This is a genomic window from Streptomyces sp. NPDC059850 (assembly GCF_042731515.1).
In the GTDB taxonomy this organism is placed as follows: domain Bacteria; phylum Actinomycetota; class Actinomycetes; order Streptomycetales; family Streptomycetaceae; genus Streptomyces.
On record NZ_JBHWJI010000045.1, the window covers coordinates 1 to 83686 of the forward strand.

Sequence of the window (83686 nt, forward strand, 5' to 3'; positions counted from 1 at the left end):
GTGTCCGCCCCCGGCGCTGCCCCCCACCTCCCCCCCCACCCCGGCGCGCCCCCTGGGGAGCGGCTGAGGGCCGGCGGGCCCGTTTCGAACGGTCCAGCGGCCCCTTTCGCTGTCCGGCGGCCTTCCGGGCCGCTGTGGGCCATCCTGAGCCGTTCTGGCGCGCCTGCGGGCCTTCTGTTCGCGGGGCCGTGGCGAAATGCCGTCGCATTCAGTCCTGAAAGGTGCGGATGCGCGAAAGGAATGGTCCGGGGCATTTCCCGGGACCGGGCGGGGAGCGGGGTGTGAGGGCGACGGCCCGCCGGGAGAGGGGGGAGAACGGGCGGCCCGTCGCAGGGGTGACCCTAAGGCCGCGCGCTGAGCGGGCGCTGATGGCGGGCTGAACCCGCTCGCGGAGGGCGGAAAAAGGGGCGCGGTGGGGTGCGCCGCCCGGGTACGGTGCGCGCATGGACTCGTTTCTTCAGATCTACGGCTGACACGCCGCTCCCTCCAGCGCACCGGTGAGATGCCGCTGCGCCGGGCCGTCGTGTCCCATTCGCCGCAGACCTGAATCGAGTGATCTCTCATGTCCCGTCGCCGTGCCCATATCGCGATGGTCGGCATTCCCGCCATCAGTCACACCCTGCCCGGCCTTGAAGTCATCCGGGAACTGGTGGCGCGCGGTCATCGCGTGACGTACGCCAATGACTCGTACCTGGCGGACGTCATCGAGCCGACCGGCGCCGCATTGGTGCGTTACGAATCGACTCTGCCCGTCGCCGACAACGACTGGCCCGAGGACCCCATCGCCGCGATGACCGTCTTCCTGGACGACGCGATCCAGGCGCTGCCGCAATTGCGCGCCGCGTACGACGACGACCCCGCCGACCTCTATCTGTACGACATCGGCGGGTACGCCGGGCGGGCCCTCGCCGAGGCGCAGGGGCGCCCGGCGGTGCAGATCTCGCCGTCGTTCGTCGCCTGGGAGGGCTACGAACAGGAGGTCGCGGCGCACCTCATGGCGCTGCCGGGGGCCGACGCGTACCAGGCGAAGTTCGCCGCGTGGCTGGCCGGTTGCGGGGCGGTGACCACCGATGTGCAGGCCTTCTGCGGTCCGCCCGGGCGGGCGGTCGCGGTGATCCCCCGGGCCATGCAGCCGAACGCCGACCGGGTGGACGAGGACGTGGTGACGTTCGTCGGGCCCTGCCTCGGCGACCGCGCCGACCAGGGCCGGTGGGAGCGTCCCGCAGGCGCGGAGAAGGTGCTGCTGGTCTCCCTGGGCTCGGCCTACACCCGGCAGCCCGGCTTCTACCGGGCGTGCCTGGCCGCCTTCGGCGAGCTGCCCGGGTGGCATGTGGTGCTGCAGATCGGGAAGTACGTCGACCCGGCGGAGCTGGGGCCCATCCCGGCAGGCGTCGAGGTCCACCGGTGGGTGCCGCAGCTGTCGATCCTGGAGCAGGCCGACGCGTTCCTCACCCACGCGGGGATGGGCGGCAGCGGTGAGGGCCTGTACTGCGGGCTGCCCATGATCGCCGTACCGCAGGGGGCCGAGCAGCCGATGAACGCCGACCGGCTCGTCGAACTCGGCGTGGCCCGCCGCGTCGACACGGCGGACGCGACCGCCGAGGTGCTGCGCACCGCGCTGCTCGACCTCACCACGGACGAGGCGGTGGCCCGGCGGGCGGCCGAGCTGCGGGACCAGGTGCGGGCCGAGGGCGGGACGGCGCGGGCCGCTGATCTGATCGAGGAGATGCTCGTCTGATCCGGCCCCGGACATGCCTGCGGCCCGGCCCGTCAGCCGGGCCGGGCCGCAGGTGCGCCTCCTACTTCACGATGGTGATGCGGTCCGCCTTCGGCGGGTCCAGGGGCGTGGACGCCGACGAGTGCGCCCCCAGGTAGGCCGTCAGGGCCTCCAGGTCGGAGGCGCCGACGAGCTTGTTCTTGCCGTCCTTGAAGGCGGGGAAGCCGTCGCCGCCGCCCGCGAGGAATTCGTTCATCGCGACGCGGTAGGTCTTGGCCGGGTCGATGGGCTCACCGTTCAGCTTCACCGTGTCGGAGACGATCCGGTCCTTGCCCGACTTGGTCAGATCGAGGGTGTAGGTGAGCCCCTTCGAGACCTGAAGGATCTTGGGGGAGGCCTCGTTGGAGCCGCTGACCTGCTGCTGGAGCGCGGTGATGAGCTGGGCTCCGGTCAGGTCGAGGACGTTCATCATGTTGGTGAAGGGCTGCACGGTGAACGCCTCGCCGTACGTCACGACCCCGTCGCCCTCGCCGCCGGACGCCTTGTGGGCGAGGTCGGAGCGGATGCCGCCCGGGTTCATCAGCGCGATCTGGGCGCCGCCCTTGTCGTCCGGGGCGAGCGCTTCGAGCTGGGCGTCGGTGATGACGTCGCCGAGCGGGGTTTCGTAGGTCGAGGCGCCACGGCCGTTGATGTCGGCGGAGACGTAGCCGACGGGCTTGCCCGCGATGGGGGCGGCGAGCGTGTTCCAGCGGCCGATGAGGGACGTCATGTCGGCGGCCTTGGGGCGGTCGCGGTCGACGACGTGGTTCGCCGCGTGGGCGCCCTTCACCGTGGTGCGCACGATGTCGTTCGTGCGGCGGTCGTAGGTGAGGGTGGTGTCGGTGTAGAGGCGGCCGAAGGAGGCGGCGGAGGTGACGGTGCGCGGGGTGCCCGAGGGGTCCGGGATCGTGCACGCGTAGGCCTGGTGGGTGTGGCCGGTGACCAGGGCGTCGACCTTCGGGGTGATGTTCTTGGCGATGTCGACTACCGGGCCGGAGATGCCCTTGCCCGCACCGCCGTTGTCGCAGTCGGCGTTGTACGCGGCGGAGGCGGGCAGTCCGCCCTCGTGGATGAGGGCGACGATCGACTTCACGCCCTTGCGCTGCAGTTCCTTGGCGTACTTGTTGATCGTCCGGACCTCGTCGTGGAACTTCAGGCCCTTGACGCCCTCGGCGGTGACGATGTCGGGCGTGCCCTCCAGGGTGACGCCGATGAAGCCGACCTTCACGCCCTTGTGGCGCCAGACGGTGTACGGCTTGAGGACGGGCTTGCCGGTCTTCTCGTCGGTGACGTTGGCGGCCAGGTAGGGGAAGTCGGCGCCACGGAAGGTCTTGCCCTTCTCGTAGCAGCCCTCCTTGGGGTGGCAGCCGCCCTTCTGCATACGGGTCAGCTCGGCGCGGCCCTCGTCGAATTCGTGGTTGCCGACGGAGGTCACGTCGAGGTCGAGCTTGTTGAGCGCTTCGATGGTCGGCTCGTCGTGGAAGAGGCCGGACATCAGCGGGCTCGCGCCGATCATGTCGCCGCCGGCGGCGGTGACGGAGTACTCGTGGCCCTTGCGGGCCTGGCGGAGCGCGGTGGCGAGGTATTCGGCGCCGCCCGCCGGGATGGTCTTGGTGGTGCCGTCCGGCTGGGCTTCGGTGACGGTGCCGGAGGAGCCCTGCGGGGGCTCCAGGTTGCCGTGCAGGTCGTTGAAGGACAGCAGCTGTACGTCGACGGTGCGGGCGGGCCGGTGCCGCTCGGCCCCTGCCCCCTGGGCGCCCTTGGCGTCGGCCCCCGCCGGGATCGCGGTGGACAGCACCCCGGCCGCGGCGGCCAGCACCGCGGCTCCCGTGGCCAACCGGCGTGCCGCACCGCGCCGCCCAAGTCTCGCTGACATGTCGTCCCCTTGTGTGCCCCGTGGGTGTTTGGTGGGCGGCAGCTTACGGTCAACGCGCGTAGCGGGGCAGGGGGATGGAGGTTACGAGCTGGTTGCCGGTGGTCAACCGGGTGACCCGTCCCGGAGCCAGGGAGTCCGGCGGCTTGCCGGGGAAGGGGGCGGTCGTAGGCTCGGTCCCATGGATGACGTGGTGAACGAGACGGCCGGTGCCCGCCGGATCGAGGTGCTGGACGAGCTGGCGCCCGCCGTGGTGGAGGACGTGCTGCGGCTGATCGCCGAGTCGGCGCACGCCGACGGCCAGCAGGCGGTGTCCGAGCAGGGGCGGTTGCAGCTGCGGGGGCGCCGGGAGGGGGTGCGGCATCTGGTGCTGCGCGAGCCGAGCGGGGAGCTGGTCGGCTACGCGCAGCTGGAGGACACCGACCCGGTGGAGGCCCCGGCCGCCGAGCTGGTGGTGCGTCCGGCGCACCGGGGCCGGGGGCACGGCCGGGCGCTGGGCGTGACGCTGCTGAAGGAGTCCGGCAAGCGGCTGCGGGTGTGGGCGCACGGCGGCCACGCCTCGGCGCGCCATCTGGCGCAGGTGCTGGGGCTGACGCTCTTCCGCGAGCTGCGGCAGATGCGGCGGCCGCTGGGGGCGCCGGACGAGCTGGGCATCCCGGAGCCCACGCTTCCGGAGGGCGTGACCGTACGGACCTTCCGGCCCGGCGAGGACGACGCGGCCTGGCTGGCCGCGAACGCCGCCGCCTTCGCCCACCACCCCGAGCAGGGCTCGCTGACCCAGCGCGACCTGGACGACCGCAAGGGCGAGGCGTGGTTCGACCCGGCCGGGTTCTTCCTGGCCGAGCGCGCGGGCGAGATCGTCGGCTTCCACTGGACGAAGACGCACGCCGAGGAGCGGCTCGGCGAGGTGTACGTGGTGGGGGTGCGGCCGGACGCGCAGGGCGGCGGCCTCGGCCGGGCGCTGACCGCGATCGGGCTCCGGCATCTGGCCGCGCAGGGGCTGCCGACCGCGATGCTCTACGTCGACGCGGACAATTTCGCCGCCGTGTCCGTCTACGACCGGATCGGCTTTGTCACGCATGAGACGGATCTGATGTATCGAACCGAAACCTGAGGGCAGGGAGTCAGGGGGTAAGGGAGTCAGAGGGGATCCGGGAGGGGCGGTCGGGACTCCTGCGGGTCGAGTCCCGATTTCCTAAGCGCCATGTCTCCGTTACCGACGGTTCAATCTCGGTTGCAAGCATCACTGAATGCAGCCCGCTGTGCCCGATCCCTCGAACCGGAGGCTCCGTGCCGCTCCCGCGCCGCCTTCCGCCACGCCGCGTTCCGTCGCGGCGCGGAACAATGAGGTCATGAACGAGTCCAGCGGTCAGGCACCGGTCAACGTCCCCCAGCCCCAGCCGTCGGTCGGGTCCATCGCGGCGCACCGTCCGCACGCGGTCGTCGCCCCTCCCGTCCGGGCGCTGGATCCCGATCTCGACTCCGATCCGGACACCTACGAGGAGGAGGACGGCGGCGCGGACCAGGAGGGCACCGAGCTGCCCCACAACCGGTTCCTGGACCGTGAGCGCAGCTGGCTGGCGTTCAACGAGCGGGTGCTGGAGCTGGCCGAGGACCCGGCGACCCCGCTGCTGGAGCGGGCGAACTTCCTCGCGATCTTCGCCAGCAACCTGGACGAGTTCTTCATGGTGCGGGTCGCCGGGCTCAAGCGGCGCATCGCGACCGGTGTGGCCACCCGCTCCGCCTCCGGGCTGCAGCCCCGCGAGGTGCTGGAGCTGATCTGGACCCGGTCCCGCGAGCTCATGGCCCGGCACGCCGCCTGCTACCAGCAGGACGTGGCCCCGGCGCTCGCCGAGGAGGGCATCCATCTGATCCGCTGGGCGGACCTGACGGAGAAGGAGCAGTCCCGCCTCTTCACCCTCTTCCGCCAGCAGATCTTCCCGGTGCTGACCCCGCTCGCGGTGGACCCGGCGCATCCGTTCCCCTATATCTCGGGGCTGTCGCTGAACCTCGCCGTGGTGGTCCGCAACCCGGTCAGCGGGCACGATCACTTCGCGCGGGTGAAGGTTCCGCCGCTGCTCTCCCGGTTCCTGGAGGCCTCCCCGCACCGGTATGTGCCGCTGGAGGACGTGATCGCGGCGCATCTGGAGGAGCTGTTCCCCGGCATGGAGGTGCTCGCGCACCACATGTTCCGGGTGACCCGCAACGAGGACCTGGAGGTCGAGGAGGACGACACGGAGAACCTCCTCCAGGCCCTGGAGAAGGAGCTGCTGCGGCGCCGCTTCGGGCCCCCGGTGCGGCTGGAGGTCGAGGAGTCGATCGACCCGTACGTCCTCGATCTGCTGGTCCGCGAGCTGAAGGTCTCCGACGCCGAGGTGTACCCGCTGCCCGGCCTGCTCGACCTCACCGCGCTGTTCGCGATAGCCGCCTCCGACCGGTCCGAGCTGAAGTACCCGAAGTACGTGGCGGGCACCCACCGCGACCTGGCCGAGGTGGAGTCCGCCTCCGCACCCGACATCTTCGCCGCGCTGCGCGAGCGCGATGTGCTGCTGCACCACCCGTACGACTCGTTCTCGACCTCGGTGCAGGCGTTCCTGGAGCAGGCCGCCGCCGACCCGGACGTCCTCGCGATCAAGCAGACGCTCTACCGGACGTCGGGCAAGTCGCCGATCGTCGACGCGCTCATCGACGCCGCCGAGTCCGGCAAGCAGGTGCTGGTGCTGGTCGAGATCAAGGCCCGGTTCGACGAGCACGCCAACATCAAGTGGGCGCGCAAGCTGGAGGAGGCCGGGTGCCATGTGGTCTACGGCCTGGTCGGGCTGAAGACCCACTGCAAGCTGTCGCTGGTGGTCCGCCAGGAGGGCGACACGCTGCGCCGCTACGCGCACGTCGGCACCGGCAACTACCACCCCAAGACGGCCCGGCTGTACGAGGACCTGGGGCTGCTCACCGCCGACGCCAAGGTCGGCGCGGACCTCTCCGACCTGTTCAACCGGCTCAGCGGCTACTCGCGGCGCGAGAACTACCGGCGGCTGCTGGTCGCCCCCAGGTCGCTGCGCGACGGGCTCGTCTCCCGCATCAGCAAGGAGATCACCCACCACCGGGCCGGGCGGCCCGCCTTCGTGCGGATCAAGGTCAACTCGATGGTGGACGAGGCCGTCATCGACGCCCTCTACCGGGCGTCGCAGGCCGGGGTGCCGGTCGACATCTGGGTGCGCGGCATCTGCGCGCTGCGGCCGGGTGTCGAGGGGCTGTCGGAGAACATCCGGGTCCGCTCCATACTGGGCCGGTTCCTGGAGCACTCGCGCGTCTTCGCGTTCGGGAACGGGGGCGAGCCGGAGGTGTGGCTCGGCAGCGCGGACATGATGCACCGCAATCTGGACCGCCGGATCGAGGCGCTGGTGCGGGTCACCGACTCCGGCCACCGCGCCTCGCTCACCCGCCTGCTGGAGACCGGCATGTCCGACTCCACCTCCTCCTGGCACCTGGGCCCGGACGGCGGCTGGACCCGGCATGCGACGGACGCGGACGGAGCGCCGCTGCGGAACGTACAGGAGATGCTCATAGACGCCCGGAGGCGACGGCGTGGTTCGACGACATGACCTGCCGCTGGTCGGGATTACCGGGGGCGGTGGGGCACCCGGCACCCCGCCCCGCACCGCCGCCGCAGCAGCCGTGGGTCCCGGGGGGTACGACGGGGGGTTCGACATGACGAAGCACGCGGCGGACCGGGCGACGGAGTCGCCCGTGGCGACGGCGCCGGAACCCGCCACTGGTGCCGCGAACGAGATCGCCACCGGTGCTCCCGCCAGCGCGGGGGAGGTGCTGTCGGCCTATCTGCACACCCAGGCCGGGGACTTCCTGCGCAGCCTGCGGCTGCACGGCGAGAGCGGCGCCGATGTCGAGGAGGCGGCCGAGGCCGCCCGCCTGCTGCGCCGGGCCGCGCGCCGGATCAGTGGGGCGCTCTCCGTCTACCGCCCGATCACCGACACGGCCTGGTCCGACGAGCTGCGCGCCGAGCTGGCGTGGCTGTCGGGGACGCTGGCGCTGGAGCACGCGTACGCCGGGCGGCTCGCCCGGCTGCGCGACGCCCTGCACCGGCTCTCGGGCGCGGGGGGACCGCCGGACCGGACGCCGCCAGGGGACGCGGCGCCCGGGGAACCGGCGGCCGCCGGCGTGGATCCGGAGGCTGTGGGGGCCTCCGGGTCCACCACACTCGCGGCCCGCACCGGGCGCGGCGGGGTCACGGCGGGGGTCGATGCCGCCGCCCCTCGTTCCTCCCGTACCGCCCGCCGCAGCGTCTCCCTGGCCACCGGCGCCCCGGACCCGTCGCCCCGCGCGAATCGCGGCGCCCCGGCGCCGGACGAGGCCTCGGGCGGCCGTGCCCAGGACCAGGACGCGGAGGCGCCGCGCCGCCCGTACGAGGAGTGGGGCGGCGCCCCCTCGGCGGAGCGCCCGGACGCACCGGGTGCGCACGCCGCACGGGACGCGTACGCCGTACGGGACGCGGAGCCTGCCGGGAACGAGGAGGGGACGGGCCCGGCGGCGCGGACGAGCGGCGATGCGGGTGCCTCCGGCCGTACGGGCCGTACCGCCCGGCGCGCCCGGGGCGGCGGCGCCGGGGAGGAACGTACGGCGGCGCACCAGCGGGCCGGGGACCCGGAGGAGGCCCGGGGCGGGGCGCTGACCGTGGGGGCCGCGCGCGCCGGGGCACTGCTGGAACGTCAGCTCACCCTGGCCAAGACCCGCGCGCACACCGCCGCGCTCCAGGCCCTCGGCTCGTCCCGCTTCCACGCCGTCGCCGACACCGTCGCGCTCCTCGCCTCCGAGGTGCCGCTCGACGAGGCGACCGCCGCGCGCCCCGCCGAGCAGGTGCTGCCGCCGCTCGCCGAGCTGGCGAACCGGCGGCTGCTGGAGGCGGTGGAGGCGCTTCCGCTGGGCCGTGCCGGGCACCCGTACAACGCGGAGGCGCTGGTCCACGGGCTCGCCGCGACGCCCGCCGCCGACTCGCCGCCCGCGAGCGACCGGCAGGACGCGCCGTGGCATCAGGTGCGGCGGCTGGTGCGGATGCGGCGTTACGCGCTGGAGGTGCTGGGAGAGCTGCCGGGGACGGACGCGGAGCCGTCCACCGCCACCCGGCTGCTGGCCGCCGGGCAGGCGCTGGAGCGGCACCGCGACGCCGCCGAGGCGGCAGCGGCGGCAGCGGCGGCGGCCCGTACGCCGCGGATCGCCCCGGCGACGGCGTACGCGCTCGGCGTGCTGCACGCGGACCAGCGGCACGAGGTGGAGGCGGCCCGGTTCGCGTTCGGCCGGATATGGCGGCGGGTCGTGGGCCAGGCTTCCTGACGACGGACGGCCAGGGGAGGCGAGACGGGGCTGATGAGCGATTCCCGGGACGACGAGACGACCACCGTGCTGGCGGCGGGCTGTGTGCTCTGGCGCCACACGCCGAGGGGCAGGCGGGGGGACGGGCTGGAGATCGCCCTCGTCCACCGGCCCCGCTACGACGACTGGTCGCACCCGAAGGGCAAGCTCAAGCGTGGCGAGGACGCGCTGCGGGGCGCGGTGCGCGAGGTGGTGGAGGAGACCGGGATGGGCTGTACGCCCGGCGCGGAGCTGCCCACCCAGCGCTACGTCGCCAGGGGCCTCCCGAAGGAGGTCCGCTACTGGGCCGCCGAGGCGGTCCCCGACGAGGTGTTCGTGCCGAACCGGGAGGTCGACCGGCTGCTCTGGCTGCCCCCGGCCGCGGCGCGCACCCGCCTCACCTACGACCACGACCGCACCCTGATAGACGCCCTCCTCACCACCCTGAACGCCCCCTGACCGGTCAGGGCCGCGCGGCCCTGAACCCCCGAGCCCGCCGCCCACGATGGCCCGCTGGCTGTCTCACCCCACCCCGCCCCTTCCCGAAACCGGGGGCAGGCCCCCGGCCCCCCGGCCCCGCCGGACCTCCGGGCCCCTGGCCCCGCTGGGCCTCCGGACCCCTGGCCCCGCTGGGCCTCCGGGCCTCCGGGCCCGCTGGGCCTCCGGGCCTCCGGGCCCCTGGCCCTGCCGGGCCTCCGGGCCCCTGGCCCTGCCGGGCCTCCGGGCCCCTGGCCCTGCCGGGCCTCCGGGCCCCTGGGCCCGCCGGGCCTCCGGGCCCCTGGCCCTGCCGGGCCTCCGGGCCTCCGGGCCTCTGGGCCCGCTGGGCCTCCGGGCCCCTGGCCCCGCCGGGCCTCCGGCGATCGGGGGCGCTCAGGGGTGGGCAGCCACCCGCACGACCGCACCCTCGCGGACGCGCACGTCCACCCGCTCTGGCTTCCCCGGCTGCGCGCGGCGGCCGGGGGGCCGGGGGCTGTGCCCCTAGTTTCGGGAAGGGGCGGGGTGGGGGACATCTCCCGGTCAGCGGCGGCGCAGCGTCTTGTCGGCCAGCGACGGCGGGACGTAGTAGCTGTCCGCCCGGTTGAGGTCGGTGCCCGGCGGCACGATCTCGTCGATCCGGTCCAGGACGTCCGCGCTCAGCTCCGCCTCGGCCCCGGCGAGCAGATCCTCCAGCTGCTCCATCGTGCGCGGCCCGATGATCACCGACGTGATGGCGGGGTGCGCCCGTACGAACGCCACCGCCAGGTGCGGCAGCGACAGCCCGGCGTCCGACGCCAGTTTGCTCAGTTCGCCGACGGCCTCCAGCTTGCGGGCGTTCTCCGGCCGTGACGGGTCGAACTTGAACTGCTCCATCGCCGCCCGGCTGCCGCCCGCCAGATCGATGTCGGACGCCTTCGTATAGCGCCCCGAGAGCCAGCCCGCCGAGAGCGGGCCCCAGCTCAGCACGCCCATGCCGTACTTCCGCGCGGTCGGCAGCACCGCCGCCTCCACGCTCCGCGCGAGGATCGAGTACGGCGGCTGCTCGGTGCGGAACCGCACGTGCCCGCGCCGCTCCGACACCCACTGGGCCTCGACGATCTGCTCCGCCGGGTAGGTGGACGAGCCGACGGCCAGCACCTTGCCCGCCCGGACCAGGTCCGACAGGACGGACAGCGTCTCGTCGATATCGGTCGTCGGGTCGGGGCGGTGGATCTGGTAGAGGTCGATGTAGTCCGTGCCGAGGCGGCGCAGGCTGTTCTCGATCTCGCGGGTGATCCAGCGGCGCGAGTTCCCGCTGTGGTTGTCGTCGTCGCCCATGGAGCCATGGGCCTTGGTCGCCAGGACGACGTCCTCGCGGCGGCCCTTGAGGGCCTTGCCGACGATCTCCTCCGACTCGCCCTGCGAGTAGATGTCGGCGGTGTCGACGAAGTTGATGCCCGCGTCGAGGGCGCGGTGGATGATCCGTACCGAGTCGTCGTGGTCCCGGTTGCCGATGGCGCCGAACATCATCGCGCCCAGGGCGTATTCGCTGACCGAGATGCCGGTGCCGCCGAGAATCCTGCGCTTCATGGGGGTCCTTCCGCTGGGTGGTCCGGAGCGACTGGACACAGCCTCCGGTCGTGACGAGTACCGGACCAGGCCCGACCCAACCTGGGTCTGCCGGAACCACCCGGGGGAGACCCCCGGGATAATGGACCGATGGGCGATTCCGAACCGGAGATCAAGGCGTTCCTCAAGGCGCGGCGCGCCGCGCTCGACCCGGCCGAGGTGGGGCTGCCGGAGGGCGTCGTCCGGCGCCGGGTGCGGGGCCTGCGCCGCGAGGAGGTCGCGCAGCGGGCCGGGATCAGCGTCGACTACTACACCCGCATCGAACAGGGCCGGGCCCCCGCCGTCTCGGACTCCGTCGTGGACGGCCTGGCGCGGGCGCTGCGGATGACCCCGTCAGAGCACACGTATCTGCGCAACATCACCCTGCCGAGGCGGCACGGCAGCACGCCCCCTGACCCGCGCCCGCGCGTGCGGCCGGAGATCCTGCGGCTGCTGGAGGCGCTGGACGCCGGTACGGCTCCGGCCTTCGTCTTCGGCCCCGGCATGGACGTCCTGGCCTGGAACCGGCTCGGCGGCCGCATCGGCCTCGACTTCGGCGAGCTGGCGGAGGACGAGCGCAACGGCGCCTTGCTGATCTTCCTCGACCCCCGCACCCGGGAGCTGCACCCGAACTGGCCCGAGGTCGCCGACGACACGGTGGCCAGCCTGCGCGCCGAGATCGGCCGCACCCCGGGCAACGCGCGGCTGTGCCGGGTCGTCCAGGAGCTACGGGAGCGGAGTGAGGAGTTCCGGCAGCGCTGGGAGGCGCAGGCGGTGCAGGAGCGGATGCGCGGTACGAAGTGGTACCGGCACCCGGAGGTGGGGGACCTGGTGGTGACGTTCGAGGCCCTCGTACTGCCCGCCGACCCGGGCCAGGTGCTGTGCACGTACACGGCGGAGAAGGGCTCGGCGAGCGAGACGGCCCTACACGCCCTGGCGGCGATCCTGGCCGCGGAGACCGCTGCGGGGGCCTCGGCGTAACGCACCCACGCGCGTGCGATCACGTGCCGCGCGGGGCCAGTGCCTCCCAGCGGAGCGTGATCTCGCCCTGGCGCCACCGCCGGGGGCCGTCCGTCAGGGGCCAGCCCGCCGCGTGGAGTGCCTGGGCGCTGCGGATCCAGCGCTGCCGGGCGCTGAGCGCCGCGTACGGGGCGGCCGAGGCCCAGGCGCGGTCGAAGTCGCGGAGGAAGGCGTGCACCGGCTCGCCGGGCACATTGCGGTGGATGAGCGCCTTCGGGAGCCGTTCGGCCAGGTCGGAGGGGCGGTCCAGGGAACCGAGCCGGGCGGCGAAGGTCACCGTACGGGGGCCCGCCGGGCCGAGCGCGACCCAGACGTGCCGCCGCCCGACCTCGTCGCAGGTGCCCTCCACCAGCACGCCGTCCGGCGCCAGCCGCGCGCACAGCCGTCGCCAGACGTCGGCGACCTCGTCCTCGTCGTACTGGCGCAGCACGTTGGCCGCCCGTATGAGCACGGGCCGCACGCCGCCCGGCAGGGGCACCTCGAACCCGCCGTGCGCGAAGGCGAGCCCGTCCCGCTCGTACGGCCGCGCGGCGGCGACCCGCGCCGGGTCGATCTCCACGCCGACCACGCGGGCGGCGGGCCGCACGGTGCGCAGCCGCTGGAGCAGTTCCACGGCGGTCCAGGGCGCGGCCCCGTAGCCGAGGTCGACGGCCACCGCCGTCTCGGCGCGCCGCAGCACGGCCCCGTGGGCGGCGGCGATCCAGCGGTCCATGCGGCGCAGCCGGTTGGGGTTGGTGGTCCCGCGCGTGGCCGATCCGATGGGGCGGATCGGCGGCGGCACGCGGGCATACATGGGCAGCAGCCTAGGCGGTGCGTGGGCGGGTTCCGGCGCGCACCGCCGCCTCCGGACGCCCCCGAAGCGCCTTCGGATGCCCTCGAACGGTCACACTTTGGCAAAACGGAAATGGAACGAAGTCTTCCGGTGTTGACGGCTGGCAGGGGAAGCTCGCCCCGAAGAAGGAGGTATCGCGCGGTGAGCCAGTACGCGTCCCGGCTCGGCGGCCTGCGTGGCCGCGCCCATACGCCCTTCGGCGGCCCGCCCCACCAGCGTCTTCGGCGCATCCCACGGCGTCCGCGCCGCATCGCGATGCTCAGCGTGCACACCTCGCCGCTGCACCAGCCGGGCACCGGCGACGCGGGCGGGATGAACGTGTACATCGTCGAGCTGGCCCGCCGCCTCGCCGCCATCGACATCGAGGTGGAGATCTTCACGCGGGCCACCACCGGCACCCTCCCCCCGACCGTCGAGCTGACGCCCGGCGTGCTCGTACGGCATGTGGACGCGGGCCCGTACGAGGGGCTGGCCAAGGAGGAGCTGCCTGCGCAGCTGTGCGCGTTCACCCACGGGGTGATGCAGGCGTGGGCCGGGCACCGGCCCGGCTACTACGACCTCGTCCACTCCCACTACTGGCTCTCCGGCCACGTCGGCTGGCTGGCCGCCGAGCGGTGGGGAGTGCCGCTGGTGCACGCCATGCACACCATGGCCAAGGTCAAGAACGCCGCCCTCGCCACCGGCGACACCCCCGAACCGGCCGCCCGCGTCATCGGCGAGCAGCAGATCGTCAGCGCCGCCGACCGGCTGATCGCGAACACCGCCGAGGAGGCGGAGGAGCTGGTGCGCCACTACGAGGCGGACCGCGACCTGACCGCCGTCGTCCACCCCGGGGTGAACCTGGACCGGTTCCGCCCCGCCGACGGCCGCGCCGCCGCCCGGGCCCGGCTCGGGCTGCCGCCCGACGCGCTGATACCCCTCTTCGCGGGCCGCATACAGCCGCTCAAGGCCCCGGACATCCTGCTGCACGCGGTCGCCCACCTCCTGGAGGAGCAGCCGTCGCTGCGCGAGCGGATCGTCGTCCCCGTGGTGGGCGGCCCGAGCGGCACCGGCCTCGCGAAGCCCGAGCGGCTGCACAAGCTCGCGGCGCGCCTGGGCATCGGCGATGTCGTCCGCTTCCAGCCGCCGGTCGCGCAGGACCAGCTGGCGGACTGGTACCGGGCGGCCTCGGTGCTGGTGATGCCGTCGTACAGCGAATCGTTCGGCCTGGTCGCGGTCGAGGCCCAGGCCTGCGGCACCCCGGTCGTCGCGGCCTCCGTGGGCGGCCTTCCGGTGGCGGTACGGGACGGCGTCAGCGGCACCCTGGTCGACGGCCACAACCCCGCCGACTACGCCCGCGCCCTGCGCCCCTTCGCGGACGACCCGGGCCGGGCGACCCGGATGGGCGCGGCCGCCGCCCGCCACGCCCAGTCCTTCGGCTGGGACACGGCCGCGGCGGCCACGGCGGAGGTGTACGCGGACGCGATGCGGGACCGGCGAGGCCTTCGATCGGCCCATGGCTGACACTGTGGTCCGCACAGACGCGATGCGGGACCGGCGTCACCTACGATCGGCTCATGGCTGACACCACCTCCCAGGCCGACTCCCACACCGTCATCGAGCGGACGCTGAACGACGCCGAGCTGGAGTGGGAGAGCCCGGAGGCGGGCACGTACGTCGTCAAGCTCCCCGGCACCCGCAAGCTGTCGACGACCTGCTCGCTGCGGGTCGGCCGCCACTCGCTCTCGATCAACGCCTTCGTCGTCCGCCACCCGGACGAGAACCACGAGGCCGTGCACCGCTGGCTGCTGGAGCGCAACACCCGCCTGTACGGGGTGAGTTACGCGATCGACCAGCTCGGCGACATCTACCTGGTCGGCCGCCTCCCGCTCGCCTCCGTCACCCCGGAGGAGCTGGACCGCCTGCTGGGCACGGTGCTGGAGAACGCGGACGGCAGCTTCAACACCCTGCTGGAGATGGGCTTCGCGACCGCCATCCGCAAGGAGTACGCCTGGCGGACGTCGCGCGGCGAATCCACCCGCAACCTCGAAGCATTCACCAGCCTGACCCGCGACGTCGCCCCCGAGTAGGGTGGCTCCGCCTCAACTCGCCCGGCTGCCCCGGCTCCTGACGGCATGCCCGCTGTGCACCCGCTGACCTGGGCGTTGTAGCGTCGATCATGAACGACCTGTCCGTCGCCGGGGGAAGAGGCACCATGGATTCGCGCGTCACGTACGACGCTTTGGCCGATGTGTACGACCTGATGTACCCGATCGCGTCGCCCGATATAGCCGACACCGTCGACTTCATCGCGAAGCTCAGCCCCGACTCGGGGCGGGTACTGGAACTCGGGGTGGGGAACGGCCGCATCGCGCTCCCCCTCGCGGAGCGGGGCCTGACCGTTCACGGCATCGACGGTTCCGAGCAGATGCTCGCCAAGCTCGCGGACCGGGACGCGGACGGGAAGGTCGTCACCACCGCGGGCGACTTCACCGCGATCACCACCGGTGAGACGTACGACACCGTCTTCATCGCGCTCAACACCTTCTTCGCGCCGACCTCGGCCGATCAGCAGGTCGAGTGCCTGCGCCGGATGCGCGAGCAGCTGGCCGAGGGCGGCCGGGTGGTCATCGAGGCCTTCGACCCCCTCCCGTACCACCAGCAGGAGGGGGAGAAGACCAGCACGCGCTACCTCTCCCCCCGGTCGGTCATGATCGACAGCACCCATGTGATGCGTGACCGGCAGCTGATCCTGGTCATTCACACGGTGGTGGACGGCGGCGAGCCGCGCCCGACCCAGGAACTCATCCGGTACGCGTGGCCGTCCGAGATCGACATGATGGCCCGGCTGGCCGGGCTGCGCCTGGTGGACCGTTTCGGCGGCTGGAAGGGCGAGCCGTACGGCCCGCAGAGCCAGCGCCACGTATCGGTGTACGAGGCGGCCGGGGACGAGGCGGCCGGGACCGACGCGCCCGGTGGCCCGGGCGACCGGCACGGATCCGTGTGACCGCGCGCATGGCGGAGCAGACCGATGCCGCGCTCCTGCGGCTGGCCGACGTCAGCCGCTCCTACGGGGACCGGGAGGTGCTGCGTTCGGTCACCCTGGACGTCGCACCCGGGGAGTGCGTGGTGCTCATGGGGGACAACGGTTCGGGCAAGTCGACCCTGCTGCGGCTGGCCGCCGGGCGGGAACGGCCGACCTCGGGTGAGGTGCTGTTCGACGGTGTGCCGATCGACGAGGACGACGCCGTGACGCGTGCCCGCGTCGCCACGGTGATGGACCCCGGCGCGCACTACCCCGATCTGACCGTGCGCGAGCACCTGATGCTGGTGGCGCTCGCCCACGGGCTCGGCGACGAGGCCGAGGACGCGGTCCAGGCGGTGCTGGAGGACCACCGCCTCGACGGGCACGGAGACGTGGTGCCCTCGGCGCTGTCGTCGGGGCAGACCCAGGCGCTGCTGCTGGCGGCCGCCTTCGTACGCCCCCATGACCTGCTCGTCCTGGACGAACCCGAACAGCGTCTTGACGCCCACGCGCGGCAGGAGCTGGCCGCGCGGCTGGCCGGCCACCGGGACCGTGGCACCGCCGTCCTGCTGGCCACGCACCACGGTGCGCTGGCCGAGGTCGCCGACCGGGTGCTCACGCTCGACGGCGGAGTGCCGGTCACCGCACCGCCGGACCAGCCGTCGGAACGCGGCTCCCGATGAGCCCCGGGCCGACGCGGACGACGACCGCCGACGCGGCGGAGGGGCGGGAAGGTGACGACACCTCCGCCGAGACGCTGGCCTACCTGCGCGCCCTGCGCAGCGACCACCGGCGGGAGAAGCGCAAGAGCGGGGCGTTCACGCTCTATGCCATCGCCCTGGTCGGGGCGGCCTGGGGGATACCCCTGCTCATCTCGGCCGCACGGGTCGGCCGCGCGGGCGGGCACCACGGCGCCCTCGCCACGCACGTCCTGACCAGCCTGCCCCTGACCGCACCCATCGTGGTGGCGCTGATCGTGCTGCTGATGGCGCGCGGCGCCGTCTGGCGCGGGCCGGTACTCCTCGACCTGCCGACCGTCTCGTGGCTGCTGCCCGCGCCGTTGTCGCGCGCGCCTCTGCTGCTGCCCCGGCTGATGTCGTCCGCCCTGGTGGCGGGGGCGGCGGGGGCGGTCGCGGGCGGTGTCCTCGGCTTCCTGGTGTACGCCTCGGGCGCGGGCTCCTGGCCCGTGGCGACCGGGGCCGGGGCGTGGGCCGGGGCGGTGGCCGCGCTGACCGGCACCGCGGCGGGTGCCGCCGTGGAGCGCCGGGACCGGCTGATGGCGCGCCACGGTGCCCGGATCTTCGGGGCGGCCGGAGTGGCCGTCGCTCTCCTGGCCGCTGTCGCGGCGGTGTCGGCGGCTCAGGGGCGGTACCCCTCGTGGCTCGGCGCCGTATTCCTGTGGTCGGGGCCGTGGGGGTGGGCCGCGCAGCCACTCGTACAGGCCGCGGGCGGACCGGCCCCGGGCTGGGCGGTGGCCGCCGCGCTGTCAGCCGTCTTCGTCGTCGTGGCGCTGCTGTACGCGCGCCGGGAAGCGGCGGCCATCCCGGAGCGGGCCCTGAGGCTGCGGGCCACCGTGGCCTCGCAGCTCGGCGCGTCACTGTTCGCACTGGACCTGCGGCAGGCGAAGGCGGGGCTCCCGGCGCTGCGGGAGCGCGGTTCGCGTCCCGCTCTGCGGCTGCCGATGCCGCGCCGCCGCTGGCTCGTCGTCCCCTGGCGTGACGCGACCGGGCTGCTGCGCACCCCCGGGCGGCTGGGCTGGGCCGCGCTGTGGACCGCCACCGCCGTGGCGCTGACCGCCATGGCCCCCGCGCTGCGGGGGAAGGCCCAGGCCGTCGCCGCCGTCGGGGCGCTGCTGGCGGGCTACCTCGCCGCGGCCCAGCTGACCGAGCCCGCGCGGCGGGAGAGCGATGATGTCCGCCGGTCCGCGAACCTGCCCTACCCGGCCCGGTCCCTCGCCCTGTGGCACGCGCTCGTGCCCGGCCTCCTGCTGCTCGCCGGAACGGCCGTGGGCGGCGTGGCCGCCGCGCTCGGCGGCTGGTACCGGCCCGGGCTCGTGCTGCTCGTCGTCTGCGCCCCGGCGCTGGTGGCGGCGGCGCTGGTCAGCTCGTACCGGGGGACCGTCCCACTGCACATCCTGATCGGGTCCGAGACCCCGATGGGCAACACGGGGGCGATGCAGGCCGCCGTCTGGTACCTGCGGGGGCCGCTCGCCGCCCTGGTGCTGACGGCCCCGGTGCTGGTGCGGACCACCCACAGCGGCGCCCTCCACCCGCTGCAGCTCGGGTGGCCACTGCTGGTCGCCGCCGCGGGCGTGTGGTGGGTTCGCAGGACGGCCCACCGGCTGTACGCGGGCTGAGAACCGGTGGCCCGACGACGCGGCCACCGGCGAGTTGAGACATCAGAAGATCTACGGGGGTTGGTCGAGCATGCCGGAATGGGATCCGGATCCGCTTCTGCGGCGGCTGGGGCTGGGGGTACTGGAGGACGCCGGTGACGGCGCGTCCCGGGCCGGTCGTAATGACAATCGCGTGGGGGTGACGAGCACCGGCCAGCCGGTGTTCGTCAAACGCCTCGATCCCGCGCAGCCCGACGCGGTCGCGCGGTTCCGCAGGCTGGTGCGGTTCGAGCGGCACGCCCCCGTGAGCGGGCCGCTCACGGCGCCGCCCTGTCTGGGCTGGGACGAGGATGGGCTGATCGTCGTCTTCGCGTGGCTGAGGGACGCGCGGTCCGGTTCCGACCTGGCCAAGGAGGAGGCGTTCGACGACGACCTCGCCCACCTGGCGGGCCGGGCCGTGGGCGCCCTGCACGCCCTGCCCCTGCCCCTGCCCCTGACCATGGAGGACCAGCCGCTGCTGCCGCCGCTGGACTTCTTCGAGGCGCTGCCCCTCACGTACCACACCCAGGCCAGCGGAGCCTCCCTCGAAGCGTGGGGGCTGCTGCAGAACGACGCCGAGCTGATCGCGGGACTGCGGGAGCTGCGCCGGGAGGAAGCCGCGGCCGAACACCGTCCGGCCCACTGCGATCTGCGGCTCGATCAGTTCCTCCGGCAAGGGGACGCGCTTCATCTGTGCGACTGGGAGGAGTTCCGGCCCGCCGCCGACCCGGCCCGGGACATCGGCGGCTTCGTCGGGGAGTGGCTGCACCGGGCCGTGCTGGACATCCCGTCCCAGGACCCGGCCATCGCGGGTCCGGCCCCGCAACTGTCCCACCGCGATGTGGTGGAGCGGGGCGTGCGGGAGCTGGAGCGGCTGCGGACCAGGAACGTCGCCTTCTGGAAGGGCTACCGGGAGGAGTCCGGGGCCGTCGACCCCGGACTCCCGGCGCGGGCCACGGCGTTCGCGGGCTGGCATCTGGTGGACCGGATGTTCGCGGCGGCGGAGCAGCGCCCCAAACTGACGGCCCTTGACCGCGCCGCCGCCGGAATCGGCCGGACCGCCGTCCTGCGGCCCGCCAGGTTCGCGGCCACTCTCGGACTGGAGGACTGACATGACCGACACCGTCTCCACCGAGAGCGCACCGGACACGGGCACGGACCCGGGCCTGGCCGCCGTCCTCGACGCGGTGACCCTGTCACCGGACGGTCTGCGCGCGGACGTCGCGGGCCGGTCGCTGAGCGCGGACACCGGCCGACGGCTTCGCCAAGAACTCATCGGCGCCGTCTACGAGACGTTCCATGTGGGCCATGTGTTCGAGGAGGAGCGCCCGCGCTCGTTCCGCGACGCCCGCCTTGAGGAGCGGCTGGCCGCGCGCACACCGCACACCACCACTCCCGTGCGCGCCGTCCCGTACCGGCCCGGGGACGACGGCACCAAGGACTCCCGTATCGCCGTCGTGCGGGGCATCCGGCTACGGCTGCCGGACGACGTCGCGTACGCCGACGACGGCACGGTGCGGCTGCCCGCCGCCCGGCCCGGTCTGTCGCCCGGGTTCTTCCTGGTGGACGGCTCGCGCGGAACGGTCGAGCCCGGCCCGGTGCTGCGGGTCTACCTCCACCTCGACGACCCCGACGAGGCCGAACGGCTGTGGGGCGCGACGCTGCGGCACCTCGAAGACGCCGCCGTGCGCTACCGGGCCAAGGTGACGTCCTCACCGCGGCTCTTCCCGCGCCGGGACGGCCTGGTGGTGTACCTCGGCCACGGAGCCAGGGGCGTCCTCCCCGGTCTGGTGGCGGCGGTACGGCAGCCAGCGAAGGCCGGACGGTCCGGTCTGGCCTCCTCGTTCGCGAAGAACCTCGCACCGGGCGTGGCCATCGCCTGGGAGCCACGGGACGAACGCCCGGGCCGCCAGGGGATGAGCTTCGGCCAGCACCGTGCCGCCGCCGTCGTGGACGCGCTGTTCGACGCGGCGGAGAACGCGGCGGAGAACCCCGACGCATTCCTGGTGCGTCGACTGAAAGAGGCCAACGTGGACCCGGCCGCCGTGTACCGCAATGTGGACTCTCCGGGATTTCCGAATGTGGCTGGCGCAAATGATCAAGGGATGATCTAATTAATTCCGTCAGGGGAGCCGCCCGCTCGCTGAGTTGAGCGGCTCTCAGGCGTGCATTTCTAACGAGGGGAAATCATGGAGTCTGCAGAGCTGATCGAGGGTTACGCGGCCTACACCACGCCCGAGGAGCTGAACGCCTCGGAGTCGACCGACGCACCGGCCATCACGACCACGGTGACCTCGTCGGAGATCTGCGTCACCCTCACGGCTGGCCTCAGCTGCTGATCCAGGCGCACTGACGCCGATCCAGGCATCGGTATCCTCCCGGGCCGGGAATTCCGGAGCCCGGCCCGGGAAGGTTTCTCTTACCCCGTGCACCGCTGGGACGAATTACCGCACATGTCATCGGACGCGTTTTTCCGCTACGACTTGCCCAATGGGCTACGGGTCGTTCTCTGCCATCGGCCGCTCACCCCGCTCACGGCCGTCAGCGTGCATTATGGTGTCGGATTCCGTTCGGAACCGGCGGGCCGCGGTGGTTTCGCCCATCTCTTTGAGCACTTGATGTTCCAGGGCAGCGCGAATGTGGCGCGCTCGGAACATATCCGCATCGTGCAGAGTTCCGGCGGCGCGGCCAATGCCTCGACGCGGCAGGACTACACGGAGTACTACCAGATCGCCCCGGCCTCGGCCCTGGAGCGGCTGCTGTTCCTCGAAGCGGACCGCATGCGCGCCCCGCGCTTCACCGAGGAGGCGCTGGCCACCCAGACAGCGGTGGTCAAGGAGGAGATCCGGCTCCATGTGCACGACCGTCCCTATGGCGGCTTTCCCTGGACGGTCCTGCCCGCGGCGCTCTACCGGAAGTTCTCCAACGCCCACAACGGATACGGCGAGTTCAGCGACCTCGGCCAGGCCACCGCGGACGACTGCGCCGCCTTCTTCGACGCCTACTACACCCCGTGCAACGCGGTGCTCACGATCGCCGGAGCCATCGACCCCGAGCACACCCGCGCCCTGGTGGCCCGTCACTTCGGCGACATACCGCCGCGCCCGGCGGCCGCTCCCCAGGACCTCGCGGAGCCGCGTCCGGCGGAGACCGTCCACCACGAACACACCGACCGGCACGCTCCGCTGCCCGCCACCGCGCTGGGCCACCGGCTCCCCGGCGCCGCCACGGACCCAGGCCGGGACGGATATCTGTCCCACATGGTGCTGGCACACGTCCTGGCCGGAGACGGCCCGCTGGGCCTGCGGCACCGCGCCCACGCGGCGGGAGCCCGGCTCACCGCGGTCGCCGCGCAGTGCGGCTTCTTCGGTCCGTTCGACGCCAGGGACCCCGATACGTTCGTGATCACCGCGCGCCATCCCGAGCGTTCGCACCAACTGCTCCCGGTCCTGACGCGCGGCGCGCTGGACGCCCTGGCCGCCGACGGCACGCCACGGAGCGAACTGGCGGACGCGACGGGCCGACTCGCCGCGCGGTGGCGCCGTACCCACGACAACCTGCTCGCCCGTACCCGGGCGCTCGGCGCGTATCAGCTGCTGCACGACGACCCCGCGCTCGTGGACACCGTCCCCGAGCGGCTGCGGGCGCTCGCTCCCGAAGCGATCCGGGGCGCGGCGGCGGACCTGGCCGGGAGCGCTCCGGCGCTGCTCACCGTACGTCCCGGAAAGGCCCTGGTATGACGGAGACCGCGCCGTGGCCGCCGATGCTGATGCCGTCCGGCGCCTACCGGCGGGCGGAGGAGATAGCGGACGGCGGCGGGGGCCCTCGGCCGCTCCCGCCGTTCGGGGCCCCTGACGCGCTGTCCTTCCCCCGGACCGTCGAACGGCGTCCGCGCGGGGGACCCAGAATCGTCACCGTCCCCGTCTCCGGCGCGTCGACGGTCGAGGTGCGGGTCCAGCTCCCCTTCGTGGCCTCCGGCCCCGAGGAGACGGCGCTGGCCGAGCTGCTGTCCGCCGTCCTCTTCGCGGGGACGGCGCGGCTGGGGGACCGGGAGGTCTCCTGGGACACGGCACTCGCCACCGGCCGGTTCCAGACCGCGCGCACCACGGAGTGGCTGATCCTGGCGGGCCACTGCGAGGCGGCCGAGATGCCCGCGCTGCTCGGCCTGCTCGCCGAGCGGCTGCGCCGTCCGCACTACGCGGAGGAGCGGGTACGGCAGGAAGTGCGGCGGATCGCCGAGGCGGCCGGGATCCTCCGGGCCCAGCCGCGCCGGACCGTCCTGCGTGCGCTCAACCAGGGCCGGTACGGGCGGCTGGGCTGTTTCGATGAACTGCCGTCCGCCGACGTGGTGCACCGGCTCACCGCACAGGACGTACGCGAGGCGCATGAACGGATCCTGGTCCCGGACCGGGCCGATGTGCTGATCGTGGGGGACATCGAGGGTGACACCGAGGGCGAGGCCGCCGCCGACGCCGTACAGCGGGCGCTCGCGGACTGGTCCGGCCGCCCGGCCGCACCACCCCGTCCTCCCGTCCGGGAGGACCGTCCGGAGCGCGGCCGCCGGGCCCTCGTCCACCGGCCCGACGCGGTGCAGGCGCATATCGCGATGTCGCTGCCCGCCCTCGGCCCGCAGGACCCCCGCTACCCCGCGCAGGCGGTGGCGAACGCGGTGTTCGGCGGGTACTTCTCGTCCCGGCTCGTGACGGACATCAGGGAACGGGAAGGGCTCACGTACCACGCCCAGTCGCGCTTCGAACGGACCCTCGGCGAGATGTCGATCGTGGTGGAGGCCGTCTGCGCCACCGCCGCCGCCGAGCAGGTGGTCGCCCGGACCGAGGCGGCCATGCGGCGCCTGATCACCGAACCTCCGGACGAGCGCGAGGTCGACGGCGCGCGACGCTTCCTCAGCGGCTCGCTCCTCATGGCGACCGCGTCCCAGTCGGACCTCGCCAACCTCATCTCCTCGCTGAGCTGCTGGGGAATCGACCTCGACTGGATCGAGAGCTATCCGCGCGCCCTGCTGGAGGTCACCCCGGCCGATGTCGCGGCCGTCGCGGCGGAGATCTTTGGCGCCGGTCCGTCGCACGGCGTGGTCGTGGGTGACGTGGATGCCCTGTCCCGCCCCCTGGCCCCCTTCGGATACCGCCCGACGCCTCGTACCCCCGCCCCTGAGGGAGAAGAGCTGTGACCGTCGGCTCCACCGGCCCCGCCCCGGTCGCCATACCGCGCTTCGGCGCCGACCGGCTGCTGCTCGTCTGCACCGGAGCGGTGCACGTCGCCCTGCTGCCGACGTGGGCCACCTGGCTGCGCGCCTCGTACCCCGCGCTCGACGTACGGACGGTGATCACCCGGAGCGCCGAGCGCTTCGTCTCCCGTGCCGCGCTCACCGCCATCGGAGGAGGTGAGGTGCTGCTCGACGCATGGCCCGACGGGCCGCAGCCGGGGGCGCTCCACGTCGAACTCGCCGAGTGGGCCGACGCGGTGGCGGTGTACCCGGCGACCATGAATTTCGTCAGCCGCTTCGCCCTGGGCATCACGGACACGCCCGTGACCCTCGCCCTCCAGTGCACCCGCGCGCCCGTCGCCATCGCCCCGGCGCTGCCGCCGGGCGGTCAGGACAGCGAGGCGTACCAGGGGCATCTGGCGACGCTGGAGACCCGCGGGAGCGTGACGGTTGTCCCGCCCGTGCCGGGACGCAGCGTCACCACCGGGCGGGAGGACGGCGCCGCGCCACCGCCGCTGCCGGTGGTGTTGGAGCGCCTGGAACGGAAGCGGGCGGAGCTGGAGGGCACGGCCGAGTGAGTGAGGAGCCCGCCCGCGAGTACGGCACCCGGCAGCTGCGTACCCGCATCACGTCGCGGGAGGACGGCCGCTTCCTGTGGAGCAGGGAGCGGCTGGTGGCGGGCCCCGTTCCGGACGCTGCTCCTGCCGCACCCGAGGTGGGCCCGTACGTGCTGCTCGGCACCCGGAGCGGGCACACCGTCGACTACCTCGCTCCCGCCGACCAGTCTCTGGCGCACACCGTCTGGCCGCCCGGCCAGGGCCCCGTAGCACCGGAACCGGCCACGGCCGCCATGCGCGCCGCCGGTCGCGCTCTGCGCGATCTCGCCGCGAGCCGTTCCGCCTTCCCGGGCGTCTCGGGAGCGCCCCCGGCCCTGTCGCGCCTGGTCCACTGGCTGCGGGAGGGCGGAGACGGGGAAGGTTCGGCCCGGCTGCACGCGCTGTGTGCTTCCCGGCTGGGTGCGTCACGCCTGGACGTGCTGCGCGAGTGGTGCCGGGAGCTGACCGAACCGCACCGGCGGCCGGTGCTGCTGCACGGTGAGCCGTCGCTCGGCCTGATCGTGCCGGTGCCGGACGGGGCTGGTGCGGGGCCCGGCGCCGTGCTGCTGACGGGGGAGACGCTGTCCCTGGGGCCGTGGGAGTTCGACCCGGGCTGGCTCATCGGTGAGCTGGCCGAGATGGCGGACATCGGGCGCCGTCACGTTCCGGCCGAGCGGCGGACGGAGCTGCCGCCCTTCGACGCGATGGCGGCGGCCCTGCTGGAAGCGCGCGACGACGCGCCGGACCTCGCCCTTCTGGGCCGGGTCGCCACGCTCAGGCGTCTCGCGCACGTGGTCGACTTCGCCACGTATGTGGGCTGGAACCCGGGCGTCGGCGCGTACGTGGAGGCGCTGGCGGACCTGGTGGACGGGGAAGGGCGACCGGCGCTGGTGTCGACGGGCCTCGCGACGGAACGCCCCTGACCGGCTCTCCGCCCCTCTCACGCCCTCCCACCCCCTTCCGCACCCGTCGACCCCATGGCATGCTCACGCCGTCGCTCATCTGAACGGCGTTCACATCCATGGAAGGTGTGGGCCTCATGGACAGGGAAATCGACAGACGCCCGGCTTTCGGCAGACGTACCGTCCTCGGCGCGGCAGCGGGCGCGGCGGTGTCGCTGGGTACGACACCCGCGATGGCCGCCGGACAACCACCGAACCTCTGGCGCGAGTTCCGCGCCGACCCGTACCGCCACCCCCATATCCCGTACGTCGGTCGCGCCGGATTCCTCGGCGGGCGCGCGGAGCTGCCCCGCTACCCCGTCGCCGCCGACGTACGGCGTTACGGCGCCCGCCCCGACGGCTCGGCCGACGCCGCCCCCGCCATCAACCGCGCCATCGAGGCCGTCGGACGGCGCGGCGGGGGCACGGTGGTGGTGCCGCCCGGGACGTACCGCGTCGACGGCGTCATCCGCATCGGCTACGACAACGTCGTGCTGCGCGGCGCGGGCAGCGGGCGGACCACGCTGCACGCGACCCGCCACCTCACCGAGCTGATCGGGCCGTACGGCAGCCGGTACGGCGGCACCAAGTCGTCCTGGTCCTGGGCCGGGGGCCTCATCTGGGTCTGCCCGGAAGCCCGCTGGCGTTCCCTCACCGCCGCGATCCGCGCCCAGGCGTGGCCGTTCGAGGGCTGGACCGGCAACCGGCGCGACGAGTGGCGCACGCTGACCGCCGTCGACCGCCCCGCCCGGCGCGGCGACCGGACCGTGCCCGTCGCGAGCACCGCCGCCCTCCGCCGTGGCGACCGGGTGCTGTTCCAGCTCGCGGACGACGGCGCGCACACCCTGCTCCAGCACATGGCCGGGGACGTCGAGGGCGCCGCCGCGTACCCGTGGGCCGACAAGACCAAGCTGACCTCGTACGTCCCGTACGAGTGGCCGTGCCGCGTCACCGCCGTCGACCGGCGCCGCCGCCGGGTGACCCTGGACCGCCCGCTGCCGCTCGACGCCCGGCCCGCCTGGAAGCCCCGGTTCACCACCCTCGTCCGCCCGGTGACCGGCTCGGGAGTCGAGGGCCTCACCCTGGACTTCGACGCGACGCCACAAGCTCCGCACCTGCTCGACAAGGGCTACAACGGCGTCGCGCTGCAGTGCGCGTGGGACTGCTGGGTGGACGACGTGACCGTCAACAACGTGGACAACGGCTTCCTGCTCGTCGCCGCGAAGGCCTGCACCCTGCGCCGGGTCACCGTCTCGGGGCGCGGCAGCCACCATCCGTACTGCTGCCGCGAGGGCTCGCACGACAACCTGGTCGAGGACTTCGTCCTCGCGCGCCGCACCGTGCCCGCGCCCGCCGGGACCCAGCTGCACGGCATCAACGTCGAGGGCCTGTCCAGCTACAACGTCTGGTCACGCGGCCGCATGGAGATGGGCACCTTCGACACCCACCGGGGCATGCCGTTCGCCAACGTCCGCACCGAGATCACCGTCGACAACACCGGCTCCCACGGCGGCGACGCGGTCGCGGGCCCGCTGTACGGCGCCCGGTTCACCCACTGGAACGTCACCGTCACCAATCAGCGCGCGGGCTGCGTCAGGATCGACGGAATCGCCCCGTACAGCGCGACGGTCGGCATCAGCGAGGTCCGGGAGTTCGGCCAGACCGACGTACCGGACTTCGCCGGTCCGCTCCACTCCCGTATCGAGGCCTACGGCCACCCCGAGTCCGTCCGCCCCCGCAACCTGTACGAGGCGCAGCGCGCCCTGCGGTGACGGTGAACGGTGAGCGGGGGCGTATGGATGCGGTGCGCGGACCCCCGCGCCGCGCACCGCACCCATACGCCCCCGCCCCCGCCGGTCAGCCCGCCACCCCCGCGCGCTCCATCCCCACCGCTTCCCCCGTCTCCGGTACGCCCGCCTCCGGTACGCCCGTCTCCGGTACGTCCGCCTCCGGTACGTCGTCGTCCCCGAGCCGCCGCCCCAGCACCGCGTAACCGATCGCGGCCACCGTGCCCACCACCGCGCTCGCCGCCCACAGCGTGGGTGCCCCGTAGCTGTCGATCACGGCACCGCCCGCCAGCGGCGCGGTCAGCGAGGCGAGCGACCACGCCAGCACGTACATCCCCTGGTAGCGGCCGCGCCCGTGGACCGGTGAGAGCCGGGCCACCAGCCCCATCTGGGTCGGCGAGCTGATGATCTCGCCGAGCGTCCAGACGGCCACGGCCAGCGCGTACATCCCCACCGACCCGGCGAAGGCGGTCAGCCCGAAGCCGTACCCGGTCAGCAGCGCGGCGACGACCAGCAGCCGCGCCGGGTCCCGGTGCTCGATGAAGCGCGTGACCGGGAGCTGGAGGAACACGATCAGCACCCCGTTGGTCGCGATCGCGAGCCCGAAGTCCGCGCTGGACAGCCCGTCCGCGCCCATCGCGACCGGCAGCGCCACGTAGCCCTGCTGGAAGAGGGTCGCGAGCAGGTACGTCAGCGCGACCAGGGTCATGAACCGCCGGTCCCGCAGCACCGTCCCGAGCCCGACCGCCCCCTTCCCATCCGCCCCGCGCCCCGCGCTCTCCCCCTCCGGACGGGACTCCGGCAGCTTGACGAAGACGATCAGCGCGCACAGCAGCGTCATCCCCGCGTCGGCGAGGAACAGCGTCAGATAGCCGCTCCGGGCGATCAGCCCCGCCGCCATCGCCGAGAACGCGAAGCCCAGATTGATCGCCCAGTAATTCAACGAGAAGGCGCGCACCCGGTCCTCCGGAGCCACGATGTCGGCCATCATCGCCTGCACCGCGGGCCGCGACGCGTTGGTGGCCATGCCCACCAGGAAGGCCATGACCGCGATCGCCACCGGATGCTGCACGAAGCCGAGCACGGCCACCGTGACCGCCGTCGACACCTGCGCCACCAGCAGCGTCGGCCGCCGCCCGAGCCGGTCGGTGAGCACCCCCGCGACCACCGCCGACACCACCCCGCCCAGCCCGTGCAGCGCCCCGACCAGCCCGGCGAACGTCGCCGAGTAGCCCCGCTCCACCGTCAGGTACATGGCAAGAAAGGTGGCCACGAACCCGCCCAGCCGGTTCACCAGCGTGGAGGTCCACAACCACCAGAACGCCCGGGGCAACCCCGAAACGCTCTCCTTCGCAGCCAATCTCCACCGGACGACGGACATCGCGAACCCCCCACGGATGAGCACCCCCATGTAAGAGGCGCCGACAGCCCTCGCAACTTACGACCCCACGCCCCCCACCCGCCACTCAATTGACCAGGTCCGTCAACCGACCGCCCCGAACCCGTCCAGTAGGCTCGACCGCATGGCCGACGCACCGTACAAGCTGATCCTCCTCCGTCACGGCGAGAGCGAGTGGAACGCGAAGAACCTGTTCACCGGCTGGGTGGACGTGAACCTCAACGAAAAGGGCGAGAAGGAGGCAGTCCGCGGCGGTGAGCTGCTGAGCGACGCCGGCCTGCTCCCCGACGTGGTCCACACCTCCGTCCAGAAGCGCGCGATCCGCACCGCGCAGCTCGCCCTGGAGGCCGCCGACCGCCACTGGATCCCGGTCGCCCGCAGCTGGCGACTCAACGAGCGCCACTACGGCGCCCTCCAGGGCAAGGACAAGGCCCAGACCCTCGCCGAGTTCGGCGAGGACCAGTTCATGCTGTGGCGCCGCTCCTACGACACCCCGCCGCCCCCGCTCGAGGACGGCGCCGAGTGGTCCCAGAGCGCCGACCCGCGCTACGCCACCATCCCCCCGGAGCTGCGCCCGCGCACCGAGTGCCTCAAGGACGTCGTCGTCCGCATGCTCCCGTACTGGTACGACGCCATCGTCCCGGACCTCCTGAGCGGCCGCACCGTCCTCGTCGCCGCCCACGGCAACTCCCTGCGCGCCCTGGTCAAGCACCTGGACGGCGTCTCCGACGCCGACATCGCGGGCCTCAACATCCCCACCGGCATCCCGCTCTCCTACGAACTCGACGCCGACTTCCACCCCCTCAACCCGGGCGGCACCTACCTCGACCCGGAGGCCGCGAAGGCGGCGATCGAGGCGGTAAAGAACCAGGGCAAGAAATAGCGAGAATCGCGCTCGATCAGGCCCCTCACCTGCATGTTGATGCAGATGAGGGGCCTTCGCGCATGGTGCGACGCCGCTCATGTTCCCGCTGCGCCCGACGACGCCGCGCACGCGTCTCCTCTCTCCCACCGTTTGGCCTGATGCCCTGGGCGGACGGGACCAGTCCGGCCCTGCGCTGGAGGTGAACCGCGATGACGCATTGTTCGTTATACATACTGGTTTCCGTGCTATATGGGAGAGAATATGGTAAATCCCGACTCTGTGACTTCCGACTCCGAAGGGGAATTTGCGCCCCTCAACTCTGACGGGACGCCCCGCAAGCCCGGCAAGACGCTCCGCGGTTTTGACAGCAATAAGGCCGGTGCAGCCGAGAGGGCGGAAGCACGCGTAAGACACGTCGGAGCCAGTGCAGTTGGGGCGTTAGGCCGCTCCGGTAGCAGGCTGGGCCACTCCGCAAGCAGGGCGAGCAAGGAAGCTGCCGAGAGGGCGGCGGCTGCGCTCAGCCGCTCGAAAAACCAGGTGAGCGGGTTGGCTAGGAGCGTCAGCCAACGAGTCAGTGGCCCCAAGGCGGAAGTACCCGGTGACGGCTCGTACGTGGGAGCAACAAGAGAAGCCACGATGGCCGGTGCGGAAGAAGTACTCTCACAACTGGGCGGCCTGAGCAGCGCGCCGGGCAGGCCGCTGGTAATCGTGAATCCGCCAGCCTCGTCCACTTCGTTGACAACCTTTGGAGCTGCCGCGAACGCATACACACCAGAGGGCCGGCCGCCGTCGAGTGGTTCTGGTCAGGGTGGTGAGAGTGCGATGCGTCCTGCCGCAAAGGGCACCGTTCAGCGTTCAGCGTCGAGGCGATCAACGGGACGGTGATCGAGCTTCCTCGGATTCAGGCGGCCCGCCAGACCCAGGGCAAGAGGAAGTAACACGGAAGGATCAAGCCCCTCGCCAGCGGTTTCACGGCTGGTGAGGGGCTTGTTGGCATTCTGGAGCCGTCTGTGGGCTGTCACCCCGGAACGCCACCACGCAGACGCGCATACTGGAGTATGCTCGCCGTATGTCCAGTACGACGCGCATCACTGTCACCCTGCCTACCGAGCAGGTCGACGAGCTGAGGAAGCTGACTGACAACGTCTCCGGCTACGTAGCCGAGGCAGTGGCCCGCCAGATCAGGCACCAGTTCCTCGGTGAAGACCTGCGCCGCCACCAGGAGGAGCACGGCGCCTTCACGGACGAGGAACTGGCCGAGGCCCGCGCCAAGATCCTCGGGCCCACCGACCAGAGCCACCACACGGACGCCGCGTGACCCATTTCGAGACGGTCGTCCTGGACTCACAAGGGCTGTCCGCGTGGATCGCGCAGGACCGCGAACTCCTCGCGATGCTCCAGGTCTTCCACGAGATGGGAGCCGACACGGTGGTCAGCGCGAACACCATCGTGGAAGTCAGCCACCAGCGGATGAACCTCCCGCGTCTGAACTGGACCCTGTCACGCGTCAAAGTAGAACCGGTCACCGCCCACGCGGCCAGAGCGGCAGCCGAACTCCTCAAGACGGCAGGGCTGCACGGCCACACATACGCGATCGACGCAACCGTCGCGGAAGCGGCCCTCCGCCAGCCGGCCCCGGTAGCGCTCGTCACTTCCGACACGGACGACATGGCCAAACTCTGCGGCGACCGCGTGCGTCTCATCGCCCTGTAGCGACGTCCGCGCGCGATGCCGACGGCCGGTGGGAGTGCAGGCACCCGGGCGAGGCCCGGGTCAGTGCGGCTGCGGGCCGGGACCGGTGTCAGGGACGATGAACCCCCGGACCGGCCGGGTCTCGGTCGGATCCTGTTCGGAGGCGTCCGCCTGGGCCCGTCGCATGGTCGCGACCAAGCGTACTTCGGGTCGATCCACTCCATCGGTGCCCACCTTTCTTCCGGCCCGGAGCCTACGCGGGTACGGCGCCTCCGGGGCGTGGTGAACGAAGCTGAGCCCGCGTTCTTCCAGGCCGAGGCTGAAGGCTGCATTGAGTACCACTATCGCGAGATGCAACAGGCCTGGGGCCTGGCCCACTTCGAAGGCCGCACCTGGGGAGGCTGGCACCACCACGTCACCCTCCTGGGGCCAGCAGCCGCGGCCCCGAGGGAACTCATCGGGGGCCACGGGCGAAGGAGAGTTGAAAGCCCAAGCCTTCGAAGCGTTCCCAGAACGAGAGGAGCCCCGATGACCGTCGAGCCAGGCGTCCGCACGGGGGCGGAGAGCGATGCCTCGGTGATTGCGCGGTCCCGGGATGAGCCCGAGGCATTCGCCGTGCTCTTCGACCGGCACGCGGATGCGGTACACCGTTATCTGGCCCGCAGGCTCGGCGGCGAGTCGGCCGACGACCTCATGGCGGAGACCTTCACCACGGCTTTCCAGCAGCGGCACCGATACGACCCCGCGCGGGCCACGGGCGACGACGCCCGGCCCTGGTTATTCGGTATCGCGACCAACCTGGTCGGGCGGCAACGGCGGGCCGAGGCCCGCCGCTTCAAGGCCCTGGCCCGCATCCCGGCTCCCGCCGACCACGAGGAGCCGCTGGCCGACCGGGCCGCGGCCCGGGTAGGGGCGCAGGCCGTACGCCGCGAGCTGGCTGCGGCACTGGCCGCACTGCCCGCGCGGCACCGGGACGTGTTGCTGCTGGTGGCGTGGGGCGGTCTCGGCTACGAGGAGGTGGCCCAGGCCCTCGGTGTCCCCATCGGCACGGTCAGATCACGGCTGCACCGGGCTCGCAGCAAGCTACGCGAAGCGTTGGGCGGATCCGATCCGACGACACTGCGAGAGGTATCCGGCCATGACTGACGAACTCGAACTCCTGCGGGACTGGGACGCGGGCGCGGCCCCGCTCACCGAACCGGCCCGGGCGCAGGCCCGCCACCGACTGCTCAACACGATGACGCGCACGGAGCGGCACCCCGACGCCGCACCCGGGCGCCGCCACGCGCTGCGCCTCGTGACAGCCGCGGTGGTCACCATGGCGGTGACGGGCACGGCGGTACTGATCGCCGCGGACGGCGCCGACGAGGGCGGCCGCACCGACCGCGCGGGGACGAGCGCCCCGCGGATGCGCAACGTCGGCGCCGTGACGGTGCTGAACGGGGCGGCAGTGCGGGCGAGTAAGCAGGAGAAGCCCGTGGCGCCGCGCGACGACCAGTTCATCTACTCGAAGCGGATCATCAAGGAGACGGAGCGGAAGACCGGCGCGGTCAAGACCTATACGGACGTGAACTGGGACTCGGTCGACGGCTCCAAGCGATCGCTGACCATGGAGCTGGGACGGGTGATCTGGGAGGGGGCCCTGGGGAAGCACGAGGGCGTGTGGCCGCCTCGGGAGTGGAGCGAGCTGGAGAAGCTGCCCACCGAGCCGGAGAAGCTCATCCCGCGCATCGTCGGCGCCGGCACGTCCCACAAGTCGATGGACGACTTCACGGCGTGGGACTGGTACGACGCCTACTTCATGCTCGGCGAGCTTCTGAAGTGGCCGGTGCTGCCCGAGGGACTGCGTCCGGCCGCGTACGAGGCGCTGGCCCTGGTGCCCGGGGTCAAGGCGACCCCGGGGATGAAGGACTCCGCCGGGCGCGCCGGGGTGGGGATCTCCTACCCCAAGCAGGCGTCCGAGAAGAGCAAGTACCTCATCTTCGACTCGGAGTCCTATGAATTCCTGGGCTTCCGCGACGAGCGGACCTCGCGTTCCGGGAAGAAGACGTACATCCAGCTGTCGCACGTGGTGGACTGGGCGATCGTCGACCGCCTGAGGCAGCTCCCGTAGCCCCCTGAGCACTCCATGGCTGGTCAGGGGCGGTCTCGTGGAGACCGCCCCTCGAACGTAAGACAAGACCGACGCGCCGAGTCCGCCGTTCGGGTGATTGCTCCGGCGGCGGGCATCAGCGGAGATCCGGCTCGCCGAGTAGCTGGACATACTGTGCTAATGACTGCACAAAAGACAATTCCCCCCTTGATTCACCAGACCTGGAAAGACGCCGACCTCCCCCCGGCCTGGCAGAAGTGGGCCGAGTCCTGGCGGGCGCACCACCCCGGTTGGGGGTATCGGCTGTGGACGGATGCGGATAATCGGGCCTTTCTTCAGGAGCACTATCCGTGGTTCCTGCCGGTCTACGACGGCTATCCCGAACCGATCATGCGGGCCGACGCGATCCGTTATTTTCTGCTCGACCATTTCGGCGGGCTCTACGTGGATCTGGATTTCGAGTGCTTGAAGCCGGTCTCCGAACTCCTCGACGGGCGTGAACTCGTCCTCGGGTGTGAACCCGAGGTGCATACGCGCCTGTTGCTGGCCCGGCAGCGCGGATTCACCCGCATCGTCGGCAATGCGTTCATCGCGTCGCGGCCGGGACATCCCTTCTGGGCGGCCCATGTGCACCGGCGGCTGGTCGGGGCCCACAAGCTGCCGGGCACGCTCGACACGACCGGGCCGTTCTTCCTCACCAGGGCGGTCGACAGTGCGCCGGAGCCGGAGTCGATCACGGTGGTCGGCCCGGAGGTCCTGTATCCGGAGGTGAGCCCGTACGCGACGGAGCTGTTCGGTCCGCAGGAGGCCGACTACGGCCGTGCCTACGCCGTGCACCACTGGTCGGGCAGCTGGGCCTGCGACACGGCGAGCGCGCCGAGGGTCTCGGCGGGGAGACGGTTTCCGTTCTGGGCGAGCCAGGAGCGGCAGCCGGTCGCGGACGGGCTGCTCAGCCTGGAGGCGCAGCGCAACCGCTGGGCGTCGGGGGCGGTGGCGCCGACCGTGTCCTGCCTGATGGTGACCAAGGACCGCTCGGCGACGGCGCGCCGCGCGATCAGGTGCTTCACCGCTCAGACCTATCCGAGCCTGGAGCTGGTCGTGCTGGAGGACGGCACCGATGGAGTGCTGGAGCAGTACATCCGTGAACTGGGCGACGCGCGGATCCGCCATCACCGGCTGCCCCCGGAGCGACGGACCCTGGGGGAGCTGCGCAACGAGGCGGTGGACCGGGCCACCGGGGCGTACGTATGCCAGTGGGACGACGACGATCTGTACGACCCGGAGCGGGTGGAAACCCAGATGGCGGCGATCCTCGCGCTCGGTGCCGACGCGTGCTTCCTCGCCCGTGAGCGGCTGTGGTGGCCCGCCCGCCGCAAGCTCGCCATTTCCTGCGCGCGGGTCTGGGAAGGGTCGATGGTGTGCGCGAAGGACCGGCTTCCGCGCTATCCGGCCGAGCGCCGTGGCGAGGACACCCCGGTGGCCGAGGAGCTGGTCCGCAGCCGCCGGGTCGTCTCGGTGGACGCGCCCGCCCTGTATACGTACGTATGCCACGGGAACAACACCTTCGACGAGTCGCACTTCGCGGAGCACTTCCAGGTGGCGACCCAGACGTGGGCCGAACCCGGTCCCTACGCCGAGCAGTTGCTCGCCATGGCGGCCCGGCTGCCGCTCGAACCGGGGGACATCGCGCACGCAGAGAGCCCCGAGACCCCCGAGGCTCCCGAGACGTACGAGCGGAAGCCGCAGTCGGTCCCCGGGCCCGTCGCCGTGGCACCGGCGAGCGAGCGGCCCCGCGTGCTGGTGCTCACGCCGCTCAAGGACGCGGCCGCGTTCCTGCCCGGCTATCTGGACCGTCTGCGCGCGCTGGACTACCCGCGCGAGGCGATCTCGCTGGGCCTGCTGGAGGGCGACAGCAGGGACGCGACCCCGGAACTGCTCCGGGAGGTGTTGCCCGGGCTTGAGGTGGAGTTCCGGCGGGTGACCCTCGTCCACCGCGATTACGGACTCCAGTTGGCCGGACCCCGCTGGGAGCAGGGCGTCCAGCGTCGGCGCCGGTCGGTGCTGGCCAAGGTGCGCAACCATCTCCTCACCCGAGCCCTCTCCGACGCCGACGGGGGTGCCGACGAGGAGTGGGTGCTGTGGCTCGACGTCGACGTCACCGGCTACCCGGCGGACCTCATCCAGCGCCTGCTCGGCGCGCGCAAGGACATCGTCGTCCCGCACTGCGCCACCGCACCCGGCGGGCCGACGTACGACCTCAACACCTTCGTCCTCAAGCCCGGAGCCGCCACGCTCAACTGGACGCAGTGGCTGCGTGACGGCATCCTCCAGCCGCCCAGGGGTTTCGGCCGTACGTACCTCGACGAGCTGCGCGGGCGCGGCCGCGGACTCGTCCGCGTCGACTCGGTCGGCGGAACCGCGTTGCTGGTCCGTGCGGACTTGCACCGCGACGGCCTCAACTTCCCGTCCTTCCCCTACCGGCAGTTCATCGAGACCGAGGGGCTGGCCGCGATGGCCCTGGACATGGGAACCGCCTGCTGGGCCCTGCCCGATCTGGAAGTGGTCCATCCGCACCACGGCGCACCACGACCGGAGCCCGCCACTCTGGCCGTCACGCACAGTGAGTAATCGTTTTGACGCATGGAGTGACAAAACTTACGGTGGCTTTGCTGCCCCTGTCATGAAATGTGCCGGTATGTCTACTCCGGTATGGCCGGGCAGCTCCCCCGCACCGCACCCAAAAGAAAGGTGCCACCGTGAAATCCCGTGTCATGACCTCACTGGCTCTGCCTGCCGCGCTGGCCACGGCCGGACTGCTCAGCACCGCGGAGGCGGCCTACGCCGCCATCACTCCGGACGCGCAGACGGGGACGGCGGCGTACGGGTCCGCAGGACAGCCGATAGGCGACGACCCCACCCTCACGCCCGGGACCATGCACCCCTGCGAGCCGATAGGCAACGTCACGATCACCGACTACGGGCACTGCTGCCCGCCCGTAGGCAACATCACGATCACCGACTACGGGCACTGCTGCAACGTCGGCAACGTCACCATCCCCGACTGGGGATGGATCTGCGTGACCGATCAGGACCCCGGACGTGAGCAGGGGTTCAGCCAGGGGTTCAGCCATCACCGCGCGGAGCGCGAGCACAGCTAGCGCACAACTCCGTCGCTACGCCCGGCCGTGGGCCCGCGGAAGCGGCCCCGGGGGGACGGCCGGTGCCCCACTCTCATGCCCACACCCGCCCCGAGCCGAAAGACCGCGCATGTCACACAACCCCGACCCCGTGGTCTCGGTGGTCATCCCCTGCCATGACTACGCCCGCTATCTGCCCGAGGCCGTGGCCAGCGTCCTCGCCCAGACCTATCCGGACTGGGAGCTGCTCATCGTCGACGACGGCAGCACCGACAACACCGCCGAGGTGGCCCGGTCCCTGATCGCCCGCCACCCCGACCGGCGGATCAGCCTCGTCCAGCGGGCGAACGGCGGCGTCTCGGCCGCCCGCAACACCGGGATCGAGGCGGCCACCGGCCGCTACGTCCTTCCGCTGGACGCCGACGACGTGATCGCTCCCGCGATGCTGGAGAAGACCGTCGCGGTCCTGGACGGCAACCCCGCCATCGCGATCGCCTCCACGGACGTCTTCACCTTCACCGACGACGATCTGCCCCCGCAGGCGATGTCCCTCCCCGCCTACAGCCGGGAGCTGATGCTGCAGCGGCTGATCATGTTCTACTGCTCGCTGTTCCGCCGGGAGGTGTGGCAGACCGTCGGCGGCTACGACGAGAGCATGCGGGCCGGAGAGGACTGGGACTTCTGGGTCGGCTGCGTCGAGCACGGCTTCGACGCCCACCACATCCATGAGCCGCTGTTCGGGGCGCGCAACAAGGACACGGGGCTGCACGTGGAGGCCGCCGAGAACGATCTGGCCATCCGGGCGCGGATCGTGGCCAACCACCCGGGCCTGTTCAAGCCGATCACCCATGGCTGGGCGCGGGCCGTGCTCAGCCAGGACGCGGAAGCCTGCCTGCGGGACGAACACGTGCCCGACGACATCCTCACCCGGGCCACCGAGATGGATCAGTTCCTCACCGCGGTGATGGCCCTGCAGCGCACGGCGCGGGTTCAGCACTACCACATCCAGCGACTGACGCGCCGGTCCTCGAACGCCTGAGAACGCCTGAGAACGCCTGAGAAACGCTCAGGGCCTACGCGGCGGGCCAGTCGTCCGGGCCGCCGCCCTGCCAGTCGATCTGGCGAGGGTCGTCGATGCCCGCGCGGGTCAGGAGGCCGCGGAGTTCGTCGGCGTTCACCACGACGCCCACGTCCTGGCCGTCGATTCGCACGCGGCGGCGGCCGTCGTGTGGCTCTTCCACCACTACGCGCGGCCGGGCCGGGGTCCCATCGTTCATATGACCAGGCTCGCCGCAGGGACTGCCGCTCGCACCTCGGGGAGGGGAGACGGGAGGGGGGAGACGGGACGGGGCCCGGGGCCGTTCGATACGACCCCGGGCCCCGCTCCTCGTATCAAGCCGGATCAGCCGGATCAGCCGGATCAGCTCAGCCGCAGTTGCCGCCGCACGAGCAGGAGCCGCCGGACTGGCAGCCGCAGCCGCAGCCCGAGCCGCAGCCGCAGGCGCCGACGGGGTGGGTGGGATGGGGTTCGGGACGACGGGTGATGTCCGCCATGAGTCGCCTCCTCGGAGAGGGGTCACTGCTGCTCATGGTCCCGGTCCACGGCCCGCCCACAGGGGCGCATCGACGGCGCGCGGAGGCACGCCGTCACGCTGCACGCCGTCGCCGCACGCCGTCGCGCCGCGGCACCCCGGGGCGTCAGGCCTGCTGGGCGGCGTCCTGGGCTATCTCGTCCGCGTACTCGCCGGTGACCAGGTAGATGACGCGCTTGGCGACCGACACCGCGTGGTCCGCGAACCGCTCGTAGTAGCGGCCCAGCAGGGTGACGTCGACGGCCGTCTCGATGCCGTGCTTCCAGCGGTCGTCCATCAGGTGCTGGAAGAGGGTGCGGTGCAGCAGGTCCATCGCGTCGTCGTCCTGCTCCAGCTGCGCGGCGAGGTCGACGTCCTTGGTGACGATGACCTCGGCCGCCTTCGCCATCAGCCGCTGCGCGAGCTGGCCCATCTCCAGGATGGTGGCGTGGAGGTCGCCCGGTACGGCCTTGCCCGGGAAACGGAGCCGGGTGAGCTTGGCGACGTGCTGCGCCAGGTCACCGGAACGTTCGAGGTCGGCACTCATGCGCAGGCTGGTGACGACGATCCGCAGATCGGTGGCGACCGGCTGCTGCCGGGCGAGCAGAGCTATCGCCCGGTTCTCCAGGTCGCGCTGGAGATCGTCGACCTTCTCATCGGCGGCTATGACGCTCTCGGCGAGCTTCAGGTCCGCGTCCAGGATGGATGTGGTGGCGCGGCCGATGGCCGAACCGACGAGCCGGGCCATATCGACCAGGCCCTCCCCGATCGAATCCAGCTCCTCGTGGTACGCGTCGCGCATCACTGACCTTCTCTCACTGACTCTCGCTGACGGATCTTCGTGGACTCGTGTGCCCCACCCTGCCACGTTCGGATCGGAACGCGTCCGGCTCGGCGCCCCACGGTTAACCACCCCGGACGTCCAGGTGAACTCTCGGCAACGCTCCCCACGCCACCCCGTGCGGCGGGGGTCCGCCGAGGCGTCGGGAGTGAACCGGCGCCAACCTGACGGTGAACTCTCGGCAACGTCTGTTCGAGGGATCCCGTGCGGGGCTGTGGAGGCCGCTCCCCGCCCGCATAACCTGGATGCATGAACGTGAACGCGGCGATCGCCGCAGTGGCGGCGCTCGCCGGGTTGTGCACCGGTGTCATCGCCATGCTGGCGTTCCGCTGGAGCGAGCGCGAACAGGCGAAGCCTACGCGCTCATCCCTGCATACCGATGCCGTCTTGCCGCCCGGCGTGGACACCGTGCTCTCGGTACTGCGTTCCTCGGCCGTCGTCCTCGACGAGGCGGACGCCGTCGTCAAGGCCAGCTCGGCCGCGTACGCGCTGGGACTGGTGCGCGGCGGCAAACTGGCCGTCGAACCGATGCTGGCGATGGCCCGCGACACCCGGCGGGACGGCGAGATCCGGCAGATCGAGCTGGACCTGCCGCGGCGCGGCACCGGCCGGGGCGACGCCCTCGCCGTGTCCGCCAGAGTGGCTCCGCTCGGCTCCAGGCTGGTCCTGCTGCTGGTCGAGGACCTCACCGAGGCCCGCCGGATCGAGGCCGTACGGCGCGACTTCGTCGCGAACGTCAGCCATGAGCTGAAGACCCCGGTCGGCGCGCTCTCCCTGCTCTCCGAGGCCGTCATGGACGCGTCCGACGACCCGGAGGCGGTCAACCGCTTCGCCGGGCGGATGCAGGTCGAGGCGACCCGGCTGTCCAGCCTGGTCCAGGAGCTGATCGACCTCTCCCGGGTCCAGAACGACGACCCGCTGGAGGACGCCGAGCCGGTCCGGGTGGACGAGCTGGTCGCCGAGGCCATCGACCGCTGCCGCCACCAGGCGGGCACCAAGCAGATCACGATGGCCACCGGCGGCACCGCCGATCTGCGGGTGTGGGGCAACCGGGGCCAGCTGGCCGCCGCCCTCGGCAACCTGGTCGAGAACGCGGTCAACTACAGCCCGGCCCGCACCCGCGTCGGCATCGCGGCCCGCCGCATCCCCGCGACGGGCGGCGATCTGATCGAGGTCGCCGTCACCGACCAGGGGATCGGCATTTCGGAAAAGGACCGCGAGCGGATCTTCGAGCGGTTCTACCGGGTCGACCCGGCCCGCTCGCGGCAGACCGGCGGAACCGGACTCGGTCTCGCCATCGTCAAGCATGTGGCCGCCTCGCACGGCGGGGAGGTCACGGTGTGGAGCGCTGAGGGACAGGGCTCCACGTTCACCCTGAGGCTCCCGGAGGCCGGTGCGGCTCGGGACCGGGATCGCTCGGCCGGTGGGCCGGGTGAGCCGTACGATTCCGGATCCGACCTCGATGGGGAGGACGGCGACCGACCGTACGAGACCTTCACTAATGATCAACTTTCTGCCCCGGAGGTCCTTCCGTGACCCGAGTTCTGGTCGTCGAGGACGAGGAATCGTTCAGTGACGCGCTGTCGTACATGCTCCGCAAGGAGGGATTCGAGGTCGCCATCGCGGCAACGGGGCCCGAGGGGCTGGACGAGTTCGAGCGGAACGGCGCCGATCTGGTGCTGCTCGACCTGATGCTGCCGGGGCTGCCCGGTACGGAGGTCTGCCGCCAGCTGCGCGGCCGTTCCAACGTCCCGGTGATCATGGTCACCGCCAAGGACAGTGAGATCGACAAGGTCGTCGGCCTGGAAATAGGGGCCGACGACTACGTGACCAAGCCCTTCTCGTCGCGCGAGCTGGTGGCCCGCATCCGGGCCGTCCTGCGCCGCCGGGGCGAGCCGGAGGAGGTCACCCCCGCGGCCCTGGAGGCGGGCCCGGTCCGGATGGACGTGGACCGGCACGTGGTCACGGTCGGCGGCGGCAAGGTGGACCTCCCGCTGAAGGAGTTCGACCTGCTGGAGATGCTGCTGCGCAACGCGGGCCGGGTGCTGACCCGGATGCAGCTGATCGACCGCGTGTGGGGCGCGGACTACGTGGGCGACACGAAGACCCTCGACGTCCACGTCAAGCGGCTGCGAGCCAAGATCGAGCCGGACCCGGGCGCCCCGCGCTACTTGGTGACGGTGCGCGGCCTGGGCTACAAGTTCGAGCCGTAAACGGGCCCGGCCCGGAGTCCCGCCGGACGGAGTCCGGCGCAGCGCGCCGAAGCCCGTGAGGCCCGCCAGGGCCGATCGGTGCGAGGTGCGCGCGGGGGAGGGGCCAAGTTCGAGCCGTAAACCGGCCCTGAGCTAGTACGTACGCGCACCGGCTCACAACGCGAGGGCGGCCCCGGGAATCCCGGGGCCGCCCTCGCGTCGTGTGTGCGCTCAGTCCTCGTCGTTCGGCGTCGGCTCGCCGGGGGCGATGCCGTTGCTCTGGCCGCCGCCCGGCTTGTCGCTCGCCGTGCCGGAGGCCTCGTCGGACGGCTTGTCGCCCGGCTTGCTCTGCCCCGGCTGGCCCGGCTGGCCCGGGGTGGTCTGGCCCGGCTTGCCGGAGGGCGTACCGCCCCGGGTGGCCGACGGGGTCGGGGTCGGCAGCTCGGACGGGCCCCAGCCCTTGAAGTAGCTCGTGGCGGGCACCACGAAGGCCGTCATCGGCACGTCGCCGGTCGAGCTGAGGTCGAAGACGATCCGCTGGGTGTCGCCGTCCTTGGCGGCCTCGCGCCCTTCGGAGACGACGGCGGAGGCGTTGCCCTCGCCGCCGAGGGCGACGGAGCCGCCCGCCGGGACGACGATCTTGCTCGCGGCCTTGCCCGAGCCCTTGGCCGGGTGCAGCTTCGCCGTCGCGCCCGCGTTGGGCAGCGTGATGGCCGTAAGGGTCTCGTCCCGGTCGCCGTTGTTGAAGATCCGGGCCGTGACCACGGCCGGGCCCTTCGCCGTCCGGTCCGGCTGCGTCACCACGGTGGCGTTCTGGATCTTGATATCGCCGACGGACGTCGCGGCGTTGTCGGGCTTGACCTCCAGCGTCTGCGCGTCGTTCCCGGCTCCGCAGGCGGAGAGCGGGGCGACCGAGACGACGATGGCGGCTGCGGCGAGGACGCCGCGTCGAAGGCTGCTGCTCACGGCGGCGGCATCTCCTAGGACGAGGAAAAAAGTTGGATCAGCGCGCTTAGGTTACCGATCCGCCCTCCCGGCCCCGCACCCGACCCGCCTCCCACGGCGGCGCGCCCGGCCAACATGCCGCTCACACCCCTTCCCGGACCACCCTGAATATCGGTTCGGTGACGGATCGGGGAGATTATCGGTAAGGAATCCGTGGACGTCCGAAGAATTGATCACGCACTTGACCACAGATGTCTCACAGACATGATCAGTACGGCCGTGATCAATTCGCGAATCAGGGCCGGATCTGTCGCTCCTCGGCCGAACGGAGTAGCGGAAGTCCATCGACCGGACTCCGGCAAAACGGGACGTACGGCCACCCGCATGATGTTCCCAGGGCATGTAACGCGTCGGTTTCACGCCGCCCGGACAACCGCTCCCACCTGCGAATACCCGGTTCCGCCCGCCTCGCCCAGCACGTCCCGGTCGCTGTTGTCAAGCCCCGAGATATGCCCTGACCTGCGAAAACGCCATTCAGAAGAAGGCGTTCACGTGTTACCCTGGATAGCCACGGAAGGGGTACCTGTCACATGACGTTCAAGGTTGGCGACACCGTGGTCTATCCCCATCACGGGGCCGCGCTGATCGAGGCCATCGAAACTCGTCAGATCAAAGGCGTGGACAAGACCTACTTGGTGCTGAAGGTCGCTCAGGGTGACCTGACGGTTCGTGTGCCGGCGGACAATGCGGAGTTCGTTGGTGTGCGTGATGTGGTCGGCCAGGACGGGCTGGACCGGGTCTTCGAGGTGCTGCGCGCACCGTATGCGGAAGAGCCCACGAACTGGTCCCGTCGTTACAAGGCAAATCTCGAGAAGCTCGCCTCCGGTGATGTGATCAAGGTTGCCGAGGTCGTTCGCGATCTGTGGCGCCGAGAGCGGGAGCGCGGTCTGTCCGCCGGTGAGAAGCGCATGCTCGCCAAGGCGCGCCAGATCCTGGTGAGCGAACTCGCCCTCGCCGAGAGCACCAACGAGGACAAGGCCGAGGCCCTGCTGGATGAGGTACTCGCGTCCTGACACATAAATGCCGCGGTGCCCGAGTGATTCAGACCTGCTCCCCGTAAGTCTGTTCGCCGGGCGCTGCGGCATGTGCGCTCACAGGCACCTCAGCCCACCACATCGAAGCCCGAGGCGCAAGACCGTTTGTGATGTCGCTGTTGTGGTGCACGTCGCTGTTGTGGTGCAAGGTGTGCCGGGCCCGGGCAGCTGGCACGACCAGTCGTCACGGAAGGGGCCGGTCGGGGCATCGCGCCCGGCACGCTGTGGCCATACCCATTTCGGCCGAGGAAGCAAACCTGAACGCCAACGCAAAGTCCGTAACCCCATCCGTTGTCGACTCCGAGCGCCCCGCCCGCACCGCCGCCGTGATCCCCGCCGCAGGCCGTGGTGTGCGGCTGGGCCCGGGCGCCCCCAAGGCGCTGCGCCCGCTGAGCGGCACGCCGATGCTCGTGCACGCCGTACGGGCCATGGCCGGATCCCGCGCCGTCTCGCTGGTGGTCGTGGTCGCCCCGCCGGACGGTGCCGACGAGGTCCGCAGGCTGCTCGACGCTTACCCGCTCACCGGGACCACGGAAGTGGTCGTCGTCCCCGGCGGTGAGACCCGCCAGGACTCGGTGCGGCTCGGCCTGGCCGCCGTCCCCGACAGCGTCACGACGGTCCTGGTGCACGACGCGGCGCGCCCGCTCGTCCCCGTGGACACCGTGGACGCGGTCGTCGCCGCCGTACGGGACGGAGCGCCCGCCGTCGTACCGGCGCTGCCGGTGACCGACACCGTCAAGCGGGTCGAGCCGCGCACCGGCGACCGGGCCGGTGAGCCCGAGCCCGTCGTCGGCACCCCCGAGCGCGCCGTGCTGCGCGCCGTACAGACCCCGCAGGGCTTCGACCGGGCCACGCTCGCCGCCGCGCACGAGAAGATCGTCCTGGCGGGCGACGGCGCGACGGACGACGCGGGCATGGTCGAGCGCATGGGCGTCGAGGTCGTGGTCGTGCCCGGCCACGAGGAGGCGTTCAAGGTGACCCGGCCGCTGGACCTGGTGCTGGCCGAGGCGGTTCTCGCGCGCAGGAGGAAGAACGATGGCTTCTGACGTTCCCGTGGCGATCCCCCTGGTCGGCATCGGCACCGACGTCCACGCCTTCGAGAAGGGCCGCGAGCTGTGGTGCGCCGGTCTGCTGTGGGAGGGCGAGGAGTACGGCCTGGCCGGGCACTCCGACGGCGATGTGGCCGCCCACGCCGCCTGTGACGCGCTCTTCTCCGCCGCGGGCCTCGGTGACCTCGGCGCCCACTTCGGCACCGACCGCCCCGAGTGGTCCGGCGCGTCCGGGGTGACGCTGCTGGCGGAGGCGGCCCGGATCGTGCGGGCGGCGGGGTTCGGGATCGGCAATGTGGCGATCCAGGTGATCGGCGTCCGCCCCAAGATCGGCAAGCGCCGCGACGAGGCGGTCAAGGCGCTCTCGTCGGCGATCGACGCGCCCGTCTCGGTCTCGGGTACGACGACGGACGGGCTGGGCCTGACGGGCCGGGCCGAGGGCCTGGCCGCGGTGGCGACCGCGCTGGTGGTCCGAGGCTGAGCCTCCGCCGTACGGGCCGTTCCTCACGCCGCGACCGGAGGCTTGACGGAGTGTGGGGTACGGATCGGGGCAACCCGTCCGTACCACCGCCCCGCTCAGCGCGAGGAAAGGAAGCACCCCGTGGCCACCACACTCTCCGACGACCTCAAGCGCGTCCTCGACACCCCCGTCTTCGTCATCATCGGCACCACCCAGCCCGACGGCAGCCCTCAGCTGTCACCGGTGTGGGTGAAGCGGGACGGCGACGAGCTGCTGTTCTCGACCACCATGGGACGGCGGAAGCAGAAGAACATCGACCGCGACCCCCGCGTCACGGTCCTGGTGCAGCCCGCGGACGCGCCGTACACGTACGCCGAGATCCGCGGCACCGCGACCTACACCACCGAGGGCGGCCAGAAGCTGATCGACGAGTTGTCGCTCAAGTACGCGGGCAAGAAGTACGCCGAGTTCAACCCGGCCTCCGCCCAGGACGACGAGCGCATCGTCGTGCGGATCGCCGCCCGCAAGGTCGTCGGCAGCCTCTGAGCGCACCCGCGCGCGGCGAAGTGTCACGCTTCTGTGTCCCTGCGGCCAATGGGTCGCGGGGCACTGCCGGGTTCCGACTACCCTTGACGCGTGACTATTCGCCTGTACGACACCAGTGCCCGGCAGATCCGTGACTTTTCCCCGCTCACGCCGGGCTGTGTCTCGATCTACCTGTGCGGCGCGACGGTGCAGGCTGCCCCGCATATCGGGCACATCAGGTCGGGGCTGAACTTCGACATCATGCGCCGCTGGTTCGCGTACCGCGGCTATGACGTCACGTTTGTCCGGAATGTCACGGATATCGACGACAAGATCATCGCCAAGTCGGCCGAGCAGGGCCGCCCGTGGTGGTCGATCGGCTATGAGAACGAGCGCGCGTTCACCAGCGCGTACGACATCCTCGGCTGCCTGCCCCCGACCTATGAGCCGCGCGCGACCGGTCACATCCCCGAGATGATCGAGATGATGCGGGGCCTGATCGACCGTGGTCACGCGTACGCGGCCGAGGGCAACGTCTACTTCGATGTGCGCTCGTACCCCGAGTACCTGAAGCTCTCCAACCAGGACCTGGACGGGCTGCGCCAGCCCAGCGGCGAGGGCGAGACCGGTAAGCGCGATCGGCGCGACTTCGCCATGTGGAAGGCGGCCAAGCCCGGCGAGCCGAGCTGGGAGACCCCGTGGGGGCGCGGCCGCCCCGGCTGGCACCTGGAGTGCTCGGCGATGGCGCACAAGTACCTGGGCAGCGCCTTCGACATCCACGGCGGCGGCGTCGACCTGATCTTCCCGCACCATGAGAACGAGATCGCGCAGGCCAAGGCGTTCGGCGACGACTTCGCCACGTACTGGGCGCACAACGCGTGGGTCACCCTGAGCGGCGAGAAGATGAGCAAGTCGCTCGGCAACTCGGTGCTGGTCTCCGAGATGGTCAAGCGCTGGCGCCCCATCGTGCTCCGCTACTACCTGGGCACCCCGCACTACCGCTCCATGATCGAGTACAGCGAGGAGGCGCTGCGCGAGGCGGAGTCCGCCTTCGCGCGCATCGAGGGCTTCATCCAGCGGGTCATGGAGAAGGCCGGGCCCGTCGAGCCCGCCGCCGACGTGCCGCCCGCCTTCGCCGAGGCGATGGACGACGACCTCGGGGTGCCGCAGGCGCTCGCGGTCGTCCACACCACCGTCCGCCAGGGCAACTCCGCCCTCACCGCCGACGACAAGGAGGCGGCGGTCGCGCGGCTGGCCGAGGTGCGGGCCATGCTCGGCGTGCTGGGCCTGGACCCGCTCGACGAGCACTGGTCGGGCGGCTCGGACCGGGGCGAGGATCTGCACGGCGTGGTCGACTCGCTCGTCCGGCTGGTCCTGGAGCAGCGCCAGGCCGCGCGCGGCCGCAAGGACTACGCGACGGCGGACGCGATCCGCGACCAGCTGCAGCAGTCGGGGCTGGTCATCGAGGACACCCCGTCGGGTCCCCGCTGGGAGCTGGGCACCCGCTGACCTGGCCCTTTGTGCCGCCCGCTGGGCCGGGCGGCACACTGGTGTCCATACATAAGACCGTATACGCGTGGGACGTCGACGTTTTCCGTTGCCGTGCGCCGAGCCGCGCTGAGCAGTGAAGAGATAGGTGACATTCATGGCCGGCAACAGCCAGCGCAGGAACCGCCGTACCAGCAACAAGAAGGGCGCGCAGATCGGCAGCGGCGGCAAGCGGCGCCGGGGCCTGGAGGGCAAGGGCCCCACCCCGCCCGCCGAGGCGCGCAAGGGCCACGCCAAGCAGCGCATCGCCAACGCCCGCACCCGGCAGGCAGCCAAGCGCCCGGCCCCGCGCCGTGGCGGCGCCAAGGGCACGAACGAGCTGGTGGTGGGCCGTAACTCGGTGTTCGAGGCGCTGCGCGAGGGCGTCCCGGCGAACACGCTGTACGTGCAGCAGTTCATCGACAGCGACGAGCGGGTGCGTGAGGCGCTGAAGATCGCGGCCGATCGCGGCGGCATCCACCTCATGGAGGCCCCCAAGGCCGAGCTGGACCGGATGACGAACGGGCTCAACCACCAGGGTCTGGTGCTCCAGGTCCCGCCGTACGACTACGCCCACCCCGAGGACCTGAGCGCGGCCGCCTTCGACGACGGCGAGGACCCGCTGATCGTCGCCCTCGACGGCGTCACCGACCCGCGCAACCTGGGCGCCGTGGTGCGGTCGGTCTCCGCGTTCGGCGGCCACGGCGTGGTCGTACCGGAGCGGCGCGCGGCCGGGATGACCGCCGGTGCCTGGAAGACGTCCGCGGGCACCGCCGCCCGCACCCCGGTGGCGCGCGCCACCAACCTGACCCGGGCGCTGGAGTCCTACCAGAAGGCGGGCCTCACGGTCGTCGGCCTCGCGGCGGACGGCGAGACGGAGGTGCAGGACCTGGAGGCGCTGAGCGGCCCGGTCGTGATCGTCGTCGGCAGCGAGGGCAAGGGGCTGTCCCGACTGGTCGGCGAGACCTGCGACTTCCGGGTCCGCATCCCGATGCCGGGCGGCGCGGAGTCGCTCAACGCGGGGGTCGCGGCGGGCGTGGTGCTGTACGAGGCGTCGCGGCGCCGGGCGTAGACGACGCGGCGCCGGGGGGGGGGCATCGCGCGCGCCGTGCCCCGCCCCCGTAACGCGCGGGCGGGGCGGGTTCGTACCCAGCCCGGACGATCTTGACGGTCCCCCGACAGATCACACCGGCCCCGGCAGTGTCTTTCCCGCCGGTCAGTCGGTTAGTTGGGCGTGGAGACCAGAACATTCCGCACGCCCCTGGCGGGACGCGCGCGGGGATTCGAGGACGAACCGCAGCTGACCATGGCCAAAGTGCCGTGTGATCCTGCGAAGGTCGCCGTCAATCCCCCCAGCTTCCGGGTGCAGCTCGGCTCCCCGGTCGTGAGCAGCGCGCTGGCGGACACGGCCCGGCTCGCCGGTATCGGGGCCGGGGCCGCGCCCCGGCGCCGCCCGCCCGTGGTGTGGAGCGGCCGCACCCGGCCCGGCGGGGACACGGCGGCGACCCGGCTGCTGCAGGCCGTGCGGTACTCCGAAACGGTGGACGGCCCAGGTTCCGGTCCCGGTTCCGGTCCTGGTTCCGGTTCCGGTTCCGGTTCCGAGGACGTGGGCACCACGCAGGTGCTGCCGAGGGTCACCTTCGACGACGGCCCGCCCACGGTCATCGGGCCGCGCAACCCGCGCGGTCCGCGCCGGGAGCCGGGGCCGGAGTCCGGGCGCCCGCCGAGGCCGCGGGAGTCGGACGCCACGCACCGTACCGGCCCGACGCCACGCGTCCCCCGGCCGTCCCACGCCGCCCACCAGCCCCGGCAGCCCCACCAGGCGCCTCAGCCGCACCGGGCGCCCCAGACGCACCGCACACCCCAGGTCCCGCGTCCCCGGCGCCCCTCCGAGCAGGTGCGGCAGCACGCGTACTACCCCGACCGCCGGATGAACCTGGGCGTCGTCCTCCTCCCGCTCCGCATCTTCCTCGGCTTCATCTCCGTCTACGCGGGCATGGGCAAGCTGTCCGACCCCGTCTACTTCGACGGCGGCGAGCGCGGCTCGATGGTCACCTGGCTGCAGTCCCTGCACCCCTGGCCGATCGCCGAGCCGCTGCGCGACCTGGCCCTGGAGCACCCGGTGGGCGCCGGGCTGACCGTGGCGTTCCTCCAGATCGTGGTCGGCGTGCTCACCGTCCTCGGGCTGTGGCAGCGGCTCGCGGCCTGTGTCGGCGCGGTGCTGTCCGCCGCGCTGATCCTCACCGTGAGCTGGCGCACCGTACCGGTCTACGACGCGCCCGACATCATCTACCTCGCCGCCTGGAGCCCGCTGGTCATCGCGGGCGCCCCGGTCTACTCGGCCGACGCCCGACTCGCGGGCGAGGCCTGGCGGCGGCTCGGCCCGCGCGTCGAACTGGGCGCGCTGCGGCGGCGGGTGCTGCGCCGAGGCACCGTGATGGCGATGGTGGTGGCCGGGCTGACCCTGCTGCTCGGCTCGATGATCGGCGGCGCCGTACGGTCCTCGGAGACGGTACGGGCGCCCGAGCCGCACGAGGTGCCGCGTAACAGCCTCCCCGGCTCGCCGCTGCCCCGGAAGCCCGAGACCAGCCCGCGCGGTGGGATCGGCGGCGCGGTGGACACCCCCGGATCGCCCTCGCACCGCGCCCCGTCGAGCCGTCCGACCCCGTCCGCCTCGCCGTCGGCGTCCGCCACGTCGGGCAGGCCCAGCGCGACGGGTTCGGCGAGCGGCACCGGGAGCCCCGGCCAGGAGCGGCGTGGCGATCGTACGACCCCCCGTGCCCCGAGCCGCCCCGAGGCCCCCATGACGGAACCGGGCCCGCCGGACCTCGGCGGCACGGGCGCGGGCCTGGGCGGTACGGGCGCGGAGGGCGTCGGCCCGGGCGGCGGCGCCCCGGCGGCCGACTCCTACGACGAGGGCGAACCGCCCCAGGAGGAGGCGGCGCTGGGCGGCCTCCTCGGCTGAACCGACCGTATGTAGGCCGTCCGTACGTACGCGGAAGGCCCTGCGCGCTGGAACGCGGCGCGCAGGGCCTTCCGCTGTACGTGGGGGCTCAGTCGTGCAACGGGGGCCGTACCGGCGTCGATTCCAGCGACCCGCGACCGGACGGCGGGGGGCCCGCGGAGAGTTCCTTGGCGGCCTCGGTGAGGTCCTTGGCGGTGTCGATGGCCCGCCAGTACGCCCCGTGGGGCAGCGGGAACCCGGCCAGCCGGCGCTCCCGGGCGAGCCGTGGGAACGTCGTACGCTCATGGTCGCCGCGCCCCGGCAGCAGGGCCGTGAAGGTGGCGGAGAAGACGTACACGCCCGCGTTGATGAGGTACGGGGAGGGCGGCGACTCGATGAAGTCGAGGACGTGGCCGAACTCGTCCGTCTCCACCGCCCCCCAGGGGATGCGCGGCCGGGCCAGCGCGAGGGTCGCGACGGCGTCGCGCTCATGGTGGAAGTCGGCCATCTCGCGCAGCGAGAAGCGGGTCCAGATGTCGCCGTTGGTGGCGTACCAGGGCTGATCGGGGTGGGGGAGCCGGGCGGCGGCGAACTTCAGGCCACCGCCGCGGCCGAGCGGTTCCTTCTCGACCACGGTCGTCACACGCAGCGGCAGTTCAGCCGACTCCAGCCAGTCCTGGAGGACGGCGGCGAGATGGCCGCAGGAGACGACCGCGTCGGTGACCCCCTCGGCGGCCAGCCAGGCCAGCTGATGGCCGATGATCGGGGTCCCGGTGCCCGGGATCTCGACCATCGGCTTGGGGCGGTCGTCGGTATACGGACGCAGCCGCGAGCCCTGGCCTCCGGCCAGGACGACGGCCTGCGTGGGGCGCGGGGCGTGCGGGTGGTGGTGAGCGTGGTGCCCCCGCCGGTGGAGGTCATCGGTCATGAACCGCACCATATGCGGTGGCGCGGGGACCGTACGGTGCTGTCGGCTGTGGTGTGCGCCGCGCGGTCAGCGGTACGCCTGGGTGATGCCGGACGCGAACGAGGTGTCGCAGACGGGACGGGCGTACGCCTGCGCCCCCTTCGTCCCCCCGTACTTGGCGACGGCGGCGCGGCCGAGCGCACGGGCGATGTCCGCGCAGTGCCGGGCCAGCGAGGGCCGCTCGTCCGTGGCGACCTGGAGGTGGGTGAGGGCCACTCCCGGGTCCTTCTCCTGCAGTTCCGCGAGCAGCCGGTCGCGCAGCAGCTCGTGCGGGGCGCGGTGGACGGCGCGGGTGGAGGCGTGGTCGGAGGAGGCGGTGAGGATCTGCGACTCGGCGCTCGGCGAGGCCCACGGGACGCGGGTGACGGCGAGCGTTCCGGAGAGGACGAGCACGACGGGGAGGACGAGCGCGAGGGTTCTGCCGATACGGCGGGCTGCGGTGTTCACGGGAGGGATCGTAGCGAGGAGCGATGATTTGGCGACATTGAGTCACCATGCCGGGTGATGGAAACCGGGTTTCGGCGGGGGGCGGGTTGACGAACGAAATCGAAAGGCCCGGATTGTCGAGGAATTTATCGACAACACCACAACGTGAGCGAGGCGCCGCCTGTCGCAGCAGACGACGCCTCGTTGATGTCGCGGGTTGTCGGATCAGTCGCTGAGCCGCTCCCCGGTGGAGGTGGAGAAGACGTGGGCCTCGCCCGGCTGCGGCACGACGTGCAGCTGCGCGCCCTTCTCCGGCACCTGGCGGCTGCCGACCCGGATCACCAGGTCCTTGCTCTCGCCGCCGACCTCGGCCGAACCGAAGACGTACGCGTCCGCGCCCGTCTCCTCGACCACGTTCACGGTGATCGCGAGACCGGCCGGGGCGTCGGCGGAGGCCTTGGTCAGCGACTTCGCCGCCGAGCCGTTCGCCTCCACCACGTCGAAGTGCTCGGGCCGCACACCGACGGTGACCGTACGGTCGCCCTTGTCGGACGCGGCGGACAGCGCCTCGCGGTTGACCGGGACCACGCTGTTGCCGAACTTCACGCCGCCGTCGGTGATCGGCACCTCGACCAGGTTCATCGCGGGCGACCCGATGAAGCCCGCGACGAAGAGGTTCGCCGGACGGTCGTACATGTTGCGCGGCGTGTCGACCTGCTGCAGCAGCCCGTCCTTGAGGACGGCCACCCGGTCGCCCATGGTCATGGCCTCGACCTGGTCGTGGGTGACGTACACCGTGGTGATCCCCAGCCGCCGCTGCAGGCTCGCGATCTGCGTACGCGTCTGCACGCGCAGCTTGGCGTCCAGGTTCGACAGCGGCTCGTCCATGAGGAACACCTGCGGCTCCCGCACGATGGCCCGCCCCATCGCCACCCGCTGCCGCTGACCACCGGACAGCGCCTTCGGCTTGCGCTCCAGGTACTCGGTGAGGTCGAGGATCTTCGCCGCGTCCTCGACCTTCTGCCGGATCTCGGTCTTGTTGACCCCGGCGATCTTGAGCGCGAAGCCCATGTTCTGCGCGACGGTCATGTGCGGGTACAGCGCGTAGTTCTGGAACACCATCGCGATGTCCCGGTCCTTCGGCGGCAGGTGCGTCACATCGCGGTCGCCGATCCGGATCGCCCCGCCGTTGACGTCCTCCAGCCCCGCGAGCATCCGCAGCGACGTGGACTTCCCACAGCCCGAGGGGCCGACCAGAACGAGGAACTCGCCGTCTTCGATGCCGATGTCCAGCTGATCGACAGCGGGCTTTTCGGTGCCCGGGTAGATCCGGGTCGCCTTGTCATACGTGACCGTGGCCATGGTGATCTGGTCCCTTCACCGGCAGGAACGTGCCGGACGATCCGAGTAAAGGTAGGGGTCTAGTCCACTGCAGGTGGATTGGCGTGACGCTATACCGCCCACCCCCGCCCTGTCTCTACTCCGGACACCAGAATTTTCGAACGGAGCACCCCGGTGTGGTGGGTACACTGCTGGGGACGCCGACTTAGCTCAGCTGGTAGAGCACCGCTCTTGTAAAGCGAAGGTCGTCGGTTCGAATCCGACAGTCGGCTCTGCGCACGAGCTGCGCGAACGCCCCGGACGGTCTGCCGTCCGGGGCGTTCTGTCTTTACGGCCTGTTCGGCTCCTCAGCGGCTGGCGTACGTATAGGCCAGCAGCGCGACCGGCATCGCCGCGCAGGCCACCAGGCAGACGACCCAAGCCGGTACCCCGAAGAAGCGGGTGCCCTGGTCGTCCTCGTGCGGTTCAGCGCCCACGCACTCCGGTCGTCGGCATGCCCCTACCGTCCTGATCTTCATGGTCGTCTACCGCTTCCGCGTCCAGGTGAGAACCACCGACATCAGCGCTCCGAGGGTAGCGACGGAAAAGGCCGCGACCATGCAGCCGCTCGACCCTCCCGCCACGCCCTGATCGCCACCCGGAGGCGGCTCGCGGTGTTTCCCGGCGCTGTTGTTCTTGCTGTGCTTGCCCTTGCCTATGCCGTTCGCCTTGTCCTGGTATTCGCTGTAGTCGCTCACGATGCTGCCCCCGCGGACGGACCGGGCCGATGTCGTCGGGGCTCCGGCGTGGGCGCCTGGTCGGGTTCGTAGCGGGTCGACAGCCTTTGCTCGAAGGGGTCGCGCTGCTTCGGGAAGGTGGGTGCGCAGTCGGGGCAGGCGTAGACCGTGCCGCCGCCCGCGCTCGCGCCGTACCCGATCGCGACGACGACCGGCTGCCCGGTGGTCGTTTGGCAACGGGCGCAAACTTGAACGCTCACCGGGCCGCCACTCCCTCGGCGGGCTCTGTGGCGATTGCCCGCACCAGGGCCTCGCGGAGACGTCCGGGGTTGGTCAGGTACCGGTTCGGCCCCACCGGAATGCGCCAGTGCAGGCGCGGACCAGCCCTCCAGCCAGCAGGCGGCACCCCGACGTACGTAACCTTGGCGCCGTGCGCACCGAGCGCCTGCACCTGCTGCACATACCGCCAGCGCTGGGCATGGCCCGCCGGGATGAGCCAGTACATGAGGCCGTAGTCGGCGATGACGGCGCCGGACGCGTCGCCGAGTAACTCCAGTGCCCGTTCGCCGGTCTCGGCGGGGGCGCGCAGGACGTCCCAGTAAGGGCCGACCTTGACCATCTCGACGTCACTGCCGCGCGGCGGCGTCCATGGAGTGGGTGTTCTGTGTTGTGTCTGCACGGGGTCTCCCGGCGTCATCGGTAAAGGGGCTGACGCATCGAGGTTCGTCGTGTGATCGCGATCACGGGATAACCGGCAGGTGTTACCGAGGCGGTAATTCGCTCGTTCCTGGTTCGGGACACCGCATCGGTGCGCCTACGATCGACCGGAAGTTGGACCCATGGACGCCACCACCCCCGGCCCGCTCGCCCCGGACGTCCTCGACAGGGACGACCTCCGACGAGCCCTGGAAGAGCACGACTTCGCCGCAGCGTTCTCCCTGATCAAGAAGTGGGGCGGTCTGTCACAGAACCGGATCGCCGCGGCCTGCCAGCTCACCCCTGGCAAGGTCAGCACGATCATGACCGGTGCCTGCAGAGTTACCTCTATCGAGGTCATCCGCCGGATCTCCGACGGGCTGCGCATCCCCGGCCACCTCGTCGGCCTCGCCCCACGCCCCTGGGAGCGCACGGACACCGCACCAGAACAACTCCAGCCGCCCAACCCCCATCCCGGGAAAGCACCCAACGAGGCCGTACCGTGGCGGCCGGACGCCACCACCGGCATGGCCGCAGATCTGACCAGGAGCGACCTCGTGATGGACCGCCGAGCCGCGACGCGCGCCCTCGCAGGCGCGGCCGTCACCGGCGCCCCACTCCTCGACGCCCTCGACGGGTGGCGCACACCCCCCGCCACCGATGACCGGGCGCGCCGCCCCGGCCGCTTAGGCGCGCGTGAGGTGGAGGAACTGGAGGCCACCGCCCGTGTCTTCCGCCAGTGGGGCCGCACCGGTGGCGGTGGGCTTCGCCGTAAGGCCGTCGCCGGGCAGCTCGCCGAGGTAGTGGCCGCTCTCGACGAATACCAGGCCCCGGCCATCGAACGGCGCCTCTACGGGGTCATGGCCCAACTCGCCGGAACGGCCGCCTCCATGGCCTGGGACGTCGGCCAGCAGCGCCGCGCCCAGGACTACTACCGCCTTGCGCTCCGTGCAGCTCATGCGGGTGGCGACACCCGCTTCGGTGCCAACGTGCTGGCTGGCATGGCCCGTCAGATGCTATACGCCGACCGCCCGCATGAAGCCCTCGAACTCGTCCGGCTCGCCCAGGACGGAGCCCGTCATACAGCGGGTCCGCGACTTCGGGCGATGCTCCACACACGGGAGGCCTGGGCCCTGGCCCGCATGGACCGGCCGTCCAGTTTCCACCGCGCCACCGGACAGGCCACCGAGGCCCTCAGCGACGCCGGTCGACTCGACAACGAGCCCTACTGGATCGGCTACTTCGACGAGGCCGAGCTCGCAGGAGTCACCGGCGGCAGACTCCTGGACCTGGCCCGCGAAGACCCGCGCACCTACGCCGACCAGGCTGCCAGCCACATCCGTACAGCCCTGGACCAGCGCACCGCGGAGGCCGGTCGTGGCCACGCTCTGGACTGGATCGGGCTCGCCGAATGCGCCTTCCTGGCTGGCGACATCACCAGCGCCGCCGACTACTCGCGCCGCGCCGTCGAGGTCGCCTCCGGCATCCACTCCGGGCGCGTGCGCGCTCAACTGGCGAAGCTCTACCCGTACACGGTGGGGGATGGCGTGCCCCGGGCCGTCGCCGACGTGCGCGGTAGCATTCGCACTCTGCTCACCACATGACCAGGAAGGCAAGGTCCCGATGACGACGATCGCTGTGACCGGGCACATGGATCTCACCGACGAGTCGGTACCGCTGGTCCGAGCCGAGCTGGACAAGGTCCTCGCCGCCTACGAGCCCTCCGGTCTTGTCGGTGTGTCATGCATCGCGAAGGGCAGCGACAGCCTGTTCGCCGAAGCGGTCCTGGCCGCCGGGGGGCGCTTGGCCGTGGTGATTCCGTCGCAGGACTACCGACAGGCGAAGGTGAAGCCAGAACACGCCGCGACCTTTGACCGCCTGGTCGAAGCTGCGAACGAGGTCCTGGTGATGCCACACGAGACGGCGAACCGGCAGGCGTACGAAGCGGCCAACGCCGTGCTCTTGGAACGCGCCGCCCGGCTGGTGGCCGTCTGGAACGGACAGCCACCCACCGGCAAGGGCGGCGGAACGGCAGATGTAGTGCACCAGGCCCACGAGGCAGGCATTCCGGTGGACGTCGTCTGGCCAGACGGAGCATCCCGCCGAGCATGACGAAGCCCTCTGGCCCGGCTCGCGGGCAGGATGCGGGCCACACCCCTACGACTTTGACCTGTCCCTGGAGAACTCCGACGGACGGGGCGGACTCCAGACGGCGGCCGCCGCCGAATACTCCGAGCTCGACAGCGACGAGCGTGTCCTGAGCGGAGGCGCTGGTTCGACGCCACCGCGGTGGACCAAGACGCCTGCTGTGAGACCGATTGACCAGGCCCGAAGACCCGCCTGTTCATACGTGCGCACCCACCATCAGGTGAAGCCGTACTACCAACCGTCAACCGGAACAGGACAAGCGGCCCGGTTCCCCTCCCTGCGGAACGGGTTGGAGCGGGGAACGGGAGAGCCGGACTGCTGGCAGCGGGTGGAGCAGTGTCCGCCGCCCCCGGGCGCGAAGGTCACCGGTCGTGCTCCTGGGCGAGAACGACGTTGTTGAGGAGGAACTGACACGTGTAGCCGAGGCTCCGCACGTGCCAGTCGGCCGATTGCAGGCCGGAGCCGAGCCCTTGGCGCAGCTCGTGCGGGACCATGTTCAGCCTGCTCCGCTTCTGGTACCAGGCAACGGTGCCCCGATTCATCCGGTCGACCACCACCTCGACAAGCGGCATAAGGGCGTTGATGTGCTCCACAAGGGACGCATGCAGCCCGCAGAGTTCTTCGTACGGGGGCAGCGCCGTCCGCTTGGCTAAGGCGCGGGCGACCGTCGCTCCGATCGCTTCGAGGTCAACCTCGTCTTGCCGCGCACTCACACGCTTCACCGCCTCGCCCATGGCCCTCTCCCCGCACGATCGCTCTCCGTTTGACCTTGAACATGGTGGGGTCACAGGACGTCCTATTGAAGGCCGCTCAAGGGACGAGTAGAGGACATCTGGAGGACTTAATCGTGGGGAGTCGGGAAGCGAGGGTCCCGAAACCGGCCTTGCAAGGCTACGGTGAGCTGAGTTGACCAACCCCACCGAAGCCGTGAGGAAGTCCAGTGCCCAGGCCAGCAGGAAACGCGCGGTTGAAGTCCGCCCGGCAGGCAGCGGGATACGCCTCTCAGGAAGCGTTCGCCGAGGCCATCCGTAACACCGCGCCTCAACTCGGCATACGGTCGTTGCAGATCAGCGTGCGCCAGGTCCGCCGTTGGGAGTCGGCGAATCCCCCGTGGCCGCAGCCGGACGTTCAGCGTGTGCTGACGCACCTCCTGGGCCAGCCCATCGAAGAGCTGGGCTTCATCGCGCCATGGGGCAGGACGAGTTCGGAACGGCAGGGCGCCAGCCGGAGGACCGTCACGGCATCGGGCGCGCCCACGATCGGACCTGCACCCGGGCCACTGCCGATCGCGAGCAACGCCACGCAACCAGCTACCGCATGCATGGACTTCGCCGCGATCACCGCCGCTCACCGACGCCTGTACTGGTCCGTGCAGCCCTCCCAGCTCCACGCCAGCGTCGTGGAACACACCCGCCTGGGCACGACGCTCATGGGAGAGACATCCGGCCGCTGCCGCACCATCCTTGCCGCCGCGCTGGCCGAGTCCTACCTGCTGGCCGGGCGCATCGACTTCTTCGACCTCCAGCAGCCCCAGGCCGCAGGGAACGCGTTTGTGCGCGGCCTCCAGGCCGCCGGAGAAGCTGACGACGCGCTACTCGGCGCGGCGATCCTGGCTCATACCGCGTTCATCCCGGGCTGGGCGGGCCAGAAGGAAGACGCCGAAGAGCGGATGTCCGCCGCCCGCGCCTACGCCCGCAGGGGGAACGCCCCCGCGCTGATGCTGGCTTGGCTCGACGCCGTCGAGGCCGAGTGCATGACTCGGTGCAACGACACCCGCACGGCCCTACGCCTCATAGCGCACGCCGAACATGTGCTTGGCGAAGGCGATACGCACGAGCCGTGCCCGGTGTGGATGGACTGGTTCACCCCTGTCCGCCTCGCCGCCTTCAAGGGCAACACGCAGTTGATCGCCGGACACACAGCCCAGGCCCGGGCCACGCTCGTTGGAGTGCTCGACAACCTGCCCGCCGACGACGGCAAGCAGCGGACGATCATCCTCGGCGACCTGGCGGCCGTCGAGGCCGCAGCCGGTAAGCCCGAGGAAGCGTGCCGGTGGGCCAACGAAGCGCTCGATCAGTTGAGCGCCACGTGGTACGCCGTCGGCATGGACCGCATCCGCGACGTGCGCAAGCGGCTGCACGCCTGGCGCAACGAACCGTGGGTCCGCGATCTGGATGACCGGATGTACGGGTGGGGGACGACCGTCAGCGCTCTTCAGCGTTGAGTTCGGCGGCCAGCCCCGGCAGCTCGGCGAGGCTCTGAACTCGGAAGGTGGGCACCGCGACGGAGTCCGGTTCATTCCACTGGATCGTGGCCCACGGACCGCGCCGGATCAGCGCTGTCTTCATGCCCACCTTGTCCGCCGGGCGGATGTCGTTGTCCATCCGGTCACCCACGTAAAGGATCTCCTCGGCCGAGCAGGGAGCCGCGTCCACCACGTGGGAGAAGAACGCCGGATCGGGCTTGAACACGCCCCAGTCATCGGACGTGGCGATGAAGTCGGCGGGAAGGTCGAGCGAGCGCAGTATGCCCCCGGCGCGCACGGTCTGGTTGCCCGCGATGCCCACCCACAGACCGGCATCCCGCAACGCCGCCAGCGACGGACGGACATCCGAGTACACATCGCTGTCATCAAAGTGCTCCGGCTGGCCCGCCTGAGCCCGCTTCTCCCGCTCCTCGTACAGAACAAACCCGGGGCGGAAGACCTCGAAAGTCTCGCGGTAGTCCAGCCCCCGAGCGATCACGGCGCCGAACATGGCCGCGAACGTGTGCCGGGGAACCCCCAGCCAATCCGCCCACGTGCCGTACTCGCGCGTCTCATCGACCAGGCACTCACCGACATCGAAAACCACAGCTCGGATCATGTGAGCAGGGTAGGCCAAAGAGGGTGCGCCCTACCCAGTCGGGAGTGACGCAGAACGCCATGCCTGGCTGGTAGGGATGGGGGTCGGTCAGCAGTGAGTATGAGGGGCGGGTGCTGGCCCGTTGACCAACTACAGTTGTTTGCTTGAATTCGCTTATGAGCGAAGGAATCTACACCCTTGCTGGTGCGGTTGTGGGCGGTCTGATCGGTGTGGTGGGGACGGTTGCCGCTGCGCGCCTAACTGGTCGAGATCAGCGTGAACATTGGCGCCGTCAAGTGCGTCGGGACGCGTACAGCACCTTCATTGTTCGGGCCGGGGAAGCGCTCCGTGTGGGCAGGGCAACTCATGAAGCTGCGCGGGTCGAAGAACCAGGCGTGATGGACGCCATTAAGGAGTTGGAGGGGGCGGTTAGCCAGGTCGAGGAAGCGGCAACACTCGTCGCCCTGGAAGGACCGGAAGAGATAGCCGATGTCGCGGCCAATATTTACTTCCGCCTCGATGCGTGGCCTCGTGCACTTTGCACCGCCTACAGTGGACCGGTAGATCGACAGGATGACGCCTGGGAAAGAGCTCGAATCAGCGGCGATGAAGCCGAGGATGGTCTTGAGGAATTCACATCTCTTTGTCGGAGACTCTTGGATGGAGAATTCTCTGATCGGGAGTGAAGCAATTCCCGTTAACCGAAATCCCGACTCATCCTCTCTTTCCAGCTCGCCTTAAAGGCTTCCTTGATTGCCGCTGTTCGGCCATCATAAAAGACGTCGTCTTCAAGTTGCATCAATGCTTCAACTGTACTTTTGGCTTCCTGCGCCTGCACCCTTCCGCGATTTATTCGATCTGTGTGTGCAGATTCTTCATCGTGGGGCCATTTATAGTGCACAAATCCGTTCCTGGATTCCATCACGCGCGTCACTCGGCGCAGCAACTCCTTCTCGATTGTTGGCATCCCTAGAGAAGTCCAGATCTTGCCCATTTTTAGCTCTATCTTTGACGTTCTGACAAGAGAGGCTGCGATATTTTCGTGCACCCTCTCGCCTGCGAGGCGGAGCAGGATAATTCGATTGATCCAATGCTCAATCCATGTCGCATAGAACAAGGTGGCAAATTCGCTCTTATCCCTGTTCAGGAAATCATCTGCCTGTGCCTTCAGGTCTGGTTCATGGCTACTGGACCATAAGATGTCTTGTTGGGTGTCGTTGGATGATTCGGAGGTGTCTTCGCCTGCTCCTCTTTCTTCGTCTTCTTGTGTGTAGTCTTCTTCGTCTCCTTTCAGGTAATACAGTGTCCTTGCGATTGCTGCCATTACAACCTCTTTGTTGCTGAGTTCGGCAACATCTATTTCGCCAAACATTACAGCGTTTTGTACTGCACTCCAGGCTATTGCCTCCCAGAAAGGGAAGAATTCTTCATCGTTGACGATTGAGTTGATCTTGTCGTGCTTCACGGGTCTCCTTAATTTGTCTCGCAGGATAGCGAAAGAGGTGGAGTTAGGCGAGGGTTTTTCCGCAGAGGTCGGCAATGGGGCGAGGCTAGTGCAAGAGTTCGAGAGCAAAGTGGCTGGCGATTGTGAGTGCAAAACCTGAAGGCCAACAGACGGCGCCCGTCTGGGCCAGCCACATCGGCTCAGCGAGCCACCTCAAACGCGATCAGTGGTTCGGACGATGTCGTGCCCGAACCTACGGATCAAGAGGTCTAGCGCTGGCGCCGTCAACTGCTGAGCCGGGTATCAGGCGCTGTGGACCCCTGGCGGACTGGAAGCCGTCAGCAGACAATAAGAAGCCACACGTTCAGCTCAGGGCTGTAGTCGTCGCCCTGGCTACAGCCCTCTTGTAAACCGTGGTGGCCTGACGGCAGCCGTTGACGGCAACGGGGGTGCACATTGCCGTATCGCGAGACTCGTCCGCGCATCGCGCAGGTTAGAGGCGAGGCGCCGCCGGGCTGATCACTGGATCAGCGTGACGAACTTGCAAAGCGAAGGTCGTCGGTTCGAACCCGACAGTCGGCTCTGTGCGCGAGCTGCGCGAACGCCCCGCGATCTTGGATCGTGGGGCGTTGACGGCAGTTCCCTACCGCGGCGCTGCCACCACCAGGGCGGCGCGCGTCGTATCCGGGATGAGCTGGAGCGCATCCGCAACCGGCACGACTAACCGTCCGCCTGAGACCGTGGCCCACCCGGGAGTCGGGTGGGCCACGGCTATGAGCGGCGCAGGTGGTGATGAGTTATGCGCGGTGGAGCTTCCAGCCGGCGACGTTCTGGGCACGGTTGTAGTACGCGTTGGTACAGACGTCGTACTTGCCGCCGGTGGGTCCGTGCCCGTTCGTCTCCAGGAAGCCGCCGTTTTCGCTGTAGGTGTTCCAGAGGTGGATCACGTCTCCGGGACGGATGCTCTGGTCGCCGGGGGTCGACGTCTGGGCGAAGATGCGCCAGCGACCGGTACCGGGGGCACGGTCCTTGTCCTTGGACGTTGAGACGTTGAACTTGCCGCCGACGGTCTTCTGGTCGGAGGAGGCGTGACCGTTGGTGTCGAGGTAGCCGCCGTCACCGCCGTAGAGGTTCCGCAGGTAGATCAGGTCCCCGCTGGCCACGGTGGTACCGGTGGCCTTGCCTGCGGCGGACAGGATTTCCCAGGTTCCGGTGCCCGCTCCTCGGGCGGACGACTCTGCCGTCGACACTCCGTACTTGGCCCCGCCGTCGGTGCTGTGGCCGTTGGTGTCCAGGTAGCCCCCCGCCCAATCGTTGTAGGCGTTCTGCAGGTGGATCCGATCGCCGTACTTCAGCTCGTTCGCCATGCTTTTCCCCTACCGGTGGATGGCGTGCGGGCGGCAACGACCCTTTACGGTCAGGGCTCCACTGCCGCCCGATCTTTTCTGTCGGACTCCCCGTTTGCGGCGGTGAGCGTTCTCCCGCCCCGGGCGTCCGTGCCGGAAGGTACGTATACGGCCTTGAGGGACAGTGGATGGACCAGGAGCGCCCCAAGGGAGGCGCGCCGTCCAACCCGGGCTCCGGTAATACCCCGGAGGGCCACTGCCTCCTCGTGCTTCTTGTGGGGCGGGACCGCGATCGCGGATCATGGGGCGCGGGTGTGGCGATCGGGTGGAGGGGGCAGGGGGCATCGATGACAACTCTGGGATTCGCGGCGTTAGCCGAGCGGCGTGCGGGGCGGATGTGAGGCGTCGGCGGCTGGAGTTGACCCTCCAGGTCTGCTTGGTGCTCGTGACGAGCCTCCTCGGCATCGTCACCAACTATGCGACGAACACGGACGACGTTCCGCTGGCGCTGAAGATTCTGCAACGCGTCGCCGTACCGGGCATCGGCGTGCTCCTCATCGTCATGATCGTGGTGCAGGTGGCCGCCTATCGCCTGGAGCGACCGGCTCTTTCGCCACGGGCGTGGGACGCGGAACGAGCCCCTTACCCCGGCTTGGACGCCTTCGCCGAGGACGAGGCCGCTGCGTTCTTCGGCAGGGACGTGCAGATCACGGAGCTCATACGACGGCTGCACGACTCGCCGACGCGACCGGACGAACGCTTCGTGGCACTGGCCGGTGCCTCCGGCAGTGGGAAGTCGTCGCTCGCCCAAGCGGGAATGTTGCCCAGGCTGCGGGAGCGGCGCTGGACGGTGTTGCCCGTGCTCACCCCGGGAGCCAATCCGCTGGGCGCGCTGGCCGGGATGCTGGCCGAAGCCGGAGGAGGGGCGGACTCGGCAGTCAATGTGCTACGACGCCTCCGCCAGGTCGCCAGCGGCGTTTACGCAGGAACTTGGTCGCATCCATCAGGGCAGTCGGTTCCGGCGCAGCCTCCTCTTGATCGACCAGCTCGAAGAGGTGATGACGCTCGCGAGCGACAGAGAACGCGAGTTGTTCTTCGAGGCGCTCAACGACGCCCTGACGCGGAATTCCCGGTTCTGGGTAGTGGCCACCGTCCGGGTGGAGTTCCTCAGGGAGCTTCTCGACAGCGCGCACGCCGATCTGTTCCAGAATCCGGTCGCCATCGGGGCCATCGGCCGTAGCCAGCTCACGCAGGTGGTGCAGGGGCCCGGCTCCCTGGTCGGGATGGATTTCGCCCCCGGGCTGGCCGAGACGATCGCGGACGAAGCGGGGACGAACGACGCCCTCCCGCTGCTGGCTTTCCTGCTCCAGGAGCTGTACTTCGCCACCGGCCCCGGTGCGACGGTGACCGAGGATCTGTACCGACGCCTCGGGGGAGTCGCCGGTGCCCTGGCGCGCCAGGCTGACCATGCCGTCTCCGAGTTGAGCGATGCGGGCGGCATCGACCCCGTACTCCGGGTGCTCCTGAAATTCGTCACCATCGAAGGGCAGCAGGCCACGCGGCGTCGGGTGACGCTGGCCGAGCTGACCGCGGAAGAGCGCCACATCGTCGACGCCTTTGTCGACGCCAGGCTGCTGGTCACCACCGTCGGCAATGGGGAACTCGACGACGGCCGGGCCCAGGCCCACGTGGCGCACGAGGCCCTGTTCCGGCAGTGGCCGCCACTGCGGCAAGCGGTCGAGGTGGGGGCCGAACGGCTGCGCCGGAGGGCCGAGCTCGAACGGTGGGCGGACGACTGGCAGTGGTCGGGCCGAAGCGCCGACTACTTGCTCACCGGGGAGCGGTTGGCCCTGGCCCAGCGCTGGCTCGCCGCGCTGGAGGAGGCGGGCCAGGCGACCGAGGGGGTGCGCTCGTTGGTGGACGCCTCCCGTAGCCGCGACCTCGCCTTTCTGCGGCGCGTCTCGGAGAGTGTTGGACGGCATGTTCTGGCCAACCCCGAGCAGGACCCGGAACTGTCGGTACTCCTCTCGCTGGCCGCGCTGGGGGAATGCGCCGCGACCCCGGTGGCTCGGCGGGCACTGTTCACCGCGCTGGCGTTCAGCCAATTGCGGGCCGAGCTGACCGGTCACACCGACACCATCCGCCATGTGGCCTGGTCCCCCGACGGACGCCGGATCGCCACCGCGTCCCGGGACGGCTCCGCCAGGATCTTCGACGCCGGTTCCGGTCGCTGCGTCACGGTTCTGGAGGGCTCCGGAGCCATGGTCGAGATGGTGTGCTGGTCTCCCGACTCGACGATGGTCGCCACGGCATCCCGAGATCGGGTGGTGCGGTTGTGGGAGGTGGCCAGCGGCACGGTCGTGAGGGTGCTCACCGGAGCGACCGACGCTGGGCGCGGAGTCGCGTGGTCACCGGATGGCCAATGGCTCGCGGGCACCTTCCGGGACATGGTTGTCCGGGTATGGAACGCGGCCACCGGCGAGTTGGCGCACGAGCTGCACGGCCACCGGGAGGACGTCTGGGGCGTCGCCTGGTCGCCGGACGGTACCCGGTTGGCCACGGCCTCGCACGACCGTACCGCCGTCATCTGGGACGTGACCTCGGAAGCCGCTGTGCTCACGGTGGCGGGGCACACGGACTTCGTCGAAGGGGTGGCGTGGTCTCCCGACGGGAGCAGCCTCGCCACGTCCTCCGGAGACCACACCATCCGGATCACCGACACGACCACCGGGCAGTTGCGGTTGCTGCTCCGTGGCCACACCGACTACGTATGGAACATCGCGTGGTCGCCCGATGGCAGGCAGATCGCCTCCGCTTCCTCGGACCGTACGGCCCGGGTTTTCGATACGTGCGACGCGAGACCGCTCGCCGTGCTTCGCGGCCACAGGGACACGGTGTGGGGCGTCGCCTGGTCGGCTGACGGGACCCGAATAGCCACTGGCTCGGCCGACAGCACGGCCCGCACCTGGGATGTCCGCCCCCGGGGTGCCGAGAACGTGCTCATCGCCGGCCACGGGCAGCCCGTCAACCAAGCCGCGTGGTCACCGGACGGGCAACGGATCGCGACCGCCTCCGACGACGGGACGGTGGCGATCTGGAACGCGGCGACGAGTGAGGAGATCAGCCGGTCGGAGCGACACCGAGATCGGATCTGGGACGTGGCCTGGTCGCCGGACGGGGAAAGGCTCGCGACCGGATCGAGCGACCGGTCCGCTCAGATCCTCAACGGTGACAGGGACGAGCTGCTCGACCACCGGAACACGGCGGTCGAAGCCGTAGCCTGGTCGCCGGACGGGCGCCGTGTCGCCACCGGCGGGCACGACGCGGTCCTTCATGTCTGGGATGTCGCCACCCGAGCCGAACTCGCCGCTCTGGTCGGTCACCAGACCTGGATCGGCGGTGTCGCCTGGTCGCCCAGTGGGCGGTACATCGCTACGGCCTCGGACGACCGGACCTGCAGGATCTGGGACGTGCCGGCCAACGAAGCGTGGACCGTACTGCGTGGACACGAGAATTACGTGGACAGCGTGACCTGGTCGCCGGACGAGCAGCGTGTCGCCACCGCGTCCGGGGACTGGACCGTGGGGATCTGGGACGTCGCCACGGGGCACCGGAGCGGGGCACTGCGTGGTCACGAAGGCCGGGTGCGGGACGTCGACTGGTCCCCGGACGGGGCCACGATCGCCTCAGCCTCGGATGACCGGACCGTCCGCGTGTGGTCGGCCGAGACAGGCGAGGAGCTCGGGGTCATCGGCGTCCACCAGGACAAGGTGGTAGCGGTTTCCTGGTCTCCGGACGGCCGGTCGTTGCTCACCGCTTCTCGCGATGGCACCGCTCGCGTATGGCCCGCGGATCCGGACCTCGACTCGCTCCAGGCGTTCGCCCGCAATCGTGTGGTGCGGACGCTGACCGAGGAGGAGCGGCGCCATCACATGCTGCCGTCGGCTCCGTGACCCCGTGCTCGTCCCCCGCTACGCCACGGACTCCACCACGCGGTCGTCCGTCCGGACCAGGTAGTCGTCGGGGTTCAGATTCATCTGCTCACGCTGGGGCGAGGCCCAGTAATCCGCGTTGCGCTCGGCGAAGCTCTTGGGGCCTTCGTACGAGATCAGCCAGATGAACTGGTTCCGCTCCCGGTCCACCCAGGAGCCGCCGATCTCGAACCCCAGCTCCAGCCGGAGTGGGACGATCTCCTGCCGCCATCGCTCGACCCACTCGTCCAAAAGCCCGTCGCGAACGGTGTAGGTCCGTAGTTGCGTCGTCCTGGGCATCGTCGCCTCCCCGCTGAGGTAGGTGCACTTGGCCATGCTGCCGGTCTCAGTCAAGCAGTCGCACCCGACGATCGCGCTGTGGAAGCGCGCGGAATCAGGCGCCGAGCTTGAGGAGGAGGTCGGTCAGTTCGGTGGGCATGGTGATCATGCAGTCGTGGCCGGTGGGCAGTTGCCATACCTGGGATGGGGTGCCGTTGGGCTGGGTTGGGGGGACGGGGCGGCGGGGCCAGCCTTCTGGTTTGCCTACTACGCAGTGGATGTGGGTCCGGGGGATGGTGTTCATGGCCGGGTTGTCCAGGCGGACCGGTTGCTGGAGGCAGCGTACGGACTGGTCCGACAGGGTCGTACGCAGCCAGGCGGCGTCTGCCGGGTCGGTGACGCCGAACAGGCCCGTGGGCGGCGGCATTTCGGGCAGGGGCGGGACGCGCCAGCCGCTCTCGGAGCGGAGGGCGCGGTCGATCAGGTCCTGGGTGATGGGCATGACGTCGGCCGCGCTCTCGCCGTCCTGCGGGACCATCGCGTCGAGGTAGACCAGGTGCGCGATCCGGTCCGGGATCCGGTTGGCGGCGGCGGAGATGACCATGCCGGCGTAGCTGTGGCCGACGAGGATCACGTCGGTGAGGTCCTCGTCGGTGATCAGCCTGACGATGTCGTCGGCGTGGGTGTCGAGTCCTACGTCGGGGCTGAGCAGATGCGCGCGGTCGCCGTGGCCGGTGAGGGATGGGGCGAGGGCGCGGTGTCCGGCCGAGGTGAGGAGAGGGACGACGCGCTCCCAGCACTCTCCGCTGTGCCAGGCGCCGTGTACCAGCAGATACGTTGACATGGGTGTCACGCTGCCGCCCCGGGCGCCGGGTGTGCCAGAGTCCCCGCGTTCCTGGGGGTGGCAGGGCCAGGCACGGGTGCGACGGCGCGACTACCGTCGACGCATGAGCGACGAACCGAACCCGCTGGGCGATTACGTACGCGCCAGGCGCGAACTCGTCACCCCGGAGCAGGTCGGCATTCCCGCCGTGGGGCTACGGCGGGTTCCGGGGCTGCGGCGGGAGGAGGTCGCGATGCTCGCGGGGATCAGCGCCGACTACTACCTGCGGCTGGAGCAGGGCCGCGACCGCAATCCCTCCGTGCAGGTTCTCGAAGCGCTCGCCCGTGTGCTGCGGCTCGACGACGAGGCGACGGAGCACCTGTTGCGGCTCGGTGCCGCGAAGCCTCGACGGCCCCGGCGTCGGCCCCGGCGGGAGACCGTCCCGTCGGGCATCGTCCAGCTCGTCGCCACGCTGCCGCTCCCCGCGCACGTCGAGGGGCGCTACTTCGACGTACTCGCCGCCAACGCCTTGGCCACGGCCCTGTCACCGCGGCTCGCGGTGGGCGCCAACCGCATGCGCGACCTGTTCCTCGACCCCGCCGAGCACGCGCTCTACCCGGACTGGGAGAGCGCGACCGTGGATCTGGTCGCCGGTTTCCGCGAGTCCGTGGGCACCGATACGGACGACCCCCGCTTCATCGAACTCGTCGGCGAACTCTCCCTCGCCAGCCCCCGCTTCAGCCGCCTCTGGGCCCGGCACGACGTACGGACGTGCGCGGGCGCGTCCATGCGGCTCGACCATCCCCAGGTGGGTGTCATGCAATTGCAAGTGGAGCGGCTGGGCGTCAGCGCCGCGCCCGGCCAGGTGCTCGTCATCCACCACCCGGACCCCGGCACCGACAGCGCCGACAAGCTGGCCCTGCTCGCCTCCGCCAGTCAGACGCGAGCGGAGGTCAACTGTGGTGCGTCCCGTTGAAGGCGGGCGTATGGTGGATGGGAAACGCATCAATGCCCCGCCGACAACTCTGAGTTGGGTGGGCCGGATGGGGGAAGAAGGGTGCGTGCCCGATGACGATCGGGCTCCTCTCCACGATTGTCGCCGTCTTCTACGGCGGCACGATCTCGATTCTCGCTCTCACCGCGACCTTCGCTCGCCGCCGCTCGCTGCGGCGTGAAGCGCGCAGCACCCTTGCCGTCCTGGTGCCGGGGAGGACGGTGGGGCCGCAGCAAGCAGACGGCGCGGCGGTGGGCCCAGGCAGCTGAGCGATTACGGGGCGGACGCCGTGCGTCGGCGCCGGGAGGATCATCCTGATGTGCCTCACGATGCGGCGGTTGGCTGTCTGGGGCCGGAGTTCTGCCCCTCTGGTCGGAGGCCACGCTGCCGACCAGAGGGGCGGAGGGAGAGCGGGCCGCCGCGTCCGGAATGGGGGACCACATCAGTGGCAAGCCCGGACTACGGGGCCGTGGCGCCAAAGGCATCCCTCACCGCGTGGTGCAACCCGTTCCCGTCGGCGCACCGCTGACCGGTCCGACAGGCGGGGCAGCCCATGGCGTGGTCGAGGAACCGGCCCCACGCGTTCGGCTCAGGTGTGGCGGGGTGCTCACCGCGCGGGACGCGGGCCCCGCCCTGGAACTGCTCGCGGGTGAGCGTGTTCGGGTCCGGCTCGCTCGTGGGCGTCGCGGCCTGCTGGTCGGCCGTCATCGGCGCTGTCTCACGGGGTCGGAGCGGTCCGGCAGGCTGTGCTCGAAGGGGTCGCGCTGCTTCGGGAAGGTGGGCGCGCAGTCGGGGCAGGCGTAGACCGTGCCGCCGCCCGCGCTCGCCCCGTACCCGATCGCGACCACGACCGGGTCGCTGGTGGTCTCGTCGCAGCGGGCGCAGACCTGGGGCATCATCGGGTCGTCGCTTCCTCGGCGCGCTCGGAGACGGCTCGCGACAAGGCCTCGTGCAGCCGGTCGGCGTCGGTCAGGTACCGGTCGGGTCCCATCGGGATGTGCCAGTGGAGGCGGGGCCCGGTGGTGTGCGCGGCCGGAGGTACGCCGACGTAGGCGACTCCGGCGCGCTCGGCGCCGAGGGCGTGGATGTCCCGTCGCAGGCGCTGCCACGTCCGGGCGTGGCCCGGGGCGATGAGCCAGTACATGAGCCCGTAGTCGGCGATGACCGCGCCGGTCTCGTCGCCGAGTAACGCGACGGCACGTTCACCGATGTCGGCTGGGGCGCGTACGACGTCCCAGTGCTGACCGACCTCGATCATTTCAACGTCGCCGCTGTGCGGGGGTGTCCACGGCAGGGCTCTGGTCGTCATCGCGGACCCCCATCTCGAAGGGGCACCGACAGTGCTGAATTCATGCTCCGAGATAACCGGAAGCGTCCTGTCGGCCATCAGGTCACAACCCAGGCAGTTACCGTCCGCCGGACAGGACAGTTTTACCTGGAGGGTAGGTCTGGGCAGATCTACCGTCAGAGTCCGCAGGCGCAGGGGAGACTGCCGTATGCCGAAACAGCGAAACACCAGGCTGGAGGCGCTTCTGCTGGAGTTCGGCTATACCCACCAGGAGCTGGCCGACGAAGTCAACCGGATCGCAGAAGACCTGCTCGGCAAGGAAGGCTCATGCACCGATCGCCACGTCCGCCGCTGGGTCGCGGGAGACGTGCGGTGGCCCTGGGCGCAGTACCTTCTCCCGCTACAAGAGATCTTCGACCGTAGCCCCGAGGCGATGGGCTTCGTGCCGCGAGGCAAGTCTTCGCGCGTTCCCCCGCCTCCGCGGCGGTCGACTCCCGTGAAGGAGGTGCGACCCGTGCGGCGCAGAGAGTTCATCACGGCCGGACTGGCCGTCGCCGTCGGCCTCGACACCATTCCCGCAGCCGGGCGGTTGGGAAGCGCCGACGTCGATCGCATTCGTCGGATCGTCCCAGCTCTCTATGCGCATGACCATGCCCTCGGAGGCGGCGCACTCCACACCGTCGCCACTGAAGCCCTCCACCGCGTACGCGACGCCGTGAATCGCTGCAGCTACGGCGAACGCGTGGAGAAGCAGCTTTACGCCGCCGTCGGTGATCTGGCCGCGTCGGCAGGCTGGTTCGCCTACGACGCGGGCCATCAGCGAGAGGCGACAACCCTCTACAACGAGGCGTTACAGGCCGCGATTCTCGCCGGAGACGGCTCTCTGCAGGCCCGCGTCTGGTCGAATCTGGCGATGCAGGCCCGGCTGCTCGGCCGCGACCCAGAGGCGGTACGTATCGGCCGTGCCGCACTGGAAACCCGGCAGGCAAAGCGGGATCCGTGGCTCATGACCTTGCTGCACTGCCGTCAGGCTGTCGGGCACGCGCGGGTCAGGGAACGCTCCCGGGCCGGACGTTCGCTGGCCCGTGCCGAAACTACGTACGACCGCGTTTCGGGCCAACCGGAGGCGTGGCTTGCATTCCTCACCACGGCCGAACTGGCCGGGCTGGCAGGCGCGGCGCACCAGGCTCTCGGCCGCCATCGCCGAGCGCAACAGCTCACCGCATCCGCATTGGACATGCTGGAACCCCGCTTTGAACGAAACCGCTTCTACTACACGGTCCAGCGTGCTCAGGCTCTCCTCGACTGCGGGGAAGTGGAAGAAGCCGTTACGGAGGCTGCCCGCGCTTCCTCCATGAGCGATCGAGTCCACAGCGAACGAGTACGAGACAAGTTCGCGGACCTGCGACGCGCGATCAGCCGACACTAACGCGTATCGGCAGCAGCGGACTTCCTGCAGCAGACACGGCACATGGAGGGATGAAATGGAGGACTTGAGGATCGAGTGCCGCGACGCTGCGGGACTCGCGGAGATCCGCTCCGAACTGCTCTCCGTGTACGCCGACGTGTACGCCGATCGGCTGGACGAAGAGTTGCACAGCGTGGACCGTTTCAACGAACGTCTGGGATGGAACACGGAAGTTCCAGGATTCGGCGCTGCAGTCGGCTATGCGGCCGGAACACCGGTCGGATTCGCGTACGGCTGCACCTTGCAGCCGGGTACGCGCTGGTGGAGCGGGCTACGGACCCCGGTGCCGGACGACGCCGTGGCGGAGACAGACAGCCGTACGTTCGCGCTCTCGGAGCTGATGGTGATCGAGCGCGCCCGAGGCACCGGCGTGGCCAAACAGATCCACGACGAGCTGTTGCGGACACGGCCCGAAGAGCGGGTGACTCTGCTAGTCGAGCGGGCGCACTCGCGGGTTCGTGCCAGGTACGAGGAGTGGGGCTACCAGTGGCTTGGAGAGGCGATGCCTTTCCCCGATGCCCCGTTGTACGACGCGATGGTGCTGCCGCTCCACTGACGGGATAGAAGCCACTCGCCCGGCCTTGGAGCCAGACGCGGCGCCTCGGTGGCCTGCCCGACCTGGGTCGGCGCTGTTTCAGACAGTCTCATTCCCAACAACAGCGGTCGTCTGGCTGTCCACTTGCGCACGCCAAAGGCAGGGTTTCAACTGGAGTGAGGAGTCGAGAGATTCAACGACTCTCGTGGTTCGTCGTTTACCCACCCGTTCGGGGTGATGAGAATGGTCGAGTACATAATAATTCCCCTGATCGCTGCACTTGTAGCTGGAACGGCTCCGTTTTGGTTGCGTCTTATTTGGGATCGTGTACGGATTGACCTCAACCTGGTCTCCGTCACTAAGGGGCGTCACCCCGAAGAAAGGGCAGACGTGGGTGACAGAATCATGGAAATCTCGAAGTCATTCAGACGCTCGCCACTCGACCTGCCTAAGGAGGCCCGAGATAGAGACATCCAGTTTGTGCGCAGTCACGCGAAAGGTGTTCGCAAGGAGGCTCTGGAGCAGATCGAGTTTGCGCGAGAGATGAAGAGGAGGCTTCGGCACTGCAAGGAAAATGAAGAGAAAGTCGACTTCATTACCAAACTCATGACGAGTGGCAAGCTTGTATTGGAGGAAATTATTGAAGGATTGCAGAGGCGTGATCTGGTCCTACCAAAGATCGAAGACACGCTACGGATGGCGCGCTATGTCTGCCAGGTCGAAACGGTGTCGAGTGGCGACGTAGATTCAATTGTCTTGACCCGCCCGGAAGGCAGGATTGACTTCCCGGTTGGTTCTCAGGGAGCTAAGGATCGTATCCAGCCCCTGGTGAAGGCAATGCAGACGTTCAACAAGAGGCACCTGGATAAGTGCTTGAAGTACGCCGTCAAGGCGGTCAGGGATGATCGCTCCCATGCGGACATCCTCATGAGCGGCCTTGAGGAGATTGCAAGTTCAGGCCCATTCAGGGTCGACCTTATGGTGGTGAACAAAGGGAAGTATGCGGCGGTTTTGAACCCTTATGCCGCTCTTCGCGTGAGCGGCGGTGTCTCGCGCATTGATCCTCTGATGCTGAGGATTGAGAACATGCTGGATCCTCAAAATGGTGAGCTCGAGGTCGAAGTCGAGGTTGACGAGCCTTCTTACGTATCGATTGAGCCGAGGAGTACGGTAATTCTCACTCTGCGATCTGAGCCCGTTGAAGCGCACAAGCCCATTGCGGCTGCCTACGATAAAGGCATACTTAGGTGCTCAGTTGCCTTGGTCAGGCTGACGAATCCGCGCGCCGGAAAGTACCGACCTAAGCTAGTGGAAACAGTTAGTAAGGATTTTGGTGCCAGCTTCGATAAAGTCATGCGAAATCAGGTGGAGGACCGAGTTCGGCGTCGCACGCGGAGGCGTGTCCTCAACTTCCCGGCGCGCCTCAGCCCTTCATGACCAGCCTCGTATGAACGTCCGGGCGGGGTGAACAGTCGCCACTCCGTGACTTCTAAGGTCAGGCGTGGGGCGGGTGGGGGAGGAGGTTTTCGCGGCCCCAGGCGCCGAGGGGGGACAGGGCCTCGTTGAGGGAGGTGCCGAGCGGGGTCAGGGAGTACTCGACGCGGGGTGGTACCTGGTCGTGCACCTCGCGGTGGACGATGCCGTCGAGTTCCAGTTCGCGTAGCTGGTCGGTGAGGACCTTCTCGGTCACGCCGGGCAGTTCCCTGCGCAGTTCGCCGAAGCGGTGCGGGCGTACGTGGAGGGCCCAGAGGATCAGCCCCTTCCACTTGCCGCCGATCACGTCCATCGCGGCGTCGATGCCGCAGATGTAGGAACCCGGTCTGTGTGTGGTTCGCATGCTCCGCCTCTCTGCCTGTTCGCTTACGTCAGGGTAACTACCCACTATGAAGTGGGTACTTGAGTGTCCCGGGCTCAGCGATGAGTCTTTGCGGCATGAGACATGACGCGAAGAAGATCAGTGTGCTCGGCCTTGGTGCGATGGGTACCGCGTTCGCTCGTGCGTGGTTGGACGCGGGGTATGGGGTGACGGTTTGGAACCGCACCGTCGGGCGTGCCGAGGCGCTCGTCGGTGAGGGGGCGGAGGTCGCGGCGACGGCTACCGAGGCGGTGCGCGCCAGCGGGCTCGTGGTGGTGTGCCTGCTCGATGATGCCTCGGTCGGTGAGGTTCTCGCCGATACCGAGTTGGTGGGCGTCGATCTGGTCAATGTCACCACCAGCACCCCCGGGCAGGCCCGGGAGCGCGCCGCGTGGGCGGGTGCGCGCGGTGCGCGGTATCTGGACGGCGGGATCATGGCCGTTCCGCCGATGATCGGGACACCGGATTCCGGTGCGTACGTCTTCTACAGCGGGTCGCCGGAGCTGTTCGCGGCGCACCGCGACGGGCTGGCCGTTCCGGCGGCCGCCCGGTACGTCGGGGAGGAGCCCGGCTCGGCCGCGCTGCACGACGTGGCGCTGCTGAGCGCCATGACGGGCATGTTCGCCGGGGTGACGCACGCTTTCGCGCTCATGCGCGGGGCGGGGGCGGAGGTGGCGCCGAAGGAGTTCGCGGGGCTGCTCGTCGAGTGGCTCGCGGCCATGGCGCCCGCCGCGTACGGGGTCGCCGCGCAGCTGGAGACCGGCGACTACACCCTGGGCGTGACGTCGAACCTCGCCATGATGGTGGAGGGCAACGGGACGCTGCTGCGTACCGCCGAGGAGCAGGGCGTCAGCCCGGAGTTGCTCGCTCCGTTCATGGCGCTCATGGAGCGTCTTCTTGCTGCGGGGCACGGGGACGAGGGGACGACCGGGGTGATCGACCTGCTGCGCCGCTGAGGTGGATCAGGCCGCGCGGCCGAAGAAGCGGAGGCGGGTGAAGGAGGACTCCAGGCCGCGCTTCAGGAGGCGGGCCGCCGGGCGTTCCACGAAGCGGTGGACCAGCCAGCTCAGGGCCAGGAAGCCGGTGATGAGGAGGGCGACGAGGAGGCGGGGGTCCATGGCGTCGTGCAGGCGGTTGATCAGGGCTGTACCGGCGACGTAGTGCATCAGGTAGAGCGGGTAGGTCAGGCAGCCCGCGGTGACCAGCCACTTCCAGCGGATGCGGTCGGTGTAGCCGAGGGCGACGGCGACCATGATGAGCAGGAAGACTGTGAAGATCACGACGGCGCCGCGCCAGCTGGAGACGTCTTCGTACGCGACCCGCAGGCCCAGTTCGCGCTGGCCCATCAGCCAGGCCATGGCGAGGATTCCCCAGAGCAGGAGGTCCTGGCCGAAGCGGTGCATGAGGTAGAGGGCGAGGCCCGCGATGAAGTACCAGGCGCCGCTGGGGTCGGCCGCGAGCACCAGCAGCGGGAACTTGGATACGGGCGCGAGCATCGCGGCCGCGCCCCAGACGCAGCAGAAGACGACGACCCGGCGGTAGGTGAGGCCCATGGCGACCACGACCATGAAGAGCAGGTAGAAGCGCAGCTCCGACCAGAGGGTCCAGTAGACGATGTCGACGTCCGGCACGTTGGAGCCCGACTGGAGCATGGTGAAGTTGAGCAGGATGTCCCGCCCCTGGGGGCGTTCCCATACGCCCGGGAGGACGAACAGGGCGACGGTGGTGAAGATGACGCCGACCCAGTACGCGGGGTAGAGGCGGATCACCCGGGAGACGAAGAAGTCCTTCGGGGTGCGGCCCCAGCACGACATGCAGATGACGAAGCCGCTGATCACGAAGAAGATCTCCACGCCGATCCAGCCGAAGGACGCGACGTGGAACACCGTGGGCATGATCTCGGAGACCGGACGGCCCCATGTCGCGTTGCCCGGCTGGTTGGCCCGGTTGGTGCCGACGTAGTGGTGCAGGGCCACCATGAGCGCGGCGACCAGGCGGATGCCGTCGATGACGTACAGCCGGGGGCGGGGGCGCGGGGCGGTGGGGACCTTCCGGGGCGGGGCCGGGGCCGGGGCCGTTCGCGGCGGTGGCTCGGCTACGGCGACGCCGCCGCCGAGCGGTTCGACGGTCGGGGCGACGGCCGATTCGACGGCCGGGGGGAGCGGCTGCTGAAACCTGACCTGCATCAGACCTGCGTCATCCTCACGAGGGGGAACCGACGGAACCTGGGCGCGACGGCCACGGGCGGCTCACGCTACGTCCCTCGCGGGCCGCTCAGCCCGGACAGACGGGGGCATTCCGGATAGGTCGGGGGTGTCGTTCCGGAAAGCCTTGGGGATGCGACGTGCAGTGTTCTCCGGCGCTTCACTCACCGCGCCGGGATTGCCGGGTTCGGAGGCGCGAGGTGTCGTGAGTGGGCGAAGGGGTGTCAGGGGGCAGCAGTTGTGATCCGGAGTGGTGCTTGATTGATCGATAGAGGTCAGGGGCGAGTGGCGGGTGGGACGCGGGCGTAGGCTCGCCGCGGCTTCGCGCCGTCGAGTGTCGTGGGCGCAGATCCCGGTGTGTCAGGAGCGTAGAGATGACCGAGCAGTCCTCCGCCCAGGACGGGCCCCTGATCCCGATGCCCGCGCTCACGCCGTCCGCGCTGCGGGCGGCGGTCGCTCGGATCGCTCCGGGGGAGCTGTCGTCCTTCGTCGAGCATCTGGACCGGGCGGTCGAGCAGGCCGCGCGGAACGGCACGATCGCTCCGCTGCGCACCTTCCTGCAGTGGTGGGGCGAGTTCGTCGCCATTCAGCGGTTTCCGGAGCGGGCCGCGCGGCTGCGGGAGCTGGAGGTCGTGGCGGAGGAGGCCACGGACCGGGAGGCCCTGGGCTCCGCGCTGGCTGAGATGCGCCAGATCATGGACGCGGCACACCGGGAGACGCCCGCGGTGGGGCGGTAGGCGCGCAGCTTGCAGGCGCGCAGCTCGCTGGACGGCGCCCCGGGGGTGGGCGCGGTGGGGAATTCTCGCGGAGTCGGGCGGCTGAAAAACCGTGTGGGCGGGGGAGTGTAGGGGCAATTCGCCTGCAGCACGGGTGGATTTGTGCACTCCTGACGAACGCAGTTTTTTGCAGCAGGCAAAGTTTAGTGTTTCGCGTACTCCCCGCACCCCCACCTGGAGGCACGATGACCACTCATGGGCGCAACAGTCACGGCGCGGCGTCGAACCGCACCCGCATGATCTCCGTCGGCGTCGCATTGGCGGCGGTGGTGGCGGGGGCGGGGATCTGGGTCTCCCAGGCGGATGACGGGGGGAGCCAGTCGGTGGCGGACAGCGGCATGCCGTCCGCGAACGGCGGTCTCGGGGATGCCGGGGCCGCGGCCGCGTCGGGGGCGGAGGCCGCCAACTCGGGGCCGCTGAGCGAGCTGGACAAGACGTTCATGGTCAAGGTCCGGCAGGCCGGGCTGTGGGAGATCCCGGCCGGGCGGATGGCGCAGACCCAGGCGTCGAGCGAGGCGATCAAGCGGGCCGGGATGCATCTGCTCGACGGTCACAGCAGGCTCGACCAGCTGGTGCGCGAGGATGCCAAGGCGCTGTCCTCGTCCATACCGGACGAGGCATCGGCCGAGCAGCAGCAGTGGGTCGAGCAGATGAAGAACGCGAAGGGCGAGAAGTTCGACCAGCTCTTCGTGGATCTGCTGCGCGCCGCGCACGGGAAGATCTTCATCGTCATCGGCGAGGTCCGCGCCGCCACCAAGAACCACACGGTCCGGCGGCTGGCCAAGATCACCAACGAGACCGTCATGGACCACATGGAGGTGTTGGAGGACACCGGGCTGCTGACGGACGCCGTGTTGGACGATGTCGCGGCCAGCGCGAAGTAGGCCGGAGCAGGGGCCGAGCCGTCAGACACGGGGGTAGCGGGCCTGGAGGTCCCAGATCGCCGGGTTGTCGCCCAGGCCCTCGTGCATGTCGACCAGGTCGGCGATCAGGTCCTGCAGGAAGTCGCGGGCCTCGCGGCGCAGCGCGCGGTGCTGGAAGGTCAGCGGGGGCTCTTCGAGCGGTACCCAGTCGGCGGTGATGTCGACCCAGCCGAAGCGGCGCTCGAAGAGCATGCGGTCGGCCGATTCGGTGAAGTCCAGCTCCTCGTTGATGCGCCGGTGGGAGCGGCTGCCGCGCGGGTCGCGGTCCAGCCGTTCCACGATGTCGCACAGCGCCCAGGCGAAGTCGAGCACCGGCACCCATCCCCAGGCTGTGGACAGTTCGCGGTCGGCCACGGTGTCGGCGACATAGACGTCGCCGCAGAAGAGGTCGTGGCGCAGCGCGCGGGTGTCCGCGCTCCGGTAGTCCGTCTGCGGCGGGTCCGGGAAGCGGCGGGAGAGGGAGTAGCCCAGGTCGATCACGGGTTGATGGTGTCATGGGGGATTGGGGGGCTTGGGGGAGAGGGGGTAGGGCGCCGGGACCGGACCCGGGCGCCCTACGACGCACAGCGCCTCAGCGGGCCTCAGTGGCCGCGCGCGATCCACTCCTCCAGGTGCGGCGCCTCGTCCGCGATCAGCGTCGGGTCGCCGTGCCCGGTGCGGACGACGGTCTGCGGCGGCAGGGCGAACAGCCGCTCCCGGATCGACTCGATGATCGTCTCGAACGAGGAGTACGAGCGCCCGGTCGCGCCCGGTCCGCCCTGGAAGAGGGTGTCCCCGGAGAACACCGTGGTCAGGGCGGGAGCGTGCAGGCAGACCGCGCCGGGGGAGTGGCCGGGGGTGTGCAGGACGCGCAGCTGCGTACCGCCGACGGTGAGCACGTCGCCGTCGGCCAGTGGCTTGTCCGGGGCGCGGTCGGGGTGGCGCATCCGCCACAGCACCTCGTCGTCCGGGTGCAGCAGGATCGGGGCGCCGGTGCGGTCGGCGACCTCCGGGGCCGCGTCGATGTGGTCGTCGTGGCCGTGCGTACAGATGATGCCGAGCAGTCGGCGGTCGCCGATGGCCTCGACGATCGCCTCCGCGTCGTGGGCGGCGTCGATGACGTACGCCTCGTGGTCGTCGCCGACCAGCCAGACGTTGTTGTCGACCTCCCAGGTGCCGCCGTCCAGCGAGAAGGTGCCGGACGTCACCAGATGGTCGATACGGACGGGCGGGGGGGTCATCGCGGAGTCACCACCAGGGGTCATCAGAGCATCACCACCGAGCGCAGGACGTCGCCGCGGTGCATCTTGTCGAACGCCGCCTCGATGTCGTCGAGCCCGATGGTCTCGCTGACGAAGGCGTCGAGGTCGAGCCGTCCCTGCTGGTAGAGGTCGATCAGCAGCGGGAAGTCGCGGGACGGCAGACAGTCCCCGTACCAGGAGGACTTGAGGGCGCCGCCGCGCCCGAAGACGTCGAGCAGCGGCAGTTCCAGCTTCATCTCCGGGGTGGGCACGCCGACCAGGACGACGGTGCCCGCCAAGTCGCGGGCGTAGAAGGCCTGCTGGTACGTCTCGGGGCGGCCGACCGCCTCGATCACCACGTCCGCGCCGTTGCCGTCGGTGAGGCCGCGGATGGACTCGACCACGTCGGCGGTCTTGCCGTTGACGGTGTGGGTGGCGCCCAGCGAGCGCGCCTGCTCCAGCTTCCGGTCGTCCACGTCCACCGCGATGACCTTCGCGGCACCGGCGAGCCGGGATCCGGCGATCGCGGCGCCGCCGACCCCGCCGCAGCCGATGACGGCGACCGAGTCGCCGCGCCCGACGTTGCCGGTGTTGATGGCGGCGCCGATGCCCGCCATCACCCCGCAGCCGAGCAGCCCGGCGGCGGCCGGGGAGGCGGAGGGGTCGACCTTGGTGCACTGGCCCGCCGCGACGAGGGTCTTCTCGGCGAACGCGCCGATGCCGAGGGCGGGGGACAGGACGGTGCCGTCGGTGAGCGTCATGGGCTGGGACGCGTTGTGGGTGGCGAAGCAGTACCAGGGGCGGCCTCGGCGGCAGGCCCGGCACTGGCCGCACACCGCGCGCCAGTTGAGGATGACGTAGTCGCCGGGGGCCACCTCGGTGACGCCGTCGCCGACGGACTCCACGACGCCCGCCGCCTCGTGCCCGAGGAGGAACGGGAACTCGTCGTTGATGCCGCCTTCCCGGTAGTGCAGGTCGGTGTGGCAGACACCGCACGCCTGGACCTTCACCACCGCTTCGCCGGGGCCGGGATCCGGCACCACGATCGTCTCGATCCGTACCTGTTCGCCTTTGCCGGGGGCCACCACGCCGCGTACGTGTTGAGTCATGGGAGCAGCGTAAGCGCCGATCAGGGGCTACGACAGGAACTCTGGGTGAGCGCATCGGGCCGCACCGGAATCGCCGGTGCGGCCCGTTCCGCTTACCGCGTCTTACGGCGGATCAGTCAGTCACTTCACGTTGATCGCGGTCCAGGCCGCGGCGACCGCCTTGTACTCGGTGCTCGTCGACCCGTACAGGTCGGACGCGGCGTTGAGGGTGGCGGTGCGGGCCTGGGCGTACTTGCTGGTGGAGGTGAGGTACGTGGTCAGGGCCTTGTACCAGATCTTGGTGGCCTTGTCCCGGCCGATGCCGGTGACCGTCGAGCCGTCGTACGTCGGGCTGTTGTAGCTCACGCCGTTGATGGTCTTCGCACCGCTGCCCTCGGACAGCAGGTAGTAGAAGTGGTTGGCGGGCCCGGACGAGTAGTGGACGTCGATGTTGCCGAGCGTCGAGGACCAGTAGTCGCGGGACGCGCCGTCCTTGCTCGGCTTGTCCTGGTAGCGCAGCGGCGTGCCGTTGCCGTTGATGTTGATCTTCTCGCCGATGAGGTAGTCGCCCACGTCGGAGGCGTTCGCGGCGTAGAACTCCGTGGCGGTGGCCAGGATGTCGGAGGTCGCCTCGTTGAGGCCGCCGGACTCGCCGCTGTAGTTGAGCTTGGCGGTGGCGGCGGTGACGCCGTGGGTCATCTCGTGACCGGCCACGTCCATCGAGGTGAGCGCGTTGGCGTTGCCGGAGCCGTCGCCGTACGTCATGCAGAAGCAGGAGTCCTGCCAGAAGGCGTTGACGTAGTTGTTGCCGTAGTGGACGCGGGAGTACGAGCCCACGCCGTTGTTCTTGATGCCGTTGCGGCCCAGGACCTCCTTGTAGAAGTCCCAGGTCTCGGCGGCGCCGTAGTGCGCGTCCACCCCGGCGGTCTGGCGGCTGCCGCCCCAGACGTCGTCGGCGTCGGTGAAGAGGGTGCCGGTGCCGGACGACCCCTGGTTCAGGTCGTACGTCTTGTGGTTGCCGCGGGTGCCGTCGGTGAGGTTGTACGTGGTGCCGCTCTTGGTGGTGCCGAGCGGCACCGTGCCGCTGTACTTGCTGGTGCCGGTCCCGGTGTGGACGGTCTCGTTCTCGGCCAGCTTCTCGCCGGTGGCGGCGTCGGTGATGACGTGCAGCTCGCTGGGCGTGCCGTCCTTCTGGGTGCCGGTGACGACGGTCTCCCAGGCCAGCACGGGCTTGCCGCTCTCGGCCCAGACCACCTTGCGCGGCGACTTGGCCTTCTCGCCGGAGTCGGCCGTGGTCGCGGCCTTCAGCGCGGCCTTGGAGGCGGCGGCGGCGGACACCTCGGCGGCCGTGCCGGGCACGGCTATCTTCGCGCTGGTCGCCTTGGTGACGGTGCGGGCGCCGCTGGTCTTCTCGTGGACGACCAGGTCGCCGCCGAGGACGGGCAGCCCGTCGTAGGTGCGCTCGTAGCGGGTGTGCACGGTTCCGTCGGCGTCCTTGATGACGTCGCGGACGACGAGCTTCTCCTTGGCCCCGAGCCCCAGGTGGTCGGCCTGGGCGGAAGCGTCGGCCTGTGCCGCCTTGATGGAGGCGGTGCGCTCCGCGGGGGTCAGCTGCAGCGCGGTCGCGCCGGCCTCGCGGGCGTTGTCCGGCTGGGCGCTGGCCGAGCCGGTCTGGACGCCGATGACGACCATGGCGGCGGAGGCGACTAACGCGGCCGCACGGATGGCCTGCTTACGGGGAGAGGAAGCGTGAGGTCTCACTCGGTCTCCTTGCTGAGGGGCCGCTGGCTCGCGGCCCTGCGTAGGGGGTGCGGGCAGCCTTGGGTGGGGCTGCCCGGTAGAGCAGGAGTGGTGCGTGAGGTGCCAAGCGCTGGGTCCCGCGCCGCTGTGCGCGCGGAACCAGGACTTACCGCGGAGTCAGATGCGATGCGCGGCGAGCCGAGCAGAGATTGTCATCGAACGATCCGTTCGGATAGGCGCGTAACAAGAATTTGACCGTCCGTTGTTATAACAGGGCAAAATTCGGTCAGTGAGGCATGCTGCGGCAATGTCCCTTTGAGGAGGATGTGCTCAGAAACACGGCGAGGGCCGCCCCCTTGGTGGGGGCGGCCCTCGCCGCGTGGAGCCTCAGGAACCTCAGACGTTGACGCCGAAGTCCTGCGCGATGCCGACCAGGCCCGAGGCGTAGCCCTGGCCGACGGCGCGGAACTTCCACTCCGCGCCGTTGCGGTACAGCTCGCCGAAGACCATGGCGGTCTCGGTGGCGGCGTCCTCGCTCAGGTCGTAGCGGGCGATCTCGGTGCCACCGGCCTGGTTGACGATCCGGATGAACGCGTTCCGCACCTGGCCGAAGTTCTGGCTGCGCGTCTCGGCGTCGTAGATCGAGACCGGGAAGACGATCTTCTCGATGTCGGCGGGCAGGCCCGCCAGGTTGATGTTGATCTGCTCGTCGTCGCCCTCGCCCTGGCCGGTGACGTTGTCACCGGTGTGGACGATGGTCTGGTCCGGGGTGGCCTTGTTGTTGAAGAACACGAAGTGCTGGTCGGAGTAGACCTTGCCGTTGGTGTTCACGGCGATGGCGCTCGCGTCCAGGTCGAAGTCGGTGCCCGTGGTGGTGCGGACGTCCCAGCCGAGGCCGACCGTGACGGCGGTCAGGCCCGGTGCCTCCTTGGTGAGCGAGACGTTGCCGCCCTTGGACAGGCTTACAGCCATGGGGAGTCCCTTTCGTGGTCTCGATGGTTCGAGGCGGCGGGCTTCGTCCATTGGCTCCGGGCGAAGTCGCCGTCATCCTCCACAACGCCATCAGGGCACCCACAGGTTCCAGGTACCTTTACTTTCTTTGCCAAACCCTGATGGCCACCATGGGGGCCCCGCCAAAACGGGATGACGGCGCGGGGGTCGGCAGGTGACCATGGAGCCATGTCCGGCCCCTATGTCATCCGTGGTTCTGTCTCCCTGCCGGAGGCCGAGCTGATCTGGCGTTTCTCCCGGTCGTCCGGGCCCGGCGGGCAGCACGTCAATACGAGTGACACCGCCGTCGAGCTGCGCTTCGACCTCGCCGCCACCGGCGCGCTGCCGCCCGTATGGAAGGAGCGCGCGCTGGAGCGGCTGGCCGGGCGGCTGGCCGACGGGGTGCTGACCGTACGGGCGTCCGAGCACCGCTCCCAGTGGCGCAACCGCGAGACGGCCGCCGTCCGGCTCGCCTCGCTGCTCGCCGAGGCGACCGCGCCGCCGCCCAGGCCGCGCCGTCCGACCCGGATCCCGCGCGGCATCAATGAGCGGCGGCTGCGGGAGAAGAAGCGGCAGAGCGACACCAAGCGCGGGCGCTCGGGACGCGACTGGGGCTGAGCCCTGTAACCCGGCCCCTCTTTGAACCCGGCCTCTCTCTATTCGAGCGTGCGGTAGCGGCCGCGGAAGTACATCAGCGGCCCGCCCTCCGCGCTCGGCGTCGTCGCCGACAGCACCCGGCCGACCACCAGGGTGTGGTCCCCGGCCGTCACCCGCTGCTCGGTGTGGCATTCGAGTGTCGCCAGCGCCCCGGAGACGAGCGGGGCACCCGACTCCGCGCCGTGCGTCACCGCCATGTCCGCGAACAGCAGCCGGTCGCTGATGCGCCCCTTCATGGCGAATCGTCCCGCTGTGGTCCGCTGACTCTCCGACAGTACCGACACCGCCCAGAGCGGCTGTCGTTCGAGCAGCTCGTCCAGCCGGGACCCGTTGCGAACGCTCACCATCACGAGCGGCGGGTCAAGTGACACCGACATGAACGCGGTGGCCGTCATGCCGACGTCCTCACCGCTCGGCCCCTCTTCCGGGTCGTGCGCGGTCACCAGCACCACACCGGCCGCGAGTCGCGCCAGGGCGCCGCGGAAGTCGTCCTCACTCACCCCACCAGCATGCGGGACGGCGGGTCCGGTCGGGGCGTGGGCGGGAGGGGGAGCGGAAGGCTTCGTCTGAAACACGTTCTACACGCTAACCGCGTCGCGCCACCCTCCGCATCGGGCCACCGGACCAGTGCGGACGTAGGTCTCCGGCCGTAGGCGGCCCGCTTGCGGATTTGCTTTCAGAAAAAGTAGGAGCGCTCCCACGCGGTTCTGATGGGCCTCGAACACGGTCTGTGACATGAGTCACAGCAGCCAGTAATTGTTGACCCTGTGTACCGAGTGGGCAGCTCGCTGTGATTCAGTGGCCGTTGGCAATCGGACGACATAGGAAGCCAGGAGTTGCTGTCGAGGTCTCGGGGGAGTGCGAGCGATGGAGGCCGAGTCGGAGCCCTATATCCGCCTTGCGACCCTGCGGCAGCTGCATCAGGTGGTCGCCGACCTGAACACCGCCCGCAGCCTCGCCGACACCGTGCAGACCGTCGCCGACGGCGTCATAGCCGGGCTCGGCTACGAGCTGTCGGCCGTCAATCTGGTCCGCCCCGACGGTGACCTCGTCGTCGCCGCCGTGGGCGGCAGCGCGGGCGCCGAGGCGCTGATGGCCGGGCGGGTCGGCTCCCGGACCTCATGGGACCGGCGGCTGTCGATGGGGGACAGCTGGGGGGATCTGCGCTTCATCCCGCACACCGAGGGCTGGGTCCTCGACGATGACGACGTGCCGCAGTGGCACACCCCCGGCCCCGCGCCCCGCTTCGCCGACGAGTGGCACCCCATGGACCGCCTGTTCGCCCCGCTGCACGCGGCGGGCGGCTCCGGCGGAGAGCTGATCGGCGTCCTCGCCGTCGACAAGCCGCGCAACGGGCGGCGCCCCGGCGCGTGGGGGCGCGAGGCGCTGCAGATGTACGCCTTCCACGCCGCCATCGCGATCGGCAACGCCCGGCTGCGCGGCAACATGCAGCGCGCCCTGCTGCGGCTGGAGCGCGAGCAGCAGGCCCTCCGGGCCAGCGAGGAATCCTTCCGTCAGGCGTTCGAGTACGCCCCCAGCGGCATGGCCATCGCCGAGATGGGCGCCGATCAGGACGGTCATCTGCTGCGCACCAATGACGCCCTGTGCCGTCTGCTGGGCCGCCCCGCCTCGGCGATGCGCCGCTACTCGTTCGCCGATCTCGTCCACCCCGAGGACATCGGCACCCTGCTGCGCACCTCCCACGAGGGCGGCCGCTCCGAGCTGCGGCTCGCCCGCCGCGACGGCACGTACGTGTGGGTGTCGCTCCGTAACTCGGTGG

Annotated in this window: 82 protein-coding genes, 1 tRNA gene and 3 pseudogenes; 55 read left to right on the top strand and 31 right to left on the bottom strand. The window is 70.5% G+C overall.

Annotated elements, in window-relative coordinates; all coding sequences use genetic code 11:
* Window positions 1–562: 562 nt before the first annotated feature.
* Window positions 563–1738 carry a macrolide family glycosyltransferase gene (locus tag ACFV9T_RS29925; protein WP_385445558.1) on the top strand — a complete coding sequence of 392 codons (1176 nt, stop codon included), beginning with the start codon at window positions 563–565 and terminating at the stop codon, window positions 1736–1738.
* A 61-nt stretch (window positions 1739–1799) separates the two neighbouring features.
* Here the strand turns inward: ACFV9T_RS29925 and ACFV9T_RS29930 are convergent, their stop codons facing one another.
* Complete coding sequence (locus ACFV9T_RS29930) at window positions 1800–3632, bottom strand: bifunctional metallophosphatase/5'-nucleotidase (protein WP_385445559.1); 1833 nt, start codon at window positions 3630–3632, stop codon at window positions 1800–1802.
* Between the two features lie 178 nt (window positions 3633–3810).
* Between ACFV9T_RS29930 and mshD the strand changes: the two genes are divergently transcribed.
* The 5 genes and pseudogenes from mshD to ACFV9T_RS29955 all read left to right on the top strand — a co-directional run bounded on the left by mshD (window position 3811) and on the right by ACFV9T_RS29955 (window position 9452).
* Complete coding sequence (mshD, locus tag ACFV9T_RS29935) at window positions 3811–4743, top strand: mycothiol synthase (RefSeq protein WP_385445560.1); 933 nt, start codon at window positions 3811–3813, stop codon at window positions 4741–4743.
* Window positions 4744–4981: 238 nt separating this feature from the next.
* A complete protein-coding gene (locus ACFV9T_RS29940; RefSeq protein ID WP_385445561.1) occupies window positions 4982–7231 on the top strand; it encodes an RNA degradosome polyphosphate kinase in 2250 nt (749 codons plus the stop codon).
* Window positions 7232–7337: 106 nt separating this feature from the next.
* Window positions 7338–7706 (top strand): annotated as a pseudogene (locus tag ACFV9T_RS29945) (CHAD domain-containing protein); the annotation flags it as partial.
* Window positions 7707–7820: 114 nt separating this feature from the next.
* Entirely contained in the window at window positions 7821–8975 is a 1155-nt protein-coding gene (locus ACFV9T_RS29950) for a CHAD domain-containing protein (RefSeq protein ID WP_385445631.1), read from the top strand.
* A 33-nt stretch (window positions 8976–9008) separates the two neighbouring features.
* Window positions 9009–9452 (top strand): NUDIX hydrolase, encoded by a 444-nt coding sequence (locus tag ACFV9T_RS29955; RefSeq protein ID WP_385445562.1) that lies wholly within the window; start codon window positions 9009–9011, stop codon window positions 9450–9452.
* Window positions 9453–10010: 558 nt separating this feature from the next.
* On the opposite strand, the gene ACFV9T_RS29960 is transcribed toward ACFV9T_RS29955, so the two are convergent.
* Complete coding sequence (locus ACFV9T_RS29960; RefSeq protein WP_385445563.1) at window positions 10011–11039, bottom strand: aldo/keto reductase; 1029 nt, start codon at window positions 11037–11039, stop codon at window positions 10011–10013.
* Between the two features lie 129 nt (window positions 11040–11168).
* On the opposite strand from ACFV9T_RS29960, the gene ACFV9T_RS29965 reads away from it, so the two are divergent.
* Window positions 11169–12038: a helix-turn-helix transcriptional regulator gene (locus tag ACFV9T_RS29965; protein WP_385445564.1), complete on the top strand. Its 870-nt coding sequence runs from the start codon at window positions 11169–11171 to the stop codon at window positions 12036–12038.
* 19 nt (window positions 12039–12057) lie between these two features.
* Here ACFV9T_RS29965 and ACFV9T_RS29970 read toward each other — a convergent pair whose 3' ends face one another.
* Window positions 12058–12870, bottom strand: a complete 813-nt coding sequence (locus tag ACFV9T_RS29970; protein ID WP_385445565.1) for a class I SAM-dependent methyltransferase — start codon at window positions 12868–12870, stop codon at window positions 12058–12060.
* 180 nt (window positions 12871–13050) lie between these two features.
* Here ACFV9T_RS29970 and mshA point away from each other — a divergent pair, with 180 nt between their 5' ends.
* From mshA to ACFV9T_RS30035, 13 genes are all read left to right on the top strand, one after another.
* Window positions 13051–14412, top strand: coding sequence for a D-inositol-3-phosphate glycosyltransferase (mshA, locus tag ACFV9T_RS29975; protein WP_385445566.1), 1362 nt, complete (start codon window positions 13051–13053; stop codon window positions 14410–14412).
* Between the two features lie 53 nt (window positions 14413–14465).
* The gene (locus ACFV9T_RS29980; RefSeq protein WP_385445567.1) at window positions 14466–14978 is read left to right on the top strand and encodes a YbjN domain-containing protein; all 513 of its coding nucleotides are present in this window, start codon (window positions 14466–14468) and stop codon (window positions 14976–14978) included.
* 125 nt (window positions 14979–15103) lie between these two features.
* A complete protein-coding gene (locus ACFV9T_RS29985) occupies window positions 15104–15895 on the top strand; it encodes a class I SAM-dependent methyltransferase (protein WP_385445568.1) in 792 nt (263 codons plus the stop codon).
* 8 nt (window positions 15896–15903) lie between these two features.
* On the top strand, window positions 15904–16596 hold the full coding sequence (locus ACFV9T_RS29990) for an ATP-binding cassette domain-containing protein (RefSeq protein WP_385445632.1): 693 nt from the start codon (window positions 15904–15906) through the stop codon (window positions 16594–16596).
* The gene (locus tag ACFV9T_RS29995) at window positions 16593–18269 is read left to right on the top strand and encodes a DUF6297 family protein (protein WP_385445569.1); all 1677 of its coding nucleotides are present in this window, start codon (window positions 16593–16595) and stop codon (window positions 18267–18269) included. The genes ACFV9T_RS29990 and ACFV9T_RS29995 overlap by 4 nt, the downstream gene beginning before the upstream one ends.
* Window positions 18270–18339: 70 nt before the next feature.
* Window positions 18340–19398: a class V lanthionine synthetase subunit LxmK gene (gene lxmK / locus ACFV9T_RS30000; RefSeq protein WP_385445570.1), complete on the top strand. Its 1059-nt coding sequence runs from the start codon at window positions 18340–18342 to the stop codon at window positions 19396–19398.
* Between the two features lies 1 nt (window position 19399).
* On the top strand, window positions 19400–20401 hold the full coding sequence (locus ACFV9T_RS30005; RefSeq protein ID WP_385445571.1) for a T3SS effector HopA1 family protein: 1002 nt from the start codon (window positions 19400–19402) through the stop codon (window positions 20399–20401).
* A 75-nt stretch (window positions 20402–20476) separates the two neighbouring features.
* A complete protein-coding gene (locus ACFV9T_RS30010) occupies window positions 20477–20626 on the top strand; it encodes an LxmA leader domain family RiPP (protein WP_385445572.1) in 150 nt (49 codons plus the stop codon).
* Between the two features lie 114 nt (window positions 20627–20740).
* On the top strand, window positions 20741–22027 hold the full coding sequence (locus tag ACFV9T_RS30015) for a M16 family metallopeptidase (RefSeq protein ID WP_385445573.1): 1287 nt from the start codon (window positions 20741–20743) through the stop codon (window positions 22025–22027).
* Window positions 22024–23475: a M16 family metallopeptidase gene (locus ACFV9T_RS30020; RefSeq protein WP_385445574.1), complete on the top strand. Its 1452-nt coding sequence runs from the start codon at window positions 22024–22026 to the stop codon at window positions 23473–23475. The genes ACFV9T_RS30015 and ACFV9T_RS30020 overlap by 4 nt, the downstream gene beginning before the upstream one ends.
* Window positions 23472–24089 (top strand): flavoprotein, encoded by a 618-nt coding sequence (locus ACFV9T_RS30025; protein ID WP_385445575.1) that lies wholly within the window; start codon window positions 23472–23474, stop codon window positions 24087–24089. Before ACFV9T_RS30020 ends, ACFV9T_RS30025 begins: the two co-directional genes overlap by 4 nt.
* Window positions 24086–25030 carry a hypothetical protein gene (locus ACFV9T_RS30030; RefSeq protein ID WP_385445576.1) on the top strand — a complete coding sequence of 315 codons (945 nt, stop codon included), beginning with the start codon at window positions 24086–24088 and terminating at the stop codon, window positions 25028–25030. The genes ACFV9T_RS30025 and ACFV9T_RS30030 overlap by 4 nt, the downstream gene beginning before the upstream one ends.
* Before the next feature lie 98 nt (window positions 25031–25128).
* Complete coding sequence (locus ACFV9T_RS30035) at window positions 25129–26820, top strand: glycosyl hydrolase family 28-related protein (RefSeq protein WP_385445577.1); 1692 nt, start codon at window positions 25129–25131, stop codon at window positions 26818–26820.
* 85 nt (window positions 26821–26905) lie between these two features.
* Here ACFV9T_RS30035 and ACFV9T_RS30040 read toward each other — a convergent pair whose 3' ends face one another.
* A complete protein-coding gene (locus ACFV9T_RS30040) occupies window positions 26906–28129 on the bottom strand; it encodes an MDR family MFS transporter (protein WP_385445633.1) in 1224 nt (407 codons plus the stop codon).
* Between ACFV9T_RS30040 and ACFV9T_RS30045 the strand changes: the two genes are divergently transcribed.
* From ACFV9T_RS30045 to ACFV9T_RS30085, 9 genes are all read left to right on the top strand, one after another.
* Window positions 28089–28250, top strand: coding sequence for a hypothetical protein (locus ACFV9T_RS30045; RefSeq protein WP_385445637.1), 162 nt, complete (start codon window positions 28089–28091; stop codon window positions 28248–28250). The two genes, ACFV9T_RS30040 and ACFV9T_RS30045, sit on opposite strands and share 41 nt — an antisense overlap.
* 108 nt (window positions 28251–28358) lie before the next feature.
* Window positions 28359–29117 carry a phosphoglyceromutase gene (locus ACFV9T_RS30050; RefSeq protein ID WP_385445578.1) on the top strand — a complete coding sequence of 253 codons (759 nt, stop codon included), beginning with the start codon at window positions 28359–28361 and terminating at the stop codon, window positions 29115–29117.
* Window positions 29118–30168: 1051 nt separating this feature from the next.
* Window positions 30169–30417 (top strand): hypothetical protein, encoded by a 249-nt coding sequence (locus ACFV9T_RS30055; protein WP_385445579.1) that lies wholly within the window; start codon window positions 30169–30171, stop codon window positions 30415–30417.
* Window positions 30414–30812: a PIN domain-containing protein gene (locus ACFV9T_RS30060; RefSeq protein ID WP_385445580.1), complete on the top strand. Its 399-nt coding sequence runs from the start codon at window positions 30414–30416 to the stop codon at window positions 30810–30812. The genes ACFV9T_RS30055 and ACFV9T_RS30060 overlap by 4 nt, the downstream gene beginning before the upstream one ends.
* 507 nt (window positions 30813–31319) lie before the next feature.
* Window positions 31320–31937: an RNA polymerase sigma factor gene (locus ACFV9T_RS30065; protein ID WP_385445581.1), complete on the top strand. Its 618-nt coding sequence runs from the start codon at window positions 31320–31322 to the stop codon at window positions 31935–31937.
* Window positions 31930–32904, top strand: a complete 975-nt coding sequence (locus ACFV9T_RS30070) for a CU044_5270 family protein (protein ID WP_385445582.1) — start codon at window positions 31930–31932, stop codon at window positions 32902–32904. Before ACFV9T_RS30065 ends, ACFV9T_RS30070 begins: the two co-directional genes overlap by 8 nt.
* 186 nt (window positions 32905–33090) lie before the next feature.
* Complete coding sequence (locus ACFV9T_RS30075; RefSeq protein WP_385445583.1) at window positions 33091–35511, top strand: glycosyltransferase; 2421 nt, start codon at window positions 33091–33093, stop codon at window positions 35509–35511.
* Window positions 35512–35654: 143 nt separating this feature from the next.
* Complete coding sequence (locus tag ACFV9T_RS30080; protein WP_385445584.1) at window positions 35655–36041, top strand: hypothetical protein; 387 nt, start codon at window positions 35655–35657, stop codon at window positions 36039–36041.
* Between the two features lie 109 nt (window positions 36042–36150).
* Complete coding sequence (locus ACFV9T_RS30085) at window positions 36151–37059, top strand: glycosyltransferase family 2 protein (protein ID WP_385445585.1); 909 nt, start codon at window positions 36151–36153, stop codon at window positions 37057–37059.
* A 34-nt stretch (window positions 37060–37093) separates the two neighbouring features.
* Here ACFV9T_RS30085 and ACFV9T_RS30090 read toward each other — a convergent pair whose 3' ends face one another.
* The 3 genes from ACFV9T_RS30090 to phoU form a co-directional block, all read right to left on the bottom strand.
* Window positions 37094–37297 (bottom strand): hypothetical protein, encoded by a 204-nt coding sequence (locus tag ACFV9T_RS30090; RefSeq protein ID WP_385445586.1) that lies wholly within the window; start codon window positions 37295–37297, stop codon window positions 37094–37096.
* Between the two features lie 148 nt (window positions 37298–37445).
* Window positions 37446–37574, bottom strand: coding sequence for a hypothetical protein (locus ACFV9T_RS30095; RefSeq protein WP_385445587.1), 129 nt, complete (start codon window positions 37572–37574; stop codon window positions 37446–37448).
* Between the two features lie 144 nt (window positions 37575–37718).
* Entirely contained in the window at window positions 37719–38393 is a 675-nt protein-coding gene (gene phoU, locus ACFV9T_RS30100) for a phosphate signaling complex protein PhoU (protein ID WP_385445588.1), read from the bottom strand.
* Window positions 38394–38681: 288 nt separating this feature from the next.
* Between phoU and ACFV9T_RS30105 the strand changes: the two genes are divergently transcribed.
* Window positions 38682–39968 (top strand): sensor histidine kinase, encoded by a 1287-nt coding sequence (locus ACFV9T_RS30105; protein WP_385445589.1) that lies wholly within the window; start codon window positions 38682–38684, stop codon window positions 39966–39968.
* Entirely contained in the window at window positions 39965–40645 is a 681-nt protein-coding gene (locus ACFV9T_RS30110; RefSeq protein WP_009716928.1) for a response regulator transcription factor, read from the top strand. The genes ACFV9T_RS30105 and ACFV9T_RS30110 overlap by 4 nt, the downstream gene beginning before the upstream one ends.
* Window positions 40646–40855: 210 nt before the next feature.
* On the opposite strand, the gene ACFV9T_RS30115 is transcribed toward ACFV9T_RS30110, so the two are convergent.
* Window positions 40856–41590 carry a copper chaperone PCu(A)C gene (locus ACFV9T_RS30115; protein ID WP_385445590.1) on the bottom strand — a complete coding sequence of 245 codons (735 nt, stop codon included), beginning with the start codon at window positions 41588–41590 and terminating at the stop codon, window positions 40856–40858.
* A gap of 569 nt (window positions 41591–42159) precedes the next feature.
* Here ACFV9T_RS30115 and ACFV9T_RS30120 point away from each other — a divergent pair.
* The 7 genes from ACFV9T_RS30120 (at window position 42160) to ACFV9T_RS30150 (ending at window position 49189) form a co-directional block, all read left to right on the top strand.
* Window positions 42160–42642, top strand: a complete 483-nt coding sequence (locus tag ACFV9T_RS30120; RefSeq protein WP_009716930.1) for a CarD family transcriptional regulator — start codon at window positions 42160–42162, stop codon at window positions 42640–42642.
* Window positions 42643–42920: 278 nt separating this feature from the next.
* Complete coding sequence (gene ispD / locus ACFV9T_RS30125; protein ID WP_385445634.1) at window positions 42921–43709, top strand: 2-C-methyl-D-erythritol 4-phosphate cytidylyltransferase; 789 nt, start codon at window positions 42921–42923, stop codon at window positions 43707–43709.
* Window positions 43699–44193 (top strand): 2-C-methyl-D-erythritol 2,4-cyclodiphosphate synthase, encoded by a 495-nt coding sequence (gene ispF / locus ACFV9T_RS30130; RefSeq protein ID WP_385445591.1) that lies wholly within the window; start codon window positions 43699–43701, stop codon window positions 44191–44193. The genes ispD and ispF overlap by 11 nt, the downstream gene beginning before the upstream one ends.
* Before the next feature lie 120 nt (window positions 44194–44313).
* Complete coding sequence (locus ACFV9T_RS30135; protein WP_385445592.1) at window positions 44314–44718, top strand: PPOX class F420-dependent oxidoreductase; 405 nt, start codon at window positions 44314–44316, stop codon at window positions 44716–44718.
* A 90-nt stretch (window positions 44719–44808) separates the two neighbouring features.
* A complete protein-coding gene (gene cysS, locus ACFV9T_RS30140; protein WP_385445593.1) occupies window positions 44809–46206 on the top strand; it encodes a cysteine--tRNA ligase in 1398 nt (465 codons plus the stop codon).
* Window positions 46207–46342: 136 nt separating this feature from the next.
* The gene (gene rlmB, locus ACFV9T_RS30145; protein WP_385445594.1) at window positions 46343–47296 is read left to right on the top strand and encodes a 23S rRNA (guanosine(2251)-2'-O)-methyltransferase RlmB; all 954 of its coding nucleotides are present in this window, start codon (window positions 46343–46345) and stop codon (window positions 47294–47296) included.
* A 234-nt stretch (window positions 47297–47530) separates the two neighbouring features.
* Entirely contained in the window at window positions 47531–49189 is a 1659-nt protein-coding gene (locus ACFV9T_RS30150) for a DoxX family membrane protein (protein WP_385445635.1), read from the top strand.
* An 88-nt stretch (window positions 49190–49277) separates the two neighbouring features.
* Here the strand turns inward: ACFV9T_RS30150 and ACFV9T_RS30155 are convergent, their stop codons facing one another.
* The 3 genes from ACFV9T_RS30155 to ACFV9T_RS30165 form a co-directional block, all read right to left on the bottom strand.
* Window positions 49278–50096 carry an NDP-sugar synthase gene (locus ACFV9T_RS30155; RefSeq protein WP_385445595.1) on the bottom strand — a complete coding sequence of 273 codons (819 nt, stop codon included), beginning with the start codon at window positions 50094–50096 and terminating at the stop codon, window positions 49278–49280.
* 66 nt (window positions 50097–50162) lie between these two features.
* Entirely contained in the window at window positions 50163–50582 is a 420-nt protein-coding gene (locus ACFV9T_RS30160) for a hypothetical protein (protein WP_385445596.1), read from the bottom strand.
* Between the two features lie 204 nt (window positions 50583–50786).
* The gene (locus ACFV9T_RS30165; RefSeq protein ID WP_385445597.1) at window positions 50787–51923 is read right to left on the bottom strand and encodes an ABC transporter ATP-binding protein; all 1137 of its coding nucleotides are present in this window, start codon (window positions 51921–51923) and stop codon (window positions 50787–50789) included.
* Window positions 51924–52101: 178 nt separating this feature from the next.
* Here ACFV9T_RS30165 and ACFV9T_RS30170 point away from each other — a divergent pair.
* Window positions 52102–52174 (top strand) — tRNA-Thr (locus tag ACFV9T_RS30170).
* 75 nt (window positions 52175–52249) lie between these two features.
* On the opposite strand, the gene ACFV9T_RS30175 is transcribed toward ACFV9T_RS30170, so the two are convergent.
* The 3 genes from ACFV9T_RS30175 to ACFV9T_RS30185 form a co-directional block, all read right to left on the bottom strand.
* Window positions 52250–52378 (bottom strand): hypothetical protein, encoded by a 129-nt coding sequence (locus ACFV9T_RS30175; RefSeq protein WP_385445598.1) that lies wholly within the window; start codon window positions 52376–52378, stop codon window positions 52250–52252.
* A gap of 48 nt (window positions 52379–52426) precedes the next feature.
* The gene (locus ACFV9T_RS30180) at window positions 52427–52639 is read right to left on the bottom strand and encodes a hypothetical protein (RefSeq protein WP_385445599.1); all 213 of its coding nucleotides are present in this window, start codon (window positions 52637–52639) and stop codon (window positions 52427–52429) included.
* A 235-nt stretch (window positions 52640–52874) separates the two neighbouring features.
* The gene (locus ACFV9T_RS30185) at window positions 52875–53297 is read right to left on the bottom strand and encodes a hypothetical protein (RefSeq protein WP_385445600.1); all 423 of its coding nucleotides are present in this window, start codon (window positions 53295–53297) and stop codon (window positions 52875–52877) included.
* A gap of 160 nt (window positions 53298–53457) precedes the next feature.
* Here ACFV9T_RS30185 and ACFV9T_RS30190 point away from each other — a divergent pair, with 160 nt between their 5' ends.
* The gene (locus ACFV9T_RS30190; RefSeq protein WP_385445601.1) at window positions 53458–54918 is read left to right on the top strand and encodes a helix-turn-helix domain-containing protein; all 1461 of its coding nucleotides are present in this window, start codon (window positions 53458–53460) and stop codon (window positions 54916–54918) included.
* A gap of 19 nt (window positions 54919–54937) precedes the next feature.
* Window positions 54938–55426, top strand: a complete 489-nt coding sequence (locus ACFV9T_RS30195) for a hypothetical protein (protein WP_385445602.1) — start codon at window positions 54938–54940, stop codon at window positions 55424–55426.
* Between the two features lie 398 nt (window positions 55427–55824).
* Here ACFV9T_RS30195 and ACFV9T_RS30200 read toward each other — a convergent pair whose 3' ends face one another.
* On the bottom strand, window positions 55825–56196 hold the full coding sequence (locus tag ACFV9T_RS30200; protein ID WP_385445603.1) for a DUF6415 family natural product biosynthesis protein: 372 nt from the start codon (window positions 56194–56196) through the stop codon (window positions 55825–55827).
* A gap of 206 nt (window positions 56197–56402) precedes the next feature.
* Between ACFV9T_RS30200 and ACFV9T_RS30205 the strand changes: the two genes are divergently transcribed.
* A complete protein-coding gene (locus tag ACFV9T_RS30205; protein ID WP_385445604.1) occupies window positions 56403–57686 on the top strand; it encodes a transcriptional regulator in 1284 nt (427 codons plus the stop codon).
* Here the strand turns inward: ACFV9T_RS30205 and ACFV9T_RS30210 are convergent.
* Complete coding sequence (locus ACFV9T_RS30210) at window positions 57667–58326, bottom strand: HAD family hydrolase (RefSeq protein ID WP_385445636.1); 660 nt, start codon at window positions 58324–58326, stop codon at window positions 57667–57669. The genes ACFV9T_RS30205 and ACFV9T_RS30210 overlap by 20 nt on opposite strands.
* 155 nt (window positions 58327–58481) lie before the next feature.
* Between ACFV9T_RS30210 and ACFV9T_RS30215 the strand changes: the two genes are divergently transcribed.
* A complete protein-coding gene (locus ACFV9T_RS30215; RefSeq protein ID WP_385445605.1) occupies window positions 58482–58991 on the top strand; it encodes a hypothetical protein in 510 nt (169 codons plus the stop codon).
* An 11-nt stretch (window positions 58992–59002) separates the two neighbouring features.
* Here ACFV9T_RS30215 and ACFV9T_RS30220 read toward each other — a convergent pair whose 3' ends face one another.
* Both ACFV9T_RS30220 and ACFV9T_RS30225 read right to left on the bottom strand, forming a co-directional pair.
* Window positions 59003–59770, bottom strand: a complete 768-nt coding sequence (locus ACFV9T_RS30220; protein ID WP_385445606.1) for a hypothetical protein — start codon at window positions 59768–59770, stop codon at window positions 59003–59005.
* Between the two features lie 776 nt (window positions 59771–60546).
* Entirely contained in the window at window positions 60547–61116 is a 570-nt protein-coding gene (locus ACFV9T_RS30225) for a hypothetical protein (RefSeq protein ID WP_385445607.1), read from the bottom strand.
* A gap of 541 nt (window positions 61117–61657) precedes the next feature.
* Between ACFV9T_RS30225 and ACFV9T_RS30230 the strand changes: the two are divergent.
* Window positions 61658–61951: pseudogene (locus ACFV9T_RS30230) on the top strand (hypothetical protein); the annotation flags it as partial.
* 85 nt (window positions 61952–62036) lie between these two features.
* Window positions 62037–65048 carry a WD40 repeat domain-containing protein gene (locus ACFV9T_RS30235; RefSeq protein WP_385445608.1) on the top strand — a complete coding sequence of 1004 codons (3012 nt, stop codon included), beginning with the start codon at window positions 62037–62039 and terminating at the stop codon, window positions 65046–65048.
* Window positions 65049–65066: 18 nt separating this feature from the next.
* Here the strand turns inward: ACFV9T_RS30235 and ACFV9T_RS30240 are convergent, their stop codons facing one another.
* The gene (locus tag ACFV9T_RS30240) at window positions 65067–65420 is read right to left on the bottom strand and encodes an NIPSNAP family protein (protein ID WP_385445609.1); all 354 of its coding nucleotides are present in this window, start codon (window positions 65418–65420) and stop codon (window positions 65067–65069) included.
* A 40-nt stretch (window positions 65421–65460) separates the two neighbouring features.
* Entirely contained in the window at window positions 65461–66189 is a 729-nt protein-coding gene (locus ACFV9T_RS30245; RefSeq protein WP_385445610.1) for an alpha/beta fold hydrolase, read from the bottom strand.
* Window positions 66190–66292: 103 nt separating this feature from the next.
* Between ACFV9T_RS30245 and ACFV9T_RS30250 the strand changes: the two genes are divergently transcribed.
* Both ACFV9T_RS30250 and ACFV9T_RS30255 read left to right on the top strand, forming a co-directional pair.
* Window positions 66293–67144, top strand: a complete 852-nt coding sequence (locus tag ACFV9T_RS30250) for a helix-turn-helix domain-containing protein (RefSeq protein WP_385445611.1) — start codon at window positions 66293–66295, stop codon at window positions 67142–67144.
* A 92-nt stretch (window positions 67145–67236) separates the two neighbouring features.
* Window positions 67237–67431, top strand: coding sequence for a hypothetical protein (locus tag ACFV9T_RS30255; protein ID WP_385445612.1), 195 nt, complete (start codon window positions 67237–67239; stop codon window positions 67429–67431).
* A gap of 190 nt (window positions 67432–67621) precedes the next feature.
* Here ACFV9T_RS30255 and ACFV9T_RS30260 read toward each other — a convergent pair whose 3' ends face one another.
* The 3 genes from ACFV9T_RS30260 to ACFV9T_RS30270 are packed head-to-tail and all read right to left on the bottom strand — an operon-like array spanning window position 67622 to window position 68471.
* Window positions 67622–67870 carry a hypothetical protein gene (locus ACFV9T_RS30260; protein ID WP_385445613.1) on the bottom strand — a complete coding sequence of 83 codons (249 nt, stop codon included), beginning with the start codon at window positions 67868–67870 and terminating at the stop codon, window positions 67622–67624.
* Entirely contained in the window at window positions 67867–68061 is a 195-nt protein-coding gene (locus ACFV9T_RS30265) for a hypothetical protein (protein WP_385445614.1), read from the bottom strand. The genes ACFV9T_RS30260 and ACFV9T_RS30265 overlap by 4 nt, the downstream gene beginning before the upstream one ends.
* Window positions 68058–68471 carry a hypothetical protein gene (locus ACFV9T_RS30270; protein ID WP_385445615.1) on the bottom strand — a complete coding sequence of 138 codons (414 nt, stop codon included), beginning with the start codon at window positions 68469–68471 and terminating at the stop codon, window positions 68058–68060. The genes ACFV9T_RS30265 and ACFV9T_RS30270 overlap by 4 nt, the downstream gene beginning before the upstream one ends.
* A gap of 187 nt (window positions 68472–68658) precedes the next feature.
* On the opposite strand from ACFV9T_RS30270, the gene ACFV9T_RS30275 reads away from it, so the two are divergent.
* The 3 genes from ACFV9T_RS30275 (at window position 68659) to ACFV9T_RS30285 (ending at window position 71890) form a co-directional block, all read left to right on the top strand.
* On the top strand, window positions 68659–69879 hold the full coding sequence (locus ACFV9T_RS30275; RefSeq protein WP_385445616.1) for a transcriptional regulator: 1221 nt from the start codon (window positions 68659–68661) through the stop codon (window positions 69877–69879).
* A gap of 55 nt (window positions 69880–69934) precedes the next feature.
* Window positions 69935–70474, top strand: a complete 540-nt coding sequence (locus tag ACFV9T_RS30280) for an N-acetyltransferase (RefSeq protein WP_385445617.1) — start codon at window positions 69935–69937, stop codon at window positions 70472–70474.
* Between the two features lie 222 nt (window positions 70475–70696).
* Window positions 70697–71890 carry a hypothetical protein gene (locus tag ACFV9T_RS30285; RefSeq protein ID WP_385445618.1) on the top strand — a complete coding sequence of 398 codons (1194 nt, stop codon included), beginning with the start codon at window positions 70697–70699 and terminating at the stop codon, window positions 71888–71890.
* 58 nt (window positions 71891–71948) lie between these two features.
* Here ACFV9T_RS30285 and ACFV9T_RS30290 read toward each other — a convergent pair whose 3' ends face one another.
* Window positions 71949–72290 (bottom strand): winged helix-turn-helix transcriptional regulator, encoded by a 342-nt coding sequence (locus ACFV9T_RS30290; RefSeq protein WP_385445619.1) that lies wholly within the window; start codon window positions 72288–72290, stop codon window positions 71949–71951.
* Window positions 72291–72385: 95 nt separating this feature from the next.
* On the opposite strand from ACFV9T_RS30290, the gene ACFV9T_RS30295 reads away from it, so the two are divergent.
* On the top strand, window positions 72386–73264 hold the full coding sequence (locus tag ACFV9T_RS30295) for an NAD(P)-dependent oxidoreductase (RefSeq protein ID WP_385445620.1): 879 nt from the start codon (window positions 72386–72388) through the stop codon (window positions 73262–73264).
* A 6-nt stretch (window positions 73265–73270) separates the two neighbouring features.
* Here ACFV9T_RS30295 and ACFV9T_RS30300 read toward each other — a convergent pair whose 3' ends face one another.
* On the bottom strand, window positions 73271–74494 hold the full coding sequence (locus ACFV9T_RS30300; RefSeq protein ID WP_385445621.1) for an acyltransferase family protein: 1224 nt from the start codon (window positions 74492–74494) through the stop codon (window positions 73271–73273).
* Between the two features lie 392 nt (window positions 74495–74886).
* On the opposite strand from ACFV9T_RS30300, the gene ACFV9T_RS30305 reads away from it, so the two are divergent.
* Together ACFV9T_RS30305 and ACFV9T_RS30310 are read left to right on the top strand one after the other, a co-directional pair.
* Complete coding sequence (locus ACFV9T_RS30305; protein ID WP_385445622.1) at window positions 74887–75249, top strand: DUF6247 family protein; 363 nt, start codon at window positions 74887–74889, stop codon at window positions 75247–75249.
* 224 nt (window positions 75250–75473) lie between these two features.
* Window positions 75474–76172, top strand: coding sequence for a DUF4142 domain-containing protein (locus tag ACFV9T_RS30310; protein WP_385445623.1), 699 nt, complete (start codon window positions 75474–75476; stop codon window positions 76170–76172).
* A 21-nt stretch (window positions 76173–76193) separates the two neighbouring features.
* Here ACFV9T_RS30310 and ACFV9T_RS30315 read toward each other — a convergent pair whose 3' ends face one another.
* The 5 genes from ACFV9T_RS30315 to ACFV9T_RS30335 form a co-directional block, all read right to left on the bottom strand.
* Complete coding sequence (locus ACFV9T_RS30315; protein WP_385445624.1) at window positions 76194–76691, bottom strand: hypothetical protein; 498 nt, start codon at window positions 76689–76691, stop codon at window positions 76194–76196.
* Between the two features lie 101 nt (window positions 76692–76792).
* Window positions 76793–77431, bottom strand: coding sequence for an MBL fold metallo-hydrolase (locus ACFV9T_RS30320; protein WP_385445625.1), 639 nt, complete (start codon window positions 77429–77431; stop codon window positions 76793–76795).
* Window positions 77432–77454: 23 nt separating this feature from the next.
* Window positions 77455–78540: an S-(hydroxymethyl)mycothiol dehydrogenase gene (locus ACFV9T_RS30325; RefSeq protein WP_385445626.1), complete on the bottom strand. Its 1086-nt coding sequence runs from the start codon at window positions 78538–78540 to the stop codon at window positions 77455–77457.
* Between the two features lie 120 nt (window positions 78541–78660).
* Window positions 78661–80280: a M4 family metallopeptidase gene (locus ACFV9T_RS30330; protein WP_385445627.1), complete on the bottom strand. Its 1620-nt coding sequence runs from the start codon at window positions 80278–80280 to the stop codon at window positions 78661–78663.
* A gap of 375 nt (window positions 80281–80655) precedes the next feature.
* On the bottom strand, window positions 80656–81231 hold the full coding sequence (locus ACFV9T_RS30335; protein WP_385445628.1) for a TerD family protein: 576 nt from the start codon (window positions 81229–81231) through the stop codon (window positions 80656–80658).
* Window positions 81232–81438: 207 nt separating this feature from the next.
* Here ACFV9T_RS30335 and arfB point away from each other — a divergent pair, with 207 nt between their 5' ends.
* Window positions 81439–81867: an alternative ribosome rescue aminoacyl-tRNA hydrolase ArfB gene (gene arfB, locus ACFV9T_RS30340; RefSeq protein WP_385445629.1), complete on the top strand. Its 429-nt coding sequence runs from the start codon at window positions 81439–81441 to the stop codon at window positions 81865–81867.
* A gap of 38 nt (window positions 81868–81905) precedes the next feature.
* On the opposite strand, the gene ACFV9T_RS30345 is transcribed toward arfB, so the two are convergent.
* Window positions 81906–82481 carry a flavin reductase family protein gene (locus ACFV9T_RS30345; RefSeq protein ID WP_385445630.1) on the bottom strand — a complete coding sequence of 192 codons (576 nt, stop codon included), beginning with the start codon at window positions 82479–82481 and terminating at the stop codon, window positions 81906–81908.
* Between the two features lie 292 nt (window positions 82482–82773).
* On the opposite strand from ACFV9T_RS30345, the pseudogene cdgB reads away from it, so the two are divergent.
* Window positions 82774–83686 (top strand): annotated as a pseudogene (cdgB, locus tag ACFV9T_RS30350) (diguanylate cyclase CdgB); the annotation flags it as partial.

Coding starts and splice junctions, on each gene's coding strand:
- ACFV9T_RS29930 (WP_385445559.1), bottom strand. CDS start 3,632: ATGTCAGCGAGACTTGGGCGGCGCGGTGCGGCACGCCGGTTGGCCACG.
- ACFV9T_RS30295 (WP_385445620.1), top strand. CDS start 72,386: ATGAGACATGACGCGAAGAAGATCAGTGTGCTCGGCCTTGGTGCGATG.
- ACFV9T_RS30190 (WP_385445601.1), top strand. CDS start 53,458: ATGGACGCCACCACCCCCGGCCCGCTCGCCCCGGACGTCCTCGACAGG.
- ACFV9T_RS29990 (WP_385445632.1), top strand. CDS start 15,904: ATGGCGGAGCAGACCGATGCCGCGCTCCTGCGGCTGGCCGACGTCAGC.
- ACFV9T_RS30290 (WP_385445619.1), bottom strand. CDS start 72,290: ATGCGAACCACACACAGACCGGGTTCCTACATCTGCGGCATCGACGCC.
- ACFV9T_RS30005 (WP_385445571.1), top strand. CDS start 19,400: ATGACCGACACCGTCTCCACCGAGAGCGCACCGGACACGGGCACGGAC.
- rlmB (WP_385445594.1), top strand. CDS start 46,343: ATGGCCGGCAACAGCCAGCGCAGGAACCGCCGTACCAGCAACAAGAAG.
- ACFV9T_RS30260 (WP_385445613.1), bottom strand. CDS start 67,870: ATGACGGCCGACCAGCAGGCCGCGACGCCCACGAGCGAGCCGGACCCG.
- ACFV9T_RS30280 (WP_385445617.1), top strand. CDS start 69,935: ATGGAGGACTTGAGGATCGAGTGCCGCGACGCTGCGGGACTCGCGGAG.
- ACFV9T_RS30275 (WP_385445616.1), top strand. CDS start 68,659: ATGCCGAAACAGCGAAACACCAGGCTGGAGGCGCTTCTGCTGGAGTTC.
- ACFV9T_RS29970 (WP_385445565.1), bottom strand. CDS start 12,870: ATGTATGCCCGCGTGCCGCCGCCGATCCGCCCCATCGGATCGGCCACG.
- phoU (WP_385445588.1), bottom strand. CDS start 38,393: ATGCGCGACGCGTACCACGAGGAGCTGGATTCGATCGGGGAGGGCCTG.
- ACFV9T_RS30035 (WP_385445577.1), top strand. CDS start 25,129: ATGGAAGGTGTGGGCCTCATGGACAGGGAAATCGACAGACGCCCGGCT.
- ACFV9T_RS30195 (WP_385445602.1), top strand. CDS start 54,938: ATGACGACGATCGCTGTGACCGGGCACATGGATCTCACCGACGAGTCG.
- ACFV9T_RS30215 (WP_385445605.1), top strand. CDS start 58,482: ATGAGCGAAGGAATCTACACCCTTGCTGGTGCGGTTGTGGGCGGTCTG.
- ACFV9T_RS30165 (WP_385445597.1), bottom strand. CDS start 51,923: ATGGCCACGGTCACGTATGACAAGGCGACCCGGATCTACCCGGGCACC.
- ACFV9T_RS30320 (WP_385445625.1), bottom strand. CDS start 77,431: ATGACCCCCCCGCCCGTCCGTATCGACCATCTGGTGACGTCCGGCACC.
- ACFV9T_RS30265 (WP_385445614.1), bottom strand. CDS start 68,061: ATGATGCCCCAGGTCTGCGCCCGCTGCGACGAGACCACCAGCGACCCG.
- lxmK (WP_385445570.1), top strand. CDS start 18,340: ATGCCGGAATGGGATCCGGATCCGCTTCTGCGGCGGCTGGGGCTGGGG.
- ACFV9T_RS30285 (WP_385445618.1), top strand. CDS start 70,697: ATGGTCGAGTACATAATAATTCCCCTGATCGCTGCACTTGTAGCTGGA.
- ACFV9T_RS30235 (WP_385445608.1), top strand. CDS start 62,037: ATGTGCTACGACGCCTCCGCCAGGTCGCCAGCGGCGTTTACGCAGGAA.
- ACFV9T_RS29925 (WP_385445558.1), top strand. CDS start 563: ATGTCCCGTCGCCGTGCCCATATCGCGATGGTCGGCATTCCCGCCATC.
- ACFV9T_RS30065 (WP_385445581.1), top strand. CDS start 31,320: ATGACCGTCGAGCCAGGCGTCCGCACGGGGGCGGAGAGCGATGCCTCG.
- ACFV9T_RS29955 (WP_385445562.1), top strand. CDS start 9,009: ATGAGCGATTCCCGGGACGACGAGACGACCACCGTGCTGGCGGCGGGC.
- ACFV9T_RS29985 (WP_385445568.1), top strand. CDS start 15,104: ATGGATTCGCGCGTCACGTACGACGCTTTGGCCGATGTGTACGACCTG.
- ACFV9T_RS29965 (WP_385445564.1), top strand. CDS start 11,169: ATGGGCGATTCCGAACCGGAGATCAAGGCGTTCCTCAAGGCGCGGCGC.
- ACFV9T_RS30300 (WP_385445621.1), bottom strand. CDS start 74,494: ATGCAGGTCAGGTTTCAGCAGCCGCTCCCCCCGGCCGTCGAATCGGCC.
- ispF (WP_385445591.1), top strand. CDS start 43,699: ATGGCTTCTGACGTTCCCGTGGCGATCCCCCTGGTCGGCATCGGCACC.
- ACFV9T_RS30305 (WP_385445622.1), top strand. CDS start 74,887: ATGACCGAGCAGTCCTCCGCCCAGGACGGGCCCCTGATCCCGATGCCC.
- mshD (WP_385445560.1), top strand. CDS start 3,811: ATGGATGACGTGGTGAACGAGACGGCCGGTGCCCGCCGGATCGAGGTG.
- ACFV9T_RS30325 (WP_385445626.1), bottom strand. CDS start 78,540: ATGACTCAACACGTACGCGGCGTGGTGGCCCCCGGCAAAGGCGAACAG.
- ACFV9T_RS30155 (WP_385445595.1), bottom strand. CDS start 50,096: ATGACCGATGACCTCCACCGGCGGGGGCACCACGCTCACCACCACCCG.
- ACFV9T_RS30090 (WP_385445586.1), bottom strand. CDS start 37,297: ATGAACGATGGGACCCCGGCCCGGCCGCGCGTAGTGGTGGAAGAGCCA.
- ACFV9T_RS30095 (WP_385445587.1), bottom strand. CDS start 37,574: ATGGCGGACATCACCCGTCGTCCCGAACCCCATCCCACCCACCCCGTC.
- ACFV9T_RS30080 (WP_385445584.1), top strand. CDS start 35,655: ATGACCTCACTGGCTCTGCCTGCCGCGCTGGCCACGGCCGGACTGCTC.
- ACFV9T_RS30225 (WP_385445607.1), bottom strand. CDS start 61,116: ATGGCGAACGAGCTGAAGTACGGCGATCGGATCCACCTGCAGAACGCC.
- ACFV9T_RS29995 (WP_385445569.1), top strand. CDS start 16,593: ATGAGCCCCGGGCCGACGCGGACGACGACCGCCGACGCGGCGGAGGGG.
- ACFV9T_RS30010 (WP_385445572.1), top strand. CDS start 20,477: ATGGAGTCTGCAGAGCTGATCGAGGGTTACGCGGCCTACACCACGCCC.
- ACFV9T_RS30335 (WP_385445628.1), bottom strand. CDS start 81,231: ATGGCTGTAAGCCTGTCCAAGGGCGGCAACGTCTCGCTCACCAAGGAG.
- ACFV9T_RS30310 (WP_385445623.1), top strand. CDS start 75,474: ATGACCACTCATGGGCGCAACAGTCACGGCGCGGCGTCGAACCGCACC.
- ACFV9T_RS29960 (WP_385445563.1), bottom strand. CDS start 11,039: ATGAAGCGCAGGATTCTCGGCGGCACCGGCATCTCGGTCAGCGAATAC.
- ACFV9T_RS30070 (WP_385445582.1), top strand. CDS start 31,930: ATGACTGACGAACTCGAACTCCTGCGGGACTGGGACGCGGGCGCGGCC.
- ACFV9T_RS30150 (WP_385445635.1), top strand. CDS start 47,531: ATGGCCAAAGTGCCGTGTGATCCTGCGAAGGTCGCCGTCAATCCCCCC.
- ACFV9T_RS30200 (WP_385445603.1), bottom strand. CDS start 56,196: ATGGGCGAGGCGGTGAAGCGTGTGAGTGCGCGGCAAGACGAGGTTGAC.
- ACFV9T_RS30270 (WP_385445615.1), bottom strand. CDS start 68,471: ATGACGACCAGAGCCCTGCCGTGGACACCCCCGCACAGCGGCGACGTT.
- ACFV9T_RS30015 (WP_385445573.1), top strand. CDS start 20,741: ATGTCATCGGACGCGTTTTTCCGCTACGACTTGCCCAATGGGCTACGG.
- ACFV9T_RS30105 (WP_385445589.1), top strand. CDS start 38,682: ATGAACGTGAACGCGGCGATCGCCGCAGTGGCGGCGCTCGCCGGGTTG.
- ACFV9T_RS30245 (WP_385445610.1), bottom strand. CDS start 66,189: ATGTCAACGTATCTGCTGGTACACGGCGCCTGGCACAGCGGAGAGTGC.
- ACFV9T_RS30020 (WP_385445574.1), top strand. CDS start 22,024: ATGACGGAGACCGCGCCGTGGCCGCCGATGCTGATGCCGTCCGGCGCC.
- ACFV9T_RS30050 (WP_385445578.1), top strand. CDS start 28,359: ATGGCCGACGCACCGTACAAGCTGATCCTCCTCCGTCACGGCGAGAGC.
- ACFV9T_RS30210 (WP_385445636.1), bottom strand. CDS start 58,326: ATGATCCGAGCTGTGGTTTTCGATGTCGGTGAGTGCCTGGTCGATGAG.
- ACFV9T_RS30055 (WP_385445579.1), top strand. CDS start 30,169: ATGTCCAGTACGACGCGCATCACTGTCACCCTGCCTACCGAGCAGGTC.
- ACFV9T_RS30250 (WP_385445611.1), top strand. CDS start 66,293: ATGAGCGACGAACCGAACCCGCTGGGCGATTACGTACGCGCCAGGCGC.
- ACFV9T_RS30255 (WP_385445612.1), top strand. CDS start 67,237: ATGACGATCGGGCTCCTCTCCACGATTGTCGCCGTCTTCTACGGCGGC.
- ACFV9T_RS29980 (WP_385445567.1), top strand. CDS start 14,466: ATGGCTGACACCACCTCCCAGGCCGACTCCCACACCGTCATCGAGCGG.
- ACFV9T_RS30120 (WP_009716930.1), top strand. CDS start 42,160: ATGACGTTCAAGGTTGGCGACACCGTGGTCTATCCCCATCACGGGGCC.
- ACFV9T_RS29940 (WP_385445561.1), top strand. CDS start 4,982: ATGAACGAGTCCAGCGGTCAGGCACCGGTCAACGTCCCCCAGCCCCAG.
- ACFV9T_RS30085 (WP_385445585.1), top strand. CDS start 36,151: ATGTCACACAACCCCGACCCCGTGGTCTCGGTGGTCATCCCCTGCCAT.
- ACFV9T_RS30045 (WP_385445637.1), top strand. CDS start 28,089: ATGGCAAGAAAGGTGGCCACGAACCCGCCCAGCCGGTTCACCAGCGTG.
- arfB (WP_385445629.1), top strand. CDS start 81,439: ATGTCCGGCCCCTATGTCATCCGTGGTTCTGTCTCCCTGCCGGAGGCC.